Raw genomic sequence first — 115,343 nt, forward strand, 5'->3', positions numbered from 1 at the left:
GACCTGCGGCAGGTCGGGGCCGAACCGGTGCTGCTGGACCTGGAGTCGGCCTCGGTCGAGGAGGTCGCGGAGCGGCTGCGGGGGGCGGACGCCGTGGTCTTCGCGGCGGGCGCCGGCCCGGGCAGCGGAGTGACGCGCAAGGACACCGTGGACCGGGGCGCGGCGGTCTTGTTCGCGGACGCGGCGGTCCGGGCGGGCGTGCGGCGCCATGTGGTCGTGTCGTCCATGGGCGCGGATGCGGCGCGCGAAGGCGATGAGGTCTTCGACGTGTATCTACGGGCCAAGGGCGAGGCCGACACGTATGTGCGCGGTCTGGTCGGACTGGACTGGACGATCCTGCGCCCGGGTTCACTGACCAACGACGCCGGCACCGGTCTCGTACGGCTGGAGGCGCACACGGGCCCTGGCGCGATCCCGCGCGACGACGTGGCCGCCGTACTGGCGGAGTTGCTGGACACGCCCGCGACGGCCGGTCTGGTCCTGGAGCTGGTCGGCGGATCGACCCCGGTGTCGGTGGCGGTCAAGTCGGTGGCCGGGAACTGAGGTCGGCCACCGAGGGGGTACCGGCGGCGCGGGAGGCGCTGCTGCGGCGGATGTACGAGGTCTTCTCGACCGACGAGCGGGACGCGTTCGTCCCGCACCGCCTGGCACCGGGTGCGGACTGGCCGAACGTGCTGGAGGGGGTCCGGCTGCACGGCCGTGCCGCGGCGTCGCGCCTACTGGGCGCGGCGGTTCGCGGTCGGCTGTCCCCTCGCATGACTGGAAGGGCTACAGCTCGACGAGGACGGCGAGGCGGTCGTGGCGGCAGTGGCGGGGTGGTGGTGGCGACGACGGTGAACGTACGACAGGGCATGCGGGTCGGGGACGGGGAGCACGGGGGGCGGGACGGTCGAGCATGCATACCGGTTCGGTGAGGACGGGGGGCTGGTGGACGTGGACGGATGTGCGAGCCCGGCCCCAGAATTCGTGGACCCGCCCGTCGTCCGCCCGTGAATTCAGCCTAGAACAGCGGAAGTTGGCCGGGAAACTCGGGGATCGCGTACCCGTCCAGCGTGGGCTGAGCCGCCCCGAGGTCTGCCGGCCGCCGGGAGCCGTGACAGGAGACGAGTTCGCCGCTGTCGCGTGCGCCGGGCGGGTCGTGCCGGGCGAAACGTCCGGCGACGACGGCGATCTCGCGACGGCATTCGGGGCAGTGTCTGCGACGCGTGGACATGGGGTCAGTGTGCCCCGCCCTGCGCGCGAATCCCTCGCGCACGTTTCGGCGCCGTCGGCACGCGGTCGGTGTGGCCGGCGCACGGTCGGTGCGGCCGGCGCACGGTCGGTGCGGCCGGCGCACGGTCGGTGTGGTCGGCGCACGGTCGGTGTGGTCGGAACGCGTGCGGTCCTCACGCGTTCCCCGTCGCCTCCGTCCCTTCACCGGGTGCTCACAGAACCCGACCATACTTGCTTAAGTCAATCAACCGACTTAGCTTTGGTGGGTCGTGCTGCACCTGACGCCCACACGGAGGCTCGGCCCATGTCCCATCCCCATCCCCGACCCGCCGACGACAGCGGCCCCGCCGCTCCGCGGGCCAATGTCATCGTGGCGGTGCTGGCCTTCGGCGGGATCGTCGTCTCGCTGATGCAGACCCTGGTCATCCCGATCGTCCCGGAGCTCCCCCGGCTCCTGAACGCCCCGGCATCGGACGCGGCCTGGGCGGTCACCGCCACGCTGCTCGCCGCCGCCGTCGCCGTCCCGATGATGGGGCGGCTCGGCGACATGTACGGCAAGCGCCGCATGCTCCTGTTCAGCCTGGTGCTGCTGGTGGCCGGCTCGATCACAGCCGCCCTCAGCGACTCCCTGACCCCGATGATCGTCGGCCGGGTGCTGCAGGGCACGGCGGGCGGCGTGATCCCGCTCGGCATCAGCATCATGCGGGACGAACTTCCCGCCGAACGACTCGGTTCCGCCACCGCCATGATGAGTGCCTCGCTCGGTGTCGGCGGTGCCCTCGGACTGCCCGCCTCCGCGCTGATCGCCGACAACTTCGACTGGCACGTACTGTTCTGGAGTTCGGGCGCGCTCGGCGCCGTAGCCCTCCTGCTGGTCCTCCTCCTCGTGCCCGAGTCGAAGGTGCGCACCGGCGGCCGCTTCGACCTGGTCGGGGGCATCGGCATGGCAGCCGGCCTGGTCTGCCTGCTGCTGGCCATCTCCAAGGGCGGCGACTGGGGCTGGGGCAGCGGCACGATCCTGGGTCTGTTCGCGGCGGCCGTCGTGGTGCTGCTGGTCTGGGGCTGGTGGGAACTGCGCAGCGACCAGCCGCTGGTCGACCTGCGCACCACCGCCCGACGCCAGGTGCTCTTCACCGATCTCGCTTCGATCGCGCTCGGCTTCGGCATGTTCGCGATGTCCCTGGTGCTTCCGCAGCTCCTGCAGTTGCCTGAGGCGACCGGCTACGGTCTCGGCAAGTCGCTGCTCACCGCCGGTCTGGTCATGGCACCGTCCGGCCTGGTGATGATGGCCACCGCCCCCATCTCGGCCGCCCTGTCGAAGGCCAGGGGCCCGAAGGTGAGCCTCATGGTCGGCGCGCTGATCGTGGCCACGGGCTACGGTCTGAACATCCTGCTGATGGACGAGCTCTGGCAGTTCGTCCTGGTCTCCTGCGTCATCGGTACCGGTATCGGCTTCACCTACGGCGCGATGCCCGCCCTCATCATGGACGCCGTGCCGGCATCCCAGACGGGCGCCGCGAACAGCCTCAACACCTTGATGCGGTCCATCGGTACGTCGGTGGCCAGCGCCGTCGCCGGCGTCATCCTGGCGCAGATGACCACCAACCTCGGCTCGGTCGCCCTCCCCTCGGAGAACGGCTTCAAGACCGTCCTGGCCATCGGCGGCGGCGCGGCCCTGCTGGCCTTCGCCCTGGCTGCGTTCATCCCGAAGGCGCGACGGGCGGAGGAGTCGGGCGCCGAGGAGTCGGCCGCCGAGGCTGTGCCGCCGGGGGCGGAGCCTTCGGGGGCTGGGGGCGGAGTGGATGCGGCCGGTCGTACGGCGGCGAGTTCGCAGGTGACCGGTGCTGGGGCCGGGGCTGTGACCGGGGCCGGGGCTGGGGCTGGGGCCGGGGCTGGGGCTGGGGCCGGGGCGACGACGGGTGCACAGATCCTCGGTACGGCCGCGGGCGCGACCGGGGCCTCGGTGGAGCCCGCGCCGCCGCAGGCGGTCGCCCTGGCGCCCTGCGCGACGACCGGCGAGGGCACCGGGGTGAGTGACTCCGCCGTCGGCGGCACCCCCGTGACCGGGCATGTCCTCGGGGCGGAACGGGTTCCCGTCGCGGAGGCCGCGGTCACGCTGATCTCGCTCGGCGGGAAGCAACTGGACCGGTCTTCCTCGCACGGCGACGGGTCGTACGGCGTGGACGCGCCCAGTGCCGGTTCGTACGTCCTGATCGCCGCCGCCGACGGCTACCAGCCGCATGCCTCGACCATCGTGGTGGCCGGTGACGCGCCGGTCGCGTACGACATCCTGCTGAGCGGTACCAGCGGTCTGACCGGTGTGGTGGTGACCGCGGACAGCGGGGCGCCGGTCGCGGAGGCAGTGGTGATCGTGACGGACGTCCGCGGGGAGGTCCTGGCCGGCGGACGCACCGACGCTCTGGGCGAGTTCACGATCAGAGACCTGGTGCCGGGGACAGTGACGCTGGCGGTCAACTCCTCCAAGCACCGCCCGATGGCCCTGCCCGTGGAGATCGGCGGTACCGGCACCACACGGGTGCAGATCGATCTGCATCCCGGAGCCCAGGCGCGGGGAACGGTACGGGGGACGGGCACCCCGCTGGGCGACGCCCTGGTGACCCTGGTGGACGCCGCGGGCAACGTGATCGCCACGACCACGACCGCCCCGGACGGCACGTACGCCTTCACCGACCTGGACACCGGCACGTACACGATCATCGCCACGGGCTACCCTCCCCGCGCGGCCACGGTGACCGTGACGGGCTCCGGCACCGACGACCACGACATCGAACTGACCCACACACCGGGGTAGTTCCCGAAGCCCCACCTCAACCCGGCCCTGACCGGCCCCTTGAGCGGAGGGAGCCGGTCTGCGCCGACAGAGGATCCTCCGATGCCCGCAGATGGCTACAGGCGACTCCTGGCAACTGCAGGTCACCGCATACGAACAAGACCCTCTTTCTCTACGTTTCCGTAGAGAAAGAGGGTCTTGTTCAGCGTGGCGGCGCCAGGGTTCGAACCTGGGTAGGCTGAGCCGGCAGATTTACAGTCTGCTCCCTTTGGCCGCTCGGGCACACCGCCAAGGTTGTCGCCCTTCGAACCGCTTTTCGGCGGTGCTCCGTGGCAACGACGTAAACAATACCCGATGCCGTGGGGTGCTTCGCCACCCTGTTGATCTGCGCTCGGACGCCGGTGGGTGGCTAGGCTTGTCCGGATGCGGCCCGGGACTGCCGGGCTCGGCGCCCGCCCCCACGCACGCCGATGCGCACCCGTACGCACCCAGATACGCACCGATACAAGGAGCCAAAGGACATGGCCGACTCCAGTTTCGACATCGTCTCGAAGGTCGAGCGGCAGGAGGTCGACAACGCCCTCAACCAGGCCGGCAAGGAGATCTCTCAGCGCTACGACTTCAAGGGCGTGGGTGCCTCGATCTCGTGGTCCGGTGACAAGATCCTGATGGAGGCGAACTCCGAGGACCGGGTGAACGCTGTCCTCGACGTCTTCCAGTCCAAGCTGATCAAGCGCGGGATCTCACTGAAGGCGCTGGACGCGGGCGAGCCTCAGCTCTCCGGCAAGGAGTACAAGATCTTCGCGTCGATCGAGGAGGGCATCTCCCAGGATAACGCGAAGAAGGTGGCAAAGATCATCCGGGATGAGGGCCCCAAGGGTGTGAAGGCCCAGGTGCAGGGCGACGAGCTGCGGGTCAGCTCGAAGAGCCGCGACGATCTGCAGGTCATCATCGCTCTCCTCAAGGGCAAGGACTTCGACTTTGCGCTGCAGTTCGTGAACTACCGGTAGTCAGCCCGGACAGTATCGACAGCCCAACAGTCCGGTTTGTCTTATTAGCCTGATTGGTCTGCCTCGTTCGAGGGAGGGTGGGCACCGGCGGTTTCCCGGCGGGTGCCCACCCTTCTCACCCGCTGGCTGCGGTCCCGGGGTTTACGTCACGCTCAGTCACGTGAATTGCCGAAGAGAAGTCGATAGACGATCAGGAGGACGAGCGAGCCGCCGATCGCCGCCGCCCACGTGGCACCGTCGTAGAAGTCCTTGCTGATCGGGTGGTCCAGCCAGCGCGCCGATATCCAGCCACCGAGAAAGGCCCCGACGACACCGATCAGCGTCGTACCGATGAAGCCGCCCGGATCACGGCCCGGCAGCAGGAACTTGGCGATGGCTCCGGCCAACAGGCCCAGAATGATCCAGCTGATGATGCTCATGCCCTGAACCTGCCCTTCCGTGCTGATGTCGTTATGTCCTGGCGCTGTGATGTGGATCGCCGCGGGCTGTGTTACCGCGTGTTCGCGCCTGGGGCGTGTTCGCGCCTCCTGCTCCGTCGCGCGGGTCTTCTTGCCCTGTTCATACCGTGTTGATGAACAGGACGACTCGGCTGCACCCGGCGGTTGCAACGATCAGTAGGGTGCGGCTCATGACAGGTTCCGGTGCCGAGCTGCGGCGCACCCTGGGAGTGGGAGACGCAGTCGTCATCGGGCTGGGCTCGATGATCGGTGCAGGGATTTTCGTCGCCCTGGGGCCTGCGGCACGCGCGGCCGGCTCCGGGCTGCTGCTCGGGCTCGCGGTCGCCGCCGTGATCGCGTACTGCAACGCCGCGTCGTCGGCGCGACTGGCCGCCCTGTACCCGGCTTCCGGCGGCACCTATGTGTACGGACGCGAGCGGCTCGGGGCGTTCTGGGGATATCTCGCGGGTTGGTCGTTCGTGGTCGGGAAGACGGCTTCCTGTGCCGCGATGGCGCTCACCGTGGGCGCGTACGTCTGGCCGGGGCAGGCGCACGCCGTCGCCGTCGCGGCAGTGGTGGGACTGACCGCAGTGAACTACGGCGGTGTGCAGAAGTCCGCCTGGCTGACCCGGGCGATCGTTGCAGTGGTCCTGGCTGTCCTCGCTTCCGTGGTGGTTGTGTGTCTGGGGTCGGGGGCGTCCGATGCCGGCTGGCTCGACATCGGGGCGTCGGGTGGCGTGGGCGGGGTGCTTCAGTCGGCTGGTCTGCTGTTCTTCGCGTTCGCGGGGTATGCGCGCATCGCCACCCTCGGCGAAGAGGTGCGGGACCCTGCCCGCACCATCCCCCGCGCGATCCCACTGGCCCTTGGCATCGCGCTGGTCGTGTACGTGATTGTGGCAGTGGCTGTCCTTTCCGTGCTGGGGGCGGGTGGTCTCGGGCGCGCGGATGCTCCGCTGGCGGACGCGGTGCGGGCGGTTGGGGCGGCGGGGTTGGCGCCGGTGGTACGAGTGGGTGCTGCCGTCGCTGCCTTGGGCTCGCTGCTCGCCCTGATCCTGGGTGTCTCACGGACGACGTTCGCCATGGCGCGGGACCGCCATCTGCCCGGTGCGCTGGCCGCCGTGCATCCGAGGTTCCAGGTTCCGCATCGGGCCGAGTTGACCGTCGGCGCGGTCGTCGCCGTTTTGGCCGCCACGGTGGACGTACGGGGCGCGATCGGCTTCTCCTCCTTCGGTGTGCTGGCGTACTACGCGGTGGCCAACGCGTCGGCCTGGACGGTCGGTTCGGCACCGGCGGCTCGGTTCGTGCCGGCGGTGGGTCTGCTCGGCTGCATGGTGCTGGCGTTCTCGCTGCCGCCGGTCTCGGTGATCGTGGGGGTGGGTGTACTGGCGGTCGGGGTGGTGGCGTATGGGGCGCGGCGGTGGGTGGCGGGGCGGTAGCCGACGTGGCGTCAGGCGTCAGGCGGTCCAGGCGTCAGGCGTCAGGCGTCAGGCGGTCCAGGCGGTCCAGGCGGTCCAGGCGGTCCAGGCATGCGTACTCGCGCATCCCCAGTGGGATATCGGCAGCACGCCCTCGGGCCAGGGCCAGCCTGGGTCTTTGCGTCCACTCGCGCCGTTGGCGAGGTAGTGGGTGACGGCGGCGGGCTCGCTGGAGAGAGGGCTGTCGAGCAGGGGCAACAGGCCGTACCCCGGGCCGAATCCGGCGTCTCCTGTCCGCACGTAAAGCTCGGCGAGGCGTGCGGGCAGGCGGAAGCCCAACGTGGCCTCGGCCCGGGTCAGGGCGGCGGCGTCTACCGGCCCAGGGAGGGAGGTCCGGCCCCAGGGACGGATGGTGCGCGCCTTGGTTTCCACCTGTGTCAGCAACTGCTCGCTCTCAGTCATGGATTCATGATGCAGGGCGGCACTGACAATCGGTCGGGCCTGTGGACAACCGCCGGGTTGTGGATAACCGCGGGTCAGGCGAGCCGGACATCGACACGTCTCTCGGCGAGGAAGGCGAAGAGTTCCTCGAAGGTCGTCGGTGGGCGGTGGTCCACGTGCTGGGCGACGCCGAGGCATGTGCGGGCGACATCCGCTTGGTGCCAGAGGAGGGTGAAGGGCGGGGCGGCGCCCCATCGGCCGCGGAGGCAGTCGGCCAGGGCGTCGAAACCCCAACCGAAGTAGCCGCCGGGCCCGTTCACCGCCTCGCCCAGCGCGCAGAAGAAGCCGGGCTCGTCGGTGATGTGGCGGCCGTCGAGGTGGTAGGTGGTACCGGGTGGCCGGTCGTGACGGTCGTGGGCGTGGTTGTCCAGGGCCGTGAGGAGCCAGAACCGTCGGCCCTCGGCTTCGCACTGCGCCCACAGGTTGGGCTCGTCGGGGGGTCCGCCGCCCACAGCTCCCATACCTCCCGAGCTGCGAGAGGGGGCCGTACCGACCACAGGTCAAGGGTGAGATCGACCAGGCCCGGGGCCGCGGGCTGACGGAACCCATGCCCGCAGCTCCCCCTCCGCGGCGGACTGTACGGGCCGGCCGGAGGAGTCGATCCGCAGGACCTTCGCGTGTCCGAGGTCCTCCTCCCCCGCGTCCAGCGCGGCACGCAGAGCTCCTCGCGGGGCGCAGCCCAGCAGACGCAGCGGGGGTTCCAGCGGCTCGTCCAGGCTCTCCCTCACCAGGCCCAGATCCCGGCAGATGCCCAGCCGCTCGCCCGTCGCGCCCAGCAACCGGTAGCCCGGGGACAGCGGTGGGCACTGCGGGTAGTCACAGGCGTTGTGGTCGGGCTCGCTCGCCTCGATTCTGACGTCCCGCAGCGTCAGATCACGGGCACAGGGGCGGTCGCCGAGGACCCGTACGTCTTCGAGGTCCCACTCGCCGACCGCCGTGCCGGACTTGTCGAGGATCTCCAGGGTGAGGGCGCCGAGCGGCGCCGAGCCCTCGGCCGCGCGCGGGTGAGAGCCGCGGGCAACAGCTCACCTTCGGGTGCGCAGCCCAGCAACTCGTACGTGTCCCGCGCGGGTGGAGGTGGGTCGGCGAAGAGATCGGTGGCGTCCTCGCACAGTGCCCACGTCTCCTCGTAGTCCTGCTCACCCTCGAACTCGGCCTGTCGCTCGTACGACAACAGGAGGTACTTCGGCTCCCCCACCCCCGGGTCCGCCTGTCAGCGGGCCGCGAACGGCTGGTCCGTGGGCACGATCTCGCGTCCCAGCGGGAGCAGGGACACCGGTATCAGCTTGAAGTTGGCGAGGCCGAACGGGATGCCGATGATCGTGATGCACAGGGCGATGCCGGTGACGATGTGGGCGAGGGCCAGCCACCAGCCCGCGAGCACGAGCCACAGCACGTTGCCCACGCAGGAGGGCGCCCCGGCGTCGCGGCGCTCGACCGTGGTGTACCCGAAGGGCCACAGGGCGTAGACGCCGATACGGAACGCCGCAATGCCGAACGGGATACCGATAATGGTGACGCACAGCAGGACGCCCGCGGCGAGGTAGCCGAGGAACAGCCAGAAGCCGCTCAGGACGAGCCAAATGACGTTCAGGATGGTTTTCATCGTGGGGGACCTCCCATCTTCTCGAGCCGGGCGATGCGCTCCGCCATCGGAGGGTGTGTCGAGAACATCTTCGAGAGCCCTTGGCCAGGGCGAAAGGGATTCGCGATCATCATGTGGCTCGCCGTCTCGATACGGGGCTCCGGGGGCAACGGGAGCTGCTTGGTGCCCGTTTCGAGCTTGCGCAGGGCGCCGGCGAGGGCGAGCGGGTCGCCGGTGAGCTGGGCTCCGGAGGCGTCGGCCTCGTACTCCCTGGAGCGGCTGATGGCCAGCTGGATGAGGCTGGCGGCGAGGGGGCCGAGGATCATGATCAGGAGCATGCCGAGGAGGCCGGGGCCGTCGTCGTCGTCCGAGCGGCCGATGGGGATCAGCCAGGCGAAGTTGACCAGGAACATGATCACGGAGGCCAGGGCGCCGGCGACCGAGGAGATCAGGATGTCGCGGTTGTAGACGTGACTGAGTTCGTGGCCGATGACACCGCGCAGTTCGCGCTCGTCAAGGAGGCGCAGAATCCCGTCGGTGCAGCAGACGGCGGCGTTGCGCGGATTGCGGCCCGTCGCGAAGGCGTTGGGGGCCTCGGTGGGGGAGATGTAGAGGCGCGGCATGGGCTGGCGGGCCTGGGTGGAGAGTTCACGGACCATGCGGTAGAGGGCGGGGGCCTCGAACTCGCTGACGGGGCGGGCACGCATCGCGCGTAGAGCCAGCTTGTCGCTGTTCCAGTACGCGTACGCGTTGGTCCCCAGAGCGATCACGACCGCGACGACGAGCCCCATGCGGCCGAAGAAGCTGCCGATGGCGATGATGAGTGCGGACAGTCCCCCGAGGAGTACTGCGGTCCTGAGCCCGTTGTGCCGGCGGTGCACGGTACGCCCTCCAAGTCGTACAGCAGGGGAACCTTGCTCGGTGATCTTGCTTGTTGATCTGCCGTACCACTGGTCTCGTGATGTCACGTCCAGTGGACCCTCCCGTTTTGGTCAACGCCAGGCGAGTGCCACTAGTTCCCTTGTGCGTCCGGCGGCCGGGGTCGGCTGTCCGGGTGACGGCTCAGAAGAGGCCCGTGTCGGCGAAGCGCAGGACCAGTTGAGGCGCCCCGGAGAGGACGATGCCGAGGACGCCGGTCAGGGCGATTGCGGCGGTGAGGGGGGCGGGGACGCGGTGCGGCACGGGCGCGCCCTCAGGGGCGCGGAACAGCAGGGTCGTCCACTGGAGGTAGTAGAACAGCGCGATCACTACGTTGACGGCCATGACCACGGCGAGCCAGCCGAGGCCCGCGTCGACGGCCGCGGAGAACACGGTGACCTTCGCGAAGAGGCCGATGATGCCCGGCGGCAGTCCGGCCAGGCAGAGCAGGAAGAACGCCATGAGGAGGGCGGCGACGGGGTTCGACGCGTACAGGCCCCGGTAGTCGGAGACCCGGTTGAGGGACTTCGTACGGCCGACCAGTGCGGCCACCGCGAAAGCGCCCAGGTTCATGACGGCGTACATGAGGGCGTAGGCGACCGTGGAGCCGATCGAGTGCTCGGCGTCGTCGGAGTACGCGGCGGCCGCGATCGGTACGAGGAGGTAGCCGGCCTGGCCGACGGAGGACCAGGCGAGCAGTCGTACCGCGCTGTACGCGCGCGTGGCCTGCTGGCGCAGGGCGCCGACGTTGCCGACGGTCATGGTGAGGGCGGCCAGTGCCGCGAGGGCCGGGCCCCAGACGTCGGCGTACGACGGGAAGGCGACGATCGTGATGAGGATGAGGCCGGAGAAGCCGACTGCTTTGCCGACGACCGACAGATAGGCGGCGATGGGGAGGGGCGCCCCCACGTAGGTGTCGGGCACCCAGAAGTGGAAGGGCACGGCGGCGGTCTTGAAGGCGAAGCCGACGAGGGTGAGGACGACGCCGGTCTGGGCGAGGGTGTGCAGTTGTCCGTCGACGTTCTGGATACGGACGGCGACCTGGGTGAGGTAGAGGGTGCCGGTGGTGGCGTAGACGAAGCTGACGCCCATGAGGCTGACCGCGGTCGCGGTGACCGAGGACAGGAAGAACTTCAGGGCCGCTTCGGAGGACTTCCTGTCGCCGTGCCTGAGGCCGACGAGGGCGAAGGCGGGCAGCGACGCGACCTCCAGGGCGACGATCAGGGTGGCGAGGTCGCGGGAGGCGGGCAGGAGGGCGGCTCCGGCGGCGGAGGACAGCAGCAGGAACCAGTACTCCCCTTCGGGGAGTCCCTTGTCTGCGTCCTTGAGTGCGGTGACCGACAGGAGGGCGACGAGAAGGGCGCCGCCGAGGACCAGGAGCTGGAGGACGAGGGTGAAGCGGTCGGCGGTGTAGCTGCAGATGTCCGGAGCGCCGGTCAGGCAGAAGGTGGAGCGGGCGCCGTCCAGGAGAGGCAGCAGCATGAGTGCAGAGGCAGCGAGACCCGCGACCGACAGCCAGCCTAGGAGCACCTTCTTGTGCGCGCCGACGAAAAGGTCGGCCACGAGGACGACGAGTCCCACAAGCGCGGTGATGGTGGGCGGTGCGATGGCGAGCCAGTCGACCGACTGGACGAGGTTCACGGCCGGCGGCTGGGCCAGGGAGCTCATCGGGTGCCTCCTGCGAGGAGCTGCTGCACGGCCGGATCGGTCAGGCCGAGAAGGGCCTTCGGCCAGAGACCGGCGACGACGGTGAGGGCGACGAGCGGGGTCCAGGCCGCGAATTCGTACGTGTGAACGTCGGCAAGTTTCGGGGCTTCCTGCGGTACGGCGCCCATGCAGACGCGGCGGACCACGATCAGCATGTACGCGGCCGTCAGCAGTGTGCCGAACGCCCCGATCGCCATGAAGGTGAGGAAGGCGGGGCGGTTGAGGTCGGCGGCGGGGTCGAACGCGCCGAACAGCGCCAGCATCTCTCCCCAGAACCCGGCGAGGCCGGGGAGGCCGAGCGAGGCGACCGCGGCGAAGGCGAGCAGGCCGCCGAGGCGCGGGGCCTTGCCGTAGAGCGCGGCGCCGGTCTCCTCGGCCAGGTGGTCGAGGTCGGTGCTGCCGGTTCGCTCTTTCAGCGCGCCGACCAGGAAGAAGAGGAGGCCGGTGATGAGGCCGTGGGCGATGTTGGCGAACAGTGCGCCGTTCACGCCGGTCGGGGTCATGGTCGAGATGCCGAGGAGGACGAAGCCCATGTGGCCGACGGAGGAGTAGGCGATGAGGCGTTTGAGATCGCCCTTCGCACCCGGCTTGGCGAGGGCGAGGCAGGCCAGGGATCCGTAGATGATGCCGACGACGGCGAAGGCGGCGAGGTAGGGCGCGAAGGTGCGGAAGCCGTCCGGTGCGATGGGAAGCAGGATTCGGACGACACCGTACGTACCCATCTTCAGCATGACACCGGCCAGCAGGACCGAGCCGACGGTCGGGGCGGCGGTGTGTGCATCCGGCAGCCAGCTGTGCAGCGGCCACATCGGTGTCTTGACCGCGAGCCCGATCCCGATCGCCAGAACGGCGATGACCTGCACGGATGTGGTCAGCGACCGGCCGTTGTCAGTGGCGAGTGCCACCATGTCGAATGTGCCCGCCCTGATTCCGATCAGGAGCAGGCCGAGCAGCATGACGACGGAGCCGAGCAGTGTGTAAAGGATGAACTTCCAGGCGGCCTGGGTCCTTTGCTCACCGCCCCAGCGGGCGATGAGGAAGTACATCGGGATGAGGACCATCTCGAAAGCGAGGAAGAACAGCAGCAGGTCCAGGACGGCGAAGGTCGCGAGAGTGCCGGACTCGAGGACGAGCAGCAGCGCGACAAAGGCCTTCGGGGACGGGCCCGCAGGCATCTTGAAGTAGGAGTAGAGCGCGCAGAGGAACATCAGCAGCGCGGTCAGGACCAGAAGGGGGAGGGAGATGCCGTCGATGCCGAGGTGGATGCGCACGTCGAGTGCGGGGATCCAGCTGATGTCCGTGCTGGCCTGCATCTTCGATGGATGGTCGTGGTCGAAGCCGAGCGTGAGGACGATCGCGGCGATGAGAATCACGCCGGTGACCGTCACGCCGTGCCGCAGTACGGCCTGGTCGGGTGATTTCCCCTTCAGTCCGGGCGGGGCGGGCAGGAGAGCGGCGGCGGCACCGAGCAGTGGTCCGACGACGATCAATGCCAGAAGGAACTGCATCACGGGCTCGTTGATATCGATCACGCCTGCTCACGCTCCTGTGGCAACGAGGACGGCGGCGACCACCAGGACGACGGTGCCGGCGAGCAGCGCGCTCACGTAGGTCTGCAGATTGCCGGTCTGGGCACGTCGTACTGCGGCCCCCAGCAGTCGGGGCAGGGCGCCCGCGCCGCGTACGTAGGTCTCGACGACCTCGCGGTCGAGGAACCGGACGAGGGTGGCTCCGGCCTGGACCGGGCGGACGAAGAGGGCCGTGTACACGGCGTCGAGATGGAAACCGACGGCCGCGTGGCGGTGCAGCGGGCCGAGCAGAAGCCGCGCCGGGTCTGACGGGTCGGATGCGTGGGCCACATCGCCGTAGGCGGGCTTGTGGCTGGCGATGGCCTCGGCCTCCACCAGGCCGGCGTCGCCCTCAGGGTGGGCCGCGACCGCACCGAGCGGGACACGGGTTGCGAGCGAGGTGGTGTGCCGCCAGGCCGCGTAGGTGACGAGTCCGCCGACCAGGGCCACACCCGTGCCGAGGACGGAGGTGGTGAGGGTCGGCGTCAGGTCACGGCCGTCGAACCAGTCGGGCAGCGTGCGGTAGGCGAGCGCGCCGACGGCGAGAGACGGGACGGCGAGGACCCACAGCACCACCGTCATGGTGAGCGGCTGCCTGCCGTGGTCGGGGACCTCGGCGCCCCGGCCGCGGAAGGCGAGCAGCCACAGCCGGGTCGCGTACGCGGCGGTGAGCAGGGCGGTGAGGAGTCCGGCGATGAGGACGGTCCAGCCGGCGGCGCCGGGCGCGTGCTCGGTGTGGCCGGTGGCGACGTGCTCTGCCGCGCCGAGCACGGACTCCTTGGAGAAGAAGCCGCTGAAGGGCGGGATCGCGGCGAGCGAGAGGAGCGCCACGGTCATCGTCCAGAAGGCATCGGGGACGCGTTCGCGCAGGTGGCTCATGCGGGACATGGTGGCCAGCGAGTTGGTGCCGGCGGCATGGATGATCACCCCGGCCGCGAGGAACAGCAGCGCCTTGAAGGCGCCGTGGGAGAGGAGGTGGAAGACGGCGGCTCCGCGGTCGCCGACGGCGAGGGCGCCGGTCATGTATCCGAGCTGGCCGATCGTCGAGTAGGCGAGGACGCGCTTGATGTCGTCCTGGGCCAGTGCGGCGAGCGCCGAGCCGGCCATCGTGACGGCGGCCATGACGGCGAGGACGAGCATCGCGGCCCGGGAGGCCTCGAAGACGGGGAGGAGCCGGGCGATGAAGTAGACACCGGCGGCGACCATCGTCGCGGCGTGGATCAGCGCGGAGACGGGCGTCGGGCCCGCCATCGCGTCGGGGAGCCAGGTGTGCAGCGGGAACTGCGCCGACTTGCCCGCCACGCCGGCCAGGAGTAGCAGGGCGATGAGTGTCGGGTGGTCGAGTCCGCCGTGTGCGACGGCGCCGAGGACCCTCGTGATCCGGAAGGACCCGGCGTCGGTGGCCAACGCGAACAGGCCGATGAGGAAGGGGACGTCACCGAGCTTGGTCACCAGAAAGGCCTTGAGGGAGGCGGCGCGCGCCTCCGGGGTTTCCCAGTAGTGGCCGACCAGGAAGTAGGAGCAGATGCCCATGACTTCCCAGCCGACCAGCAGCACGATCAGGTCGCCGGAGTAGACGACGAGCAGCATTGCGGAGGTGAAGAGGGAGACGAGCGCGGCGTACGAGGGGTAACGCGGGTCGTCGCGCAGATAGCCCGTCGAGTAGAGCTGCACGCAGGTGGCGACGAAGCCGACCACTACGGCGACGAGGGCGGCGAAGCCGTCGATGTGCAGGGCGAGCTCGATGGGGATCGAGCCGGTGGGCGTGAGCTCGGTGGCGGTGTCTACGGCGTGGTCGCCGCCCTGGCGCACGGCGACCACCACGGCGAGCGCAAGGGAGGCGAGTACGGGCAGAACGGCCAACGGGCGTACGAAGCCGGGGGCTGTGCGGCCCAGGAGCAGACCGGCCGCGGCTCCCAGGAACGGGAGGAGGGGGACGAGGACGGCGAGGGTTGTCGTGGTCACGCGGTGGCCTCGGCCTTCCCGGCCCGGCCGGCCTGCTCGGCCGTGGGGGCGTCGCTGTCGGAACCGTCGGCCGGGTGGCTCTCGTGGCCCTCGGCGGTGTCGCGGAGCCTGTCGATGTCGGCGGTGCCGCGGTTGCGGTGGACGGCGAGGATGATCGCCAGGCCGATGCCGATCTCGGCGGCGGCGATGGCGATGGTGAACAGGGTCAGTGCCTGGCCGGAGTGCAGGGTCTCCTCGGCGGTCCGACTGAGCCAGACGTCGAAGGCGACGAGGTTGAGGTTGACGGCGTTGAGCATCAACTCGACGGACATCAGGACCAGGATCGCGTTGCGGCGGGCGAGGACGCCGTACAGGCCGGTGCAGAAGAGGAGGGCGGAGAGGACCGCGGGATAGGCGAGGTGCATCAGCGGGCGCCTTCCTGGCCGGCCTTGCCGGTATCGGCTTGGCTCGCGTTGACCCTGCCGCTATCGGCTTGGCTCGCGTCGGCCTTCGCCTTGCGGGACAGGACGATCGCGCCGACGAGGGCGGCGAGGAGGAGGACGGAGAGGGCCTCGAAGGGGAGGACCCAGTTCTGGAAGAGGCTGGCGCCGGTGGCCTCGGTGGAGCCGGCAGCGGGGCCGTCCAGGTCGATCCAGGTCGCACGGAAGGCGTCGACGACCACCCAGACCAGGGCGGTGGCGGCGGCGACGGTGACGGTGAGGGCGGCCCAGCGGTTGCCCGAGTCGGCGTCCGGGGAGCGGCCGATGGGGGCTTTGGTGAGCATCAGGCCGAACAGAAGGAGGACGACCACGGAACCGACGTAGATGAGGACCTGCACCCAGGCGATGAACTCGGCGGTGAGCAGGAGGTACTCCACGGCAAGGCCGCCGAGGGTGACCACCAGCCACAGGGCGGCGTGCACCAGTTGCTTGGTGGTGACCGTGACCAGCGCGGCGCCGAAGGTGACCAGACCGACGAGGAGGAAGGCGATCTCCACGCCCGTCGGGGAGAGGAAGCCGTGGGTCTCGGCGGCAAGGCTCACGATTTCCCCTCCTGTGGCTCGGCCTGCGCGGCCGCCAGCTTCTCGGCGGTCTTACGGGCGGCGGCGATCTCCTTCGGTTCCTCCGCGCCGGAGTCGAGGGCGGGCGGAGCCGGGACGGTCCACATCCACTCGCGGAGTTTGTCTCGTTCGTGGGTGAGATCGCGGATGTCGGTCTCGGCGTACTCGAACTCCGGGGACCAGAACAGGGCGTCGAAAGGACAGACCTCGATGCAGATACCGCAGTACATGCACAGGGAGAAGTCGATGGCGAAGCGGTCGAGGACGTTGCGGCTGCGCTCACGGCCGCCGGGGGCGGCGGGCGGGGCCGTCTCCTTGTGGGAGTCGATGTAGATGCACCAGTCCGGGCACTCGCGGGCGCACAGCATGCAGACCGTGCAGTTCTCCTCGAACAGCCCGATGACGCCGCGAGTGCGGGGCGGGAGGTCGGGCTGGGCGTCCGGGTACTGCTCGGTGACGGTCTTCTTCGTCATCGTGCGGAGGGTGACGGCCAGGCCCTTGGCCAGGCCGGAGCCGGGGATCGACAGGCGAGGCCGCCCGGAGGGCGTCGTTGAGGGGTGGTGGCCGGGTGACGGGCGGGACATGGTTACTGGATCACCACCTTGACGATGCCGGTGAGGGCGATCTGGGCGAGGGAGAGGGGAACGAGGAGGGTCCAGGAGAGTTTCTGCAACTGGTCCTCGCGCAGTCGGGGGTAGGTGACGCGCAGCCAGATCACGACGAAGGCGAGGACGGCGGCCTTCAGAAGGGTCCAGACCCAGCCGAGGCCGTCGCCGCCCCAAGGGCCGTGCCAGCCTCCCAGGAAGAGGACGGTGGTCAGGCCGCACAGGACGACGATTCCGGCGTACTCGGCGAGGAGGAACAGGGCGAAGCGCAGGCCGGTGTATTCGGTGTACGCGCCAAAGATGATCTCCGAGTCGGCGACGGGCATGTCGAAGGGGGGCCGCTGGAGTTCGGCCAGCCCCGCCACGAAGAAGACGATCGCGCCGACAATCTGCCAGGGCAGCCACCACCACTCGAAGGCGTCGAGGATCCCGGGGATCGACACCGTCCCGGCCGCCATCGCCACCGAGGCGGCGGTCAGCAGCATCGGGAGTTCGTATGCCAGAAGCTGGGCGGCTGTACGCAGGCCACCGAGGAGGGAGAACTTGTTGGCGGAGGCCCAGCCGGCCATCAGCGAACCGAGGACGCCCACGCCCATCACCGCGAGGACGAAGAAGACGCCCGCGTCGATGACCTCGCCCACGGCCCCCTCGCCCGGGCCGATGGGGATGGCGAGGAGGACCAGAAGATACGGGAGGAGGGCGACAGCGGGAGCGAGTTGGAAGATACGGCGGTCCGCGCCCGAGGGGACGATGTCTTCCTTCTGCGCGAACTTCACACCGTCCGCGACGAGTTGGGCCCAGCCGTGGAAGCCGCCGGCGTACATGGGACCGAGGCGGCCCTGCATGTGGGCCATGACCTTGTGCTCGGTCTGACCCACGATCAGGGGGAAGGTGAGAAAGACGACGAAGACGATCAGGAGTCGCGGGGCGACGTCGAGAGCGTCGTTCACTGCGGGCCTCCTGCGGGGTCTTCGGGGGTCTTGGTCGGAGGGGCGGGAGCTGGGCGGCCGTCGGTGTCCGCATCGGGGGCGGGAGCGGGGCGGCCGTCGGTGTCCGCATCGGCGCCAGCCTCGGCTGACGGTTGCGGCTCGGGTTCGCCCGAGGGGACGTCAGCGGGCCCAGCGGCGTCGGCGGGCTCCGGTGTGCCGACAGGCCCGGCCGCGTCGGCACGCTCCGGCGCGGGGGCGGGCTCCTCGACGGGGGCCGTTTCGGGAGCCGAGCCCTGCGCTGCCGGGCTCGGTTCTGCGGCCGGGCGGATCGGCTCCGCCGCCGGCTGCCGATCTGTGGTCGGCCGGTCCTCTGCAGGCATCGGGCCCGGTTCCGGCTCGACGAAAGCTGTGCGGGCGTGGTGCCAGGGGGCGTCCGAGCTACGAGGTGCGGTGGTGGGACGGCTGGCCGGGACCTCGGACGACGAGGTCTGCGCGCGCCGCGACGTCGTGCCTTCACTCGCGCTGCGCGCACGCCGGGCCGCTCCGGCGCCAGTACCGGTCCCGTCCTGCTGGCTCGCCGATCCCTCCGACGCCGACCGCGCCCGACGTGCCGGACGCTCCCCAGCCCCAGCAGCCGGACGCTCACCTGCCGCACGTGCCGGTCGCTCGCCCGTCGTACCTGCCGGACGCTCACGTGCCGCACGTGCCGCCCCCCGTGCCGGGCGGGCCGGAGCGGGCGGGAGTTGGCCCTTCAGCGGGCCCCATTCATTCGGGTCGGGGACACCCGGAGGAAGCATCTGGCGGCGTTTGGGGCCGCCGTGTCCGGACTCCCCCGGTTCCTTCGCGCCAGGCCAGGCCTTGGCCACGCGGGCGGCGAGGACGAAGTCCTTGCGAAGGGGGTGACCCTCGAAGCCCTCCGGGAGCAAGAGGTGGTCCAGGGCGGGGTGGCCCTCGAAGGCGACGCCGAACATCTCGTGCGTCTCGCGTTCGTGCCAGGCCGCGCCCGCGAACACGCCCACCGCGCTCGGCAGGACAGGGGACTCGTGCGGAACCGTCGTACGCAGCAGAAGCCGTCGTACCGGGGAGAGCGCCACGACGTGCGCCGCGACACGGAAGCCCGCGCCGGGTTCGTCGACCGCGCTCAGCCAGTCGAAGTAGGTGCAGCCCAGGCGGTCGCGGGCCGTCTCCAGCGCCTCGAGCCAGGACGCCGGCGATACGTCGACCGTCAGCACGTCGTACGACTCCTCCGCCGTGGCCTCCGTACCGAACAGGTCCTCGACGGGAGCCGGCAGCCAGCCGACCACGGTCATCGGCCCTCCCCCGGCCCCGAAGCCGTATCCGGACCCGAAGCCGAATTCTCAGGCGAACCCGACTCCGAACCCGGTCCCAGTCCCGAACCCGCATCCGCATCCGCATCCGCATCCGAACCCGCCCCCGGCGCCCGCACCAGCCCGCTCTGCAGCGCCGCCGCCGACGGCCGCCCCGCGTCGGACCCGGACCCTGACCCGTATCCGTACCGCTCCCCCAGCGACTCCCGCGCGATCTTCTCCTGGAGCTTGAGGATCCCCTGGAGCAGCGCCTCGGGGCGGGGCGGGCAGCCGGGGACGTACACGTCCACCGGGATGATCTGGTCGACGCCCTTGGTCACGGAGTACGAGTCCCAGTACGGGCCGCCGCAGTTGGAACACGCGCCGAAGGAGATCACATACTTCGGCTCGGGCATCTGTTCGTAGAGGCGCTTCACGGCAGGCGCCATCTTGTCCGTGACCGTCCCGGAGACGACCATCAGGTCGGCCTGGCGCGGGCCGGGCGCGAAGGGGATCACGCCGAGGCGGATGAAGTCGTGGCGGGCCATGGACGCGGCGATGAACTCGATCGCGCAGCAGGCGAGACCGAAGTTGAAGACCCAGAGGGAATAGCGGCGGCCCCAGTTCAGGACCACCTTCATCGGCTCGGGCGCCAGCCGCGCGAGGGCACCCAGCCGCTTCGGCTCCGGAAGCAGAACAGGCTCGGAAGGAGTGGGGGTCACGTCCATGCCAGGACGCCCTTCTTGTATGCGTACAGCAGGCCCACGGCCAGGAAGCCGAGGAAGATGAACATCTCCACGAGGGTGGTCGCGCCGTAACCGGGAGCGGCGAAGACCGTGGCCCAGGGGAACAGGAAGATCGAGTCGACGGCGAAGATGACGTACAGGAACGCGTAGACGTAGTAGCGGACCTGGGTGTGCGCCCAGCCCTCGCCGACGGGGTCGACTCCGCACTCGTATGTCAGGAGCTTCTCTGGCGTGGGGACCACGGGCCGCAGCAGACGCCCGGCGCCGAAGGCGACGGCGACGAACAGCACGCCGACCACGGCGAGCAGTCCGACGACCGAGTACGACTGGAAGTAGTCCGCCGCGACGACGGTCGCGTCGACAGCGGTCGATTCGACGACAGTCGGTTCCGGCACGTCCGTCCCTCGCTCCCTGACCTGGACTCTGTTCGACGATCTGTACGCACGGGAGTCTAGGCCCTGCTAAAGGGAGCGTAAGCATCCCGTCACGGCCGAGGGAAGCCACAGGTCGTGGGGGTGGGGTTTTCCCCAGGGCATCGCGGCGGTCCACCTCATGGCGCGGCGGGCCGCCGCCCGGCACGCTGACCCGTATGACCGAACGAAGCCCAGCCTCGAGCCCTTCCGGGAAAGTGGACAGCGACCGCCTGCCACCGGCCCGTTTCGCCTTCGAACGGCACACCTGGAAGGAGATCGCGCACCTTCTGGCAAACCTTCCGATGGCGCTGATCGGATTCGTCTACGTGGTGACAGTGCTGTCCGCCGGAGTCGGGCTGACCGTCACGGTGATCGGGCTGCCGCTGCTCGCGACCGGGCTGATGGGTGCCCGTCAGCTGGGCAGGCTGGAGCGGGCGCGAGCGAGGGCGCTGCTCGGGGTGCGAGTGGACGAGCCGAGCCCGCTGCCGCTGGGCCGCCGCAAGGGCGGAGGGTTTTTCCAGCGGTTGTGGATGGGGCTGGCGGACCCGGTGGGCTGGCGGACGATGCTGTACGACTTCGTCCGGCTGCCCTGGGGCATCCTCACTTTCGTTCTCACGCTGACCTCGCTGTTCGTGCTGTGGCCGGTGCTGCCGTTCATCGCGCGGGGGCTGACCAACGTGGACCGGGCGATGGTGCGCGGGCTGCTGTCACCCTCTGACGAGCTGGAGCTGCGGATCGCCGAGCTGGAGTCCGACCGGGGGGTCGTGGTGGACACGGCCGCGGCCGATCTGCGGCGCATCGAGCGCGATCTGCATGACGGAGCACAGGCCCGGCTGGTCAATCTGGCGATGGGGCTGGGCATGGCCAAGGAGAAGTTGCTGGACGGTACCGACGAAAAGCTCGTGGCGGCGATGGTCGAGGAGGCGCACGGCGAGGTGAAGCTCGCGCTGCAGGAGCTGCGGGACCTCGCCCGGGGCATTCACCCGGCCGTTCTCACGGACCGCGGTCTGGATGCCGCCCTGTCCTCGGTCGCCTCGCGTTGCACGGTGCCGGTGAAGGTGACGGCGGATCTGGATTCCAGACCGGTCGCGGCCATCGAGGGCATCGCCTACTTCACGGTCTCGGAGCTGCTGCAGAACGTCAGCAAGCACAGCGGCGCGAAGTCGGCGTCGGTGGACGTCTGGCGGTCGGACGACCGGCTGCTGATCCAGGTGTGGGACGACGGCCGAGGCGGGGCCCGACTCGACGGCGGTACCGGCATGCGCGGCCTCGCCGACCGCCTGGACGCCGTGGACGGCCTGTTCGTCATCGACTCACCCCCGGGCGGCCCGACCAACGTCACGGCGGAACTGCCGTGGCGGGAACGCACGGCGGGCTCTGAACAGAAGTGGGTCTGAAAAGAAGTGGGTCTGAACAAATGAGGTAGGGAAAACCCCCCTGTCGAGAGGCCGACGGACTCCATGGTCCACGGGGGCCCGGCCTAGCAGGGTGGACGCACGACGGCAAAGCCGCAGGGACGAGGAGGAAGGACGACGCCGATGGCCACGGACTACGGGCAGGGCTACGGGCAGGGCTACGGACAGGGCTATGGGCACGACAGCGGGCTGGGGTTCCCTGAGGGGGTACGGCGGCACCGCCTGCCGACCGGGCTGCGGGCACCGTTCGAGGCGCGCAGCTGGCGCGAGCTGGCGTACGTGCTGCTGGGCCTGCCGATCGGCGTGCTGTTGTTCGTGTACGCCATCGTGATGGTCTCGCTCGGTGTGGGCCTGCTCGTGACGTTCCTCGGGATACCGGTGCTGGCGGCGGGGCTGGCCGGTTGCCGGGGCCTGGGGGCACTGGAGCGGGCGCGGGCGCGGGGGCTGCTGAGCCTTGAGGTGGCCGACCCGGAGCCGCTGCGGATGAAGAAGCAGGGCGCGCTGGCCTGGATGGGGGCGGTCCTGAAAAGCGGGACCTCATGGCGGAGCGCGCTGTACTCGATGCTCTATCTGCCGTGGTCGGTGTTCTCCTTCACGGTCGCCGTGGCTCTCTTCGCGCTCGGCTGGACGCTGATGACCTACCCGCTGTGGTTCTGGCTCTTCCACCTGTTCGCCGGTCAGGACGGGATCCAGTTGTACGGCGACGAGGGTCACCACGTCTATCTCGACAACCCGTTCGAGATCACCGTGACCGCACTGGTGGGCGTGTTGTTCACCATGGCCACGCCGTGGATCGTGCGGGCGCTGACGATGGTGGACCGGCTGCTGGTGCACGGACTGCTCGGGCCGACGCGTCTGTCGGCGCGGGTGGTGGAGCTGGAGTCGGACCGGGGGGTCGTGGTCGACACGGCGGCGGCGGACCTGCGGCGCATCGAGCGGGATCTGCACGACGGGGCGCAGGCGCGGCTGGTGGCGCTGGCGATGGATCTGGGGCTGGCGAAGGAGAAGCTGTCGGAGGACCCGCAGGCTGCGGCTCGGATGGTGGACGACGCGCACGGCGAGGTGAAGACGGCGCTGCAGGAGCTGCGGGACCTGGCACGGGGTATTCATCCGGCCGTCCTGACCGACCGCGGTCTGGATGCCGCCCTGTCCGCGGTCGCCTCACGGTGCACGGTTCCGGTGCAGGTGGAGGTGGACCTGCCGTCGCGACCGGCGCCGGCGATCGAAGGGATCGCGTACTTCACGGTGTCGGAGCTGTTGCAGAACATCAGCAAGCACGCGCAGGCCACCTGGGCGGCGGTCGACGTCTGGCGGGTGGAGAACCGGCTGATGCTGCAGGTCGTCGACAACGGCGTCGGCGGCGCGGACACCTCCGCCGGTTCGGGCCTGGCCGGCCTGGCCGAACGACTGGACGCGGTGGACGGAATCCTGGTGGTGGACTCCCCTGCCGGGGGCCCGACACGGATCACCGCGGAGCTTCCTTGGCGGGCGGTGTAGGTCCCGCTGGGAGTAGTAGTGGCTGGCCCCTGACCTGCTGTTCGAGGCGGATCAGGGGGAGGAGGCGCTGCCGGGGGACCCGACCCCGTGAGGCACCTGAGCCCCGGCACCCGACCCCTGGGGGACCTGAGCCCCAGCAACACTCCCTGGGGGACCTGAGCCCCAGCAACACTCCCTGAGGGACCTGAGCCCGGCACTCGACTCCCTGAGGGACCCGAGCCATCGCCGAAGCCGCGCCTCAAGACCGGCGCCCGCGAGCACAACGTGCCCCAGCGCACGCCCGGCCGCGCGCTCTTCCTCGGCGACGGCTCTTCTGCCGACCGCGCGCCCTTCCCCCGACCGCCGCACCCCTTCTTCCCCTCACGCCCCCACGCCCCCACGCCCCCACCGCGGACCCGCCCGGGAACGGCACGCACGTCGGGCAGTTATGGCGTGCACGTCGGGCAGTTATCCACAGGCCCGGTGAGATGGGGCTGATCGCGGGATACTGAGGGCCAAGGGACGGGGACGGGACCGGGTTCGGTCCGTTACAGGGGCTCGGGGGCCAAGAATCGTGGAGGACAAGGTGCAGGTGGTCATCGCCGAGGATTCAGTGCTGCTCAGGGAGGGCCTGACCCGGTTGCTGACCGACCGGGGGCACGACGTCGTCGCGGGGGTGGGCGACGGCGAGGCGTTGATCAAGACCATCACCGACCTGGACGCGCAGGGCGAGCTGCCGGACGTCGTGGTCGCCGACGTACGGATGCCGCCGACGCACACCGACGAGGGGGTCCGGGCGGCGGTCCAGCTGCGCAAGGCGCATCCGGGACTCGGGGTGCTTGTGCTGTCGCAGTACGTGGAGGAGCGCTATGCCACCGAACTGCTGGCCGGTTCCAGTCGTGGCGTCGGCTATCTGCTCAAGGACCGGGTGGCCGAGGTGCGTGAGTTCGTGGACGCGGTGGTGCGGGTGGCCGAGGGCGGCACGGCTCTCGACCCGGAGGTCGTCGCGCAGCTACTGGGCCGCTCCCGCAAGCAGGATGTGCTCGCACGACTCACCCCGAGAGAGCGGGAGGTCCTGGGCCTGATGGCCGAGGGCCGGACGAACTCGGCGATCGCGCGGCAGCTGGTGGTGAGCGACGGAGCCGTGGAGAAGCATGTCAGCAACATCTTCCTGAAGCTCGGGCTGTCGCAGAGCGACGGGGACCACCGACGCGTTCTGGCAGTCCTCACCTACCTGAATTCCTGAGCATCCGACACCACGTCCGACACCATGTCCGGCCAATGCCCGGCCAATCCCCGGCCAATGCCCGACATCACGTCCTCCGACATTGGCCTGACACAGCGTCAGATCCAGGAAGAACCGAAGCACGAAAGGGAGCGTCTTCAGGGGGAGTGCCGGGGGGCGCGTAAAACGTGACAGGACAGGGCGTCGAACGGGCCCAAAAACGCGTCCATCATGCGAATGACCCAGGGAAGGCGACCCTAACGGTCGTAGGGTTGATCCGGGGAAGGCCTGCGGTAAGGCCACTCCCAGACAGCCGCCTCTAGGGAGGTCCAGTTCAGTGACCAGCCAGGTCAGTAGCCCAGCGGAGCAGGCCGACGGAACCGTCGTAGAAGAGCAGCGCAGAGCGGTAGGAACGAAGCACGTCCGTCGTCTGGACCGGGTGATCATTCGTTTCGCGGGCGACTCGGGTGACGGCATGCAGCTCACCGGTGACCGCTTCACCTCGGAGACGGCATCCTTCGGCAACGACCTGTCGACGCTGCCGAACTTCCCCGCCGAGATCCGCGCCCCTGCCGGCACCCTGCCCGGGGTCTCCTCCTTCCAACTGCACTTCGCCGACCACGACATCCTCACGCCGGGCGACGCGCCCAACGTGCTGGTGGCGATGAACCCGGCCGCCCTCAAGGCCAACGTCGGCGATCTGCCCCGTGGCGCGGAGATCATCGTCAACACGGACGAGTTCAGCAAACGGGCGATGCAGAAAGTGGGGTATGCCAGCTCCCCGTTGGAAGATGGTTCCCTCGACGGTTACCACCTCCACCCGGTCCCACTGACCACCCTGACCGTCGAGGCACTCAAGGAATTCGACCTCACTCGCAAAGAGGCCGAGCGCAGCAAGAACATGTTCGCGCTCGGCCTCTTGTCGTGGATGTACCACCGGCCCACCGAGGGCACGGAGAAGTTCCTGACCTCGAAGTTCGCCAAAAAGCCCGATATCGCGGCCGCGAACATCGCCGCTTTCCGCGCGGGCTGGAACTTCGGCGAGACGACGGAGGACTTCGCGGTCTCCTACGAGATCGCCCCGGCGACGGCGGCCTTCCCGGTCGGCACCTACCGGAACATCTCCGGGAACCTGGCCCTGTCGTACGGGCTGGTCGCCGCGTCCCGGCAGGCGGACCTGCCGCTGTTCCTGGGCTCGTACCCGATCACCCCGGCCTCGGACATCCTGCACGAGCTCAGCAAGCACAAGAACTTCGGTGTGCGCACCTTCCAGGCCGAGGACGAGATCGCGGGCATCGGCGCGGCGCTGGGAGCGGCCTTCGGCGGTTCGCTGGCCGTGACGACGACGAGCGGCCCGGGTGTGGCGCTCAAGAGCGAGACGATCGGCCTCGCCGTCTCCATGGAACTGCCCCTGCTGGTCATCGACATCCAGCGCGGCGGACCGTCGACCGGCCTGCCGACCAAGACCGAGCAGGCGGACCTGCTCCAGGCGATGTACGGCCGCAACGGCGAGGCCCCGGTCCCGGTGATCGCCCCGAAGACTCCTGCGGACTGCTTCGACGCGGCCCTGGAGGCGGCCCGTATCGCCCTCACCTACCGCACCCCGGTGATGCTGCTCTCCGACGGCTATCTGGCCAACGGTTCCGAACCTTGGCGCATCCCGGAGCTGGACGAACTGCCTGACCTGCGGGTGCAGTTCGCGCAGGGACCGAACCACACCCTGGCCGACGGCACCGAGACGTTCTGGCCGTACAAGCGTGACCCGCAGACCCTCGCCCGCCCGTGGGCCATCCCCGGCACGCCGGGCCTGGAGCACCGCATCGGCGGCATCGAGAAGCAGGACGGCACGGGCAACATCTCCTACGACCCCGCCAACCACGACTTCATGGTCCGCACCCGGCAGGCCAAGATCGACGGCATCGACGTACCGGACATCGAGGTCGACGATCCGCACGGCGCACGGACCCTGGTGCTGGGCTGGGGCTCGACCTACGGACCTATCACGGCGGCGGTACGGCGGCTGCGCAGGGCCGACGAGTCGATCGCGCAGGCTCATCTGCGCCACCTCAACCCGTTCCCGAAGAACCTGGGCTCGGTACTGAAGGCGTACGACAAGGTGGTGATCCCCGAGATGAACCTCGGGCAGCTCGCCACGCTGGTGCGGGCGAAGTACCTGGTCGACGCCCACTCGTACAACCAGGTCAACGGTATGCCGTTCAAGGCGGAGCAGCTCGCCACGGCGCTCAAGGAGGCCATCGATGGCTGAGACGATCACGGACGGCACGCACACGATCGAGGCGCTCTCGCTCGTCCCCAAGGCCGAGGGCCGCCAGTCCATGAAGGACTTCAAGTCCGACCAGGAAGTGCGCTGGTGCCCCGGCTGCGGTGACTACGCGATCCTGGCGGCCGTCCAGGGCTTCATGCCGGAGCTGGGGCTGGCCAAGGAGAACATCGTCTTCGTCTCGGGCATCGGCTGCTCGTCCCGCTTCCCGTACTACATGAACACGTACGGCATGCACTCCATCCACGGCCGCGCACCCGCCATCGCGACGGGCCTGGCGGCCAGCAGACGCGACCTGTCGGTGTGGGTGGTGACCGGTGACGGTGATGCGCTGTCCATCGGCGGCAACCACCTGATCCATGCCCTGCGGCGGAATGTGAACCTGAAGATCCTGCTTTTCAACAACCGGATCTACGGGCTCACGAAGGGCCAGTACTCGCCCACCTCCGAGGTCGGCAAGATCACCAAATCGACGCCCATGGGTTCGTTGGACGCGCCTTTCAACCCGGTGTCCCTGGCCCTCGGTGCGGAGGCGTCCTTCGTCGCGCGGACCATCGACTCGGACCGCAAGCACCTGACGGAGGTGCTGCGGCAGGCGGCCGCCCATCCGGGCACCGCGCTGATCGAGATCTACCAGAACTGCAACATCTTCAACGACGGCGCGTTCGACGCGCTCAAGGACAAACAGTCGGCGGAGGAGGCGGTGATCCGGCTGGAGCACGGCCGGCCGATCCGCTTCGGCACGGACAACGCGCGGGGCGTCGTACGCGACCCGGCGACCGGCGATCTGAAGGTCGTCACGGTGACCGCGGACAACGAGGCGGACGTCCTCCGCCACGACGCCCACGCCGTATCCCCCACCACCGCCTTCGCCCTCTCCCGCCTGGCCGACCCGGACACCCTGCACCACACCCCGATCGGCGTGCTGCGATCCGTGGAGCGGCCGGTGTACGACAAACGGATGGCCGATCAGCTGGACAAGGCGATCGAACAGAGCGGCAAGGGGGATCTGGCGGCGCTGCTGTCGGGCGGGGACACCTGGACGGTGGCGGGCTGACGGCGGGACGGCGATCGGCCACCACCCGATGGACGGAGTGGTGCGCTGACGACCGGACGGTGGTCGGCCGCTACCCGGTGGACGGAGTGGGCTGACCGGCCGGTTTCCTACGCACGAGGGCCTGGGTGCCGTACGGCACCCAGGCCCTCGGTGGTGTGTGGGGTCACGCGTCGGGGATGTCCCGCTTGGCGCGCAGGAGGGTGTCGCGGGTGATCACAACGATGCGCTCGTAGTCGGCGCGGGCGGCGTCCGCCGGGAGGAGCGCGTCCAGGTCCTCGGTCCGGTCGGTGCCGATGACCGCGAAGTTTCCGTCACTCAGCTCGAAGACGTCGGGACACGTCTCGCCGGTCATTGATCCTCGTTGCCGGGGCGAGTCGCCGATCCGTCGGACGATGCTGAGGGCAGAAAGTTCGCTGTGCACGCGTGAGGGCTCTCTTCATACGGCCGGATACAAGAAACTCCGGTCACTGACGACGCCCGGAGCTTCTCACACCCCATGAGATGCCTCTCGCAACGCAACTCCCGGAAAGGCCTCAATTTAAACCTTCTGGAGCGACACGAATCAGCTTTTCGGGGAAGTCGAGATCATTTCGTTGACGCCTCAAGCGGACGGCCCCTCAGAGGGAGGCCCGACGACCCACCATTCGTCCGGATCGTCCGCCAGGTCATCGATGATCATGTCGACGGCCTCGCCCACTCGCGCCTCCAACGAGGTGCGCGGCAGACTCCGCCGATGTTCGCGGGTCGTCGCCCAGTACTCGGCGAACACCGGGTTGCGGGCCAACACCCGAAGGTGGCCGATCAGTTCGCCCCAACCGTACGCACCGATGCGATGCCCCAGCAGGATGGCGCTGTACTCGCGGTTGACGAACAGCGCTTGCCGGCGCTTGCGGTCCGAGAGTTCCTGCAGGGTACTCATGGCCTCTGCCAGCGCGGGATCCGACATCGCCCGGTCCACCTGCTCCGCCGTGATGCGGTGCAACTGGATCAGGTTGGCGTTCTGGATCTCCTCGGTGAGGAACGTGAGTTGGCGCAGGACGTCCAGCAGCAGTTCCTCTTGGCGCTGGCGCCGGGAGGAACGTGGGAAGGGCGTGCGAACCTTGCCGACCCTTGCCCGTGCTGCAGAACCGATCCTTCGCGCACCCGGATTCTGTGTGGCCAATGCGACCCCCAATGGCGTCCGGCTGCCGGTCGGTGGTCTCGTGGGCGGCACGAGGACCGGCGGCGCGGGTGGGCACAGCGCCCCGCCTTCAGCATGCCGGGCAGATCAAGGCGGTGCGGGAGGCGGACAGGGGGCGCATGGATGGACGAACTGCTCTTGTCGACCGACGCCCTGACAAGGGTGTGCCCAGCGAGCGCCGTCCGCATTCGTTCAGCACGGCCGGAGCGCGCATCATCCCTGCCCGGCACCGCTTCCCCGCGTGTCGCACATCTCCTGTGTGTCGCACATCTCCTGCACGTCACACACCTCCTGCGCGTCGCACACCTCTCGCGCCTCCCTGCACCTCCTGCCTCTCGTGCGCCTCCTGCCTCCCTGCCCCCCATACCTCCCTGCCCCCCCATGCCCTCCATACCTGCCGTGCACCCTCTGCCTCCCGCCCCCTGCCTCCCGCGCCCCCATGCCCCCATGCCTCCCGCGCTTCCCTCCCCCTCCTGCACCTTCCATCCGCTTCGCCCGGCCGGCGCGAGGTCCCGCCTCAGGTGCAGCAACAGCGCCACCTTCACGACACTTACTCGCAGGTAAGTGCCTTACCTACGAGTGGGTACTTTCGCGAAGTTAGCGCACACCCTATGGTTAGTGACATCGCCACCCCACAAGGAGTTCTGATCATGAGCATCGTCGTCACCGGAGCCACCGGCCACCTGGGTCGCCACGTCGTGGAGCAGCTGCTGGAGAAGGTTCCGGCCGACCAGATCACCGCGATCGTCCGCAACGCGGAGAAGGCTTCGGACCTCGCGGACCGCGGCGTGAAGATCGCGCTCGCCGACTACAACACCCCGGCTTCCTTCGACGGCCTGTTCGCCGCCGGCGACAAGGTGCTGCTGGTCTCGGGCAGCGAGTTCGACAAGGGCCGGGTCCAACAGCACAAGGTCGTCATCGACGCCGCCAAGGCGGCCGGAGTGGCACTGCTCGCGTACACCAGCGCCCCGGGCAGCCTGACCGCCGCCCTCGCCGACGACCACCGCGGCACCGAGGAGGCGCTCCTCGCCTCCGGCGTGCCCTACGTGCTGCTGCGCAACGGCTGGTACCACGAGAACTACACCGAGAACCTCGCCCCGGTGCTGGAGCACAACGCGGTACTCGCCGCCGCCGGTGAGGGCCGGGTCTCCTCCGCCGCGCGCTCCGACTACGCGGCCGCCGCGGTCGCCGTACTGACCGGAGAGGGGCACGAGAACAAGACGTACGAGCTGGGCGGCGACGAGGCGTGGAGCTTCGAGGAGTACGCGGCCGAGCTGAGCCGGCAGACCGGCAAGGAGATCGGCTACAGCCCGGTCTCCGTCGAGGCGCTCACCGGAATCCTGACCGGTGCCGGGCTGCCCGAGCCGCTCGCCGCGACCCTCGCCGGTGTGGACGCCTCCATCGGGAAGGGGGAGCTGGTCGTCTCCACGGGTGACCTGTCGCGCCTGGCCGGCCGTCCGACCACGCCCCTCTCCGAGGCGATCGCGACCGCACTCAAGGGCTGACCCGAGCCGACCGACGAGCCCACCGGGGCCGAACTCCCTGTCAGTCCTCGCTCGCCCCGCCCCTGCCTGTCATGACCGTATTCCGATACGGACATGACAGGCGGGGGCACTCGGCGTTACCTTCGTGAAGGCGAGCAGAGCGCGAGAGGGAGGGCCCGTGGCCGGGACGTCGAGGAGTGAAAGCCGGACAGGGCTGCTGAACGGCTTCGCGGCGTATGGGATGTGGGGGCTCGTGCCCCTCTTCTGGCCCCTGTTGAAGCCCGCCGGGGCGGCCGAGATCCTCGCCCACCGGATGGTGTGGTCCCTGGCGTTCGTCGGCGTCGCGCTGGTCGTCGTACGGCGCTGGGCGTGGGCCGGTGAGCTGCTGCGGCAGCCGCGCAGGCTGGGGCTGATCGCCGTGGCCGCGGCCGTCATCACCGTGAACTGGGGCGTCTACATCTGGGCTGTGAACTCGGGTCACGTGGTCGAGGCCTCGCTCGGGTACTTCATCAACCCCCTCGTCACCATCGCGATGGGTGTCCTGCTCCTGAAGGAACGCCTGCGGCCCGTGCAGTGGGCGGCGGTCGGGGTCGGCTTCGCCGCCGTCCTGGTGCTGGCCATCGGGTACGGGCAGCCGCCGTGGATCTCGCTGACCCTCGCCGTCTCGTTCGCCACGTACGGCCTGGTCAAGAAGAAGGTCAACCTCGGTGGCGTCGAGTCGCTGGCCGCCGAGACCGCGATCCAGTTCCTGCCGGCTCTCGCCTATCTGCTGTGGCTCGGCGGGCGGGGCGATGCCACCTTCGCCTCCGACGGCGCGGGGCACGCGGCCCTGCTCGCCGCGACCGGCGTGGTCACCGCGATCCCCCTCGTCTGCTTCGGTGCCGCCGCGATCCGCGTGCCCCTGTCCACGCTGGGACTGTTGCAGTACCTGGCGCCGGTCTTCCAGTTCCTGCTCGGCGTCCTCTACTTCCACGAGGCCATGCCGCCCGAGCGCTGGGCCGGGTTCGCGCTGGTCTGGCTGGCACTGACCCTGCTGACCTGGGACGCCCTGCGCACCGCCCGCCGCACCGCCCGCGCGCTGAGGGCCAAGACCACGAGCGCCGGCACCACTATGCCGACGGGCACCGTGGGCGTCGTACGGAACGCGGACGGGGTGTCCTCCGGCGCGAAGCCGCGTAGTCCGGCCTCGCTGGATCCGGGCCCGCTGGATCCGGGCCCGCCGGATCCGGGCCCGCCGGATCCGGGCCCGCCGGATCGGGAGCCGCAGAATCCGGCCCCGCTGAATTCGGAGCGGCTGAATCAGGAGCCACTGGATTCGGAGCAGCTGCACTCGCCGGCGCCCAAGCCGTAGACGGCGGCAGCCTTCGGTATCCCGACGGCCGGACCGAACTCTGTACTCGCTGCGCCGGGACGGGCTGGCGAACGGACAGCGCATTCGGTCCGCTGGAGCCGGTTCCAGCTCGATCTGCACCCCGGCGAGGCCGGGCGGGGAGGAGGCCGAGCGGCTGAGTGGGCTCAGGGCGAGTGTGTTGCGGGAGGTGAAGGAGCCGTCGGGCGCATGGGTGCTGAGGGCGGATCCGGCGGGGAACGAGTTCCGCGCGCACTGAGAAACCGGGGGCTCACGGGGCAGGTGGACGGACACCGCCGACCGGATTGCGCCCTTGACGGAGCATCAACCCCACCTTCACCATCCAGGCACCCCATTCACTGTGGAACCCCTGTGGATTCAGGGATTCCCACGGAATTCGGAGCCCCCACATGAAGCTCTCGGTTCCCGGGCGCGCCGCGGCCACCGCCGTTGTCGCCGCCGTCTCGCTCCTCGCCGGTGGATCCATAGCCGGTGCGGCCCCCGCAGCCGGACCCTCACTGGCCGCCGCGCCCGACATATCCGTGACCAACGTCAAGGCGCACCTCTCGCAGTTGCAGTCCATCGCCACCGCCAACGGCGGCAACCGCGCGCACGGGCGCGCCGGTTACAAGGCCTCACTGGACTATGTGAAGGCCAAGCTCGACGCCGCCGGATTCACCACGACGATCCAGCAGTTCACGTCCTCCAGCCAGGTCGGCTACAACCTGATCGCCGACTGGCCCGGCGGGGACACGAACCAGGTCGTCATGGCGGGCTCGCACCTCGACAGCGTGACCTCCGGAGCCGGCATCAACGACAACGGGTCCGGGTCGGCGGCGGTCCTGGAGACCGCGCTGGCCGTGTCGAGAGCGGACTACCGGCCCACAAAGCATCTGCGGTTCGCGTGGTGGGGTGCGGAGGAGCTGGGGCTGGTGGGCTCCCGCTACTACGTCAACAGCCTCTCCACGGCGAACCGTTCACGGATGAGCGGGTATCTGAACTTCGACATGATCGGCTCGCCGAACCCCGGGTACTTCGTCTACGACGACGACCCGGCCATCGAGAAGACGTTCAAAGCGTACTTCACCGGGCTCGGTGTGCCCACGGAGATCGAGACCGAGGGCGACGGCCGTTCCGACCACGCGCCGTTCAAGAACGCGGGCGTGCCGGTGGGCGGGCTGTTCAGCGGTGCCGACTACGTCAAGACGGCGGCACAGGCGGCCAAGTGGGGCGGGACCGCGGGGCTGGCCTTCGACCGCTGCTACCACTCGTCGTGCGACACGACGGCCAACATCAACGACACCGCGCTGGACCGGAACAGTGACGCGATCGCGTACGCGGTGTGGGGGCTGTCGGCGTAGGGGCGCCGGAGCCGACGGGCCCGACGTCGGAGAGCGGGAGCCGACGGGCCCGACGTAGGGGAGCCGGAGCCGACAGGCCGTCAGCCGCTGTCGCGGACGCGTCCGGCGAGTCGGTCCATACGGGCGCGGGCCTTCTCCAGTTGCTCGATGTCGTCGGCGGCGGGGCCCTGATCGGTGGTGAGCTCGCTCCACAGGGCGATCAACTCGTGGCCCAGATCCAGGCCCAGCTGTGGGTCGCGTACGGCACGCCAGGCGGTGAACGCGCTCTGGACGTTGCCGTACGCGGCCTCCGCATCCGGAGTGGCGCGGTGGACGCGGGCCAGATCTAGGGACAGGTGGAGGGCGCGGGCCGGGTCGCCGGCCAAGTAGGCGATGTAGGCGGCCAGTTCACGCAGCCGCAGCATCTCGGGGTGCTCGGTCCCCAACGCCTCCGACGCCTGCGCCATGGTCCGATCCGCCAGTTCCGCAGCGTCGTCCGTCCGCCCCGCCTTCACCGCCTCATTGATCCGCCCCATCGGCTCCGCAAGCAACGCGGGACCGCCGTCATCCCCAGGCGCGGTGAGAGGCCCTTCCCCGAGCACGGCTTCCGCCACGGCGTCGAAGCCTCGGGGTGGCGTGGGTTTGGGGACGGGGTCGAGGTCCTCGGGCATGGGGAGGGGGAGGGGAGCTGGCCTGGGTGCGGCGAGTGTTGGGGGTGCGGGGAGTTTGGGGGGTGTCGGGGTTGGCTGGGGCACGGTCATGGGCCGGTGCTCCGGTGCGGGTGGGGGCGCGGCGTGCGTGTCCATCACCGGCGGCGGACCGAACACTCCCATGGGCGCGGCGACCGTACCGGGGGCCGGGCCCGGCGTCGGAGGCTGGGGTGGTTGCGGCAGCGTCCGCAGGGTGAACGTCGGCACAGCCTCATCGCCGGTTGGCTCCTCCATCGGCACGGCCCGCATCGGGAACGTGGACGCCGCATCGCGCACCCCATCTTGGACCGCATCCTGGACCGGCTCCTCCGCCGGCCACTGCAGATGCGCCGGCTTGTCCCGCTGCGCCCACTGCGGCCGTACGACATCGGAGGCGGCGGGTGTCCCGGACTGCACGGGTGCGTAGGCCGGTACGGCATCCTCGGGACCCTCAGCCAGTACGGAACCCTCTGGCACGTCAGCCGGTACGGAACCCTCGGCCGGCAGCGGATCCTCAGCCGGCGCGGGCCACACAGGGCCCTCGCGCACATCGCGCACATCGAACACGTCGGGCACATCAAGGCCGTCGGCCGATCGGGACGCTTCATGCCGACCGGGCTCGCCGGGCGTGGCCGGCCAGTCGGGCTCCCCCGGTGCGGACGGGGCAGCCGTGGGCGGCTCCGGCCAGGTGGGCGGCTGCTCTGGAACCGGCGTCGGCGTCGACGCCCCCGCCTCCCCTGCCGCCCCCGATCCCCTTGGCGCCCCCGTCTCCCCCGTCTTCCCCTGGGCGCCCCTGTCCCACCGCGTCTTCGTCTCCGCCGGCGGAGCCATCCGTACCGGCTCTCCCCTGAAGTCGCTGGAGCCGTCCGGGGTGACGCGGAGGGGGACGACGTAGCCGATGCGGGTGTCGTGGATGGTGGCGTGGACTTCGTGGGCGGTGGTGAGGGCGATGCGGTGGAGGTGGTTCAGTACGGTCTGCTGGATCTCCTCGCCGGGAGCCGCGACGACCCGCACGCCGCCCACGGAAGCACTGCCCGGGCCGGCGTCGCCATGGACGTGGACCTGGATCGGCGCGGCGGTCGCGGTGGGCGGAGCGGGCGCGGCAGGGCGCTCGGGGCGCTGGTGGTCCCGCTTCTTGTCACGGCTGAGTCGAGACATCGTTCCCTCACTCGGATGCGTCGGAGCGTCGCCGGACAACGCGCTCGGGACCATGGTGCCCCCTCCCGCCGTCGGGTTCCGTCGTCGGCGTCAGGATCCAGTCGTACAAGATCCGGTCGTCCACGTACTGTCGAGTCTCTCCGCCCGCCCGCGGTTCTCACGTCACCGGGACGTCACAGGCTCGTTCCAGGAACTCACGCCTCGGCAGAGAGCCTTCGCGGATGCCGTGCGCATCGGCGGGTAGGAGGCGGTCGAGCAGGGAGGAACGCGCAGATGGGGGCGGGCATGCGGACGGACGTACCACTCGGACCGGAGATCTGGCTGCGCGGCCCCGTGCCGACGCCCGCACCGGTGCCGGTACCAGGCCCCGTGCCCGCACCGGTACCGGTACCGGTACCGCCGGAATTCGTCCACCCCTCCGCCACGCCCCGGCGGTATTCCTTCGTGGGCGTCCACGGCGGCGCCGGCACCACCACTCTCGCCGCCGTCTACGGCGGCCACGACTGCGGACGTGACTGGCCGGGCCCCGCCGCCCCGCAGTCCGTGCTGCTCGTCGCCCGTACCCACGCGGCCGGTCTGCACTCGGCCCTGCACATCCTGGAGGCCTTCCGACGCGGCGAGGCGGCCCCGCCCGGCCTCGATCTGGACGCGGTCGTCCTCGTCGCGGACGCGCCGGGACGGCTGCCGCGTCCGCTCGCCCAGCGGATCAAGGTGATCGAGTCGGCGATCGACGTGTACCGCGTGCCCTGGGTCCCCGCCTGGCGCCTGGGCGACCTCACCGGTCCCCCGCCCCGCGAGACCGGCACGCTGACCCGCCTCACCGCCAGCGCCACCGCCACCGCCACCCCGTGACGTACCTGCGAGGGGGGGCGAAGCCGGAGGAGACGGCCCGCTGCATCGTGGACGACGGCCAGCCCCTGCGCCACCTGCGCCATGCGGGGTTCACCGGATAACGGGCGAGGCGGCTCCGCGGCGGCCGGCCACAGCTTCGAAGTCGCTGTGTCAGTCCCTCCCTCTACTGTTCACCCATGACTCCTGACTTGTGGGACCGGTTAAGTCCCTTCCGCGACGAGGCGCTCGCGCGGGGCATACCCGCCGCCGACGTAGAGCGATGGTTGGCCACCGCCCGCCCTTGCGCGACGCTGACGCGGAACGGGGACGGCCCGGTCGTGGGCCACTTCGGCGGTCCGCTGCTGCTTCCGGCCGATACCCCGGCCCCCGCCTACCCCTTCGTTGCCTCCGTCGACCTCGCGGCTCTGCCCGCCGACGCGACGGACCTGCCCCTGCCTCCCGACGGCCACCTGCTGCTCTTCGCCTTTCCTGAGACCGCCGACTCTTACGAGACAATGGGCAGCGTGGTGTACGTCCCCGTCGATACGGCCGTGACGGAACGGGACAGGAACGCCTGGAACTCCTTCGACGTCAAGGATTACAAGGCGATGTTCGAGGCGTTCCCGCAGGGGCCGCTGCGGGCGACGACCAATGTGTCGCTGCCCTACCACCACGCGGTCGACCTCTCCCAAGAGCCGTGGAGCAAGCCACTCCCCGGGCATCCCCGCTCCGAGGAACTCGTCGCGGTCTGGGAAAGCACCCATGACGACATCGCCCCCGGGGGGTCGTTGCAGATCGGGGGATACGCCGATGAAGAGGCCGTGTACACCGACCCGGTCGCCGATGCCGTGCCCAGGGCCGTGAAAGCCACGGAAGCGGGCCGGTGGGACGGACCGGTTTCGGATGACGTCTCGGACTGGGTGCTCTTGGCCGACTGGTATGCCGGCGCGGACGTGCAGGGCTGGGAGAGCGCCACCGTCCACTGGGTGATCCAGCGCGAGGACCTGACGGCGCAACGCTTCGACCGCGCGTTCACCGACGTCTTCTGGAACCCCTGACCTGAGCCCTGGGGCCGGGCTGGTCATGCGCCAGCACGACGACAAGGCCGGGAGCAGCCTCTGTTCGCCCCGGGTGTCAGCACTGCCCGGTCGGGAGGGTGACTGCCTGTGAGGAGGCGGCCGGTGGTGCGAACAGTGCCTGGACGGTTTCGGTGGCCAGGTCACGCAGCCAGACGTGGGCGCGGTCGTCGTCGTAGCGCTGGTGCCACAGCAGGTACAGCGGGATGGCGGGGAACTGGAGTGGCAGGACCAGCGTGACCAGGCCGAGTTTGTCCCGGGCCGCGCGGGTGACCGCGTCGGGAAGGGTGAGCACCAGGTCGGTTTCGGGGGCGAGTTGCAGCGCGAAGGCGACGGTGGGTCCGACGGCGACGACGCGGCGTTCGAGCCCGCGCGTGGTCAGGGCGTCGTCGACCGGGTCGCGCAGGCGTCCGCGTCGCGAGACGGTGAGGTGCTCGGCGGCCGCGTAGCGCTCGAGGCTCAGCGGGCCTTCGGTGAGTGGGTGGCCTGGTCGGACGGCGACAACGAGCTGATCGCTGCCGACGAGGCGGTGGCGGATGTCGGGGAACGTCGGCCGGCTGGAGCTGGATTCGAGGTCGATCTCGCCCCGCCGTAGCTCGCGGGTGTCCGTACCGGATTCGGCAGGCAGGCGCAGTTGGACGCCGGGGGCTTGTCGGTGGGATGCGGCGATCAGGGCCGTGCCGCAGGCGGTGGTCAGGGCGTCGTGCCAGCGCACGGTGAACACCCGCTCCAGAGTTGTCAGATCGAGTTCCTGCTGCGCGGACAGAAGCTGGTGGGCCTGCTGCACGAGGGTGTGGACCTGGGCGCGGAGGGCCACCGCGCACGCGGCGCGACCGCTGCACCCCGCATGCCCGAGGCGTGAGCCTGAACGAGGTGATCGATGAGATCCACGCCAACGACGACGCGGTGCTGGAAGTGCTGCGGGAACGCTGCTGCAGGCCCGGCGTGGATCGCAGTGGGCCGAGGACGAGCTGGCCGGCGGCGCGCTTCCGCCCGGGGAGTGGTGGGTCGTCGACCCGCCGAGGGCAACATCAACCACGTCCACGCCATGGAGCCCGCGCCACCGAGGCCATGATCCTGGTCGTGCCCCACGTCCTGCGCCGGCCCGGCTTCAAGCCCTTCGCCGTCTCCCTCGCCCGCTGACCCACTCCACGAAACGGGAGCCGGCCCTGCATCGAGAGTCCGCCCTGTGTCGAGAGCCGGCCCTGCATCGAGAGTCGGCCCTGTATCGGGAGCCGACCCCTATGAGGAAACCGCCTCTAGGTCGTGACGTCCTTCGTCGTGAACCGTGCCCAGGCCGCGGAGCCGAAGACCACCGCGTACAGGGACTGGAGGCCGAGGTTCTTCATCAGGTCGTCCCAGTAGACCGGGTCGCGCATGAGGTCGGCGAAGGACAGCCAGTAGTGCGAGAAGAAGTACGGCTGAAGGGCATGGAGTTGGGGGATCTGGTCGAGGATCTGGACGGTGATCAGCAGACCCACCGTGGTCGCCATGGCCGCGATGCCGCTGTTGGTCAGCGTGGAGACGAAGAGGCCCAGGGCCGCCATACCGATCAGAGACGCGGCGACGACCAGGGCGATCAGCAGAGCCCGGCCGAGGCCGTCGGCGAAGCTGATGCGGGTGCCGGAGATCGTGGTCAGGTCGCCCAGCGGGAAGAGCAGTGCCCCGACGGTGAGGGCCGAGACCGCGACGACGAGCGTGGCGACCAGACAGAACGTCATCACCGTCGCGTACTTGGTGAGCAGCAGGCGGCTGCGGCCGGCGGGGGCGACCAGGAGGTAGCGCAGGGTGCCCGCGTTGGCCTCGCCGGCGATCGCGTCGCCCGCGATGACGCCGATCGCCATCGGCAGGAAGAAGGGGAGCGTCGCGGCGAGTGCGGTGAAGACCAGGAACAGGCCGTTGTTGGTGATCTGCGAGATGAACGCCGGCCCCTGGCCGCCCCCACCACCGGCCGACGAACCGTCGCTCGTCTCAATCCTGACCGCGATCCCGACCAGGATCGGCACCGCCGCCAGCACGCCCAGCAGGGCGAGCGTGCGCCAGCGCCGGAAGGTGGTCAGCAGTTCGCTGCGGAGCAGACCGAAGGTCCACAGCATCCGCGGCGACCGCGTCGGTCCAGCCTGCAGTACCTCAGCCCGCAGTACCTCAGCCCGCGACATCGAAGCCCTCCCCGGTCAGTGCCACGAACGCGTCCTCCAGGGAGGCCCGTTCGAGGCCGAAGCCGCGGACACGGACGCCCGCCGTCACCAGCGCCGCGTTCAGGTCGGCCAGGTCGCGGTCCGGTGGTTCGGCGCTCACCCGGTCGTCCGTGACGACCACGTCCGAAGCCCCCTGTTCCTTCAGCACCCGGGCCGCCTCCGCCGCGTCCGGGGTCGTCACGACCAGCCGGCCGCGCGTGCCCGCCGCGAGGTCGGCCACCGGGCCCTGGGTGATCAGGCGGCCCTGGGCCATGACGGCCGCGTGGGTGCACACCTGCTCGATCTCGTCGAGGAGGTGGGAGGAGAGAAACACCGTGGTGCCGTCGGAGGCCAGCTCCCGGATCAGCGAACGGATTTCGCGCATGCCCTGCGGGTCGAGACCGTTGGTCGGCTCGTCGAGGACGAGCAGCTTGCGCTGCTGGAGCAACGCGGACGCGAGGCCCAGGCGCTGTTTCATGCCCAGCGAGTACGCCTTCGCCTTCTTGCCCGCGGCGGCGCCGAGCCCCACCCGGTCCAGCGCGGCCGCGACACGGGTGCGGCGGGTGCGCGGGTCGGCGGTCGGGTCGGCGGCGTCGTACCGCATGAGGTTCTGGCGGCCCGAGAGGAAGCCGTAGAGGGCCGGGCCCTCGATGAGGGCGCCGACCTGAGGGAGAACCGCGCGTGCGGAGCGCGGCATGGGGCGGCCCAGGACACGGGCCGCTCCCGAGGTGGGCTCGATGAGGCCCAACAGCATGCGGATGGTGGTGGTCTTGCCGGAGCCGTTCGGACCGAGGAAGCCGAAGACGCTGCCCGCCGGGACGGTCAGGTCGAGACCGTCGACGGCGAGCTGTCCGCCGCGGAAGCGCTTGGTGAGCGCGCGGGTGTCGATGGCGCTGTCCTGCGCACCCTGCGCCCCGGGCATCCCCTGCGACCCCTGCGGATCCGGTTCGGGCTCCGGTTCCATGGCGGACGGTTCGCCCATCGGCTCCCTCAATTCCTCGTGCCTCGCCGTGCCTCGCCGTGCCCCACCGTGCCTCGCCGTGCCCCGCCGTATCCCGACGGGATACCACGGGATACGACGGGTCCTTACTTCCCCGCGTCGGCCGCCTTCACCAGGGCGTCCTTGGTGACCGCGCCGACGTAGACCTTGCCGTCGTCCGTGATCAGGGCGTTGACCAGGCGGGTCGAGAAGACCGTGCCCGAGCCGAAGCTGCCGGTGGCCTTGTCGCCGAGCGAGTCGAGGAAGCCGCCGAGGTTGCCGCCGGCCTCGGAGCCGGAGGGCATGCCCTGGCCGCCGGTGTCGAAGGTGGCGATGGAGTTCCAGCCCTTGCCGATGACTTTCAGGCCGTCGAGCTCCTTACCGAAGTCCTCCCCGGGCTTCGCGCCCCGCGAATCGTGTGCGCCCTTCTCGACGTTCGCGCCCCGCGAGTCGCGCGCGCCCTTCTCGACGTCCTTGCCCTCCGTGACCTTCGCGCCCTTGGGCGGGGTGAAGTCGAAGGTGGAGGCGCCCGGCTCGGCGAAATCGACCTGGGTGAAGCCCGCGTCCACGACGGCGGCGCCGCCGCTCGCCGGGGTCAGCGTGAACTTCAGCGGCAGCCCGGTCTTCGCGTCCACGGCCACGGTGATCTGGCCGACCGTGGACCCGGAGTCCTTGGGCTTGACGACGAGGCGGTAGGTGTCACGGCCCGCAACCTGCGCGGTGCCCTCGACGGTCACGGAGGTGGTGTCGTCGACCGACTTCAGGGCCTCCTCGGCGAGGTCCTTGGGCGTGGCCGGGACGTCCTGCTCCTTCTCGGCTCCCGCACTGTCGGCGGAGGTCGAGTGGTAGACCTCGTTCGACTTGCTGTCGTAGCCCCAGACGTCCTTGCCGTTGTGGATGACGCTGTACTCGGAGCCGCTCTCCAGCAGCGACAGCTTCTGCTTGTCGGGGCCGTCGGCCGCGACGCGCAGCGTGTGCGTGCCGGTGGCGAGTTCGGTGAGCTTGGACGAGGGGTCGGCGGAGGAACCGCCGTCGCCCGGCCCCATGGCGCCCGAGGTCAGGCTGCTCTCCAGCCCGCCGAGGTCGGGCAGCCCGAGATCCGTGCTGATCTTCACCGTCCCGGACAACTGCTGTACGTCCGACGCGGCGATCTTCTCGATGAGTTTCTGTGCGCTGATCTTCGGCAGGTCGGGGTCGCCGGAGTCGGCGAGCGCGGGGACCAGCCCGATGGTCGCCGCCGCCACTCCCACCACCGCGACCGGGACGACGTACCGCGCGGCCTTGCGCCGGCGTGCCGTGCGCAGTTCGTCGGCCTCCGTGCCGGTCGTGCTGTCGTCTGATGCGAACGGTGCCATTTTTTTTGCCCTACCTCCGTCGTCGGCGGCGGCTGTCCCACTCCCGTACGTCCACCCGTAGCCGCCATTCTCACCCGAATCGGTGAGGAGTGGTGTTTTCCGTGGTGTCCATCTGACCAAATCCGCCGGGATGATTCGTCAGCCCTCGGGATCAACTCCGTGTACACCTGCGGTATGACACACAGAGGCGGCACCTCCCCCGACCCGTAGGGGTCGTGCGGGAAGGCACCACCGTGCGGAGCGGTTCAGCACCGCAGGACGCACAGCACATCCGGCAGGTCGGAGCCCACCGTGCGGAGCGGACCCACCCCGCAAGCCACAGCACATCCGGCAGGGCCGGCCCAACGTGGGGAGCGGACAGGCGCTGCCCAAGCCACACAGCACATCCGGCAGGGTGTCAGCCCGCCCGGTGGACCACCGCGTCGCACATCTCCATCAGGGCCACCTTCGCGTCGCACTCCCGCAGGGGGGCCAGCGCCGAGCGGGCGTCCTCGGCGTAGCGGACCGTGTCGCGGCGGGCCTGTTCCAGGGCCGGATGGGCCCGCAGGCCCGCCAGGGCCTGGGCATGACGGGTGTCGTCGGTCAGGTCGGAGTCCAGGAGTGCGCAGAGCGCGATGTCCTCGGCCAGGCCCAGCCGGGCCGCCCGCTCGCGCAGCCGCAGCACCGGCAGGGTCGGGATGCCCTCGCGCAGGTCCGTGCCCGGGGTCTTGCCGGACTCGCGGGATTCGGACGCGATGTCCAGGACGTCGTCCGCGAGCTGGAAGGCGACGCCCAGTCGCTCGCCGTACTGCGTGAGCACGTCCACCACCGTCTCGTCGGCGCCCGACATCATCGCGCCGAAGCGGCACGACACCGCCACCAACGAGCCGGTCTTGCCGCCGAGGACGTCGAGGTAGTGCTCGACCGGGTCGCGTCCGTCCTGCGGCCCGGCCGTCTCCAGGATCTGGCCGGTGACCAGCCGTTCGAACGCCTCCGCCTGGACCCGGACCGCCTCGGGCCCGAGGTCGGCCAGGATGTGCGAGGCGCGGGCGAAGAGGAAGTCGCCGGTGAGGACGGCGACCGAGTTGCCCCAGCGGGCGTTGGCGCTGTCCACCCCGCGCCGCACCTCGGCCTCGTCCATGACGTCGTCGTGGTACAGCGTCGCCAGGTGGGTCAGCTCGACGACCACCGCCGACGGCACGACTCCGGGTGCGTAGGGATCTCCGAACTGGGCAGCAAGCATCACGAGCAATGGCCGAAAACGCTTTCCGCCCGCCCTTACCAGATGCTGGGCAGCCCCCGTGATGAAGGGAACCTCGCTCTTGGTGGCATCGAGCAGTCCCTCCTCGACAGCCGCCAATCCGGCCTGGACATCGGCTTCCAGAGCCTGGTCCCGCACGCTCAGCCCGAACGGCCCGACGACGGTCACGAGGGATCTCCTGTCTGCTGGTGTCTACTGGCGATTACACGGTTTGTCGATAGGTCGCTGCCATCACTCAAGTCAGCGTATCCGGTCACGTTTCGATCACCGATAGGGCCTGCCCGTCCCGCCTGGGCGGTATCGGATCACTGCCGGTACGTTTCTGATCACTTGATCACAACTGATATTTGCCGACTTGCACGGAAGTAGCTCAGAGTGTCCCGAAACACCGCCGATGTCTCCCCCGGTAGTCAGCCATCCCTCAAGGACGACCACGCCTTTTTCGGCCACCCGCGAGGCCTGCTCACCCTCTCCGGACTCGAGGTCTGGGAACGCTTCTCGTTCCTCGGCATGCAGGCCATCCTCGTCCTCTACTTCGCCGACACGGTCGCCCACGGCGGCCTCGGCATGTCGGCCGGAACCGCCGCCTCCGTGTCCGCCGCCTACGGCACCCTTGTCTACCTGGTCTCCGTCGGAGGCGGCTGGCTCGCCGACCGCATCCTCGGCTCGTACCGGGCGGTGCTGTCGGGCGGTGTCCTGATCGCCTGCGGCCACTACTCGATGGCCGTGCCCACCGCGACCATGACCTGGGTGGGGCTGGGGCTCATCAGCGCCGGCACCGGACTGCTCAAGCCCAACGTGGCCACCATGGTCGGCAAGCTGTACGCCACCGACGACGACCGCCGGGACGCGGGCTTCGCGCTCTACTACATGGCGATCAACATCGGCGCCTTCGCGGGCCCGCTGATCACCGGCTGGCTCGGCGACCACCAGGGCTGGCACTGGGGCTTCTCGGCGGCCGCGGTCGGCATGACCCTCGGCCTGGTCCAGTACGTGACCGGCCGCCGTCGGCTGGCCGGACGGCGGCACGGCGCGGAGTTCGCCCTCGCCCCGGACGCCATGCGCCGCGCGATCCGCCTGATCGTCGCGGGAATCGCCGCCACCGCGCTGATCGCGACAAGCCTCGCCGTGGTCGGCTGGCTCACCATGGGCCGCTTCGTCGATCTGCTCACCCTCCTCTCGGTCATCGCCCCGGTCGTCTACTTCGCGGTGATGTTCACGAGCCCCCGCGTGACCGCCGAGGAACGCGGCCGGCTGCGCCCGTACGTCGTCCTCTTCCTCGCCTCGACGGTCTTCAACCTCATCCTCTTCCAGGCGTACTCGACGATGATGCTGCTGGCCGCGTCGAACGCCGAGACGACGATCCTCGGCTTCGACTTCCCGGCGAGCTGGTACGCCTCCGCGCTGGGCGCCTTCGAGGTCGGGCTCGCTCCCGTGGTCGCCGCGCTGTGGGTCCGGATGGGCCGGAGCCAGCCGCACGCCTCCAACAAGATCGCGCTCGGGGTCGTCCTCGGTGGTCTGTCGTTCCTGTTGATGGCCCTGCCGACCAGCGGGCACGGCAGCGACGACTACCTCATGTCCGCCTGGTGGATCGTCGGCTCCTATCTGCTGCTCGGCCTCGGCGACATCCTCCTGGAGACCTCCGGCATGTCGGCCACCACCAAGCTCGCCCCGGCTGCCTTCTCCAGCCAGACCATGTCCCTCTGGTTCCTGTCCCTCGCCCTGGCCAACGGCATACAGGCCCAGACGGTGAAGCTCTTCGACGACGTCTCCAAGCCCGCCTACTTCGGCGTCAACGGCGCGATCGCGGTGGCCGCGGGCCTGGCCGTGATGGCGGCCGCGCCCTGGCTGCGACGCACCATGCACCCGGTCCACTGAACTCACGGGATCCCCCTCATGCACATCCGTACGTCCTTCCCTTACGAGACGACCCACGAGGACCTCCGCATCCCGTTGCCGGACGGCACCCTCCTCTACGCGCGCGTGTGGCGCCCCCTGACGGACGAACCAGTACCCGCGATCCTGGAATACCTGCCGTACCGCCTCACCGACTGGACCGCGCCCCGTGACTGGCAACGCCATCCCTGGTACGCGGGCCACGGTTACGCCTCCGTACGAGTGGACGTCCGCGGACACGGCAACAGCGAGGGCCTGCCGGGCGACGAGTACTCGGCGACCGAGCTGGCCGACGGGGTCGCGGTGGTCGACTGGCTCGCGGCGCAGCCCTGGTGCGACGGCAAGGTCGGCATGTTCGGCATCTCCTGGGGCGGCTTCAACTCCCTCCAGATCGCGGCCCTCGCACCCGAGCCGCTCAAGGCGGTCGTCACGGTCTGCTCCACCGACGACCGTTATGACAACGACGTGCACTACATGGGAGGTTCCGTTCTCGCGGTGGACATGCACGCCTGGGCGTCCACCATGCTCGCCTTCGTGTCGCGGCCACCGGACCCGCGGTACGTCGGCGAGGCCTGGCGGGGCATGTGGCTCCAACGGCTCGAAGAGGTCGAACCGTTCATCCACACCTGGCTCGACCACCAGACCCGGGACCGCTACTGGCGGCACGGCAGCGTCTGCGAGGACTACGGCGCGATCGACGCCGCCGTCCTCGCGGTGGGCGGCTGGCACGATCCGTACCGCGACACGGTCCTGCGCCTGGTCGAGCACCTCCCGGCCGACCGCGTCCGCGGGCTGATCGGCCCCTGGTCCCACCAGTACCCCGACCGCGGCCTGCCGCCCGGCCCGGCGATCGGCTTCCTCCAGGAGACCCTGCGCTGGTGGGACCACTGGCTGAAGGGCAAGGACACGGGCGTCCTCGACGACCCCCTCCTGCGCTCGTACATCAGCGACTCCCACCCCCCGGCCACCGTCTACGACACCCTGCCCGGGCGCTGGGTCGGTGAGCCGGCCTGGCCCTCCCCCCACGTCTCGACCGTCTCGTACGGCCTTCAGGGAGCCCCGCTCCTGGTCCGGTCACCGCAGCACACGGGCGTGGACGCCGGCCGTTTCTTCCCCTTCGGGAACGACGCCGACCTGCCGCCGGACCAGCGGGAGGAGGACGCGCGGTCGGTGTGCTTCGAGTTCGAAGTGGGCGAGGAGACCTGGGTGTTGGGGCGGCCGAGGGTGCGGCTCAGGCTGACCTGCGAGGTACCGCGCGGTCAGGTCGTCGCCCGGGTCTGCGATGTCGCCCCTGACGGCTCGTCGACCCTGGTCACCCGGGGGGTGCTGAACCTGTCGGCGAGGTCGGGGCGGGACAAGGCGGTGCCGTGGGAGCCGGGGGCCACGGAGGACGTCGAGTTCGAGCTGAACGGGATCGGCCACGCCTTCCCGGCCGGGCACCGCATCCGGCTCGCCGTGTCCTCCGCGTACTGGCCGTGGATCTGGCCGCAGCCCGAGTCGGCGGCGGGCTTCACGCTGGACCCGGCCGGCAGCGTGCTCGAACTCCCGGTGCGGGCGAAGGAGTCGACGCCGGGCATCTCCTTCGAGGAACCCGAGCAGTCCGAGCCGCTCGGCGTGGTCAGCGGCGTGGCCGCTGACGGATGGAGCCCGGACACGCTGGACGAGCCGCGCCCGGAACGGCTGGTCGTACGCGATGTGGCCAAGGGCGAGTGGCGGCTGGAGGTCGATCCGCGCTACGGCGGCACCCGGGCCTACCCCGACGGGCTGGAGTTCACCGAAGACGCGCTGGAGACGTACACGATCAACGAAACGGACCCCCTGTCGGCGCGCGCCCGCTCGGACTGGTCGGTCCGGCTGCACCGGCCGGAGCTCGGCTGGGAGGCCACGGTCCGTACCCGCTCGGAGCTGGCCTGTGACGGGACGGACTTCCTCACCACGAACGAGGTGGTCTGCACGGACGGCGGCGAGGTGGTCTACCACCGCAGCTGGGAGAAGCGAATCCCACGAACCGCCGGTTAACTATAAGTTGGGCCTATTGCCCCATTTGCCTTGGTTGCGCTCGACCGTGAGTTGGGTCACTCACGGCCGGGCGTGGCCGCGCTTCCGCGTGCCCACGTTTCCCCTTGCCTTTCGCGCCAGTTGAGTCTTGGCAGCCGCAAAGGATCAAGTGCCCCATACGCCTCAGACCAAGGTCAACATGGGTGATGTGCGCATTCACCCCTTGTTTCGGACATGTGCTCTCGCATACGTTCCCGGCCTGTCGGGCGGACGCCGAATCCTGCCGCCGCCCATGGACACACTCATCGACGAAACACCGCGCGGCAGGAGCGGGGGACCCAGGTAAGTCGCCGGTCCGGATGTCTCAGGACATTCCGGACCGGCTGGGGGTGAAGTCGCGTCGCTGCAAGACGGCGCGGCCGGGCAGCTCTCGCCCGAACCCGACAGCTCACCTCGCAGGCGCCGGAGAGGAACAGCAGCATGGCCGCACGAGGTAACCCCAGCCGATTCAGACTCAGCCCGCTCGTCCGAGGCGTCGTCGCCGCCGGAACAGGCGCCGCCGTTCTCGCCCTCCCGCTGCTGACCGCGACCACCGCGAGCGCCGCGCCCACCACGACCACCGCGAAGGCCGCGCCCACCGCGAACGCCGCACCGCAGGTCAGGTCCATCACGTACACCGTCGCCAAGGCCGACTCGCTCAGCAGCATCGCGGCCACCTACGACACACCCGGCGGCTGGCGGCAGCTCTACAAGGACAACCGCAAGGCCGTCGGCGCCAACCCGAACCTGATCCACCCGGGTCTCAAACTGACGGTCAAGACGGCGAAGGCGAGCACACCGGGCACGGCCGACAAGGCCGCCGCGCCCGCCGCCAAGCCCGCCCAGTCCGTCGCCCTGGCCACCCAGATCGTCGCCAAGACGTACGCGAACAACCTCGACGGCTGGATCCGCGAGTCACTGGACATCATGGCGCAGAAGGGCATCCCCGGCTCGTACGACGGCATCTACCGCAACATCATGCGCGAGTCGTCCGGCAACCCCCTGGCCATCAACAACTGGGACTCCAACGCCGCCGCGGGCACCCCCTCCAAGGGCCTGCTCCAGGTGATCGACCCGACCTTCGCGGCGTACCACGTGGCCGGCACGTCCTTCGACCCGTACGACCCGGTCGCGAACATCACCGCCGCCTGCAACTACGCGGCCGCGATGTACGGCTCGATCGACAACGTGAACGGCCCGTACTGAGCCTCACCCCCGCGGAAACAGTCTTTCGAGGACGACGGCGATCCCGTCGTCCTCGTTCGACAGCGTCACCTCGTCGGCCACGGCCTTGAGCTCGGGGTGAGCGTTGGCCATCGCGACGCCGTGGGCGGCCCAGTCGAACATGGGGATGTCGTTGGGCATGTCCCCGAAGGCGATGGTCTGATGCGGGCCGAGGCCCAGGTGGGCGGCGGCGAGCGCCAGGCCCGTCGCCTTGGTGACGCCGCACGGCTGGAGTTCGACGGTCCCGGGTCCCGACATGGTGACCGTGGCCAGGGAACCCACCACGGAACGCGCCGTGGACGCCAGCTCGTCGTCGGACAGGTCGGGATGGCGCAGCAGTACCTTGCTGATGGGCTCGCTCCACAGGTCGTCACGCCGGTCCACGCGGACGGCGGGCAGCGTCGGGTGGGGCATCAGATAGCCCGGCTCGATCAGCGTGAGGCCGTCGACACCGTCCTGGTCGACGGCCGCGTACACCTGGCCGACCTCGGCCTCGATCTTGCCGAGCGCGGTCTCCGCCAGCTCCCGGTCCAGGGTGACCGACCAGAGCAGACGGTCCGCGCCGGCGTCGTACACCTGCGCGCCCTGCCCGCACACCGCGAGCCCCTCGCTGCCCAGGTCGTCGAGGAGGGGCCGCACTCTGGGCGCCGGACGGCCGGTGACGACGAGGTGCCGGGCACCGGCCGCCGCCACCCGCGCGAGCGCGGCGAGCGACCGGTCGGAGAGCGTGTCGTCGCCGCGCAGCAGCGTTCCGTCCAGGTCGGTGGCGATGAGTGAATACGCGGTGGGTGCGGCCATGATCAGAGAATACGGATGGAACGCCCCCTCGACTCGCCACGAACCGGACGGCTACCGCCTCCACATGCGGTGACCCATGCTCCGGTCACCGGTGGCGGCGACGGTGACAGGCCGACTGGAGAAGTCGGCGAGCGATACCTAACCGTGGGCACTGTGGGCGGCCGCCAGGTGTTTCGCCAGCCGCGGTGACGCGAACTCCGTCCCGCACACGAACCGCATCACGGGTCCGTACGACGCCGCCGACGGCAGGCCCGTGAAGTACAGGCCCGGGACGGACGAGACGTACCCCACGCCCAGCTTCGGCGTTCCCCGGCTCACTGCGAGCCGGGTGCGCAGTCCGGGGCCGAGGAAGTCCATCGCGGCGAGGTCGACGCGGTAGCCGGTGGCCGCGATGACGTGGTCCGCCGCCAGGTGTTCCGTACGGCCGGTGTGGCCGAGGACCGTGAGCGCCGGGTGGCCGTCGGACGTGTCCGCGCGCAGCACGCGCTCGACCTCGCTGACCCGCACCGTGCTCTCGAAGCGCTCGCGCAGCCACCATGCGCCGAGCGGGCCGAGGACCCGGCGGACCAGGTGGTGGCGGACCTGGGCCGGGAGGCGGCGGTAGGGGTGGGGGTAGTAGCTGAGCGCCCACAGCGACCAGGCGCGGCCGAACGGGGACTCCGGGCGCAGCCTCGGCTGACGCCACGGCGGCTCGCCGAACGCGACGCTGCCGCGCCCGCGTGCCACCACCCGCACCCGTGCGCCCGCCTCCGCCGCCAGTACGGCTGTCTCCAGCGCGGACTGGCCCGCGCCGACGACGATCAGCTCCTTGCCGGCGTAGCGGGTGAGGTCGTGGTGCTGGGAGCTGTGGGAGACCGGGCCCTTGGGGGTGGGTCCGTCCGCCGCGGCTCCGGCCAGCTCCGAGGGCAGATGGGCGAGGCCGGACAGTCCGGTCGCCACGACGACCGCGCGCGCGGTGAACAACTCACCGGAGTCGAGCTTGAGTTCGAAGCCCCCGCCCGCGGAGGTGCGCCGGTCCACGGACACCACGCGCACCCGCTCCAGCTCGGGCACCAGCTCCTGCTGGAACCACTCGCCGTACGCGATGAAGGTCTCGACGGGAATGATGTCCTCGTCCGTCACCAGCCGCGGTATGCCCGCCGCTTCGCAGTAGTCGACCAGGGTGTGGCCGCGCTGCGGGGCGTCGATGGACGAGGCCGCCGGGGTCGACTTGAGGAGCATGCCGGCCGGCATGTGGTCACGCCAGCTGACCATGGGCTCGCCGAAGACACGCACGGGTATGCCACGCCCCCGCAGATGCGCGGCGGTCGACAGGCCGAAAGGGCCGGCACCGATGACTGCTACGGGTTGGATCACGAAGTCCCTCCCCAGGACGTCACTTCGTTGCTTCGTTACTTCGTTACTCGGTCACTCGGTCACTCGGTCACTCGGTCACTCGGTGGGCTCGGTCACTCGGTGGGCTCGGTCACTTGGTGGGCTCGTTCGGATAGTTGTTTCTGCTGCCGGCCAGATGTCCGCCCCCCGGCGGCTAACAGCCTGAACCGGTACGGCCGCCGCGGCGGTTGGTGCGCCACAGCTGGTAAAGATGCTTGGCGCCCGGCCGCACGAACCGCGCGAGCATCGTGAGGAACGGCAGCGGGTCGTCACCCGCGAGCCAGGCCAGCTCCGTCCCGCTCGCACGCGCCGGCGCGTGCGGCGTCGTATAGCCGCTGCGGCGGTAGGCGAGCAGGGCGGGCAGGTCGATGTTCTCCACGACGTACCGGTGGCCGGCCCGCTGTTCCCCCTCCGGAACAGCACACCCGGTCAGATCCAGATGCATGGCACGCACCACGTCCACCCCCGACTCGCTCTCGAAGAGCCGGAACTGGGCGCCCATGCGCGGGTTGAAGTCGAGGAGTTTGTACTGTCCGTCGCGCCGGTCGAAGCGCAGGTCGAGGTCGATGATTCCGGTGAAACCGATCTGTTTGATGAAACGCGCGGCGAGATCCACGAGTTCCGGATTGTCGACGACGTACGCATGCGCTGTCATGCCCGCGTGCGGCGGCCAGGAGCGGACCTTGACCCCCGTGAACAGGGCCAGCGGAACCGAGTCCCGGTCGAAGTACGCGTGCACGATCCAGTCCTCCGCCTGCTCCCTCGGCAGGTACTCCTGGAGGATCACTCCGGGGTGCTCGCCCCAGTCGCGGGCCAGGGTCAGCAGTTTCTCGCGGGTGACGATGCGGGTGGTGCCGTTCACGGCCGGCCGCTTTCGCCGTACGAACGCCTCGCGGTTCTTGGCCACCACGGGGAAGCGGGCCTTCTCGGCGAAGTCGACGACATCGTCGTACGACTGCGGGAAGGCCGCGGGCGGGCTCGGAATCCCGTGTTCCACGCACAGTTCGTGCAGCCCCTGCTTGCTGGCGAGGCGGCGCGGCAGGCCTGGATCGACGGGCGGGAAGAGGAAACGGCCGGCGAGTTCGCCCTGGTGTTCGGCGATCAGAACCGCGGCCTCCTCGTCGGTGGGGATCAGCACGGTGGGCCGGCCTATCCGCCGCCCCACCCGCAGCAGGCCCTCCACCAGTCGCTCCGGTTCCTCCGTCCCCGTCGTCGGCCACACGAACGCGCGTTCCAGGTAGCGGGACGCGGCCGCGGGCGTGAAGCGGTCCTCCGTGATCGCGTACATCGGGACGCCGAGGCGGCCCAGACTGCGGATGGCACCGACGCCGCCATGGTGCAGCGGGTAGTCGCCGAACTTCACGATCAGGCCCGGCACTTCACGAGCGGCTGAAAACGGCACACTGCTGGTACGTCCGGCCACGGGTCCCCCCACGTGTCCCCCCTACGGACCGGACCCACCCCGTCCGTGTCCCCCAAAGGACGCTAAGCCGGAATTGCCACCTCCGACAAGGAAATTTCGGACATTGCAAACTCTTTAGACACTGCCCGAGGGGGTAACTCAGCCGTAACGTGTGGCTGGACCACATGCACCACCCCATGGAGCCGCCATGGGCCACCCGTTGACCACCCGTGGACCACCCCATGGACCACATCGACACACAGCAGCACCCACCATCGACCGCACGGTTTTGCACGAAAGCGAGGCAGCACCCCATGCCCCCCTTCGATGTTCCCGAGGGTGACCCCTTCGGCCCGCACAACCTTCCGTACGGCGTCTTCTCACTCCCCGGTTCGGCGGACCGGACCGTAGGCGTCCGGTTGGGCGACCACGTGCTCGACGCGGGCGCGGCGGCCGCGGCCCTGGGCTCCCCGTACGTCTCCCTCCTCGCCCGGCCGTCCCTGAACCCGCTCCTCGCCGCCGGCCGTACCGCGTGGTCGGACGTGCGGCGCGCGCTGACGGCATGGGTGACGGTGCCGTCCCACCAGGAGGCGATCGCGGGATTCCTCCACCCACTGTCCGGCGTCACTCTGCACCTCCCCTTCGAGGTCGCGGACTACGTCGACTTCTACGCCTCCGAGCACCACGCCCGGAACGTCGGCCGCATCTTCCGCCCGGACGCCGCCGACTCCCTGACCCCCAACTGGAAGCATCTGCCGATCGGTTACCACGGCCGCTCCGGGACGGTGGTGGTCTCGGGCACCGATGTCGTACGGCCGTCGGGGCAGCGGAAGGCACCGGCCGACCCGGCGCCCGTCTTCGGCCCCTCGATCCGCCTGGACATCGAGGCGGAGATCGGTTTCGTGGTCGGCGTGCCGTCGCCGATGGGGCAGACCGTGGCACTGGCCGACTTCCGCGAGCACGTCTTCGGGCTCTGCCTGCTCAACGACTGGTCGGCGCGCGACATCCAGGCATGGGAGTACGTCCCTCTCGGCCCGTTCCTCGGCAAGTCCTTCGCCACCTCGGTGTCGGCGTGGATCACCCCGCTGGACGCCCTGGAGGAGGCACGGGTGACTCCGCCGGGGCGCACGCACACGTTGCTGGAGTACCTGGACGACTCCGGCTCCGATGACGAGCCCGGCGGTTACGACCTGCGCCTCTCGGTCGCGATCAACGGCCATGTGGTGTCGGAGCCGCCGTTCTCCACCATGTACTGGACCGCCGCGCAGCAACTGGCCCACATGACGGTCAACGGCGCCTCCCTCAGGACCGGCGACCTGTACGGCTCCGGAACGGTGAGCGGGCCCTCCGCGCGCGAACGGGGTTCCCTGCTGGAACTGACCTGGAACGGCAACGAGCCACTCGAACTCCCCGACGGCAAGCGGACGTTCCTGGAAGACGGCGACGAGGTGACACTGTCGGCCTGGGCACCGGGACCGGACGGGATGCGGGTGGGGTTGGGGGAGGTCACCGGGCACCTTGTATCAAGGGATTGACACAAGAGGCCTGGGGGTCGATACGGCCGGGCCGGTCCCGCCGTACGAACAGATCCACGCCCAGCTCGCCGGGCTGATCACCACGGGGCGGCTGCCTGAGGGCGAGCGTCTGCCGACGGTACGGCAGCTCGCGGCCGACCTGGGTCTCGCGGCCGGGACGGTGGCGCGGGCGTACCGGGAGCTGGAGGCGGCATCCCTGATCCGCACCCGACGCGGGGCGGGAACCCGGGTGGCGCCGCTGGCCGCGGAACAACGACACGACCCCGACCCCGCCGAACTGGCCGAGCTGGCAAGACGGTTCGTGGCGCAGGCGCGGGCCGCGGGGGCGAACGACACCACGGTGGAGGCGGCGGTACGGGATGCGTTGGGAGACTGGGAGGAGAGGTACGGGAGGGGTCGGATGGGGCTGGTGTGATTTTCGCCTGCCCATTGGCCCTGACTCCGGCGCCCCACACCGTCATACTGGCGACGAGCGGCATGCACATCGCACCGCGGCGGTGCGGGCTCACGAGGTGCCGGTATCCGCCGGCCACAGAGCCGCACAGCCGAACCGTCGCCACCCTGCTGCAGCCGCCCCACAGTCGCACTTCCGTCTTCGTCTTCCCACAGTCGTCCTTCCGTAGCCGCCCCTTTTCCGACCAGGATCCGGAGCCCGTGGCATGACTTTCTGCCTGCTCCTACTGAGTGCCGTCGCTCTGACAGCCGCCGTACCGGTGCCGCGCGCGCTGACCCGGGCCGAGTGGCCCGAACGGGACCCGGTGGTCGCGCTGTGGGTGTGGCAGTGTCTGGTCGCCACGGTCCTGCTGTGCTGTCTGACCGCGTTGGTGTTGGGCGCCGCGGCCGTCTTCCATACGGTCCGCGGCCACGTCTTCGCCCCGGCACCGCCTGCCGTGACCGCGGCCTACGACCTCTCGGCGGCTCCGGCCTGGGCGGTCGTCCTCACGCTGCTGCTGGGCTGCGGGGCGGCCTGGACGACCGCGATGCTGGCCCGGGAACTCGTCGAGGCGCGCCGCCGCCGCGGTCAGGCCCGCGCGCACCTGCGCGAACGTGCCCCGGACCTGCCGCCCGGCCTGGGGGCCGCCGCTCGGGGTCCGCTGCTGGTGCTGGAGGACGAGTACCCGGACGCCTGGTGGTTGCCGGGCAGCCCCTCCCAGCTGGTCGTGACGACCGGGGCCCTGCACCGGCTGACCGACCACCAGCTCGACGCGGTCCTCACCCACGAACGCGGCCACGCCCGGGCCCGCCACGACTGGCTGCTGCACCTTTCCACCGCGCTGGCCACCGGCTTCCCACAGGTCCCGCTCTTCTCCCACTTCTGCGACCAGACCCACCGCCTGGTCGAACTCGCCGCCGACGACACAGCGTCCCGCCGCTGCGGCCATCTGACGACGGCGCTGGCCCTGATCGAGCTCAACCAGCACCGCGGCGTCCTCTCCTGCGCCTCCACGCACCGCCTCCTCGGCGAACGAGTGGACCGCCTCTTGGAACCCCAGCCCCGCCTGGGTCCGAGACACCGCCTCCTCACCACCACCGCGGCAGCACTGATTCCCCTCCTCCCCCTATTGATCGCCTTCGCCCCAGGCCTGACAGCCCTGTCCTGACAGCCTGTGACCGGGGCCTACCCAGGTGCCGCGCCGACCGCCACCGTGGCGTCCGCCCAAGACGGGCCGCGCTTCGGCGTCGGCCCCCAGGGGCCGACGGCCGCTCCCGCCTCGGACTCCGCCACCGTCCACACGGCGCTCGCCGCCCTCAGCACCCTCACCGCCGACCCCGACGCCCTGGTACGCGGCGCGGCCTACGGTGCGCTGGGCACCACCGGCTGCCCACCACCCCTCGCGGCCCGGGCCACAGCCGCCCTGGCCGATCCTGCCTGGCAGGTCCGGTCGGGTGCCGCCACCGCCCTGTCCGCGGCGGACTCCGACGCAGCCGTCCCCGCGCTCGCCAAGGCCCTGGCCGACCCGAACGCCGACGTACGCAAGGCCGCCGTTTTGGCTCTGACCCACCACGCCGGCGCCGAAGCCGCCCGCGCGGCCCCGTCCACGGCCATCACCGACCCGGACGCGGACGTCAGGGCGTACGCGACACGGGCTCTGTGACGAGCCCGGCACTGGTGCGGGGGCCGCAGGCGACACAGGGTCTCCAACGCTCCCACACCAGACCCACGCCTATATCCAGTCCTCCGGCTCAGGCTCCGCATCCATCTCCGGCCAGTCGTCCGGCCCCGCCTCGCCCTCGCCCGCCGGGCTCGGCGCCCCGGTCCCGGAGCCACCTGCGGAGTCCGGTGCCGCGGCTCCCGGAGGCCCGCCCAGACCGGCCAGCACCCCGACCACACCCTCCCCGTACGTCACCAGCTTCTTCTCGCCGACTCCGCTGATCCCGCCGAGCTGCTCCACGGAGGTGGGCCACACCGTCGCGATCTCCCGAAGAGTCGCGTCGTGGAAGATGACGTACGCCGGAACGCCCTGCTCCCGCGCCTGCTCGGCCCGCCACTCTCGCAGTGCCTCAAAGGCGGGCAGCAGTTCCTCGGGCAGCTCGGCCGCCGCGGCCTTGGCCTTGCGTTCGCCCCGCCCGGAGCCCGACGAACCGGACGCCGACCGCGAGGTCACCGCCTTCTTCGGCTCCTTGCGCAGCGGCACCTCCCGCTCCTGCCGGAGCACCGATCCGCTGACCTCGGTCAGCACCAGCGTGCCGTAGTCCCCCTCGACCGCGAGCAGTCCCTGCGCCAGCAACTGCCGTACGACGCTCCGCCATTCGCCCTCGGAGAGGTCCTCGCCGATGCCGAACACGGACAGCTGGTCGTGGTCGAACTGGATCACCTTGGCGGTGCGCTTGCCCTGCAGGATGTCGACGATCTGCACCGCTCCGAACTTCTGGCCCCGCTCCCGCTGCAGCCGCACCACCGTCGACAGCACCTTCTGGGCCGCGACCGTGCCGTCCCAGGTCTCCGGCGGGACGAGGCAGGAGTCGCAGTTGCCGCAGCCCGTGGGGTCCGGGTCCTGGCCGAAGTAGGCGAGGAGCTGACCGCGCCGGCACTGGACTGTCTCGCACAGCGCCAGCATCGAGTCGAGGTGGGCGGCGGCCCGGCGCTGGAACGCCTCGTCGCCCTCGCTCGACTGGATCATCTTGCGCTGCTGTATGACGTCATTGAGGCCGTAGGCCATCCAGGCGGTGGACGGCAGTCCGTCGCGGCCAGCGCGCCCTGTCTCCTGGTAGTAGCCCTCGACCGACTTGGGCAGGTCGAGGTGGGCGACGAAGCGGACGTCCGGCTTGTCGATGCCCATGCCGAAGGCGATGGTCGCGACCACGATCAGGCCGTCCTCCCGCAGGAAGCGGGACTGGTGGGCCGCGCGGGTGCCCGCGTCCAGGCCCGCGTGGTACGGCACCGCCTCGATGCCGTTGCGGGAGAGGAACTCGGCCGTCGAGTCCACCGACTTGCGCGACAGGCAGTACACGATGCCGGCGTCGCCCGCGTGCTCCTCGCGCAGGAAACTCAGCAGCTGCTTCTTGGGGTCGGCCTTCGGCACGATCCGGTACTGGATGTTGGGCCGGTCGAAGCTCGCCACGAAATGGCGGGCCGTCGGCATGTTCAGCCGCTGGGTGATCTCCTGGTGCGTCGCGTGCGTGGCCGTAGCCGTCAGCGCGATCCGCGGGACGTCCGGCCAGCGCCGGCCCAGCAGCGACAGGGAGAGGTAGTCGGGACGGAAGTCGTGGCCCCACTGGGACACGCAATGTGCCTCGTCGATCGCGAAGACGGCGATCTTGCCGCGCGACAGCAGATCCAGCGTGGACTCCAGCCGAAGCCGCTCCGGCGCGAGGTAGAGCAGATCCAGCTCGCCGGCCAGGTACTCGGCTTCCATCACGCGCCGCTCGTCGAAGTCCTGCGTGGAGTTCATGAACCCGGCACGCACCCCGAGCGCCCGCAGCGCGTCCACCTGGTCCTGCATCAGCGCGATGAGCGGGGAGATCACGATGCCCGTACCGGGCCTGACCAGGGACGGAATCTGATAGCACAGCGACTTTCCGCCGCCGGTCGGCATGAGGACGACGGCGTCCCCGCCGGCCACCACATGCTCGATGACCTCTTTCTGCTCGCCGCGGAAGGCCTCGTACCCGAAGACCCGGTGCAGCGTGGCCAGCGCCTCGCTCTCCGCCGCCGGCGTCTCGGTGATCCCTGGCATCTCGATGATCCCGCCTGTCCCGCCCATTGCCGTGCCCCCCGTACGTCGTCCCTCGACCACTGCCCCCACGATAGGGGCAGGAACTGACAGCGCCGGAGTTATCCACAGGCCGATGACATACCGCTGGTCCCGCCCGACCCCAGGGGAAGGGCCCCGCCTCCCACAACGGGAACCGAGGCCCTCCTCACCGCACCGCAAAGTCAGCGCACGGGGTCAGCGCACAAAGACCCCCGCCTGGTTCGCCAGGTCGAGGAAGTACTGCGGGGCCACGCCGAGCACCAGCGTCACCGCCACGCCCACCCCGATCGCCGTGGTCGTCAGTGCCGACGGCACCGCCACCGTCGGGCCGTCGGGCCTCGGCTCGCTGAAGAACATCAGCACGATGACGCGGATGTAGAAGAAGGCCGCGATCGCGGACGAGATCACACCGACCACGACCAGCGGGGCCGCGCCGCCCTCCGCCGCCGCCTTGAACACGGCGAACTTCCCGGCGAACCCGGAGGTCAGCGGGATGCCGGCGAAGGCCAGCAGGAACACCGCGAACACGGCCGCCACCAGCGGTGAACGCCGTCCCAGCCCAGCCCACTTGGACAGGTGGGTGGCCTCGCCGCCCGCGTCGCGGACCAGCGTGACCACCGCGAACGCGCCGATCGTCACGAACGAGTACGCGGCCAGGTAGAAGAGGACCGAGGACACACCGTCGGGCGTGGTCGCGATGACACCCGCGAGGATGAAGCCCGCGTGCGCGATCGACGAGTACGCCAGCAGCCGCTTGATGTCGGTCTGCGTGATCGCGACGATCGCACCGCCGAGCATGGTGACGATCGCGACGCCCCACATGACCGGACGCCAGTCCCAGCGCAACCCCGGCAGCACCACGTACAGGATCCTCAGCAGCGCGCCGAAGGCCGCCACCTTGGTGGCCGCCGCCATGAATCCGGTCACCGGCGTCGGCGCGCCCTGGTAGACGTCGGGCGTCCACATGTGGAACGGCACCGCGCCGACCTTGAAGAGCAGGCCCATCACCAGCATCGCGGCGCCGATCAGCAGCAGCGCGTCGTTGCCCATGGTGTCCGCGAGCGCCGGGTCGACCGTGGTGACCGTGCCGTCGACGACCTGCGCGATCTTGGCGTACGACACCGAGCCCGCGTAGCCGTACAGCAGGGCGATGCCGAACAGGGTGAACGCGGAGGCGAAGGCGCCGAGCAGGAAGTACTTGACCGCGGCCTCCTGCGACAGCAGTCGCTTGCGCCGGGCCAGCGCGCACAGCAGATACAGCGGAAGCGAGAGGACCTCCAGCGCCACGAAGAGCGTCAGCAGGTCGTTGGCCGCCGGGAAGATCAGCATTCCGGCGACGGCGAACAGCAGCAGCGGGAACACCTCGGTGGTGGTGAACCCGGCCTTCACCGCGGCCTTCTCGCTGTCGCTACCCGGCACGGACGCGGCCTGCGCGGCGAAGGAGTCGACACGGTTGCCGTGCGCCTCCGGGTCCAGCCGGCGTTCGGCGAAGGTGAACAGGCCGACCAGGGACGCCAGCAGGATCGTGCCCTGCAGGAAGAGGGCCGGTCCGTCGACGGCGATCGCGCCCATGGCCACGATGCCGGCCTTGGTCGTGGCGTATCCGTCGGTGGCGAGTGCCACGACCGCGGCGAACGCGGCGACCAGCGCGACCACGGACACGAACAGCTGGACGTGGTAACGGGACTTGCGCGGGACGAACGCCTCGACCAGCACCCCGAGGATCGCCGCGCCCACGACGATCAAGGTGGGCGACAATTGTGCGTACTCGAACTTCGGCGCGTCGATCTTCGAGATCGGATCGGCCGCGGTTGTCCACAGGCTGTGGACGGCTGTTGCGCTCACTTGGCCGCCTCCACCTCGGGCTGGGGGTCCTTCTTCTGTACATCGGACATGGTCTGCTTGACCGCCGGGTTGACGATGTCGGTGACGGGCTTCGGATAGACGCCCAGGAAAATCAACAGCGCGATCAGCGGAGCCACGACCACCAACTCGCGCACCCGGAGGTCGGGCATCGCGGAGACCTCCGGTTTCACCGGGCCTGTCATCGTCCTCTGGTAGAGGACGAGGGTGTAGAGCGCGGCGAGCACGATGCCGAAGGTGGCGATGATCCCGACCACCGGATAGCGCGCGAACGTGCCGACCAGGACGAGGAACTCACTCACGAAGGGCGCGAGCCCGGGGAGCGACAGGGTCGCAAGGCCGCCGATCAGGAAGGTTCCAGCCAGCAACGGGGCGACCTTCTGCACCCCGCCGTAGTCGGCGATGAGCCGCGAGCCGCGCCGCGAGATCAGGAAGCCGGCGACCAGCATCAGGGCGGCCGTCGAGATCCCGTGGTTGACCATGTAGAGCGTCGCCCCGGACTGCCCCTGGGTGGTCATCGCGAAGATGCCCAGGATGATGAACCCGAAGTGCGAGATCGACGCGTACGCCACCAGCCGCTTGATGTCCCGCTGGCCGACGGCGAGCAGTGCCCCGTAGATGATGCTGATCAGGGCCAGGACGAGGATGACGGGCGTCGCCCACTTCGAGGCCTCCGGGAACAACTGGAGGCAGAAGCGGAGCATCGCGAAGGTGCCCACCTTGTCGACGACCGCCGTGATGAGGACGGCGACCGGGGTGGTTGCCTCCTGCATGGCGTTGGGCAGCCAGGTGTGCAGCGGCCACAGGGGCGCCTTCACCGCGAAGGCGAAGAAGAAGCCGAGGAACAGCCAGCGTTCGGTGTTGGTCGCCATGTCCAGCGAGCCGTTGGCGCGAGCCGCGGCGATCTCCTGGAGGCTGAAGCTTCCGGCGACCACGTACAGGCCGATCACCGCGGCCAGCATGATCAGACCGCCGACCAGGTTGTAGAGGAGGAACTTCACCGCCGCGTACGACCGTTGCGTGGACGCCGTTTCCTCGCCGTGCTGGTGGGCCCGGTCCCCGAAGCCGCCGATGAGGAAGTACATCGGGATCAACATGGCTTCGAAGAAGATGTAGAAGAGGAAGACGTCGGTGGCCTCGAAGGAGATGATCACCATCGCCTCGACGGCCAGGATCAGGGCGAAGAAGCCCTGGGTGGGCCGCCAGCGTTTGTTCCCCGTCTCCAGCGGGTCGGCGTCGTGCCAGCCCGCGAGGATGATGAACGGGATCAGCAGCGCCGTCAGCGCGAGGAGCGCGACCGCGATGCCGTCCACGCCCAGTTCGTAGCGGACCCCGAAGTCCTTGATCCAGGCATGGGATTCGGTGAGCTGGTAGCGGTCGCCGTCCGGGTCGAAGCGCACCAGGACGATCGCGGCGAGGACCAGGGTGGCGAGCGAGACGAGCAGCGCCAGCCACTTGGCGGCGGTGCGCCGGGCGGCCGGTACGGCTGCCGTGGCGACCGCGCCGAGGGCCGGGAGCGCCGCCGTCGCTGTCAGCAGGGGAAAGGACATCGGTATCAGACCGCCCTCATCAGCAGGGTCGCGGCGACGAGGACCGCCGCACCGCCGAACATCGAGACCGCGTACGACCGCGCGAAGCCGTTCTGCAGCCTGCGCATCCGTCCGGAGAGGCCGCCCATCGAGGCCGCCGTGCCGTTGACGACACCGTCGACCAGGGTGTGGTCGACGTACACCAGCGAGCGGGTGAGGTGCTCTCCACCGCGGACCAGGACCACGTGGTTGAAGTCGTCCTGGAGCAGGTCGCGCCGGGCGGCCCGGGTGAGCAGCGACCCACGCGGGGCGAGGACCGGGACGGGACGGCGGCCGTACTGGGCGTAGGCGATGGCGACGCCGACGACGAGGAGGGCCATGGTGGCCAGGGTGACCGTGAGGGCACTGACCGGCGAGTCGCCCTCCGAGTGGCCGGTGACGGGCTCCAGCCAGTGCAGGAAACGGTCGCCGATGCTGAAGAACCCGCCCGCGAACACCGAGCCGAAGGCCAGCACGATCATCGGGATCGTCATGGTCCTGGGCGACTCGTGCGGGTGCGGTTCGGCGTGCTCGCCCTGGTGCTCGGCGGCGGGCTCCGCGCTCGGGGCCTCCGGGGAGCGGGTCGGCTGACGGCGCCACCGTTCTTCTCCGAAGAACGTCATCAGCATCACGCGTGTCATGTAGTACGCCGTGATGGCCGCGCCCAGCAGGGCCGCGCCGCCGAGGATCCAGCCCTCGGTGCCGCCCTTGGCGAAGGCCGCCTCGATGATCTTGTCCTTGGAGAAGAAGCCGGACAGGCCCGGGAAGCCGATGATGGCGAGGTAGCCGAGGCCGAAGGTGACGAAGGTGATCGGCATGTACTTCCTGAGGCCGCCGTATTTCCGCATGTCGACCTCGTCGTTCATGCCGTGCATGACCGAACCGGCACCGAGGAACAGCCCGGCCTTGAAGAAGCCGTGCGTCACCAGGTGCATGATCGCGAAGACGTAGCCGATGGGGCCGAGGCCCGCGGCGAGCACCATGTAGCCGATCTGCGACATGGTCGAGCCGGCCAGCGCCTTCTTGATGTCGTCCTTCGCGCAACCGACGATCGCACCGAACAGGAGCGTGACCGCCCCGACGATCGTGACCACGAGTTGCGCGTCGGGCGCCGCGTTGAAGATGGCGCCGGAGCGGACGATGAGGTAGACGCCCGCGGTCACCATCGTCGCGGCGTGGATGAGGGCCGAGACCGGGGTCGGGCCCTCCATCGCGTCCCCGAGCCAGGACTGCAGTGGCACCTGGGCCGACTTGCCGCAGGCGGCGAGCAGGAGCATCAGGGCGATGCCGGTGAGTGTGGCCTCGGAGGCGTCGCCGACGAGCCCGGGCTTTTCCTGGGTGCCGAGCACCGGACCGAAGGCGAAGGTGCCGAACGTCGTGAACATCAGCATGATCGCGATCGACAGGCCCATGTCGCCGACCCGGTTGACCAGGAAGGCTTTCTTCGCCGCCGTGGCCGCGCTGGGCTTGTGCTGCCAGAAGCCGATCAGCAGGTAGGAGGCGAGGCCGACGCCCTCCCAGCCGACGTACAGCAGGAGGTAGTTGTCGGCGAGGACGAGCAGCAGCATCGCCGCGAGGAACAGGTTCAGGTAGCCGAAGAAGCGGCGGCGCCGTTCGTCGTGCTCCATGTACCCGATCGAGTACAGGTGGATCAGCGAGCCGACGCCGGTGATCAGCAGCACGAACGTCATCGACAGCTGGTCGAGTTGGAAGCCGACGTCCGCCTGGAAGCCCTCGACCGGCACCCAGCTGAACAGGTGTTGGGTGAGCGTGCGGTGTTCGGCTCCCTTACCGAGCAGGTCGGCGAAGAGGATCACGCCGACCACGAAGGACGCGGCGGCCAGGGCCGTGCCGATCCAGTGGCCGACGGCATCCAGTCTCCGGCCGCCGCACAGCAGGACCGCCGCTCCGAGCAGGGGCGCCGCGATGAGCAGCGCGATCAGGTTCTCAGCGTTAGTCACGGTTCAGCGACCCCTTACAGCTTCATCAGGCTGGCGTCGTCGACCGAGGCCGAGTGGCGGGAACGGAACAGCGACACGATGATCGCCAGCCCGACCACGACCTCCGCGGCGGCGACGACCATCGTGAAGAAGGCGATGATCTGGCCGTCGAGGTTGCCGTGCATCCGGGAGAAGGCGACGAACGCGAGGTTGCAGGCGTTGAGCATGAGCTCGACACACATGAACACGACGATCGCGTTGCGCCGGATCAGCACACCCGTGGCGCCGATCGTGAACAACAGGGCGGCGAGGTAGAGGTAGTTGACGGGGTTCACTTCGACGCCTCCTCGGGCCGCTTGTGGTCCGCCGGTACGATCGGGGTGCGTTCCAGGCGCTCCTCGGCGCGCTGCTCCAAGGCCCGCAGGTCGTTGATCGCCTCCTGCGACACGTCCCGGATCTGGCCGCGCTCCCGCAGCGTCTTGCTGACGGTGAGGTCGGACGGGGTGCCGTCGGGCAGCAGGCCCGCGATGTCCACGGCGTTGTGCCGGGCGTACACGCCGGGTGCCGGCAGCGGCGGTAGGTGCTTGCCCTCGCGCACCCGCTCCTCGGACATCTCGCGCTGCGTCTTGGGACGCTCGGTGCGCTCGCGGTGGGTGAGCACCATGGCGCCGACGGCGGCCGTGATCAGCAGGGCGCCGGTGATCTCGAAGGCGAAGACGTACTTGGTGAACATGAGGGCGGCGAGGCCCTGCACGTTCCCGTTCGCGTTGGCCTGGCCGACACCGTTGAACTCCGTGAGGGAGGCGTTGCCGATGCCCGCGAACAGCAGGACGCCGAAGCCGAGCCCGCACGCCAGGGCCAGCCAGCGCTGGCCCCTGATGGTCTCCTTCAGGGAGTCCGCCGCGGTGACGCCGACGAGCATCACCACGAACAGGAACAACATCATGATCGCGCCGGTGTAGACGATGATCTGGACGACGCCGAGGAAGTAGGCGCCGTTGGCGAGGTAGAACACCGCCAAAATGATCATGGTGCCGGCAAGACAGAGCGCGCTGTGCACGGCCCTCTTCATGAAGACGGTGCACAGAGCCCCGATCACGGCGACAGTGCCGAGGACCCAGAACTGGAAGGCCTCACCCGTGGAGGTCGAGTAATCCGCGAGGGACGTGGAGTGGACGGCGAGGTGCGCGGTCATCGGTCGATCACCTTCCCGGACGCCGGTTCGCCCTCACCGAAGGTGGACGCGGCCTCCTGCACCACTTCGCCCTTGGAGAGAGCCACTTGGCGCTCGGTGCCGGCTGCCGCCTCCGTCACCAGGCCCTGGTAATAGTCCTGTTCGTCGGTCCCCGGGTAAATGGCGTGCGGCGAGTCGACCATGCCGTCATCGAGGCCGGCGAGCAGCTGTTCCTTGGTGTAGATGAGGTTGGCGCGGCTGCTGTCGGCGAGCTCGAACTCGTTGGTCATCGTCAACGCGCGCGTGGGGCACGCCTCGATGCACAGGCCGCACAGGATGCAGCGGGCGTAGTTGATCTGGTAGACGCGGCCGTACCGCTCGCCGGGCGAGTAACGCTCCTCGTCGGTGTTGTCGGCGCCCTCCACATAGATGGCGTCGGCGGGGCAGGCCCAGGCGCACAGCTCGCAGCCGATGCACTTCTCCAGGCCGTCCGGATGCCGGTTGAGCTGGTGCCGTCCGTGGAAACGGGGAGCGGTGGTCTTCTGCTGCTCCGGGTACTGCTCGGTCAGCCGCTTCTTGAACATGGCCTTGAAGGTCACGCCGAAGCCGGCCACGGGGTTCTGGAAGCCAGGCTTCGTCTGCCCGGCCTCCTTGGGCTCCTCAGCCATCGGACGCCTCCTTTCCATCCAGAGATCCGTCACTCTGAGTATCGGGCCCACCACTGACAATCAGCTCCCGCTCGCGGCGCGAGCGGCGCCGCGGCACCGGCGGGAGCTCCTGTCCCGGCAGCGGCGGTACGGGGAATCCGCCGGCCATCGGGTCGAACCCTGCCGGTTCCTCGACGGGCTGCTCGGCTGCCTTGGCCTTGTCGCGGAACGTGTCGGCGACGAAGGAGAGCAACAGCAGGACGAGGACACCGCCGGCGACGTAGAGGGCGATGTCGGCGAAGTCGTAGTTCTCGTTCTTGAGGGTCCGCACGGTGGCGACGAGCATCAGCCAGACCAGGGAGATCGGGATGAGGACCTTCCAGCCGAGCTTCATCAGCTGGTCGTAGCGGACGCGCGGGAGCGTGCCGCGCAGCCAGATGAAGAAGAACAGCAGCAACTGCACCTTGATCACGAACCAGAGCAGCGGCCACCAGCCGTGGTTGGCGCCCTCCCAGAAGGTGCTGACCGGCCAGGGGGCCCGCCAGCCGCCCAGGAAGAGCGTGGTCGCCACGGCCGAGACCGTCACCATGTTCACGTACTCGGCGAGCATGAACATCGCGAACTTGATCGACGAGTACTCGGTGTTGAAGCCGCCGACCAGGTCGCCCTCGGATTCCGGCATGTCGAAGGGGGCACGGTTGGTCTCGCCGACCATCGTCACGATGTAGATCAGGAAGGACACCGGCAGCAGCACGATGTACCAGCGGTCATGCTGCTGTTCGACGATCGCGGAGGTCGACATGGACCCGGAGTAGAGGAACACCGAGGCGAACGCGGCGCCCATGGCGATCTCGTAGGAGATCATCTGTGCGCAGGAGCGCAGACCGCCGAGCAGCGGGTAAGTGGATCCGGAACTCCAACCCGCCAGCACGATGCCGTAGATACCGACCGAGGCGACCGCGAGGATGAAGAGCATCGCGATCGGCAGGTCGGTGAGCTGCATCGCGGTGCGCTGGCCGAAGATCGAGATCTCGTTGCCGGCCGGCCCGAAGGGGATCACCGCGATCGCCATGAAGGCCGGGATGGCCGCGACGATCGGCGCGAGGACGTAGACCACCTTGTCCGCGCGTTTGACGATGACGTCTTCCTTGAGCATCAGCTTCATGCCGTCGGCGAGCGACTGGAGCATGCCCCAGGGGCCGTGCCGGTTCGGGCCGATGCGCAGCTGCATCCAGGCGACGACCTTGCGCTCCCACACGATGGAGAACAACACGGTCACCATCAGGAAGGCGAAGCAGAAAACCGCCTTGACGACGACGAGCCACCAGGGGTCGGTGCCGAACATCGAGAGGTCTTCTGCGGCGAGGTACGGGCTCATGCCTCCACCTCCTTGGGAGCTTCGGCGGCGAGCGTCGCCGGTCCGATGCGGACGAGGGAACCGGGCCGCGCCCCGGTGTCGGAGGCGACACCCCCGCCCGCGGAGTTCAGCGGGAGCCAGACCACCCGGTCCGGCATCTCGGTGATGCGCAGCGGGAACTCACAGGCTCCGGCGGGGCCGGTCACGGCGAGCAGGTCGCCGTCCTTCACGCCGGCTTCGGCGGCGGTCGCGGGCGACACGCGCGCGTGGGCCGCGTGCCGCGTCCCGGCGAGCGCCTCGTCTCCCTGCTGGAGGACACCCTGGTCCAGCAGCAGCCGGTGCCCGGCCAGCACGGCCTCTCCGGCGGCCGGTCGCGGCAACGTGGCGGCGTGCTCCAGGGGTTCGGTGGCCCGTGGCCCGTCCCAGGCACCCAGCCGGTCCAGCTCCGCGCGCGTGGTGCGCAGATCCGGCAGCCCCAGGTGTACGTCCATGGCGTCGGCCAGCATCTGGAGCACGCGCGCGTCGGTGGGCGCGAGGCGGCGGGTCATGTGGTCGGGCTTGAGCGCTGCCTCGAAGAAACGCACTCGGCCTTCCCAGTTGAGGAAGGTGCCCGCCTTCTCGGCGACCGCGGCCACCGGCAGCACGACGTCCGCGAGTGCGGTGACCTCGCTGGGCCGCAGTTCCAGCGACACCAGGAAGCCGACCTCCTGGAGTGCCTCACGCGCGCGTGCCGGGTCCGGCAGGTCGTCGACCTCGACGCCCGCGACCACCAGCGCCTGGAGTGCGCCACCGGCGGCGGCCTCCACGATCTGATCCGTGTCGCGCCCGTAGCGGTGCGGCAGTTGCGCCAGACCCCATACCGCGGCGACCTCGTCCCGCGCGCGCGGGTCGGTCGCCGGACGGCCGCCCGGCAGCAGGGTGGGCAGCGCGCCCGCCTCGACGGCACCGCGCTCCCCGGCCCGGCGCGGGATCCACACCAACTGTGCGCCGGTCGCGGACGCTGCCCGTACGGTGGCGGTCAGCCCGCCGGCCACGGCGGCCAGCCGTTCACCTACGACGATCACCGCACCCTCGGTGCGCAGCGCCTCCGCGGCCGCCCTCGCCCCGTCATCCTCCAGACCGACCCCGCTCGCGAGCGCGTCCAGCCACTCGGTCTCGGTGCCGGGAGCGGCCGGCAGCAGCGTGCCGCCCGCCTTCTCCAGACCGCGCGTGGTGTGCGTGGCGAGAGAGAACACCTTCTGCCTGTGCCCCCGCCAGGCCTTGCGCAGCCTCAGGAAGACGCCGGGCGCCTCCTCCTCGGCCTCGAACCCGACCAGCAGAACGGCGGGCGCCTTCTCCAGAGCGGTGTACGTGACGCCCGTACCGTCGAGGTCACGACCCCGTCCGGCGATCCGGGCGGCCAGGAAGTCGGCCTCCTCGGGGCTGTGCACCCGCGCGCGGAAGTCGATGTCGTTGGTGTCGAGCGCCACGCGCGCGAACTTGCTGTACGCGTAGGCGTCCTCGATGGTGAGCCGGCCGCCGGTCAGGACTCCCGTCCGGCCCCGCGAGGCGAGCAGACCCTGGGCCGCGATCTGCAGCGCCTCCGGCCAGGACGCCGGTACGAGCTCACCCTCGGGATTGCGCACCAGGGGCGTCTCGAGCCGGTCCCGCTGCTGCGCGTACCGGAACGCGAAGCGCCCCTTGTCGCAGATCCACTCCTCGTTGACCTCGGGGTCGTCGGCCGCGAGCCGCCGCATGACCTTGCCGCGCCGGTGGTCGGTGCGGGTGGCGCAGCCGCCGGAGCAGTGCTCGCACACCGAGGGCGAGGAGATCAGGTCGAAGGGGCGGGAGCGGAACCGGTACGCCGCCGAGGTCAGCGCGCCGACCGGACAGATCTGGATGGTGTTGCCGGAGAAGTACGACTCGAAGGGGTCGCCCTCGCCGGTGCCGACCTGCTGGAGCGCGCCCCGCTCGATCAGCTCGATCATCGGGTCGCCCGCGATCTGGTGGGAGAACCGGGTACAGCGGGCGCACAGCACGCACCGCTCACGGTCGAGCAGCACCTGCGTGGAGATGGGGACGGGCTTCTCGTATGTCCGCTTCTTGCCTTCGAAGCGGGACTCGGCGTTGCCGTGCGACATCGCCTGGTTCTGCAGGGGACACTCGCCGCCCTTGTCGCAGACCGGGCAGTCCAGCGGGTGATTGATGAGGAGCAGTTCCATCACACCGTGCTGGGCCTTCTCGGCGACCGGCGAGGTGAGGTGGGTCTTCACCACCATTCCGTCCGTGCAGGTGATCGTGCAGGAAGCCATCGGCTTGCGCTGGCCCTCGACCTCGACGATGCACTGGCGGCAGGCGCCGGCCGGGTCGAGGAGGGGATGGTCGCAGAACCGGGGGATCTCGATGCCGAGTTGCTCGGCGGCCCGGATGACCAGGGTGCCTTTCGGCACGCTGATCTCGACGCCGTCGATCGTCAGCGACACGAGATCTTCCGGCGGGAGCGCCGCTTCTCCTCCGCCGGCGGGAGCGTTGGCGGTCACGGTCATGCGTTCACCTCCGTGCGGTCGGCCCAGGCCGTCGACTTGGCCGGGTCGAAGGGACAGCCGCGGCCCGTGATGTGCTGCTCGTACTCCTCGCGGAAGTACTTGAGCGAGGAGAAGATCGGCGAGGCGGCACCGTCGCCGAGGGCGCAGAAGGACTTGCCGTTGATGTTGTCGGCGATGTCGTTGAGCTTGTCGAGGTCGGACATGGCGCCCTTGCCGGCCTCGATGTCGCGCAGCAACTGCACCAGCCAGTACGTGCCTTCGCGGCACGGGGTGCACTTGCCGCAGGACTCGTGGGCGTAGAACTCGGTCCAGCGGGTGACGGCGCGGACCACGCAGGTCGTCTCGTCGAAGCACTGGAGCGCTTTCGTGCCGAGCATGGAACCCGCGGCGCCCACTCCTTCGTAGTCAAGAGGGACGTCGAGGTGCTCGTCGGTGAACATCGGCGTCGAGGAGCCGCCCGGCGTCCAGAACTTCAGCCGGTGACCGGGGCGCATCCCACCGCTCATCTCCAGGAGCTGGCGGAGGGTGATGCCGAGCGGGGCCTCGTACTGGCCGGGGCCGGCGACGTGGCCGCTGAGCGAGTAGAGCGTGAAGCCCGGGGACTTCTCGCTGCCCATCGACCTGAACCAGTCTTTTCCTTTGTGCAGGATCGCGGGAACCGACGCGATCGATTCGACGTTATTCACCACAGTCGGGCACGCATAGAGGCCCGCGACGGCAGGAAAGGGGGGACGGAGCCGCGGTTGACCCCGGCGGCCTTCGAGCGAATCCAGGAGCGCGGTCTCCTCACCGCAGATGTACGCGCCGGCACCCGCGTGCACGGTGAGTTCAAGATTGAGCCCGCTGCCCAGGATGTTCTCGCCGAGATAGCCCGCCGTACAGGCCTCAGCGACGGCCGAGTGCAGCCGCCGCAGGACGGGGACGACCTCACCACGCAGATAGATGAAGGCATGCGACGACCTGATGGCATAACACGCGATGACAATGCCCTCGATGAGGCTGTGCGGGTTCGCGAAGAGGAGCGGGATGTCCTTGCAGGTTCCAGGCTCCGACTCGTCGGCGTTGACAACTAGATAGTGTGGCTTTCCATCCCCCTGGGGAATGAACTGCCATTTCATTCCCGTGGGGAATCCCGCACCGCCGCGGCCGCGCAGACCGGAGTCCTTGACGTACGCGATCAGGTCGTCAGGCGACATGGCGAGCGCCTTGCGCAGGCCCTCGTATCCTTCGTGCCTTCGGTAGACGTCCAGAGACCAGGACCTGTCCTCGTCCCAGAAGGCCGACAGCACGGGTGCGAGCAGCTTCTCGGGGCTGGTGTCTTTCAGTTCGGCTGCCAAGGTCATCACTCCCCCTCCTCGGCGGCGGGCCCTGCCGTATCAGCAGGGCGGGGCGAAGCCCCTCCATCACGGGCGGTGGTGGGCGACGGGTGGGCTGGGTCGGAGGCCGACGTGTCCTGTGGCGCGTCGTGTGAGCTCAGGTGCTCGGTGGGCGACGGCTCGTGCACTGCCCCGTCCTGGGGTTCGTCGTGCGGACCGCCGTCGCGCGGATGGACCACGCGCGCGGGTGCGGCCTCTCCTCTGGCCAGGCGGAGGCCCACCAGCGAAGCGGGTCCCGCACTGACGCTTGCCTCGACGGCCCCGGGCCGCTCGTCGGGGAAGCCGGCCAGGATCCGTGCGGTCTCCTTGAAGGTGCACAGCGGTGCCCCGCGCGTGGGCTGGACGGGCCTTCCCGCGCGCAGGTCGTCGACGAGGCGCTTGGCAGTGGCCGGGGTCTGGTTGTCGAAGAACTCCCAGTTGACCATCACCACCGGCGCGAAGTCGCAGGCCGCGTTGCACTCGATGTGCTCCAGGGTGACCTTGTTGTCGTCGGTGGTCTCGCCGTTGCCGACGCCCAGGTGCTCCTGGAGCTCCTCGAAGATCTCGTCGCCGCCCATCACCGCGCACAGGGTGTTGGTGCAGACGCCGACCTGGTAGTCACCCGACGGCCTGCGCCGGTACATGGTGTAGAAGGTGGCGACCGCGGTGACTTCGGCCGTGGTCAGGTCCAGCGTGTCCGCGCAGAACTTCATCCCGGTGCGCGTGACATGGCCCTCCTCCGACTGCACGAGATGCAGCAACGGCAGGAGCGCGGACCGGGAGTCGGGGTAGCGGGCGATGATCTCGCGCGCGTCGGTCTCCAGCCGGGCTCGGACGTCGTCCGGGTAGGCGGGTGCGGGCAGTCCGGGCATGCCCAGGCTGACGCCCCGCTCCGAAGAAGAGGTGGTCACCGGTCGACGCCTCCCATCACGGGGTCGATGGATGCGACGGCGACGATGACGTCGGCGACCTGGCCGCCCTCGCACATCGCCGCCATGGCCTGCAGGTTGGTGAAGGACGGGTCCCGGTAGTGGACCCGGTAGGGGCGGGTGCCTCCGTCGGAGACGGCGTGCACCCCGAGTTCACCCTTGGGCGACTCGACGGCCGCGTACGTCTGTCCCGGCGGCACGCGGAAGCCCTCGGTGACCAGCTTGAAGTGGTGGATCAGGGCCTCCATGGAGGTGCCCATGATCTTCTTGATGTGGTCGAGGGAGTTGCCGAGGCCGTCCGGGCCCAGGGCGAGCTGGGCGGGCCAGGCGATCTTCTTGTCGGCGACCATGACCGGGCCGGGCTGCAGCCGGTCCAGGCACTGCTCGACGATCCGCAGGGACTGGCGCATCTCTTCCAGACGGATCAGGAAGCGGCCGTAGGCGTCGCAGGTGTCGGCGGTCGGGACATCGAAGTCGTACGTCTCGTAGCCGCAGTACGGCTGGGTCTTGCGCAGGTCGTGCGGCAGGCCGGTGGAGCGCAGGATCGGGCCGGTGGCGCCGAGGGCCATGCAGCCGGCCAGGTCGAGGTAGCCGACGTCCTGCATACGGGCCTTGAAGATGGGGTTCCCGGTGGCGAGCTTGTCGTACTCCGGAAGGTTCTTCTTCATCTTCTTCACGAACTCGCGGATGTGGTCCACCGCGCCGGGCGGCAGATCCTGCGCAAGGCCGCCGGGGCGGATGTACGCGTGGTTCATCCGAAGGCCCGTGATGAGCTCGTAGATGTCGAGAATCAATTCACGATCACGGAATCCGTAGATCATGATCGTGGTGGCGCCGAGCTCCATGCCGCCGGTGGCGATGCACACCAGGTGCGACGAAAGCCGGTTCAGCTCCATGAGGAGCACGCGGATGATCGTGGCCCGGTCGGTGATCTGGTCCTCGATGCCGAGGAGTTTCTCGACGGCGAGACAGTAGGCGGTCTCGTTGAAGAAGGACGTCAGGTAGTCCATGCGCGTCACGAACGTGGTGCCCTGTGTCCACGTGCGGTACTCGAGGTTCTTCTCGATGCCGGTGTGCAGGTAGCCGATGCCGCAGCGGGCCTCGGTGACCGTCTCACCGTCGATCTCGAGGATCAGGCGGAGCACCCCGTGGGTGGAGGGGTGCTGGGGGCCCATGTTGACGACGATGCGCTCGTCGTCGGCACGGGCCGCGGACTGGACGACCTCGTCCCAGTCGCCACCGGTGACCGTGTAGACGGTGCCCTCGGTGGTCTCCCGAGGGGAGGCGTGCGAAGTGCTCATGAGTACGACCTCCGCTGGTCCGGAGCCGGGATCTGGGCGCCCTTGTACTCGACGGGGATCCCGCCGAGGGGGTAGTCCTTGCGCTGCGGGTGGCCCTGCCAGTCGTCCGGCATCATGATCCGCGTCAGGGCCGGGTGACCGTCGAAGACGATGCCGAAGAAGTCGTAGGTCTCCCGCTCGTGCCAGTCGTTGGTCGGATAGACGGGGACCAGGGACGGGATGTGCCGGTCGGTGTCCGGGGCGCTGACTTCCAGGCGGATCAGCCGGTTGTGGGTGATCGAGCGCAGGTGGTAGACGGCGTGCAGCTCGCGTCCCTTGTCGTGCGGGTAGTGGACCCCGCTGACGCCCGTGCACAGCTCGAAGCGCAGGGCGGGGTCGTCGCGCAGGGTGCGGGCGACCCGGACCAGGTGCTCACGTTCGATGTGGAAGGTGAGTTCGTCGCGGTCGACGACCGTCTTCTCGATCGCGTTGTCGGGCAGGAGCCCCTGCTCCTCCAGTGCGCCTTCCAGTTCGTCGGCGACCTCGTCGAACCAGCCGCCGTAGGGCCGGCTCGCCGGTCCCGGAAGGCGGACCGAGCGGACCAGGCCGCCGTAGCCGGAGGTGTCGCCGCCGTTGTTCGCGCCGAACATGCCGCGCTGGACGCGGATCTCCTCACCGCCCTCGCCGCGCCGGCCGGGGAGGTTGTCGGCGCCGAGGTCCTTTTCGGGGTTCACCCCGTTCGCCCCGCCCGCGCCTGTGGTGCCGTTCGCGTCACTCACCGCAGCAGCCCCTTCATCTCGATCGTCGGCAGGGCCTTGAGCGCCGCTTCCTCCGCCTCCCGGGCCGCCTCCTCGGCGTTCACGCCGAGCTTGGAGGTCTGGATCTTCTGGTGGAGCTTGAGGATGGCGTCCATCAGCATCTCCGGCCGTGGCGGGCAGCCGGGGAGATAGATGTCGACCGGGACGACGTGGTCGACGCCCTGAACGATGGCGTAGTTGTTGAACATGCCGCCCGAGGAGGCGCAGACCCCCATGGAGATCACCCACTTGGGGTTCGGCATCTGGTCGTAGACCTGCCGCAGCACCGGCGCCATCTTCTGGCTGACCCGGCCGGCGACGATCATGAGGTCCGCCTGGCGCGGGGATCCGCGAAAGACCTCCATGCCGAAGCGGGCCAGGTCGTATCGGCCGGCGCCGGTGGTCATCATCTCGATGGCACAGCAGGCGAGGCCGAAGGTGGCCGGGAAGACGGACGACTTGCGCACCCAGCCCGCGGCCTGCTCGACGGTGGTCAGCAGGAAGCCGCTCGGCAGCTTTTCTTCGAGTCCCATGGCTAAAGGCCCCTCAGTCCCATTCCAGGCCGCCGCGCCGCCATACGTACGCGTACGCGACGAAGACGGTGAGCACGAAGAGCAGCATCTCGACGAGCCCGAAGACACCCAGGGCGTCGAAGGTGACGGCCCAGGGGTAGAGGAAGACGATCTCGATGTCGAAGACGATGAAGAGCATCGCCGTCAGGTAGTACTTGATGGGGAAGCGCCCGCCGCCGGCCGGCGTGGGGGTCGGCTCGATCCCGCATTCGTAGGCCTCGAGCTTGGCCCGGTTGTACCGCTTCGGACCGATCAGCGTGGCCATGACCACGGAGAAGATCGCAAAGCCTGCCCCGAGGGCTCCCAGTACGAGGATGGGCGCATATGCGTTCACCGCTCCCCGCTCCTCTCAGTCGGCACTGACTGCTGGCGATGGCATCGGACTCACATCCGTCTCACGCGCCCGACGAACCCCGCTCGTCCTGGCGAAGATCGAGAACATGTGAAGCAGGTCACAAGCCCAACTGATGCGCATCTTATGCCCGCCGGTCTGTGATCTGCGACACGGGGTATTGGACAAGCTTTGTGATCTCCACCACCCGATGAAGGATCATGAAGTCGGATGAGCGGTGACCTTCACACAAGAAGCGTCCGAGTGGTCACGAGAGGTGACATTTCCGCTCGTCAGCGCAGCTCGAGAAGGGCCTCTCCATATCAAGAGGCTTCCCTTGCATGCAAATTGGCGCTGGACGGGAGCGCTTGATAATGCGCGCATTCACACAGCAGATGCAGGGGTTGTGTGGATGTGGATGTGTGCACACGTTCACAAGCGGGTCCTGCCCGTGACCCCCTCGACACCGGTCCGTGATCCACACACGGAAGACGGCCGACCTCGCCACCGCCACATGACCTCCGTCACATCAATGAGGGGCGTCCGGGGAGCAAGCTTGGCCACCGACCGCAACAGATGGTATGCGGAGGGCAATTAGGGCGTAACGATGAAAGTCCATGATCACAGGCCTGATGATCTGTGCCCGCAATGTCCGTTACGGCGTCAATAAAGGACGCCACACGCGGCGTTCGGGGGCCCCATTGAACAACTGTGGCGCACCACACGTTTCTTGAAGGTATGGAGGAGCCCCTGATACCGGTTGTTCTCATGTCCCACACCGCTCACATACGCAGCCACCGGAAACCCCGCCGCAGCGCGTCGACCATCGCGATGCGGGCCGGAGTTGCCGGTGGCGTCCTCAGCACCCTGGCAGTCGCCGGGGCGTCCGGCGCGGCGAACGCCGCCGAGCCGGTGACGCAGACCCTGGAACTGCCCACCCTGACGGCCGACCTGGGCAGCCAGATCGCGGAGTCCGCCGACGCCACCCAGCAGGCGGCGGCGAACTATCAGCTGCAGGCCGAGCGTGACGCGGCCGCCGCGAAGGCCGCGAAGCAGGCCAAGGCGGACCTCGCTGAGGCGAAGAAGAAGGCGGAGGCCAAGAAGAAGGCCGCGCAGGAAGCGGCCCGCCAGGAAGCTGCCGATCGCGCGACCCGCAGCAGCGAGCGGACCACGCTCTCCGCCGCCAGCAGCCCCAGCAGCAGCACCAGCACCAGCACCAGCACCACGACGACGACCGCCTCCGCGCCCGCCAGCGGCAGCGTCGCGACGGTCATCGGCTTCCTCAAGGCACAGGTGGGCGACGCCTACGTCATGGGCGCCACCGGCCCCAACGCCTGGGACTGCTCCAGCCTCGTCCAGGCCGCGTTCCGGCAGGTCGGGGTGGACCTGCCCCGCGTCTCCCAGGACCAGTCGATGTCCGGCACCGATGTCTCGCTGTCCAACATCCAGGTCGGCGACATCCTCTACTGGGGCGGCAAGGGCTCGGCGTACCACGTGGGCGTCTACATCGGTGACGGCCAGTATCTGGACGCGGCCAACCCGTCCAAGGGCGTCGTCATCCAGGAGCTGTCCGGGTACCCGGCGTCGGGCGCGGTGCGCGTGCTCTGAACCGAGCCGCGCACACCGTACGAAGTGAGGGCCGCTGCCGCTCGGGGCAGCGGCCCTACCCGTGCGTGCTACCCGAGGGCCGTGCGTGCTACCCGAGGACCGAAGGTGGGGGGCAGGCCGAGCCGGTACCCGCTGAGGCCAGAGACGCCGACGGCAGCGCCAAGGTCGGCGACGCGCCTGCGCGCTGCGGCAGGTGGCGGACCGGCGGGAAGAGGTCGTCGCCCGCCGGGCCGCCAAGACGGCCGCGCTCAGCGGCTGATCACGCCTTCGGCGCCACCTTGCTGAGCCCGTTGATGATGCGGTCCATCGCGTCGCCGCCCGTCGGGTCGGTGAGGTTGGCGAGCATTTTCAGGGTGAACTTCATCAGGACGGGGTGGGTCAGCCCGCGCTGGGCCGCGATCTTCATGACCTTCGGGTTGCCGATGAGCTTCACGAAGGCGCGGCCCAGGGTGTAGTAGCCGCCGTAGGTGTCCTTGAGGACCCGCGGGTAGCGCTGGAGGGCCAGTTCGCGGCCCGCGGGCGTGGACCGGGCATGGGCCTGGACGATGACGTCGGCGGCGATCTGGCCGGACTCCATGGCGTAGGCGATGCCCTCGCCGTTGAAGGGGTTCACCAGGCCGCCGGCGTCGCCGACCAGCAGCAGACCGCGCGTGTAGTGCGGTTGGCGGTTGAAGGCCATGGGGAGAGCCGCGCCGCGGATCGGGCCCGTCATGTTGTCGGGGGTGTAGCCCCAGTCCTCCGGCATCGAGGCGCACCAGGCCTTCAGGACCTCGCGCCAGTCCAGCTCCTTGAAGGAGTCGGAGGTGTTCAGGACGCCCAGGCCGACGTTGGAGGTGCCGTCGCCCATGCCGAAGATCCAGCCGTAACCGGGGAGGAGACGGTCCTCGGCCCCGCGGCGGTCCCAGAGTTCCAGCCAGGACTCCAGGTAGTCGTCCTCGTGGCGCGGGCTGGTGAAGTACGTACGGACCGCGACGCCCATCGGGCGGTCCTCGCGGCGGTGCAGGCCCATCGCCAACGAGAGCCGGGTCGAGTTGCCGTCGGCCGCGACGACCAGCGGCGCGCGGAAGGTGACCTCGCGCTTCTCACCGCTATCGCCGAGCTTGGCGTGGACTCCGGTGATGTGGCCGGTGCGGTCGTCGACGATGGGCGCGCCCACGTTGCAGCGCTCGTACAGACGGGCGCCCGCCTTCTGCGCCTGGCGGGCGAGCTGCTCGTCGAAGTCGTCGCGCTTGCGGACGAGGCCGTAGTCCGGGAAGGAGGCAAGTTCCGGCCAGTCGAGCTGCAACCGCACACCCCCGCCGATGATCCTGAGGCCCTTGTTGCGCAGCCAGCCGGCCTCCTCGGAGATGTCGATCCCCATGGCCACGATCTGCTTGGTGGCACGCGGGGTGAGGCCGTCGCCGCACACCTTCTCGCGAGGGAACTCGGTCTTCTCCAGCAGGAGCACATCGAGTCCGGCCTTGGCGAGGTGGTACGCGGTGGTGGAGCCGGCTGGCCCCGCGCCGACGACGATCACGTCGGCGGTGTTTTCGGAGAGGGGCTCGGTCACGGCGGGATCTCCCCAGGTTCGGAATATGCGTGCCGACCGGCACTGGACATGGGCAGTCTATTCAGCAGAATTGATCACCCGGCTGAAGGGTTGCCCCGTGAACCGAGCTCTCCCCGTAGTACGGCTGCGTGTCCCGACCGACGAGGACGCCGTGGCATGGCATCGGGTCTTCGCCCACCCGGACGTCATGGAGTTCCACGGCGGCAGGATCGCGGAGCTCTCGGTCTACGAAGAGCTCACCGCGCGCCAGCGCCGGCACGACGCCGAGCGGGGTTTCTGCCTGTGGACCATGCTCGACGAGTCCGGGCAGGTCATCGGCTTCACCGGGGCCCAGCCGTGGGAGCGGGCGTGGGGCCCCAAGGGCGAGATCGAGATCGGCTGGCGGCTCGGGCGGGAGTACTGGGGCCGGGGTTACGCGACCGCCGCGGCGGAGCTGACGCTGGAACGGGTCAGAGCGGCGGACGTGCCGAGCGTGGTCGCCATGGTCGACGCGCGCAACACCCGGTCCGTCGCGGTCGCCAAGCGGCTGGGCATGCGTCTCGCCGAGGTGTTCCGGACCTCGGCGCCCCAGCGTGAGGGGCACTGTTACCGGCTCGACCTGAAGGACCGGACAGTCGCCGACAGTAACTGACTGTCACAGAAGGGTATGTGGCTCTTCCGGGGGCGCCGGGGCCGGGTTTACCCTGCCAGTACCGCTGGGGGTGACATCTGTGCGCATAACACCCAAGTCTCCCGAAGTGCGAGTGCCGAAGCTCATCGGGCTGATGGCCATGGACGCACGCGAGACAGCCGCGTCGGGCGGCGTACTGCTCGCCGCGCCCGACCGCCCCGACTTCCCTCACACTGTCGTCGACTATGTCGTACGGCAGTACCCACCACCCGGAGTCGAGGTGCCGCGCGGGGCCGTGGTCACCGTCTGGTTCGACTTCGGCGACGGGGAGGGCGGCGGAGGCTCAGGCGTGCACGAGCCACGGCTCCCGCGTCCGGGCGGAGGTGGCATGCAGCGCGAGCTCGACGAGCCGGGAGGTCCCTACGCCGCCGCCGGGTTCGGGTCGCTCTACTGACCGGCGACCGCCGGCCGCCTGGTCACCGACTCCTTCGCCGAGCCGTTCGTCGACCCGTTCGTCGACCAGTTCGTCGACCAGTTCGTCAGTGACCGCCGGGCTTGAAGCCCCGGTGGAGCGCCACGATCCCGCCGGTCAGGTCGCGCCAGGCCACCTTCGACCAGCCGGCCTGCTGCAGTCGCTGGGCGAGTGCGGGCTGGTCGGGCCAGGCGCGGATGGTCTCGGCGAGATAGACGTACGCGTCGGGGTTGGAGGACACCGCGCGCGCGACCGGCGGCAGGGCACGCATCAGGTACTCGGTGTAGACGGTCCTGAAGGGCGCCCAGGTCGGGTGCGAGAACTCGCAGATCACCACCCGGCCGCCGGGCTTGGTCACCCGGTACATCTCCCGCAGGGCGGCGTCGGTGTCCTGCACGTTGCGCAGCCCGAAGGAGATGGTGACGGCGTCGAAGGTGTCGTCCTTGAAGGGCAGCTTCGTCGCGTCGCCGGCGGTGAACGGCAGCCACGTGTGCTTGCGCTTGCCGACCTGGAGCATGCCGAGCGAGAAGTCACAGGGGACGACGTACGCGCCGGTGCGGGCGAAGGGCAGCGAGGACGTGGCCGTCCCGGCGGCCAGGTCCAGGACCTTCTGCGCGGGGCGGGCGTCGACGGCTTTGGCGACCTCTCTGCGCCACACCCGGTCCTGGCCGAGCGAGAGCACGTCGTTCGTCAGGTCGTACCGTTCCGCCACGTCGTCGAACATCGAAGCGACTTCGTGCGGCTGCTTGTTCAGGGAAGCGCGGGTCACGGGCCCATTCTTACAGCCCGGGTTCACGGGAGGAGCCGCGGCTTCTTCCTCACGGCCACGTCCTCCGCCCACCCGCGCAACGCGTCCTCCGCCCACCCGCACAACGGAACGAACACCACGACCAGGATCCAGCCGCGAAGTCGATCCGGAGGCGGGCCCTGACCCACTTCAGGACCGGATCACCCGTCCGAAACACCACTTTCGGCAACTTCGGACCGCTTCTGACTGCTTATTGCTGCTTATGACTGCTTCTGACCGCGAAGCGCCCGTGTGACGGCTGTCGACACCTGACACGGCTCCGTGTGAGACATTCCCACTCCGGACGCAGCAACTTTGCGGCCCGGGACGGAAATCACGAGAGCGGGAGCCAACTCGATGCGGAGTTTCCTGAGGTCTGCGGCCGCGCTCACCTGTCTGTTCACCCTGGCCACCGCGGGGTGCTCCGCGTCCAGCGCACCGAAGCAACCGATGCGCCCCAAGCAACCGACGCAGTCGAGCGCCTCCCCCACCGGGGAGACCGGGGATAACGCGACGTCCGTCTCGTACGCCCCCTACGTCAGCGCCACCGAGGCGTCCGCTCTCGACTCCGTCGGTTCCCCCACGACGTACAACGCGGCCTTCGTCATCTCCGACGGCAACCGCTGCACGCCGAAGTGGAACGGCACCCACGCGATCGGCGACTCCACGGTGACGTCCCGTATGGCGCGGTTGAAGAAGGACGGGGCCACCGTACGGGTCTCCTTCGGCGGGGCCTCCGGGAAGGAGCTCGCGGCGACCTGCGACAGCGCGTCCGCGCTGGCCGAGGCGTACGGCGCGGCCCTGGACGCGGCCGGGGCCACGCAGGCCGACTTCGACATCGAGGGCGCCGGACTGGCGGACTCCGACTCGGTGGGCCTGCGCTCCGAGGCGATAGCGCTCCTGCAGAGGGACCGCGGCGATCTCCGCGTCTCCTTCACCCTCCCGGTGATGCCCTCCGGTCTCGAAGCGGACAGCCTGGCGCTGCTGGAGTCCGCCAACGAGCACGACGTGCAGGTCTCCACCGTCAACCTCATGGCGATGGACTACGGGGAGTCGTACGACGGTGACATGGGCGACTACGCGATCGCCTCGGCCAAGGCCGCGCACACCCAGCTGGAGAAGGTGTTCGGTCTGTCGGCCGCGGCCGCCTGGCGGGGCATGGCGCTGACCTCGATGATCGGCGTGAACGACGTCGAAGGCGAGACGTTCACGCTCTCCGACGCGGCCCAGGTACGGGCGTTCGCCCAGGAGAACGAGGTCGCCTGGGTGTCGATGTGGTCCACGTTCCGCGACCAGCAGTGCGAGAAGGGCCGTGCCGGGGACGACGACGCCGCCACCGACTGCAGTGGGGTGAAGCAGCGTTCGGGGGCGTTCGCGAAGGTGTTCGCCGGCTAGCTAGACCGCGATCGCGCCGACTTGGTCGCGGAGGGCGACGTCGAGGTCGGTGGTGGTCAGGCCGAAGGTGCGAGCCGTCTCGGTCGCGTCCAGTCGGAACGGCGCGTACCACTGGTAGTCCATCTCAGCGATCTCCCGGGCAATCGGAACGAATACGCCGGCCGCACGCATGACGAATCGCGGCAGCTGGATCAGTTTGATCGGCGGCTTGCCCGCGGCCGCTGCGTAACGCTGTGCGAGCTCACGGATGGTGATGGCCGGTGGGGACGGTACGTGCCAGGCGCGGCCCCAAGCCCGTTCGTCCTGGGCGAGCGTGACCAGGGCCGTGGCCATGTCACGGTTGCAGGTGAAGGTGTGCGGCATGTCCAGGTGCCCCGGGATCCAGGCTGCGCGGCCTTTCTCCAGGGCCGGACCGATGATCATGGAGTAGAGGCTGGCCGCGTCTTTGCCGATGTAGTCCGATCCGCGGACCTCGACTGTACGGATACCGGCGTTCAGCGACTGCTCCCACAACCGCTTGCGCAGACGGCCCTTGCGCCCGGTGGCAGCCATCGGGGTGTGCTCGTCCATCTGTCCGCCGGGCTGCTCGCCGTAGGCGTAGAGGCCGGCGGTGAGCGCCAGGACCGCGTCGTTCGCCTTCGCGGCGGCGATCACCGCCGTTTGCAGGGGCGGCAGCAAGCGCTCCCACGTCGTGTACGAGGGCGGGTTCGCGCAGTGGTAGATCACCTTCGCGTCGCGGGACAGTTCGGTGAGGCGGGCCGCGGCGGAGGCGTCCGCGGCAACCCGCTCGATCAGTGGGTGGTCGGGGCCCGAGCCGCTGCGCGTGACCATCCGGACGCTCTCGCCGCGCTCGATGAGAAGGCGCGCGACGTTCGTGCCGATGGAGCCGGCACCGATGATGACATGGTCAGCCATGACGGACATCCTTCTTTGAGATCACTGCTCTCTGGCGAGAGTGACAAGAGTGTTTGAATCGTGCTCACGGGTTGGAGCAGCGCTTTCGAAGCGCCCGCTTGCTGAGCACCAACTCGCTCTGGGCGCGCATCCGCGCCGAAATGACCGAGGAGATCAAGAGAGATCAAGACCGTGGCCAAGCGCCATCCGAAGGGGCGCCGGCCTGTCGCCGAACACAGTCACCCGTGATCTCGGCGTGGCAGGGTCCGCGGTGTACCGCCAGGCCGTGGGCCGCACTGTCTGGACAGCGGCCCGTCTCCTGAGCCGCCCCGGGTCGGCCTGCAGTCGGCTCCCCTCACAGAGGCGGCACCGCAGGCCGGCCCAGACGTCATCGGTCGTCCACGCCGGCGCCGCGGTAGGTGGGCACGTCGGCCAGCATCCCCGCCACGTCGGGGTTGAGTTCATTGCGGCGGCGGTGCAACTCCTGGATCTTCGCGTTCAGCTCGGGGTCGTCATCGTCGCTGACGTCGAAGATGGCGAGGTCCTCGACCAGGTCAAGCCCTAGGTGATCGGTCTCATGGGTCGTCGGGTGCGTCAGGTACTCGAAGAGGCCGTCGAGGTCCTCGACGGCGAACACAGCGCTGTACTCGAAGTCGCCGCCGAAGTCGCCGCCGAGATCGCGGCCGACGAGGAAGGACTTGACGGAGGGCACCGACCGGCCCTGGTTGCGCCAGCTTTCCAGCGCTGCCTCGATTCGCTCCGGTGCCGCGTTCGCCTTCATCTTGACGCGATTGATGTGGTAGATCATTCTCTGCGCCCCATTTTCTAACACTGTTAGATTTCCTAACGTCGTTAACCTAGGATGTGGCGGCAGCACTGTCAAGGAGAGCGGCTACTGTCCGGGAAGCCACCGAAGCGAAGTGACGGGACATGCCGAACAGCACACGACGCGCCCGTGAACGGGCAAGCACCCACGACCGGATCATCGAGGCCGCGCTGCGCGTCCTGGAGAACGAGGGCGCCGCCGCGCTGACCATCCGGCGCATCGCGGCCGACGTGGAGTACACGGCGCCGGTCGTCTACCAGCACTTCGCCAACAAGGACGCACTAGTGCTGCAGCTGGTCGCGCACGGCTACGGCCTGATGCTGGCCGAGCTCAGACGGGTTCTCGAAGAGCCCGACATCGACCGGCGCATGCTGGGGGTCGCGTCCGAGTACGTGCGATTCGCAGGCGAGCACCCTCACCTCTATGAGGCCATGAACTCCGCCATGGTCGATGCGGACGAGCGCCGACGCGCCGCGGAACCGGCCCTCGACGTCCTGAAGGAGCTGCTCACGACCTGGTCGGACGCGCACGGCGTGGACCTGGCCGACCGCGCCGAGGCCTGCGAGATCGTGTGGGGCACGCTGTACGGCATGGCCTCGCTCGGCTATCTCGGCACCATCGGGACCGAACACGCACAACGACTCGCCGAGCAGGCCCTCAGCGCGATCCTCCGCGGCTGGCAAGCCACCGGCGAACCCGTGCCCGTGCGGTCACAGCACTAGCGACGCCTGTGCACGAGGCGCCCCGCGCATACCGTCGCGATACAGGCGCCCGTCCCGTCGAAGACCGCGAGGTCCGCGCGGCCGGTGCCGATGAGGGCCGTCCGCCGGCGGACGGTCGTGTCGCGGGGCACCACGACGACGTCGTTCCGCGCTGCCGCGGACCGGAGTTCGGGGGTGTCGGCGTGCTCCTCCATGACGGCCGTCGCCCCCAGTTTCAGCACCTCGTGGATACGCTCGCGCGGAGTCGGCGCGTTGGGGAGCGGGCCCTGGTGAAGGAGGGCGGGCCCGAGGACGCCGGGCCAGCGCCGCACCCGGGCGCCCGGAAACCGCTCCTGCACCTCGGCCAGCGTCCCCGTCCCCACGACCCGGCCGGCCTCCACGGCGACGGCACCGTTCTTCACCGGCTCCGAGTCGATGCCCGGGCCGTCGTCCGAGTCGACGTCCGCGTTGTCGTCCGAGCCGTCGTCGAAGTCCTCGTCCGAGCCGACGCCAAAGTCCTCGTCGAAGTCCTCGTCGGAGCCGACGCCAAAGTCGTCGTCGAAGTCCTCGTCGGAGCCGACGCCAAAGTCGTCGGCCCAGCCGTACCGCAGCTCGTCGGCGGTGTGAATCGTCAGCACGGGTACGTCAGTCAGTTGGAGGCGAGCAGTTTCAGCTCCGGGTGAGCCGTGCCACCCTCGATCGCCGTGGACGAGATGTGGGACATCACCCGCTCGTCGACGGGGTCGTTCGCCGGGTCGTCGTGGACGACGATGTGCTCGTACGTCGTGGTCCGCTGGGCCGGGACCCGGCCCGCCTTGCGGATGAGGTCGATAATCTCCATCCGGTTGGAGCGGTGCTTGGCGCCGGCGGAGGAGACCACGTTCTCCTCCAGCATGATCGAGCCGAGGTCGTCCGCGCCGTAGTGCAGCGACAGTTGGCCGGTCTCCTTGCCCGTGGTCAGCCACGAGCCCTGGATGTGGGCGATGTTGTCCATGAACAGCCGCGCGATGGCGATCATCCGCAGGTACTCGAAGAGCGTCGCCTGGGTGCGGCCCTTCAGGCGGTTGTTCTCGGGCTGGTACGTGTACGGGATGAAGGCCCGGAAGCCGCCCGTGCGGTCCTGTACGTCCCGGATCATCCGCAGGTGCTCGATGCGCTCGGCGTTGGTCTCGCCGGTCCCCATGAGCATGGTCGACGTCGACTCCACACCGAGCCGGTGCGCGGTCTCCATGATCTCCAGCCAGCGCTCGCCGGACTCCTTCAGCGGGGCGATGGCCTTGCGGGGCCGCTCGGGGAGCAGCTCGGCACCGGCACCGGCGAAGGAGTCGAGGCCGGCGGCGTGGATGCGCGAGATGGCGTCTTCCACCGTCACACCGGAGATCCGGGCCATGTGCTCGACCTCGCTCGCCCCGAGGCTGTGGATGACCAGCTGCGGGAAGGCCTGCTTGATGGCGGAGAAGTGCTGCTCGTAGTACTCGACGCCGTAGTCCGGGTGGTGGCCGCCCTGGAACATGATCTGCGTCCCGCCGAGCTCGACGGTCTCCGCGCACCGGCGCAGGATGTCGTCCAGGTCGCGGGTCCAGCCCTTGGCGGTGTCCTTGGGGGCCGCGTAGAAGGCGCAGAACTTGCACGCCGTGACGCACACGTTCGTGTAGTTGATGTTGCGCTCGATGATGTACGTGGCGATGTGCTCGGTACCCGCGTACCGGCGGCGGCGTACGGCGTCGGCGGCGGCGCCGAGCGCGTGCAGGGGGGCGTCACGGTAGAGGTCGAGTGCCTCCTCCGGCGTGATGCGTCCGCCTGCCGCGGCGCGGTCGAGCACAGACTGGAGGTCGGCCTTCTCGGTCACCGGGAACGTCCCTTTCGTCAAGGGGTTGGACGGACTGGGCCAGCCTACGCCAGCCGTTTTCCGCGACGGCTCTCAGGCCGTGTACGCACCGATCAGCAGCCCCAGGTACGCCCCCACGATCAGGAACGGCCCGAACGGGATGGCCGTCTTGCGTCCCGCGCGTCCCACGACGACCAGGACACCGCCGTACAACGCGCCGAGCAGGAATCCGGCGAAGGTGCCGAGGAGCACGGTCCCCCAGCCGTACCAGCCCAGGACGGCGCCCGCTCCGAGCGCCAGCTTCACATCGCCGAAGCCCATGCCGCCGGGGTTGACGAACCACAGCACGTAGTAGCCGGCGCCGAGTGCGAGGGCGCCCAGTGCGGCGGACGGCCAGTGGCCGGTGTGCTCGGGCGCGAGCGTGACCAGCCCGAGCAGGAGGAGCGCGGCGGCGGCGAGCGGCAGGGTCAGCACGTCGGGCAGCCGCCGCACCCGGAAGTCGACGACGGCCAGCAGCACCCCGACGGGCGCGAGCAGCAGCCAGACGGCGACCTCGGGCCGGGTGCCGGTGGCCGCGGCGAGCCCGGCGCAGAGGAGGGCGGTGACGAGCGAGACGAGGGGGGTGCTGGGACCGTACGTGCTCCGCGACGTGCCGGGACCGTACGTGTCTCCTGTCGGGCACTGTCCGCACCGCGCCCGACCGAGCCACCCGTGGGCCGGGCCCCGGAGGGGATGCCCGCCCGGGCACCGCTCCCGCCAGTCCTCCTCCTCGGGGACGGAGAAGCGGTACGCGGCGCGTGGCACCAGCACGCCCGCGGCCGCACCCCACAGCGCGGCCGCGGCGATCAGCAAGCCGGTCATCACGGGATCACGGCTCCAGCAGGTCGACCTTCACGTCGGCCGGGAAGCCGGTGGTGGGGCCGACGCGGCGGGCGAACTCCGTGACGGCCTCCAGCTGCGGTCCGCCGAAGCGGAAGTCGAGGGTGGTGAAGTACCGCTCCAGGACCTCCTCGTCGAAGGCCTCCCAGCGGGCCGCCTGTTCGGCGACCTTGCCGACCTCGTCGAGGGAGAGGTTGCGGGAGGCGAGGAAGGCCTCGTGGACCTTGCGGGTGATGACGGGCTCGCGCTCCAGGTAGTCACGGCGGGCGGCCCAGACCGCGAAGACGAAGGGCAGGCCGGTCCACTCCTTCCAGAGCGAGCCGAGGTCGTGGACCTCCAGACCGAACCGGGGTCCGTCGATCAGGTTGGCCCGCAGCGCCGCGTCACCGATGAGTACGGCGGCCTCGGCCTCCTGCATCATCAGGCTCAGGTCGGGCGGGCAGGTGTAGTAGTCGGGGCGGACGCCGAACCGGTCGGACAGGAGCAGCTGCGCCAGGCGCACGGAGGTGCGCGAGGTGGAGCCGAGGGCGACCCGGGCGCCGTCCAGCTGATCCAGCGGGACCTGCGAGACGATCACGCAGGACATCACCGGGCCGTCGCATCCCACGGCGATGTCCGGGAAGGCGACCAGGTCGTCCGCGTTCTTGAGGAACTCGACGAGGGTGATGGGCCCGATGTCGAGGTCTCCCCGCACCAGCCGCTCGCTGAGCTTCTCCGGAGTGTCCTTGGTCAGCTCGAAGTCGAGTAGCGTGCCGGTTCTCGCGAGCCCCCAGTACAGAGGCAGGCAGTTCAGGAACTGGATGTGGCCGACGCGCGGCCGGTTGCGAGCAATGTCCACATCGCGAGACTAGTCCCCCTGGGATAGGCTCCACACTTCACCCCCGGGGTCAACCACCAGACGATCTTCAAACATTCGGGTGACGTGATCTTGGCCTCTATTGCTTTCGGCTGCTCGGATGCTAGGCTTGCCGCAAGTTGCAGTTTGGTTTCCCTTGCAGTACAGAGCCTGCGGAGCATGTGACCGCGGGCTCTAGTCTTATTCAGACGTATGCATTTGTGCGGCATTTTTGCTTTCACAGGTTGCAGGGTTCTGGAGCAGGGCAACCCTTTGGGCCCAAGGAGGGCTTATGGCTACCGGAACCGTGAAGTGGTTCAACGCCGAAAAGGGCTTTGGATTCATCGCCCAGGAAGGCGGCGGCCCCGACGTCTTCGTCCACTACTCCGCGATCAACGCGAGCGGTTTCCGCTCGCTGGAGGAGAACCAGCAGGTTTCCTTCGACGTCACTCAGGGCCCGAAGGGCCCGCAGGCGGAGAATGTCACCCCTGCCTGAGTTCATGAGCCCAAAGCTCTGATCCGGAACCGATAGCAGTACCCAAGGAGCCCCGCGCCGCAAGGCGACGGGGCTCCTGCCTTTCCACGCCGCCTCGGGCCGGCCCATAGGCGGACCTTCCCGGGATCGTGAACGGCTTGCGGCTTGCGGCTTGCGACAGGACGCCAGTTGCGTGGATATCGCCTGGTCAAGGCCGGTCTTACGGACCGGTCAGGCTCGGTGCGCCAGGTGGCCTCGTAGTCTTCAGGGCTTCGAAGCCGAACTCTCGGACAGGTGCTGGTGGTCGGTGCGGTGTTGCTGCCGGTACCGGCCGGCGGAGATCCCGTACTCGCGTTTGAAGGCGTTGGCGAAGGCGTACGCGGAGCCGTAGCCGCTGCGCTGCGCGACGGCGGACAGTGGGACGTCGGTCGTCTGGAGCAGGCGTGCCGCCGTGGTGAGCCGCCACCACGTCAGATAGGTGAGCGGTGGCTGCCCGACCATGGCGGTGAATCTGCGGGCGAAGGCGGCACGGGACAGGCCCGCGTGCGCGCCCAGCGACTCCACGGTCCATGGATCAGCGGGGCGTTCGTGCACGGCGCGTAGTGATCGTGAGATCACCTTGTCGTCGAGGGCGACGCACCAGCCGGTGGCCTGCAGCCCCGCGCGTTCGATGAGGCAGGCGCGGATCAGGTGCACGAGGAGCACGTCGAGCAGGGCCGGCAGCACCAAGTCCCTGCCGTACATCTGTTCGCCGAGCTCGCTGCGCAACAAGTCGATCGATGCCTGGAGACTCGGGTAGCGGTCCGCTCGCGCGGGAAGGCTCACCAGATCGGGGAGGTTGTGGAACAGCGGGTGAGGGCGGGCTTGGTCAAGCCGGTAATCACCGGACAGGAACTGGGCCGTGCCATCGGTGGCGTTCACGAGCGTGTGTGCGGTCCCGCGCGGGAACAGAACGGCGTCGCCCGGCTCCAAGGTGATGGCCTGTTCGTCCGGCCGTGTCACCCGGATGTCTCCCGTGGTGACCACGTAGAAACGGGCGCCCTCGAAGGTCTGGACGTTCATCTCCCACGATGGGTCCGCCGCCGCCATCGACATGGAGGGGCGACCCACCTGCATGGCGCTGATCGCGTCGCTGAGCACGTCCATAGCAGAATCCTCCCCTACGGGATCAGGCATCCAAGAGCGGCGCCCATCTCTTGATCGAGAAAGTCCCGTTCGACCGCACGACTTCGGCGGCGCCCGCTCCGCCCAGGTGTGCCGGAACCACCAGGCTGTTCGTCGCGACTGCCTGCTCCAGGACACGACGCCGGGACCGGGCGGCCTCGGCCTGGTCCTCGCTCAGGCAGATGTCGTGATCGGGTTCGATCACCTGAAGCGGAGTGTGGATGACGTCGCCGACGAACAGTGCCCGGTCCGTGCCGGACTCGAGCCGCAGCACAGCCGAGCCGGGCGTGTGACCGGGCGCCAGTTCCAGCACCAGGTCCTCGTCGATGCGGTGGCTGTCGCCCTCCCACAGCACCGCCTGACCGGCCTGATGGACGGGCAGGACGCTGTCGTTGAACTTGTCCCCGGTGTCGGCGAACCTCGGGGCGTGGCCGTTGGCGGGGTGCCAGAAGTCGAAGTCGGCGCGGCTGATCAGATATCGCGCGTTGGGGAACGTCGGAACCCACTCGCCGTCGACCAGCCGGGTGTTCCACCCCACGTGGTCGTTGTGAAGGTGAGTGTTGACGACAAGGTCCACGTCCTCCGGCCGCACCCCCGCCGCCGCCAGCCGGTCGAGGAACTCGCCGTCGCGCTTGTCGGACACCTCGCCTTCCGGTGGCTTGTCATGGCCCAGACCGGTATCGACCAGAACGGTGCGGCCCGCGCTACGCAGCATCCAGGTCTGAACGGTTGCCTGCCACTCACCCGTCTCGGCGTTCAGGAAGTCGGGCGCCAGCCAGGATTCGTGCCGGCGCCACAGTTCGCCGGGCACGGACGGGAAGAGGACATCGGTGGCGCCGAAAGCACCGTGCCACTCGACCACCCGCGAGACCTCGACATTACCGAGGATAATTTTCTTCACCCCTTCACCGTAGGCAGAGGTGGTGAGACGTGAAATGCTCCGCCGTCTCTCCTGGTTAAGGCAGCGTCTCGCAGTAGTCCGCAGTAGTCCGCAGTAATCCCGTACGGCCCCGCCGGCCGCAGCCGGGACGGGCCCTTCAACCACGACGGAGCGGCGGGTCAGCCGTCGAACGAGACGGGTATCGAAGATTCGGCGCCGCGCGCACGCGACTCCGGTTACCTGAGGGTGAGTTCAGCCCACACCGTTTTCCCGACGTCCCGCTCCGCGACGCCCCACCTGAGGGCCAGCAGCGTCACCAACAGCAGCCCCCGCCCGCCCTCGGCGTCCGGCTCCGTCACGAACCGCCGTCGCCGGTCGGCTCTCGCGTCGCTCACCTCGATACGGAGCGTGTCCTCCGGCAGCAGCAGGAGCCGCAGCTCGAAGTCCCGGCCGGGGACGCGGCCGTGGGTCAGTACCGGCCTGGGCCGGCTTCCTCACGAGTACAGCCCTTCCACCTCCTGGCCGAACTCCCGCATGACGACCTCCCGGCGGAGCTTCATCGACGGCGTCAGGTGACCCGCCTCCTCGGAGAAGTCGACCGGGAGGATCGTGAACCGGCGGATGGACTCGGGGCGGGAGACCAGCTTGTTGGCCTCGTCGACCGCCCGTTGGAAGATGCTTCTCAACTCTTCGTCGTTGAAAAGGAGTTCGGCGGGGACGGGGTGCTTGCCGTTCATCCGGCGCCAGTGGCTGACGCCCGCCATGTCCAGGGTGATCAGCGCGGAGATGTAGGGGCGGCGGTCTCCCAGGACCATGCACTGGGAGATGAGGGGGTGGGAGCGGAGGTAGTTCTCCAGCGGGGCGGGGGCCACGTTCTTGCCGCCCGCGGTGATGAGGATCTCCTTCTTGCGGCCGGTGATCGTCAGGTATCCGTCGTCGTCGAGGCGGCCGATGTCGCCCGTCGGGAACCAGCCGTCGGCGGAGGCGGGGATGACTCCACCGCCGTAGGGATCCCAGTAGCCGCGGAACACCTGGTGGCCGCCGAGCAGGATCTCACCGTCCGCCGCGATGCGGACCTTCGTGCCCGGCAGCGGCCAACCGACGGTACCCAGCCGGGGCTTGAGCGGGGGTGTGACCGTGGCCGCGCCGGTCGTCTCGGTCAGGCCGTAGCCCTCGTAGATCTCCATGCCCGCGCCCGCGTAGAACGCGGCGAGGCGGCGGCCGAGCGGTGAGCCGCCGCAGATGATGTGGCGGACCCTGCCGCCCATGGCGTTGCGGATGCGGCGGTAGATGAGGGAGTCGTAGAAGGCGCGGGACGCCTTGAGGGCGGCGCCGGGGCCGGGGCCGGTGTCGGACTGGCGGGCCTCCATCGCCTCGCCGTAGCGGATGGCGACGTTCGCCGCGCGGTCGAAGGCGGTCGCCCGGCCGGCGTTCTCCGCCTTGGCGCGGGCGCTGTTGAAGACCTTCTCCAGCATGTACGGGATGCAGAGCAGGAACGTCGGTCTGAAAGCGCTGAGTTCGGCCACCAGGTCCTCCGTTTTCAGGCTCGGCGCATGGCCCACCCGAACCCGGGCGCGGACGCACGCGACCGCCACCATGCGGCCGAAGACGTGGGACATGGGGAGGAAGAGGAGGGTGGCGAGTTCCTCGGACGACTTCGACTTGAAGACGGGGTGGAGGAGTTCGATCGCGTTGTCGACCTCGGAGAGAAAGTTGCCGTGGGTGAGCACACAGCCCTTGGGGCGGCCGGTGGTGCCGGAGGTGTAGACGACGGTGGCGAGCGTGTCCGGGACCAGCATCCCGCGCCGTACGGCGACTTCCTGGTCGGGGACCTGGTCGCCGAGCTCCGCCAGGCGCTCCAGGTGATCCTTCTCGATGATCCACATGTGGTGCAGGTCGGGCAGCCGGTTGAGTTCCGGGCCGAGGGCGGCGGCCTGGCCCGCGTACTCCGTCACCAGGGCGACCGCACCGGAGTCCTGGAGGATCCACCGGGTCTGGAAGACCGAGGAGGTGGGGTAGATCGGCACGGTGACCAGGCCGGCGGCCCACGCGGCGAAGTCGAGGAGCGTCCACTCGTAGATCGTCCGCGCCATGACGGCGATACGGTCGCCGGGCACCAGGCCCTCCGCGATCAGGCCCTTCGCCAACGCCAGGACCTGTGCGGCGAACTGGGCCGCCGTCACATGCTCCCAGCCCCCGTCCTGGGTGTGACGGCTGAGCACCTGGGCCTCGGGGGCCGCGTACGCGTTGTCGAACGGCAGGTCGGCCAGCGAGCCACGGGTCACCGGCGGGGCGATCGGCGGCACCGACACCTCCCGGACCTCTCCGTCCAGTCGCCGGATCTGCGGTTCCACCAGCACGGGCGCGCCGTCGTAGTCGTGGCCGGACGAATAGGAGAGGGACATGGGCAGCTCCTGATGCGTGCAGCTCGGTTGCGCTCTGCTGCAGGTGGTACGAGCGGTACGTACCGGGACGTTCACCAACGGTCGCGACTTACCGGGTTACCGTGGGTTCGCAAATGATCGTAAGGGGCCCTCGTGGAAGGTTCGTGCGATTTCGGGGGTGGTAAGGAGCCGGGCGTGTGCAACCTCGGGGATTACGTGAGGAACGTTCACGTCGGTGCTGGTCAGGACGGGGTCGACGGCGCTCCGGGATGAGGGCTCGTGTCGACCCGCTCCGCACCTTCGACATGGACGACATGGACTTACCCACGGTAACCGGGGGCGTCTACCCGCTCATCTCCTGAGCCACGGCATCGGGCGGTGCCCAGGACCGCCCTTCCATCAGGTTCCCCAGGCCCGCCCACGCGAAGTTCATCAGGGTCGCCGTCGCCTCTCTCGCGGTGACGCCGGGCGTCGCGTTGGTCCAGGCGGCCAGCGACTCGGCGGCGCCGACCAGGGCCTCGGCGAGGCCGGCGACCTCACGCTCGGGCAGGTCGGGGTTTCGGTGCGCGTCCCGGGCCGCGACCACGATCAGCTGGGTCACGAACGTGACGATCTCCTCGCGCATCACGGCGGCTTCGGCGGCGAAGGCCTCGCCGTGGGTACGGGCCTGGAGGTGCAGGACCGACCAGCCGTCCGGGTTGTCCGCGGTGTGCTCGAAGAACGCCCGCAGGCCGTCCCAGAGTTGACGATCGGCCGACACGTCGGAGCGCACCCCGGCCCGGACCGCGTCGGTGAGCGCCCTCGCCTCGCGGCGGATACAGGCGGTGAAGAGGTCGTCCTTCGAGTTCAGATACAGGTACACCAACGGCTTGGACACGCCCGCCAGTTCGGCGATCTCGTCCATCGACGCGGCCATGTACCCCCGCTGTCCGAAGGTCCGCACGGCGGCGTCCAGCATCTGCTGTTCCCGGACCGCTCGCGGCATCCGCTTGTACTTCACGGCACCCATGCCGAGAGCCTAGTGCTGTCGTGGCAGAAGAACCCTTGACCGGGCAGGTGCCGGAGCGCCGCCTACGAGGTCTGCGGGGCCTGGCTCTGAGCACGGGCGGAGTCGTCGTCGACGTCGACGTCCTCCTGGCTGCGGCTCTCCTCCAGGTTGGCCTTCATGCGGTCCACCCTCTGCACGACCTGCAGGGAGGCGCGGTCACGCTCCTTGCGCAGGACGACGAAGCTGATCGGGGCGGAGATCACCAGGGCCAGCAGGACGACCCACATGCCGTTGGAGTCGCCGAGGCCGCGCGGGACGACACCGGAGTAGACGAGGCCCCAGACGACCAAGAGGCAGCCCACGAAGACCCCGAGGCGCATCAGCGTGTAGCGGAGCATCTCAATCCACTCTTCCGGTTGGAACGGTCCTAACGTCCCCAAAGGGACACCGTCCAGTGAAGCACGGCGGAGACCCGATCTTGCAGGGGGGTCTTACAGGGGGGTCTTGCAGAGGGTTGCGCCGCCCCGGCTCAGGCCAGCGGCAACGGCAACAACATGACGATGTCGTCGCGGTCGTCGCCTTCGGCGACCCGTATCGCGCCCGGTATCCGGCCAACCTCCTTGTAGCCGCAGGAGCCGTAGAAGTGCTCCAGGCCGAGGCCGCCGCGGCAGGTGAGCCGGATCGCCTCGATGCCGTCGAGGGTGCGGGCCGCGTCCGCGGCGGCGGCCAGCAGGTCCCGGCCGTATCCCTTGCCCTGGTGATCCGGGTGGACCATCACCGTGTACAGCCACAGCCAGTGCGTCATCAGCCGGTGCGTGTTGAAGGTGAGGAAGGCCGCCGCGGCTGTCTGCCCCTCCTCGTCGAAGCCGACGAGAAGCCGGGCGCGGCCCTCGCTCATCGCGACGAAGTGCTTCACCAGCTCCGGCCGGATCGCCTCCCGCGTCACCGGCGCCACGAAACCGACGGCGCCGCCCGCGTTGGTGACGTCCGTCCACAGGTCGACGAGGCCGTCGCGCAGCTCGGGAGTCACGGCCGGGTCGAGAGCGAAGGTAAGGGGCATCTGGCGATGCTAGCCATTACGTTTCGCTCGACTCAAGGACTTTCCGGCGTCACGTTCGTCACCCCGGCAACCGGCCTCACGTCACACGCGCATCGGCTGCGGGGTCTCCCGGCGGGCCGGGTCCGGGCCGTCGTACTCGCGGATGATCTCGTACCGCGTGTTCCGCTCGACCGGGCGGAAGCCCGCGTCCCGGATGAGATCCAGCAGGTCCTCGCGGGTCAGCTTGTTCGGGGTGCCGTAGTTGTCGGCGTCATGCGTGATCTTGTACTCGACGACCGAGCCGTCCATGTCGTCGGCGCCGTGCTGGAGGGCCAGCTGGGCCGTCTGGACGCCGTGCATGACCCAGAAGACCTTCACGTGCGGCACGTTGTCGAAGAGCAGCCGGGAGACCGCGAAGGTCTTCAGGGCCTCGGCACCGGTGGCCATCTGGGTCCGCGCCTGCAGCCGGTTGCGTACCTTGCCGTCCTTCATGTCCACGAAGTCGTGCTGGTAACGCAGCGGGATGAAGACCTGGAAGCCGTTCGTCTCGTCCTGGAGTTCGCGGAGCCGCAGGACGTGGTCCACGCGGTGACGGGGCTCCTCGATGTGGCCGTACAGCATGGTGCACGGGGTCTTCAGCCCCTTCTCGTGCGCCAGGCGGTGGATGCGGGACCAGTCCTCCCAGTGGGTCCGGTGGTCCACGATGTGCTGGCGGACCTCCCAGTCGAAGATCTCCGCACCGCCGCCGGTGAGGGACTCCAGCCCGGCGTCGATCAGCTCGTCGAGGATCTCGGACGCCGAAAGGCCGCTGATCGTCTCGAAGTGGTGGATCTCCGTCGCCGTGAACGCCTTCAGCGACACATCCGGCAGCGCGGCCTTCAACTCGCGCAGCGAACGCGGGTAGTAGCGCCACGGCAGGTTCGGGTGCAGCCCGTTGACGATGTGCAGCTCGGTGAGGTTCTCGCCCTCCATCGCCTGGGCGAGCTTCACCGCCTCCTCGATGCGCATCGTGTACGCGTCCTTCTCGCCCGGCTTGCGCTGGAAGGAGCAGTAGGCGCAGGAGGCGGTGCACACGTTGGTCATGTTGAGGTGACGGTTGACGTTGAAGTGGACGACGTCACCGTTCTTCCGCGTCCGCACCTCGTGCGCGAGACCACCGAGCCAGGCCAGGTCGTCCGACTCGTACAGCGCGATGCCGTCCTCTCGGGTCAGACGGACGCCCGCCCGCACCTTCTCCTCCAGCTCGCGCTTGAGCCCGACGTCCATGCCCACACCTTTCTCCGAAGACCCGACGACTTCGACGACTTCGACGGCTTCGGCAATCCGACTGCTACGGCGGCCCGACGACTTCGACGACTTCGACGACCCGACTATTTCGACAACCGTACGTCTACGCCTCCTCGGGCAGCTCTCCGACCCGGTTCTCCCACTTCGTGGAGAGCACGATGGTGGTACGGGTCCGGGAGACGCCCTTGGTGCCGCTGAGCCGCCGGATGATCCTCTCCAGCCCGTCGACGTCCGTCGCCCGCACCTTGAGCATGAACGAGTCGTCGCCGGCGATGAACCAGCAGTCCTCGATCTCGGTGAGGTCCTTCAGCCGGATGGCCACGTCCTCGTGGTCGGCGGCGTCGGAGAGCGAGATGCCGATCAGCGCGATGACGCCGAGGCCGAGCGAGGCCGCGTCGACGGTGGCGCGGTACCCGGTGATGACACCGGCCGCCTCCAGCCGGTTGATGCGGTCGGTGACGCTGGGTCCCGACAGACCGACGAGGCGCCCCAGCTCCGCGTAGGAGGCCCGGCCGTTCTTCCTCAGGGCCTGGATGAGCTGCCTGTCCACCGCGTCCATGCGAATCGAAGCCTTCCGATGAAAGTGGTCTGAAGAGATCTGAAGAGATCTTGGTGCTGCGGGAGTTGATGCTGCGGGACTTGGTGCTACGGGACTTGGTGCTGCGGAAGTTGATGCTGCTTGCTCAGGCGGGAGAACGGGAGCCCCCGCCGATCTCGCCCTTCCACCGGCGGTACAGGCCGTGCCCGACGCCCGCCGCGTCGAGGACCCGTCCGGCCACGAAGTCCACGAGGTCCTGGATGTGCGTGGCCCCGGCGTAGAAGCCGGGCGAGGCGGGTACGACGCTCGCGCCCGCGTCGTCCAGGGCGACCAGGTGCCGCAGCGTCTGGCCGTTCAGAGGGGTCTCCCGTACGGCGACGACCAGGGGGCGGCGCTCCTTCAGCGTGACACTCGCGGCCCGCTGCAGCAGATCCTTCGACAGCCCCAGCGCGACACCGGCGACGCAGGCGGTCGAGGCGGGGACGATCAGCATCCCCTTCGTCGCGTACGACCCCGACGACGGCCCCGCGGCCAGGTCGCCGGCACCCCAGTACCGCACGCCGCCGAGGTCCACGTCGCCCCATGCGCCCGGCTTCCCGTCGGCCCCTCGCCCGAGCCATTCCCGCAGGTCGTCCTGCCAGCGCGCGTCCCGGAAGGAGATGCCGGTCTCGTCGAGCAGGGTGAGTCGCGAGGCCCGGCTGACCACCAGGTCGACACTCTCGCCCCCGGCGAGCAGCGCCCGCAGCACGGCAGCGGCATACGGCGTCCCGGACGCCCCCGACACCCCCACGATCCAAGGTACGCGCTGCGTTTCTCCTGCGTTCACACCTTGAGCGTACCGGTGGGCGACGAGGTCCTCAGGACCGGTGGGGCGCGTCCGGATCGACGGGGAGGTGAGCGGTGGGGATCGACTGGGCCGCAAGGTCGTTCCACACCAGGCGGATCGTCTTGGCGTGATGGGGCTTGACCGGACTCGTCATGATGGTGCCCGCGACGATCTCCATGCGACAGCCGGGGAACATGTCCTCGAACCGGCTGAGCCGCGAGTGCAGGCGGTCGAGGTCCGAGACGGTCACGGTGGCCACCCTGGGCTCCTGCACTCGACGGTGGGCCGCAGACTGTTCAGAGGACTGTTCAGACGGTCAGACCCCGAACCAGCAGGTCCAGCAGGGCGCACCCGAACAGGGCAATGCCGATGAACCCGTTGACGCTGAAGAACGCCCTGTTCAGTCGGGAGAGGTCGTGAGGGCGGACGATCGAGTGCTCGTAGACGAAGGCGCCCGCGACGATCACCAGGCCGAACCAGAAGAAGGCGCCCGCTCCCGTCGCCACCGCGTACCAGACGAACAGCCCGGTGGTCAGGGCGTGGCAGACCCGTGCGCCCCAGATGGCCGCCGGGATGCCGAAGCGGGCCGGGACCGACATGACGCCGATCTCGCGGTCGGTCTCGATGTCCTGGCAGGCGTAGATCAGGTCGAAGCCGCCGATCCAGACGCCGACGGCGAGGCCCAGGATCACCGCGTCCCAGGACCACTCGCCGGAGATCGCGAGCCAGCCGCCGACCGGGCCCATGGCCTGGGCGAGACCGAGGATGGCCTGCGGGAAGTTCGTGAACCGTTTGCCGTAGGGATAGACCACCATCGGGATCACCGCTATGGGGGCCAACGCCAGGCAGAGCGGGTTGAGGAGGGCCGCCGAGCCGAGGAAGACCACCAGCGCGATCAGCGCGCCCGTCCAGGCGTGCTTCACCGACATCGCGCCGGTCACCAGCTCGCGGTGCGCGGTGCGTGGGTTGCGGGCGTCGATCTCGCGGTCGATGATCCGGTTGACCGCCATCGCGAAGGTGCGCAGGCCGACCATGCAGACGGTGACCAGCAGCAGCCTGCCCCAGTGGATGTTCCTGTCCCACTGGAACATCGCCGTCAGCGCCGCGATGTAGGCGAAGGGCAGGGCGAACACCGAGTGCTCGATCATCACGAGGCGCAGGAACGCGCGGGCCCTTCCGGGCTGGGGCATCGCCGCGGCAGAGGCGCTCACAGTCCGTATTCCTTCCAGCGTCGCGTCACCCGTTCGGCGGTTTCCGGATCCGACTCCACCATGTCGGGCCACCCCCCGTCACGGGTGTAGCCCTCCTCGGGCCACTTCCGCGTCGCGTCGATGCCCGCCTTGCCGCCCCAGAACTGCTGGTAGGAGGCGTGGTCGAGGTGGTCGACGGGGCCCTCGACGAGCGACAGGTCCCGGGCGTAGTCGGTGTTGCCGAGGGCCCGCCACGCGACCTCGTGCAGATCGTGGACGTCACAGTCCGCGTCGACGACCACGATCAGCTTGGTCAGCGACATCATGTGGGCCCCCCAGACCGCGTGCATCACCTTCTGCGCGTGCTTGGGGTACTTCTTGTCGATCGAGACGATCGCGCAGTTGTGGAAGCCGCCGGCCTCGGGCAGGTGGTAGTCCACGATGTCCGGGATGATGATCTTGAGGAGCGGAAGGAAGAACCGTTCCGTGGCGCGGCCCAGCGGTCCGTCCTCCGTCGGAGGCCGGCCCACGACGATCGACTGGAGCAGCGGCCGCTTCCGCATCGTCACGCAGTCGATCTTCAGCGCGGGGAAGGGCTCCTGCGGCGTGTAGAAGCCGGTGTGGTCGCCGAAGGGCCCCTCCGGCAGCATCTCGCCCGGCTCCAGCCAGCCCTCGATCACGACCTCCGCCTGCGCGGGCACCTGCAGCGGGACGGTCTTGCAGTCGACCATCTCGATCCGCTTGCCGGCGATGAACCCGGCGAAGAGGTACTCGTCGATGTCCCCGGGGAGGGGCGCCGTGGAGGCGTAGGTGACGGCGGGGGGGCAGCCGAAGGCGATCGCGACCGGCAGTCGCTCGCCCCGTCGCGCCGCCACCTGGTAGTGGTTGCGGCTGTCCTTGTGGATCTGCCAGTGCATACCGATCGTGCGCTGGTCGTGCCGCTGGAGGCGGTAGAGCCCGAGGTTGCGGATCCCGCTCTCCGGGTCCTTGGTGTGGGTGAGCCCCAGGTTGAAGAAGGAGCCGCCGTCCTTGGGCCAGGTGAAGAGGGCGGGGAGCCGGTCGAGGTCGACGTCGTCGCCGTGCAGGACGACCTCCTGCACGGGTGCGTCCCCGGGCTTCACCTTCTTCGGCGGTACGTGCGTCATCGCGCCGAGCTTCCCGAAGGCCTCCCGCACGCCGACGAACCCCTGCGGCAGTTCGGGGCGCAGCAGCCCGCCGATCTTCTCCGAGATGTCGCCGTACGACTTCAGGCCCAGCGCCTTCAGCAGCCGCCGGTCGGTTCCGAAGACGTTCATCGCGAGGGGCATGTCGGAGCCCTTCACGTTCTCGAAGAGGAGCGCGGGGCCGCCGGATTTCTGCACGCGGTCGACGATCTCCCCGACCTCCAGATACGGGTCGACCTCGGCTTTGATCCGCTTGAGGTCGCCCTCGCGCTCCAGTGCCCGGAGCAGGGAACGAAGATCGTCGTAAGCCATGGGGTCAAGTATCCCCGAGCGGCTACGCTGGCCAGGTACCTGGGGTCCGTGCTCGTGGCCCCGACAACCGTTCCACTGAGAGGCCCCATGGTCCGGGTACTGATGTTCCTCGTGCCACTGGCGTTGAGCGTGTACGCGTTCATCGACTGCATCAGCACGAAGGACGAGGACGTCCGCCACATGCCCAAGCCGCTGTGGGCCATCCTCGTCCTGGTGTTCCCGCTCGCCGGGTCCATCTCCTGGTTCATCGCCGGCAAGAAGCGGTACCCGGCCGGCGCGGGCGGCTTCACGGGTTCCTCGGGTTCTTCGGGCTCGTCGGGTTCTACGGGTTCTACGGGTTCTACCGGTTCCTCCGGTTCCTCCGGTTCCTTCGGTTCGCCGTGGAAGCGGGGCGGCGGGCAGCGGTGGGTGGCGCCCGACGACAACCCGGAGTTTCTCAAGTCCCTGAAGGACGAGACCCGCGACGACGGGGGCGGCGGGGACGGCGGGGACGAGGACAAGAAGAAGCGCGGCGACGGCCCCCAGGGCGACTGACGGGGCCGCAGCCGGCCCTACGGTCGCCGCCGGACCTACGGCGCGACGGTCGCCGCCGGACCTACGGCCCTACGGTCGCCGCCGGACCCTACAGGTTGTACGCCGTCGAGCCTCTTGAAGCGGACAATGCGCCTCTGGGCCAAAGCTTGCCCGGACCGGACACTTGGCTCGCATGACGACTGCTCCCGCCGACTCCACGGACTCCACGGACTCCGCCGGCACCCTCGCCCCCGCATACGGTGACAAGGTCATCGCCGTCGAGACGGCGGGCGCGGACCCGATCCCCGACGCCGAACGCCACGGCTCCCCGCTGCAGTTGCTGTGGACCTGGGCGTCCCCGAACATCGAGTTCGCGACGGTCTACATCGGCGTGATCTCGGTCCTCTTCTTCGGGCTGAGCTTCTGGCAGGCGACGGCCGCCATTCTCCTCGGCACCGCGGTCGGGGCGATCGCCCAGGGCGTCCTGTCCCTGGACGGGCCCCGGTTCGGGGTGCCGCAGATGGTGATCGGCCGCTTCTCCTTCGGCTTCAAGGGCAACGTGCTGCCGTCCGGCGTCAACGCGGTGGTCGCGGGCGTCGGCTGGTTCGCGGTCAACAGCGTCAGCGCGGCCTTCGCGCTGAACACGCTGACGGGTCTGCGTCCGCTGCCCTCGCTGCTGCTCGTGGTGGCGGCGGAGATCCTGATCGGCTTCATCGGCCACAACTTCGTGCACATCTTCGAGAAGTACGCGTTCCCGGCGCTCGCGGTGATCTTCCTGCTGGCCGGGGTGTGGACCTTCAAGGACGCCCACCTGGGCGGGGGCGGCGCGGGCGGCGGCATCGGAGGGTTCCTGCTGGCGTTCAGCGCGGCCTGGGGGTACGCGGCGGGCTGGAACCCGTACGCCACGGACTACTCGCGCTATCTGCCGCGCACGGCGAGCAAGTTCAAGACGGTCCTCTACCCGGCGGTCGGCCTTTTCGTGTCGGTCGCCGTGGTGGCCGTCATCGGAGCGGCCTCCGCGACGATCGTGGCCCCGAAGGACGCCACCCCGACCGCTGCCTTCACCGGTCACCTCCCCGGCTGGCTGGGCGACCTGGTGCTGCTCGCCATCATCCTCGGCGCGGTCTCCGCGAACGCCCTGAACGTGTACTCCTCCGCCATCTCGATCACGTCCCTCGGCCTGAAGCTCCCGCCCTGGCTGGGCCGCGGCACGCTGGTTGTGCTGTCCGGGGTCGCCGGTACGGCGGCCGCGTGGGCGTCCCTGTCGGACGCGGGGTCGGCGTACGAGGCGTTCCTGCTGGTCATCGCCTACTGGGTGGGCCCGTGGCTCGGGGTCGTCCTGGTCGAGCGGTGGCTCCAGGGCCGTACGACGACGGACGAGGTGCTGGCCGCCCGCCTCGGCGACCGCACCTTCGCCAACTGGCCCGGTGTCGCCGCCCTGTTGATCGGCGTGGCGGTGTCCGTCCCGCTCTTCTCCAACCAGGAGAAGTACGTCGGCTATGTACCCGAGCACTGGCCGTCCTTCGGAGACAGCACCCCGCTGGTCGGGTTCGCGGTGAGCGCGGGACTGTACGCGGCGGTGCGGGGGCGGCTGGGGTCCCGGGCCTGAACGGGCCGGGGCGGCCGGCAAGGAGGTTGCGGTGAACCGTGGCTTCCGGGATCTGGGTGCCCTGCCCCTGGGCCTTGCCTCGAATTTTGGGCACCGGAGACACTTGGACCTTGACGGTCGTCCGGGTGGTCAGGCGTCATGCACAAATGGCGCCGCCAGCACCGAGGCCGGTGTCCGACAGTTCACAAGCGCTGTCGACAACTCGGCGGACAACGCCGCCGCCGAGAGTTTCGATCGCCTACGAATACACCTTCCACACGACACCAAGTACGCAGAAGGAAGTGGCGAAAGACGTTCTCAGGATTCGGGGCCAAGGCCAGTCAGTAGCGCAACAGGCTTTGGACCGTAGCGGCATCCTTCTCGTTGAGTAAAATCCGTACGGCCCCCCTCCCAGGTACGGGATAGCGCAGATTGACTAGGCCGGGACGCCAGCTGTCTTCACGGTCGACCCAATCACTCTTGGGAAGTGTCACTGGCGCATGCCGTCGCCGGGAGAATGTCAATTCTCCGCCCAACCCTGCGATGATCTTTCCGTTGACAGGCCCCTTCACCCCAGTGCCCGATCCCCAGTAAATTCGACACGGAAAAGACGCAGAACCAGATTCCACTAGTCCGACATTTCGCCTCTCGGCGCGCCTATCACTGATCGCGCGAACCGTCGCTGTAGCAGCAGAAGCGAAAAGAGCAAAGAGTATTAACTCAATGAGTGTCGACACAGTCGCCATCCAAATTTTGAAAGGTGAATCTCCGTCGCGCGCGAGAGCGCGCACGGATTGGGCGTTGGGTGCTGTAGGAGGTGGCGGCCTACAGAAGGTGGTCGACTTTGCCGGCCTTGATGTCGTGGATGAGGGCGCGGAGGGCTTCGCGGGAGTCGGTGAGCGGGTGGTCTTCGTGTCCGGCGATGGCGATGTGGGCGTTGCCCTGGGAGTCGGTGCCTATGCGGAAGCAGTTGTTGCCTTCGGCGCAGAAGGGGTCTTCCCAGCGGATGTCGGCCATGGCGTTCCCTCTCGGGGTCAGAGCTGCCGGGCGATGGAGTGGATCAGGTCTCGCGTGTCCTTGGGGCTCAACGTATGGGCGTGCCACCAGTTCATGTGCGCCTGGTACTTGGCCAGTGCGGACCTGGCTGTATCCATCGAGCATGTCGGAAGTACAGCCGTGCCCGGCTGCACCGCCAAGCCGATCATCGACCTCGACATTGTGATCGCCGAGGAGGCAGCCATGCCCGAGCTGATCTTGCGGCTAACCGCGCAGGGCTACCGCCACGAGGGCGACGCGGGTGGCGGTGAGGGCCTGGTCGAAGACGCGTACGTCCCTGATGGTGCCCGGGAAGAAGTCGCCGGCCTGTCCGTTGTAGGTGGCGCGGCCGATCATGAGGGGGCCGGGAGCGGGGGTCGGGTTGGTGTCCTCGACGGCCGCCTCCTGGACGCCGTTGACGTACAGCCGCAGCTTGCGGCCCGGGCCGTCGCAGACGCCGATCAGATGGGTCCAGGCGTCCGCGGCGGGCACGGTGTAGCTGACGGCGCGCAGGCCAGGGCGGGCGAAGGCCCAGCGCTTCTCATCGCTGGAGTACTGAAGGTACAAGCCGCTGGCGGAGCCGGCCTCCTGACTCACGGCGGTGGCGAAGGACCCCGGCACGGCGGAGAGCCGCACCCAGGCGGCCACCGTGAAGCTCCGCCCCGCACCGGTCTTGAGCACCGGCCCCCCGGTGACGATCTGACTCCGGCTCCCGTCGAACTCGGCGCCCCCGCCGTCACCGGTCGCCCATCGCACGTCGGTCGCGGTGCCGTCGTTCCCGGCGACGGTGTCCCGCGCGAGCGCACCGGAAATCTCGTCGAGGGGCCAGATTCCGACGGCGCGCGGGAGGGCGGTGACGGCGGAAGCGGAGGAAGAGGGCGAGGCGCCGGTCCGGGCCGCGTCACGGCCCTTCTTCTTGTCATCCCCGGGCCGGTTGAACCAGAACCCGGTCCCGACCCCGACCGCGGCGACCGCCCCGGCCCCGGAGAACAGGAAGACTCGGCGGCTACGACCGCCAGGGTCATCGTGCCCGTGCCCGTGCCCGTGCCCGTGCACGCTGGGCGGCTCCCCGGACTTGGTCGGCCCGCTCGGATCGCCGGGCAGCGACGGCCAGGTGGGGTCGACGCGGGTGGCCGGGTGCGGGTGGTACGAGTGGGGCGCCGTGGGCTGGTGTGGAGCCGATACGGTCCCGGGATCCGCCGCCTGCTGGGAGGCCAGGGGGATGCGGGAGGCCACCGCCTGGTGGGGAGGCGAGGCTGTCTGAGGGCCTGCCGTCGGATCAAGGAAGCCGTCGTGCGGGAAGGCCCGGAGGACGTCGGTGTGGGCCGACGGGTCCGTGCCGAACGCGCCGGTGACATCGTCGCCGTCGGCGGCGGCGCCGAGGGGACCGGACACGTGGGCCGGGTCCACGGCCGAGGGCCACTGGCCGGTGTGCCGCAAGAGCGTCGTCGTCTCGGCGCCCGTCGAGCCGACCCACCCGAGGATCTCGCGCGGGGTGGGGCGGCGTGCCGGGTCCTTGGCCAGGCAGGCGGCGATCAGGGCGCGCACGGTCGGGTCGGCGACGGACGCGACATCGGGTTCGTTGTGGACGACGCGGTAGAGGAGCGCGGGCGTCGGTCCGCTGCCGAACGGATTGCCACCGGTAGCCGCGAAGGTGAGGACCGCGCCGAGGCAGAAGATGTCAGTGGCCGGGGTGACCCTGCCGCCGTTGATCTGCTCCGGGGACATGAACCCGGGCGAGCCCGCGATGTGTCCGGTCCCCGTGGTCGAATCGCTCTCGACACTGCGCACGATCCCGAAGTCGATGACCCGGGGTCCGTCCTCCGCGAGCAGCACGTTGGACGGCTTGAGGTCGCGGTGGACGAGGTTCACGCTGTGGATCGACACCAGCGCCTCGGCCAGCCCGGCCGCCAGCCCCAGCACGGCCCCCGCATCGAGCGGCCCGCGCTCCGCGACCGCCTGCTCCAGCGACGGCCCGGCGATGTAGCTGGTGACCAGCCACGGCAGCGGCGCGTCCGGGTCGGCGTCGATGACCGGCGCCGTGAACGCTCCGCTGACCATCCGGGCCGCCTGCACCTCACGCCGGAACCGGGTGCGGAACTCCGGCCTGCGCAGCAGGTCCGCGTGCACCACCTTGACCGCGACGAGCCGTCCGCCCGGTGAACGCCCGAGGAAAACCCGGCCCATGCCGCCCGCGCCGAGCCGGTTGAGGATCCGGTAGTCGCCGACGGAGCGCGGGTCGTCCGACTCCAGCGCTGACACAAGTTCCTCCTGGCGTGCTCTGCCTGTGTGGGCAGGCCCAGCATAGGGGGAGCCGAACTCCGTTACCGGATAACGGAGATCAGCGCAGAACGGACGTAAGCGGCCCAGGCGGAACAGCGGAACAGCGGAACAGAAGACCATCCAGGAGGACGGCGCCGTCAGGGTTCGTGCTGTCGCGGACAACGCGGCCCACCCAGGAGACCCGGCACCTGCGCTACCGCCACACCTTCGCGGACCATGCGGTGCCGGAGAGGCCGGGTTGAAGAAAGCCGCCCGTCCGTGAAGCGTCCGCCGTCGCCACCTCTTCCGGTGTCCCCTCCGCGACCACCGAACCCCCGGCCGCCCCGCCCGCCGGTCCCAGGTCGATCAGCCAGTCGGAGGCGCGGATGACGTCCAGGTTGTGCTCGATCGTCACCACGGAGTGGCCCGCGTCGACGAGGCGTTGGAGTACGGCGAGGAGGCGGGCGGTGTCGACGCCGCGCACGCCGCGCTGCACCAGGAACGGGAGTCGCTGCGCGCGGCGAGCAAGGCACTCGAAGCGCTGGCCAGGGACCACCCCGCGGCACTGCCCTCGTCGGGCCTGCGTATCGGGGAGGTGGCCGCGCTGATCGGCGTACGGACGTCCGCGCTACGGGTGTGGGAGGCAGCGGGGCTGATCACGCCGGATCGGGAGCGGGGGACCAAATACCGCGTGTACAGCCCGGCCGATGTGCGCGATGCCCGTCTCATCCACACCCTGCGGCGCAATCACTATCTCCTGGACCAGATCCGGCCGGTCCTGGAGGGGCTGCGGCGGGAGGGAAGCACTGAGGCGTTGCGGGCGGCCGTCGGCGCACGCGGAGAGGCCCTGACGGCTCGTACGCACGCGATGCTCGAAGGCGCGGGCGCGCTCTACAGCTATCTCTCCACCGTTGCCTGACGCCTTGCAACTGCCTGACGCCTTACAACTGCCTGACGCCTTACAACTGCCTACGTGGATCACGCATCCGGCCCGAGCCGCTCGTACACCGTCACCCTCCGACCGCGGACCTGCTTGTCCGCCCCCGCCCTGAAGTACTCCCGCAGCACGGAGATCTTCACCCTGTCGCGTTCCGCCGACGCCGGTTTCGCCACCCTCGTCGAGTCCGTGACCAGCAGGATCCGCCGCTGGGCCAGCATCGCAGCCCGTATTCGGGCTGGTCCGGCCTCCACACCCTTGAGAGTCCCGGAGTCCTCCGGGCTCTGGGTCAGAGCGAGGTCCCGCAGACCGGTGAAGGCGCCGGGGGAGACCGACTTGGTGTCGCGTCGCGCCGCCGGAACGAAGAGGACCGCGTCCCCGGTCGCCTTCAGACGCCGCACGTCTGCTGCCACCGCCAGTACGTCGTCCACCCGGCTCGACGGAGACCGCTTGGCAAGCGACTGCGGCAGCAGCGCCAGTACCGATCCGGCGATCACCACGGGGAGGATCCACGTCGACGCTCTGGGGAAGCGCGGTGTGGCTGCCCGTATCGCCGCACCCAGCGCCGCACCGATCAGCAGTGCCAGACCCAGCAGGCTGAACAGGACGTACCGGTCCAGGAACAGCGGCTGGACCAGCGAGAGACCTGTCAGACCGATCTGCGGCACGGCCAGCAGTGGCAGCCCGACGGCCGCCGCCGACAGTCGGCCTGCCTTCGGCCGGTCCAGCAGGGCTCCGAGGCCGCCGATCGTCAGCAGGACCGCCGGGCCGATCATCATGTGCCAGGTCAGCGGTGGTATCCACGAAATCTGCTCGGACTGGCCTCGGCTGAAAAGGATCAACGGCACCACACACGCCGTAGCGCCCACCGAGGCAGCGGCCCAGCCTGTCCAGATCTCACGCCGGGGCCGCGTCCACAGCAGCGTCGCCGCGTGCGCGGGAAGTATCAGCAGCGACAGCCAGTTCAGCAGCCCGCACAGCAGGACCGTGCCGCCGTACGCCGCCCAGCGCATCGCTCCACCACGCGCCTCGGACACCCTCACCAACAGCAGTGTCGAGAGCGCGGCCGCGGCCGCGACCAGCGCGTACGAGCGGCCTTCCTGGAGATAGAACTGCACGGCCGGAAGCAGCCCGAACGCCAGCCCTCCGCCCAGGCCGGCCCAGGCCCCTGCCAGCCGGTGGCCGATGGCCGTCACACAGGCCGCCGCCACCGCCATCGCCAGCACGGAGGGCAGCCGCAGGGTCGTGGTAGTGGGCCCGAAGCATGCGAAGAGTCCGTGCATCAGTAGGTAATAGAGCCCGTGCACGGCGTCGACATGCCCGAGCATGTACCAGATGTCGGCTGCCGACCGTCGGGCCACCTGCCAGGTCGCCGCCTCGTCCCGCCACACGCTGTGCTGCCGGGACAGTCCCCACAGGCCGAAGGCGAGAGTCCACAGCATCGAAATCGCCCAGACAGGCAGACAGCGCCGGAGAACGGCTAAGTGGGAAGTCATGAAGGTGTTCAGGCCCCCGGGGTAGCGGTGCGGACCGACATCAGCGGTCCATAGCCATGAAAAGGAGCTTTCGGACCGGCCGTTGGGCAGCACGGAGCGCCAGAGATGCGCGAAGTGCACACTGACCGCGGATGGCGGAAGGTATAGCCTCAACGGCTTCAACGGCATCGGAACTCGTCGACAACGGCTGCTCCTGGAGCCGCCGGAGCCTCAGCCTGAGCACTTACTACATACCAATGCCCCCGCGCGAATTCCTATCGGAGACAATAGACCATCACATTCCACACGGCGATGGATTCTTGCCGCCCGGCCTGAACACCTGCCTACCGTCTCTGCATTCTTTTCGGTCACGGCCGAATAGTGACCTCACCTGGATCGCGCACGGTAACTACTGGGCTTATAGCGCCGGCACCCGTCGGCGGAGACGCCCAGAAAGAGATTCCCGGCGGTTTCAGGCCGCCGTGCGCAGAGCTACCCGGGTCGTCCCGGTCCCCCGTACGACGCGGTGCGCACAGGACGCCGACAGCAGTTCCCCCAGCAGGTCCGGGTCGTCGATCTCCAGGCCGAGGAGGGACTCGATGCGTTCCAGCCGCTGGTAGAGGGACTGGCGCCCGATGTGGAGCAGGGCGGCTGTGCGGGTGGGGGAGCAGCCGTGGCGGAGGTGGATTTCCAGGGTGCGGACGAGGTCGCTGGGGTGGGCCGCCTCCCAGGCGAGCAGGGGGCCCAGGGCGTGCTGGACCAGCCGCGCCAGGCGCTCCCGGTTGGCTTCCACACCGCCCCGGGTCAGCTCCCGTTCCAGGGCGAGGGCGCGGGAGGACGTCACCAAGGGGCCGTCCGGAATGCCGGGTTCGGCGGCGGGGACGGTCAGCGCCAGCTCCAGTGTCGTACGGGCCGCCCGCAGCGTGTCGCTCCAGCGCAGCCAGCCGCCGTCGGCGGTGACGGCGTGGCCCACGGCGACGGTGAGCCGGGGACCGGCTGCGGTGCGGCCGGGGCGGGCGGTGGTGTGTCCGGGGTCGGCTCCGGTGCGGCCGGGGCGGGCGGTGGTGTGTCCGGGGTCGGCTGCGGTGCGGAAGGCGTCCTGGATGGTGCGGATGGGGTCGCCGGGCCGGTTGTTGCCGTTGAGCGCGAGCAGTGCCAGGACATCGCCGGGGAAGGCCGCCCGCATCACGCTTGCCCCGCCGGCCCCGCCGAGCAGCCGTACCGCCCGGTCGACCGTGCTCACGTCCCGTGTGCCGTGCAGGGACACCCCGACCACCCGGGCTCCGGGGCCGGGGTGGAACCCGGCCAGCGCGGACCTCGCCTCCGCCTCCGGCTGGCTGAGCGCGGCCCGGTCCGCCAGGTCCGCCAGCAGGGCCGCCGTATGATCGTCGCCCCACGGACGGACCACGGAGCGGCCCGACAGGCCCCGCGCCACGATCGCCCGGTTCGCGGCCTCGGTGATGCGCACGAAGGGCACGACCCGGTGCAGGGCGAGCAGCGGCAGGCCGAGCCGACGGGCCTCGTCGGTCACCTCCGCCGGCATGCTGGGCAGGGAGCGGCCCACCTCCACCGCGAGTCCGGTCGCGCCCCGGGCCGCCAGCTCACGCACATAGCGGCGGCGGACCTCGTCGTCGGCGTCCGTCAGCCCGAAGCCGTTGGTGAGGAGCAGTTCGCCGCCGTCCAGGAAGTTGGCGCCCTCGTAGACCTCACTGGAGTGGACCCAGCGCACGGGGCGGTCCAGGGCACTCTCCCCGGCCAGCAGTTCGGGCTCGGCGGCCCGTACCAGGTCGAGGGCCAGGACATCACGGAGGGTGAGTGCGGGCACGGGCACCTCCAGGGCGCTGACAGTTCGTCCGGCTGCGGGATGCCGGGAGAGTACTTTCCGCACGTTGCCCTCGTGTTTCGGCCGCAGGAGATTGAAGGCATGGATCTTATGGACCCCAGGGACCCCATGAACCCTCTGGATCAGGTGACGGCACGCACCTGGCTCGCCGGCGCCGTCGAGGAGGCCCGCGCCGGCCTCGCCGAGGGCGGCATCCCCATCGGCGCCGCCCTCCACGGCCCCGACGGCACCCTCCTCGGCCGCGGCCACAACCGCCGCGTCCAGGACGACGACCCCTCCATGCACGCGGAGACGTCCGCCTTCCGGGCGGCGGGACGGCAGCGGTCGTATCGCGGTACGACGATGGTGACGACCCTTTCGCCGTGCTGGTACTGCTCGGGCCTGGTCCGCCAGTTCGGGATCTCCCGGGTGGTGATCGGCGAGGCGGTCACCTTCCACGGCGGCCACGACTGGCTGGCGGAGGCCGGCGTGGAGATCGTGCTGCTCGACGATCCCGAGTGCGTCGCGATGATGCGCGACTTCATCAAGAACCATCCGGCACTGTGGAACGAGGACATCGGTGAGTAAGCCCCGCATCCCCACGATCGACCTGAAGCCCTGGCTGAGCGGTGGCCCGGACGCCCGTGCCGAGATCGCCCGGACCGTCGACGAGGCCCTGCAGACCGCCGGGTTCCTGCTGGTCACCGGGCACAGGGTGGACCCGGCCCTGCGCTCCGGGATCCGGGAGGCCGCGCGGGCGTTCTTCCGGATGCCCGTCGAGGTGAAGCAGCCGTACACCGCGCAGGTCGGCGGGCGCGGCTGGCTCGGGCCGGGGGCGGAGGCGAACGGGTACGCGGAGGGGACGCCGACGCCGCCCGACCTGAAGGAGTCGCTGACCTTCGCGACACACGAGGCGTTCGACGACCCGGTCGTCAACGCGGAGTGGTACGCGCCGAACGTGTGGCCCGCCCAGGTGCCGGAGCTCCAGGTGCTGTGCGAGGAGTACCTGGCCCGGATGGCGGACCTGGAGAAGGAGCTGCTGTCGCTGCTGGGCGAGGCGCTCGGACTCGGACCCGGCTTCTTCTCCCGGCACATGGACCATCCGACGTACGGCTTCAACATCAACTGGTATCCGGGGACCGACGTCGTCGGCGAGCCGGAGCCCGGTCAGTTCCGCATCGGCCCGCACACCGACTTCGGGACGGTGACGATCCTCGACCGGCAGGCCGGAAAGGGCGGCCTGCAGGTGTACACGGACGAGGGCGGCTGGGAGGACGCGCCCCACGATCCGGACGCGTTCACCATCAACATCGGTGACCTGATGGCCCGGTGGACCGGTGACCGGTGGCGGTCCGGCCGGCACCGGGTGCTGCCGCCGCCGGCCGACGCGCCCGCCGAGGAGCTGATGTCCCTCGTCTACTTCGGCGAGTGCACCCCGGGAACCCGCGTGGAGTCCGTCCCGGCGCCGGTGGGGCGGGTGGCGTACGAACCCGTCGACTCGCACGCCTATCTGCGGGCGAAGCTGGACTCCATCACGGTGGGCTGACGGGGCGGTACGTCTCACCTGGCGAAGGCCGGTTCCCGTGACCCAGGTGGGTCACGGGAACCGGCCTTCGCCGCGAGGGTGCCCGGGTGTCAGACCCCGGCGTAGGAGTGCATGCCGCCGACGAAGATGTTGACGCCGTAGTAGTTGAACAGCCAGCAGGCGAACGCGATCAGGGCCAGGTAGGCGGCCTTGCGGCCCTTCCAGCCGGCCGTGGCGCGGGCGTGCAGGTAGCAGGCGTAGGCGACCCAGGTGATGAACGCCCAGGTCTCCTTGGGGTCCCAGCCCCAGTAACGGCCCCAGGCGTCGCCCGCCCAGATCGCGCCCGCGATGATCGTGAACGTCCACAGCGGGAAGACGGCCGCGTTGACGCGGTAGGAGAACTTGTCCAGGGACGCCGAGGACGGCAGCCGCTCCAGGAACGACGTGGCGAAGGTGCCGGGGGTGCCGCCGTTCGCGAGCTTGTTCTCGTACGAGTCCTTGAACAGGTACAGGATCGTGGTGACGGCGCCCACGTAGAAGACCGCGCCGCACAGGATCGCGGTCGAGACGTGGATGTACAGCCAGTACGAGTGGAGGGCGGGAACCAACTGGTCGCTGGCGGTGTACAAGACAGTGACGGCGATGCCGAGATCGAGGAGGACCGTCGTGATCAGGAACAGCCCGAGCCAGCGCACGTTCTTCCGCAGCGCGAGCAGCGTCAGGTACACGCCCACGGCCACGGTGGAGAAGGTGATGTTGAACTCGTACATGTTGCCCCACGGCGCCCGCTGCACCGAGAGAGCCCGGGCGAACACCCCGCCGAACTCGATGAGGAACGCGAGCACGGTGAGCGAGATGGCGATACGCCCGTAGAGGTCGCCCTGCTCGTCCCCGCCGTGCGCCCCTGGCCCGTCCGGCACGTCCCGCGCCCCGGCCGCGGCCCGTACGACGACCTTGGGCCGTTCCAGTACGGCGGTGGTGCCGGCCTTCTTCACCGTCACGGCCGGCGCCTGCGCCTTCGAGGCCGTATCGCCGGTGAGCGCGGCCGCGGTGCGGCCGATCTTGCTGCGGCTGCCGAAGATCCATTCGGTGATGTAGGCGAAGAAGGCGAGCGTGTAGACGGCCATCGCGGAGTAGATCAGCGTGTTGCTGAGGTGCGCGAGGTTTTCGTTCGTTGCGGCGGCGAGAGTCATTTCGTCTCAGCCCCTTCAGCAGGTACGACGTCGGAGTCGGAGGTGGAGTCGGGGGTGGAGGGCTCTTCGGAGGGGCCTTCGGAGGGGCCTTCGGAGGGGCCTTCGGGGGCGTCTTCGGAGGGGTCTTCTGGCTCGGGGGCGCCCGGTGCCTGGTCGTACAGGATCCCGGCGAGGTCGCCGAGTTCCTCGGGCACCTTGGCGGACTCGCTGCGGCCGAGGCCGGCCATTTCAATGACCGTCACCCCGTCAGCGGTGCGCGCAGCGCGCACCCACACGCGGCGGCGCTGGATGAACAGGGAGCCGGCGAGGCCGAAGATGGCGACGAAGGCGCCGCCGAGCGCCCAGCCGCTGCCGGGCTGGCGGGTGACCTGGAAGTTCGCCCACTCCTTGATCCCCTTTTCGAAGGTGACCGAGCCGGCGCCGTTCGGGAGCTGCATGGTCTGCCCGGGCCGCAGGTTCTTCCGCAGCTGCTTGCCCTTGGAGTCCTTGAACCCCTTCAGATTGGTCTTGTCGAGCTGGTACACGCTCTGCGGGATGCCCGCGTCGACCCCGAGGTCGCCGTGGTAGGCCTCCAGGTTGAGTACCGGGTTCGTCAGTGCCGGGAACTGCGAGACCACCGAGGTGCCGCCGCCGTAGGTCGGCAGGAACGCGGCCTGGAAGCCGAGCTGTTCCTTCTGTCCCTTGGCGTTGCGGTAGCCGTCCATGACCTTGATCGCACCGGTGGAGGTGACATTGGAGTCGAGCGGCAGCAGCGCTACGGCGTCCTGGAAGACGACCTCGCCCTTGCCGTCGCGCACGGTGATGACCGGCGCGTAGCCGTGGGCGGTGAGGTAGACCTTCGAGTCGCCGACCTGGAGCGGCTCGTTGACCTTGATGGTGGTCTTCTTGTCCTTGCCGTAGGCGCCGATGCTGTAGTCGACGGCGGCCTGGAAGGTGCGCGGGGTGCCCCGGTTCGGGCCGGACGGCTCGTAGGTGCCGGTGAACTTGTCCAGGTTGAAGCTGAACGGGTCCAGGTCGTCCTGGGTGAAGAGGTTCCCGGACTTGAAGTCGTCGTACTGCGTGAGGGTGTTGGAGAAGCCGTCGCCCTCGACGACCAGCTTGTTGCCCTCGGACTTGAACAGCTGGCCCCAGGCGAAGGCGACCAGCATCACGACCAGCGCGATGTGGAAGGCGAGGTTGCCGGTCTCCCGCAGGTAGCCCTTCTCGGCGGCGACGGCGTCACCGGCGAGGTGGGCGCGGAAGCGGCGCTTCTTCAGCAGGGTGAGCGCGGCCTCGCGGACCTGCTCCGGCTCGGCCTCGGTGCGCCAGGTGGTGTAGGCGGGCAACCGGGTCAGGCGCCGGGGAGCGCCCGGCGGGCGGCCGCGCAGCTGGCCCACGAACTGCCAGCTGCGGGGCACGATGCAGCCGATGAGGGAGATGAACAGCAGGATGTAGATCGCCGAGAACCACACCGAGCTGTAGACGTGGAAGAGACCGAGCTTGTCGTAGACCGGCCCGAGGAACGTGTGGTTCTTCTGGAAGTCGGCGACCTTCGTCGCGTCGGTCCCGGACTGCGGGATCAGCGAGCCGGGGATCGCGCCGAGCGACAGCAGCAGGAGCAGCAGCAGCGCGACCCGCATCGAGGTGAGCTGACGCCAGAACCAGCGGGCCCAGCCGATGACGCCCAGGGTGGGCAGACCGGGAGCGTCCTCCTGGGGGGCGGTGGAGAGCTGGGAGCGGGCCGCGCCGACGTCCTGGTCCTCGGCCCGCTCGGCGGCGGCGGGCGGTGTGGTCTTGCTCATCGATCAGATCCCCACAGTGAAGCCGTTGGACCAGGTCTGCATCTCCTGCACGATGCTGTCCCACGCCCCGGTCAGCAGCAGCAGGCCGGTCGCGATCATCATGGCGCCGCCGATCCGCATGACCCAGGCGTAGTGGCGCTTGATCCAGCCGAAGGCCCCGAGGGCCTTGCGGAAGGCGACCGCGGCCAGTACGAACGGTATGCCCAGACCGAGGCAGTACGCGACGGTCAGTATGGCCCCACGGCCCGCGCTCCCCTGCTGGGAGGACAAGGTCAGCACGGAGGCGAGCGTGGGACCGATGCACGGGGTCCAGCCGATGCCGAACATCGCGCCGAGGAACGGGGCACCGATCAGCCCGGTCGCGGGCCGCTTGTGCAGCCGGAACTCCCGCTGGGTCATCCAGGGCATCAGCCCCATGAAGAAGACACCCATGAGGATCATGAGCACGCCCAGCACCTTGGACGTGACGCTTCTCTGGTCCTGGAGTGTCTCGCCGAAGTACCCGAACAGGGCCCCGCTGGAGACGAACACGGCGGTGAAGCCGAGCACGAAGAGCGAGGCGCCGGCGACCATCCGCCCGCGCCGGGCCTCCGCCAGGTCGGTGCCGGCGACGCCGGTGACGTAGGAGAGATAGCCGGGGACGAGCGGCAGGACGCACGGGGAGAAGAAGGAGACGAGACCGCCCAGCAGCGCGATGGGCAGGGCCACCAGCAGGGCGCCGTTGAGCACCGTGCCGTTGAGGCCCCCCGCGGCGAGTGTGGACACCGCGGTCACGTCACTTCTCCGCGAGGACCGGCTTGAGCATGGCCCGCAGCTTCTCCTCGCTGAGTGCCTGCAACGTGCGCGCGGCGACCTTGCCGTCCCGGTCGATGATCAGCGTCGACGGGATGGCCTGCGGGTTGAGCGTGCCCTTCTTGAAGCGGAGCATCAGCTTGCCGGTCGGGTCGTAGAGACTCGGGTAGCTGACGCCGAACTCCTTCTCGAAGGACCTGGCCAGACTGACCCTGGCGTCGCGGGTGTTGATGCCGACGAACTGGACGCCCTGGTCCTTCACGTCCTGGTAGACCGTCTCGAAGTTCTTCGCCTCGGCACGGCAGGGTGGGCACCAGGAGCCCCACACGTTGAGAACGACGACCTTGCCCTTGTAGTCGGCGACGTCCGCCTGACCGCCGTCGACGGTCTTGCCGGACAGCTCGGGGACGTCGGCCCGCTCGCCCTTGTCGACGGTGGCGATGCCGTTGGCCCCGGTGATGAAGTTGGTGTTGCCGCCACCGCCCGAGGTGCCGCCGGAACTGCACGAGGACAGGGTCAGTGCGACGGCGGCCACGGCACCGGCGGTGAGCAGGGTGAAGCGGACACGGGTGCGACTACGGGCGGCACTCATGTGAAAAGTTTCGCATGTCCGTTCCGGGGATCTTGCGCACCCCCCTTGCCGGTGGAAACCCGCATATCAGGCGGGCTACCGGGAGGCGAGCTGCCCGGAGGCGGCCAAGCCGGAGGCGGGCTACCCGGAGGTGGCCTGCCCTGAGGCGGGCTGCCCGGAGGCGGTCGAGCCGCTCGACGGCGTGACCCTCAGGAATTCCTTCCAGCCCCCGGTGGGCTCCTGGCCGACATCGAGCGTGCGGAGCTTGGCGAGCACCTCGGGCTTCTGTACGTCCATCCAGTCCACGAACTGCCGGAAGGAGACCAGGCGGACGTCCTCGCCCTTCTCCTTCTCCCGCGCGATGTACTTGAAGGCCGCCTCCACGGCGTCCATGTAGATGCCGCCGTTCCACTGCTCGAAGTGGTTGCCGACAAAGAAGGGGGCGCGGTTTGTCTCGTATGCCCGCTTGAATCCCTGGATGTACGCCTGCGAGGCCTGCTTCCGCCAGCCCGGATAGTTGTAGGCGGGCGCCTTGGTGGAGTTGACCGACTGGTTGGCGAGGATGTTGTAGTCCATCGAGAGGACCTCGAAGCTGTGGCCGGGGAAAGGTATCTGCTGCAACGGCAGGTCCCAGATCCCCTGCTGCTTGTCCGGCCACGTCTGACGGCCGCCCGGCGAGGAGGCGTCGTAGCGCCAGCCGAGCTCGCGGGCGGTGGGCAGCAGGTTGTTCTGGCCGAGCAGACAGGGCGTGCGGGCGCCGACGAGTTCCTTGTCGTAGTCGAACGGCAGGGCCAGCAGATCGCTCCAGCCGGTGTTGGTCCGCCACTCCTTGACGAAGCCCTTCGCCTGGTCGATCTCGCTGCGCCACTGCTGGGGCGTCCAGTCGCCGACCGTGCCGTGGCCGGAGCAGAAGTGCCCGTTGAAGTGGGTGCCTATCTCGTGCCCTTCGAGCCATGCCCGCCGGACGTTGGCCAGGGTGGCTTTGACGTGGTCGTCGCTGAGATAGCCGATGTCGGAGGCGCCGCGCTGGTTGTTCGGCGGGTCGTAGAGCCGCTTCTTCGACTCCGGCAGCAGATACAGCCCGGAGAGGAAGAAGGTCATGCTCCCGCCGTGCTCCTTGGCGAGGTCCAGGAAGCGCGGGAAGAGGCCGTTGCCGACCTCGCCGGCACCGTCCCAGGAGAAGACGACGAACTGCGGCGGGGTCTGCCCGGGCTCCAACGGCTCCGGCTTCGCCGGCTGGTGGGGCTGCTTGCCGGTGAAGGAGGTGGAGCCGTCACCGAGGGGGCGGGCGGCGGGCTTGGGACTACTGCTGGGACGGTCGCTCCCGGAATCTCCCGCACGGCCCGGCTTGTCCGACGAGGTGAAGGTTCCGCAGCCGCCGAGTCCTACGGTGGCCGCGGCGCCCGCGCCGAGCCCGAGCATTCCCCTGCGGGAGAGAGTGCGCATCGCATCCCCGTTCGTCATGTCCCTCTGGTGGGTGGTCACCCAATCAGAGGAGGCGGCGAACGGGGAGGTTCCTGCGAGACTTATGGATTTGGTAACAAGAGGCGTCCGGGGAAGGGGTTACGCCTTGGGGCCTCGCTTCGACGAGAGACCTCCGCTCGACGAGAGACCTCGCGTCGAGCCCCGAAGGGGGTTTCTCTACGCGCCGAAGAGGGTTTTCCTTCGCCCCGAAGGAGGTCTCCTTACGCCCCGAAAGCCTTGCCCTGCCCCTGCCCCTTCACCGGCCTGGCTCCGGCGAGGAGATGCGCGGGGACGAGATCGCGGGCCGGCTCGCTGTAGCCGACGGAGACGATCTTGTCGCCCTGATACGTGAAGGAGGTCAGGGAGGCGAGCGTGCACTGCCGCTTGCGCGGGTCGTGCCACAGCCGCCGCTTCTCGACGTAGGACCGCACGATCCAGATCGGCAGCTGGTGACTGACGAGCACGGCCTCGTGCCCGCGCGCCTGGTCCTTCGCCA

101 protein-coding genes, 1 tRNA gene, 8 pseudogenes and 1 riboswitch (2 of these 111 cut by a window edge) are annotated in these 115,343 nt (G+C 69.5%); of the genes and pseudogenes, 35 read left to right on the forward strand and 75 right to left on the reverse strand.

All coding sequences use genetic code 11. From position 1 onward, the window contains the following. A protein-coding gene (locus M2271_RS07845) for an SDR family oxidoreductase (RefSeq protein ID WP_280886373.1) crosses the window boundary here: on the forward strand, nt 1-543 show its 3' portion. Its footprint begins 114 nt before the window's first position; the window shows 543 of its 657 coding nt (coding positions 115-657); its start codon lies off the left edge, out of view; its stop codon occupies nt 541-543. Nucleotides 544-1,000: 457 nt separating this feature from the next. Here M2271_RS07845 and M2271_RS07850 read toward each other — a convergent pair whose 3' ends face one another. After that, nucleotides 1,001-1,213, reverse strand: coding sequence for a hypothetical protein (locus M2271_RS07850; RefSeq protein ID WP_280886374.1), 213 nt, complete (start codon nt 1,211-1,213; stop codon nt 1,001-1,003). 303 nt (nt 1,214-1,516) lie between these two features. On the opposite strand from M2271_RS07850, the gene M2271_RS07855 reads away from it, so the two are divergent. Continuing rightward, a complete protein-coding gene (locus M2271_RS07855) occupies nt 1,517-4,024 on the forward strand; it encodes an MFS transporter (RefSeq protein ID WP_280886375.1) in 2,508 nt (835 codons plus the stop codon). Nucleotides 4,025-4,211: 187 nt separating this feature from the next. Here the strand turns inward: M2271_RS07855 and M2271_RS07860 are convergent. Continuing rightward, a tRNA-Tyr gene (locus tag M2271_RS07860) sits at nt 4,212-4,293 on the reverse strand. Between the two features lie 231 nt (nt 4,294-4,524). Here M2271_RS07860 and M2271_RS07865 point away from each other — a divergent pair. Next, nucleotides 4,525-5,013: a YajQ family cyclic di-GMP-binding protein gene (locus M2271_RS07865; protein ID WP_280886376.1), complete on the forward strand. Its 489-nt coding sequence runs from the start codon at nt 4,525-4,527 to the stop codon at nt 5,011-5,013. Between the two features lie 152 nt (nt 5,014-5,165). Here the strand turns inward: M2271_RS07865 and M2271_RS07870 are convergent, their stop codons facing one another. After that, on the reverse strand, nt 5,166-5,432 hold the full coding sequence (locus M2271_RS07870) for a GlsB/YeaQ/YmgE family stress response membrane protein (RefSeq protein WP_280886377.1): 267 nt from the start codon (nt 5,430-5,432) through the stop codon (nt 5,166-5,168). A 209-nt stretch (nt 5,433-5,641) separates the two neighbouring features. On the opposite strand from M2271_RS07870, the gene M2271_RS07875 reads away from it, so the two are divergent. Further along, entirely contained in the window at nt 5,642-6,886 is a 1,245-nt protein-coding gene (locus M2271_RS07875) for an amino acid permease (RefSeq protein WP_280886378.1), read from the forward strand. Between the two features lie 82 nt (nt 6,887-6,968). Here M2271_RS07875 and M2271_RS07880 read toward each other — a convergent pair. After that, a pseudogene (locus tag M2271_RS07880) lies at nt 6,969-7,327 on the reverse strand (SMI1/KNR4 family protein); the annotation flags it as partial. A gap of 74 nt (nt 7,328-7,401) precedes the next feature. Next, nucleotides 7,402-7,818: a barstar family protein gene (locus M2271_RS07885; protein WP_280886379.1), complete on the reverse strand. Its 417-nt coding sequence runs from the start codon at nt 7,816-7,818 to the stop codon at nt 7,402-7,404. Nucleotides 7,819-7,983: 165 nt separating this feature from the next. Here M2271_RS07885 and M2271_RS07890 point away from each other — a divergent pair, with 165 nt between their 5' ends. Next, entirely contained in the window at nt 7,984-8,499 is a 516-nt protein-coding gene (locus M2271_RS07890) for a hypothetical protein (protein WP_280886380.1), read from the forward strand. Nucleotides 8,500-8,579: 80 nt separating this feature from the next. Here M2271_RS07890 and M2271_RS07895 read toward each other — a convergent pair whose 3' ends face one another. From M2271_RS07895 to M2271_RS07950, 12 genes are all read right to left on the reverse strand, one after another. Then, on the reverse strand, nt 8,580-8,972 hold the full coding sequence (locus M2271_RS07895; RefSeq protein ID WP_280886381.1) for a YccF domain-containing protein: 393 nt from the start codon (nt 8,970-8,972) through the stop codon (nt 8,580-8,582). Beyond that, nucleotides 8,969-9,832, reverse strand: coding sequence for a zinc metalloprotease HtpX (gene htpX / locus M2271_RS07900; RefSeq protein WP_280886382.1), 864 nt, complete (start codon nt 9,830-9,832; stop codon nt 8,969-8,971). Before htpX ends, M2271_RS07895 begins: the two co-directional genes overlap by 4 nt. 181 nt (nt 9,833-10,013) lie before the next feature. Next, on the reverse strand, nt 10,014-11,537 hold the full coding sequence (locus tag M2271_RS07905) for an NADH-quinone oxidoreductase subunit N (protein WP_280886383.1): 1,524 nt from the start codon (nt 11,535-11,537) through the stop codon (nt 10,014-10,016). Further along, a complete protein-coding gene (locus tag M2271_RS07910; RefSeq protein ID WP_280886384.1) occupies nt 11,534-13,108 on the reverse strand; it encodes an NADH-quinone oxidoreductase subunit M in 1,575 nt (524 codons plus the stop codon). Before M2271_RS07910 ends, M2271_RS07905 begins: the two co-directional genes overlap by 4 nt. 6 nt (nt 13,109-13,114) lie before the next feature. Next, a complete protein-coding gene (locus M2271_RS07915) occupies nt 13,115-15,109 on the reverse strand; it encodes an NADH-quinone oxidoreductase subunit L (RefSeq protein WP_280886385.1) in 1,995 nt (664 codons plus the stop codon). Beyond that, nucleotides 15,106-15,513, reverse strand: a complete 408-nt coding sequence (gene nuoK / locus M2271_RS07920; protein WP_280886386.1) for an NADH-quinone oxidoreductase subunit NuoK — start codon at nt 15,511-15,513, stop codon at nt 15,106-15,108. The genes M2271_RS07915 and nuoK (M2271_RS07920) overlap by 4 nt, the downstream gene beginning before the upstream one ends. Continuing rightward, nucleotides 15,513-16,130, reverse strand: coding sequence for an NADH-quinone oxidoreductase subunit J (locus M2271_RS07925; RefSeq protein WP_280886387.1), 618 nt, complete (start codon nt 16,128-16,130; stop codon nt 15,513-15,515). Before M2271_RS07925 ends, nuoK (M2271_RS07920) begins: the two co-directional genes overlap by 1 nt. Then, nucleotides 16,127-16,621 (reverse strand): 4Fe-4S binding protein, encoded by a 495-nt coding sequence (locus M2271_RS07930; protein ID WP_280886510.1) that lies wholly within the window; start codon nt 16,619-16,621, stop codon nt 16,127-16,129. The genes M2271_RS07925 and M2271_RS07930 overlap by 4 nt, the downstream gene beginning before the upstream one ends. A gap of 113 nt (nt 16,622-16,734) precedes the next feature. Then, nucleotides 16,735-17,703, reverse strand: coding sequence for an NADH-quinone oxidoreductase subunit H (locus tag M2271_RS07935; protein ID WP_280886388.1), 969 nt, complete (start codon nt 17,701-17,703; stop codon nt 16,735-16,737). Continuing rightward, a complete protein-coding gene (locus M2271_RS07940; RefSeq protein WP_280886389.1) occupies nt 17,700-18,992 on the reverse strand; it encodes an NADH-quinone oxidoreductase subunit C in 1,293 nt (430 codons plus the stop codon). The genes M2271_RS07935 and M2271_RS07940 overlap by 4 nt, the downstream gene beginning before the upstream one ends. Further along, nucleotides 18,989-19,717 carry an NADH-quinone oxidoreductase subunit B family protein gene (locus tag M2271_RS07945; RefSeq protein WP_280886390.1) on the reverse strand — a complete coding sequence of 243 codons (729 nt, stop codon included), beginning with the start codon at nt 19,715-19,717 and terminating at the stop codon, nt 18,989-18,991. Before M2271_RS07945 ends, M2271_RS07940 begins: the two co-directional genes overlap by 4 nt. Further along, nucleotides 19,708-20,130 carry an NADH-quinone oxidoreductase subunit A gene (locus tag M2271_RS07950; protein WP_280886391.1) on the reverse strand — a complete coding sequence of 141 codons (423 nt, stop codon included), beginning with the start codon at nt 20,128-20,130 and terminating at the stop codon, nt 19,708-19,710. The genes M2271_RS07945 and M2271_RS07950 overlap by 10 nt, the downstream gene beginning before the upstream one ends. Before the next feature lie 194 nt (nt 20,131-20,324). On the opposite strand from M2271_RS07950, the gene M2271_RS07955 reads away from it, so the two are divergent. From M2271_RS07955 to M2271_RS07975, 5 genes are all read left to right on the forward strand, one after another. After that, nucleotides 20,325-21,545 carry a sensor domain-containing protein gene (locus M2271_RS07955; RefSeq protein ID WP_280886392.1) on the forward strand — a complete coding sequence of 407 codons (1,221 nt, stop codon included), beginning with the start codon at nt 20,325-20,327 and terminating at the stop codon, nt 21,543-21,545. Between the two features lie 141 nt (nt 21,546-21,686). Further along, entirely contained in the window at nt 21,687-23,060 is a 1,374-nt protein-coding gene (locus M2271_RS07960; RefSeq protein ID WP_280886393.1) for a sensor histidine kinase, read from the forward strand. 565 nt (nt 23,061-23,625) lie between these two features. Then, the gene (locus M2271_RS07965; RefSeq protein WP_280886511.1) at nt 23,626-24,285 is read left to right on the forward strand and encodes a response regulator transcription factor; all 660 of its coding nucleotides are present in this window, start codon (nt 23,626-23,628) and stop codon (nt 24,283-24,285) included. A 316-nt stretch (nt 24,286-24,601) separates the two neighbouring features. After that, on the forward strand, nt 24,602-26,530 hold the full coding sequence (locus tag M2271_RS07970; RefSeq protein WP_280886394.1) for a 2-oxoacid:acceptor oxidoreductase subunit alpha: 1,929 nt from the start codon (nt 24,602-24,604) through the stop codon (nt 26,528-26,530). Beyond that, complete coding sequence (locus M2271_RS07975; RefSeq protein WP_280886395.1) at nt 26,523-27,602, forward strand: 2-oxoacid:ferredoxin oxidoreductase subunit beta; 1,080 nt, start codon at nt 26,523-26,525, stop codon at nt 27,600-27,602. The genes M2271_RS07970 and M2271_RS07975 overlap by 8 nt, the downstream gene beginning before the upstream one ends. Nucleotides 27,603-27,765: 163 nt before the next feature. On the opposite strand, the gene M2271_RS07980 is transcribed toward M2271_RS07975, so the two are convergent. Together M2271_RS07980 and M2271_RS07985 are read right to left on the reverse strand one after the other, a co-directional pair. After that, nucleotides 27,766-27,954, reverse strand: a complete 189-nt coding sequence (locus M2271_RS07980) for a hypothetical protein (protein ID WP_051827155.1) — start codon at nt 27,952-27,954, stop codon at nt 27,766-27,768. 249 nt (nt 27,955-28,203) lie between these two features. Further along, nucleotides 28,204-28,764 carry a DUF6082 family protein gene (locus M2271_RS07985; protein ID WP_280886396.1) on the reverse strand — a complete coding sequence of 187 codons (561 nt, stop codon included), beginning with the start codon at nt 28,762-28,764 and terminating at the stop codon, nt 28,204-28,206. Nucleotides 28,765-29,432: 668 nt separating this feature from the next. Between M2271_RS07985 and M2271_RS07990 the strand changes: the two genes are divergently transcribed. The 3 genes from M2271_RS07990 (at nt 29,433) to M2271_RS08000 (ending at nt 32,975) form a co-directional block, all read left to right on the forward strand. Beyond that, the gene (locus tag M2271_RS07990) at nt 29,433-30,287 is read left to right on the forward strand and encodes an SDR family oxidoreductase (RefSeq protein WP_280886397.1); all 855 of its coding nucleotides are present in this window, start codon (nt 29,433-29,435) and stop codon (nt 30,285-30,287) included. A gap of 157 nt (nt 30,288-30,444) precedes the next feature. Then, nucleotides 30,445-31,617, forward strand: a complete 1,173-nt coding sequence (gene rarD / locus M2271_RS07995; protein WP_280886398.1) for an EamA family transporter RarD — start codon at nt 30,445-30,447, stop codon at nt 31,615-31,617. A 407-nt stretch (nt 31,618-32,024) separates the two neighbouring features. Further along, entirely contained in the window at nt 32,025-32,975 is a 951-nt protein-coding gene (locus M2271_RS08000) for a M28 family metallopeptidase (RefSeq protein ID WP_280886399.1), read from the forward strand. 80 nt (nt 32,976-33,055) lie between these two features. On the opposite strand, the gene M2271_RS08005 is transcribed toward M2271_RS08000, so the two are convergent. Further along, a complete protein-coding gene (locus M2271_RS08005; protein WP_280886400.1) occupies nt 33,056-34,801 on the reverse strand; it encodes a tetratricopeptide repeat protein in 1,746 nt (581 codons plus the stop codon). Between the two features lie 285 nt (nt 34,802-35,086). Here M2271_RS08005 and M2271_RS08010 point away from each other — a divergent pair, with 285 nt between their 5' ends. After that, nucleotides 35,087-35,653, forward strand: a complete 567-nt coding sequence (locus tag M2271_RS08010; RefSeq protein WP_280886401.1) for a DUF6668 family protein — start codon at nt 35,087-35,089, stop codon at nt 35,651-35,653. Nucleotides 35,654-35,829: 176 nt separating this feature from the next. After that, a complete protein-coding gene (locus tag M2271_RS08015; protein WP_280886402.1) occupies nt 35,830-36,690 on the forward strand; it encodes a DUF1963 domain-containing protein in 861 nt (286 codons plus the stop codon). Nucleotides 36,691-36,766: 76 nt separating this feature from the next. Here the strand turns inward: M2271_RS08015 and M2271_RS08020 are convergent. Beyond that, nucleotides 36,767-37,528, reverse strand: a pseudogene (locus tag M2271_RS08020) (LysR substrate-binding domain-containing protein); the annotation flags it as partial. Between the two features lie 8 nt (nt 37,529-37,536). Between M2271_RS08020 and M2271_RS08025 the strand changes: the two are divergent. Both M2271_RS08025 and M2271_RS08030 read left to right on the forward strand, forming a co-directional pair. Continuing rightward, nucleotides 37,537-37,762: pseudogene (locus M2271_RS08025) on the forward strand (3'(2'),5'-bisphosphate nucleotidase CysQ); the annotation flags it as partial. Then, nucleotides 37,762-37,851, forward strand: a pseudogene (locus tag M2271_RS08030) (NADP oxidoreductase); the annotation flags it as partial. The pseudogenes M2271_RS08025 and M2271_RS08030, both read left to right, overlap by 1 nt. 116 nt (nt 37,852-37,967) lie before the next feature. Here M2271_RS08030 and M2271_RS08035 read toward each other — a convergent pair. The 4 genes from M2271_RS08035 to M2271_RS08050 form a co-directional block, all read right to left on the reverse strand. Then, nucleotides 37,968-38,867, reverse strand: coding sequence for an ABC transporter permease (locus M2271_RS08035; protein WP_280886403.1), 900 nt, complete (start codon nt 38,865-38,867; stop codon nt 37,968-37,970). Then, entirely contained in the window at nt 38,854-39,867 is a 1,014-nt protein-coding gene (locus M2271_RS08040) for an ABC transporter ATP-binding protein (RefSeq protein ID WP_280886404.1), read from the reverse strand. Before M2271_RS08040 ends, M2271_RS08035 begins: the two co-directional genes overlap by 14 nt. A 104-nt stretch (nt 39,868-39,971) precedes the next feature. Next, on the reverse strand, nt 39,972-41,219 hold the full coding sequence (locus tag M2271_RS08045) for a sigma-E factor regulatory protein RseB domain-containing protein (protein WP_280886405.1): 1,248 nt from the start codon (nt 41,217-41,219) through the stop codon (nt 39,972-39,974). A gap of 397 nt (nt 41,220-41,616) precedes the next feature. Then, entirely contained in the window at nt 41,617-42,627 is a 1,011-nt protein-coding gene (locus tag M2271_RS08050; RefSeq protein WP_280886406.1) for a polyprenyl synthetase family protein, read from the reverse strand. A gap of 207 nt (nt 42,628-42,834) precedes the next feature. Here M2271_RS08050 and M2271_RS08055 point away from each other — a divergent pair, with 207 nt between their 5' ends. The 3 genes from M2271_RS08055 (at nt 42,835) to M2271_RS08065 (ending at nt 47,598) form a co-directional block, all read left to right on the forward strand. After that, nucleotides 42,835-44,337 (forward strand): peptide MFS transporter, encoded by a 1,503-nt coding sequence (locus tag M2271_RS08055; RefSeq protein ID WP_280886407.1) that lies wholly within the window; start codon nt 42,835-42,837, stop codon nt 44,335-44,337. 18 nt (nt 44,338-44,355) lie between these two features. Next, nucleotides 44,356-46,374 carry a CocE/NonD family hydrolase gene (locus M2271_RS08060; RefSeq protein WP_280886408.1) on the forward strand — a complete coding sequence of 673 codons (2,019 nt, stop codon included), beginning with the start codon at nt 44,356-44,358 and terminating at the stop codon, nt 46,372-46,374. Between the two features lie 275 nt (nt 46,375-46,649). Further along, a riboswitch (cyclic di-AMP (ydaO/yuaA leader) is annotated at nt 46,650-46,828 on the forward strand. 5 nt (nt 46,829-46,833) lie between these two features. Continuing rightward, the gene (locus M2271_RS08065; RefSeq protein WP_280886409.1) at nt 46,834-47,598 is read left to right on the forward strand and encodes a LysM peptidoglycan-binding domain-containing protein; all 765 of its coding nucleotides are present in this window, start codon (nt 46,834-46,836) and stop codon (nt 47,596-47,598) included. A 3-nt stretch (nt 47,599-47,601) separates the two neighbouring features. Here M2271_RS08065 and M2271_RS08070 read toward each other — a convergent pair whose 3' ends face one another. From M2271_RS08070 to M2271_RS08080, 3 genes are all read right to left on the reverse strand, one after another. Further along, nucleotides 47,602-48,414: a Cof-type HAD-IIB family hydrolase gene (locus M2271_RS08070; RefSeq protein WP_280886410.1), complete on the reverse strand. Its 813-nt coding sequence runs from the start codon at nt 48,412-48,414 to the stop codon at nt 47,602-47,604. A gap of 138 nt (nt 48,415-48,552) precedes the next feature. Beyond that, nucleotides 48,553-49,770, reverse strand: a complete 1,218-nt coding sequence (locus M2271_RS08075; RefSeq protein ID WP_280886411.1) for an FAD-dependent oxidoreductase — start codon at nt 49,768-49,770, stop codon at nt 48,553-48,555. A 172-nt stretch (nt 49,771-49,942) separates the two neighbouring features. After that, nucleotides 49,943-51,211, reverse strand: coding sequence for an ATP-grasp domain-containing protein (locus tag M2271_RS08080; protein WP_280886412.1), 1,269 nt, complete (start codon nt 51,209-51,211; stop codon nt 49,943-49,945). 293 nt (nt 51,212-51,504) lie between these two features. Here M2271_RS08080 and fahA point away from each other — a divergent pair, with 293 nt between their 5' ends. From fahA to M2271_RS08100, 4 genes and pseudogenes are all read left to right on the forward strand, one after another. Beyond that, nucleotides 51,505-52,725 carry a fumarylacetoacetase gene (fahA, locus tag M2271_RS08085; protein WP_280886413.1) on the forward strand — a complete coding sequence of 407 codons (1,221 nt, stop codon included), beginning with the start codon at nt 51,505-51,507 and terminating at the stop codon, nt 52,723-52,725. Beyond that, complete coding sequence (locus M2271_RS08090; RefSeq protein ID WP_280886414.1) at nt 52,709-53,140, forward strand: GntR family transcriptional regulator; 432 nt, start codon at nt 52,709-52,711, stop codon at nt 53,138-53,140. Before fahA ends, M2271_RS08090 begins: the two co-directional genes overlap by 17 nt. Before the next feature lie 244 nt (nt 53,141-53,384). Next, nucleotides 53,385-54,326: a M56 family metallopeptidase gene (locus tag M2271_RS08095; protein WP_280886415.1), complete on the forward strand. Its 942-nt coding sequence runs from the start codon at nt 53,385-53,387 to the stop codon at nt 54,324-54,326. 138 nt (nt 54,327-54,464) lie between these two features. Then, nucleotides 54,465-54,821 (forward strand): annotated as a pseudogene (locus M2271_RS08100) (HEAT repeat domain-containing protein); the annotation flags it as partial. Between the two features lie 69 nt (nt 54,822-54,890). Here the strand turns inward: M2271_RS08100 and recQ are convergent. From recQ to M2271_RS08175, 15 genes are all read right to left on the reverse strand, one after another. Beyond that, a complete protein-coding gene (recQ, locus tag M2271_RS08105) occupies nt 54,891-56,930 on the reverse strand; it encodes a DNA helicase RecQ (RefSeq protein ID WP_280886512.1) in 2,040 nt (679 codons plus the stop codon). 186 nt (nt 56,931-57,116) lie between these two features. After that, nucleotides 57,117-58,766, reverse strand: a complete 1,650-nt coding sequence (gene nuoN, locus M2271_RS08110) for an NADH-quinone oxidoreductase subunit NuoN (RefSeq protein ID WP_280886416.1) — start codon at nt 58,764-58,766, stop codon at nt 57,117-57,119. After that, nucleotides 58,763-60,334: an NADH-quinone oxidoreductase subunit M gene (locus tag M2271_RS08115; protein WP_280886417.1), complete on the reverse strand. Its 1,572-nt coding sequence runs from the start codon at nt 60,332-60,334 to the stop codon at nt 58,763-58,765. The genes nuoN and M2271_RS08115 overlap by 4 nt, the downstream gene beginning before the upstream one ends. Nucleotides 60,335-60,339: 5 nt before the next feature. After that, a complete protein-coding gene (gene nuoL, locus M2271_RS08120) occupies nt 60,340-62,313 on the reverse strand; it encodes an NADH-quinone oxidoreductase subunit L (RefSeq protein ID WP_280886418.1) in 1,974 nt (657 codons plus the stop codon). Between the two features lie 14 nt (nt 62,314-62,327). Continuing rightward, complete coding sequence (nuoK, locus tag M2271_RS08125; protein WP_004927567.1) at nt 62,328-62,627, reverse strand: NADH-quinone oxidoreductase subunit NuoK; 300 nt, start codon at nt 62,625-62,627, stop codon at nt 62,328-62,330. Continuing rightward, nucleotides 62,624-63,487 (reverse strand): NADH-quinone oxidoreductase subunit J, encoded by an 864-nt coding sequence (locus tag M2271_RS08130; protein WP_280886419.1) that lies wholly within the window; start codon nt 63,485-63,487, stop codon nt 62,624-62,626. The genes nuoK (M2271_RS08125) and M2271_RS08130 overlap by 4 nt, the downstream gene beginning before the upstream one ends. After that, nucleotides 63,484-64,134 carry an NADH-quinone oxidoreductase subunit NuoI gene (nuoI, locus tag M2271_RS08135; protein ID WP_280886420.1) on the reverse strand — a complete coding sequence of 217 codons (651 nt, stop codon included), beginning with the start codon at nt 64,132-64,134 and terminating at the stop codon, nt 63,484-63,486. Before nuoI ends, M2271_RS08130 begins: the two co-directional genes overlap by 4 nt. Then, nucleotides 64,127-65,491: an NADH-quinone oxidoreductase subunit NuoH gene (gene nuoH / locus M2271_RS08140; protein WP_280886421.1), complete on the reverse strand. Its 1,365-nt coding sequence runs from the start codon at nt 65,489-65,491 to the stop codon at nt 64,127-64,129. The genes nuoI and nuoH overlap by 8 nt, the downstream gene beginning before the upstream one ends. Continuing rightward, nucleotides 65,488-67,995 (reverse strand): NADH-quinone oxidoreductase subunit G, encoded by a 2,508-nt coding sequence (locus tag M2271_RS08145; protein WP_280886422.1) that lies wholly within the window; start codon nt 67,993-67,995, stop codon nt 65,488-65,490. The genes nuoH and M2271_RS08145 overlap by 4 nt, the downstream gene beginning before the upstream one ends. Beyond that, nucleotides 67,992-69,341, reverse strand: coding sequence for an NADH-quinone oxidoreductase subunit NuoF (gene nuoF / locus M2271_RS08150; RefSeq protein ID WP_280886423.1), 1,350 nt, complete (start codon nt 69,339-69,341; stop codon nt 67,992-67,994). Before nuoF ends, M2271_RS08145 begins: the two co-directional genes overlap by 4 nt. Then, entirely contained in the window at nt 69,338-70,261 is a 924-nt protein-coding gene (gene nuoE, locus M2271_RS08155; protein ID WP_280886424.1) for an NADH-quinone oxidoreductase subunit NuoE, read from the reverse strand. The genes nuoF and nuoE overlap by 4 nt, the downstream gene beginning before the upstream one ends. Beyond that, on the reverse strand, nt 70,258-71,580 hold the full coding sequence (locus M2271_RS08160; protein ID WP_280886425.1) for an NADH-quinone oxidoreductase subunit D: 1,323 nt from the start codon (nt 71,578-71,580) through the stop codon (nt 70,258-70,260). Before M2271_RS08160 ends, nuoE begins: the two co-directional genes overlap by 4 nt. Then, entirely contained in the window at nt 71,577-72,338 is a 762-nt protein-coding gene (locus M2271_RS08165; RefSeq protein ID WP_280886426.1) for an NADH-quinone oxidoreductase subunit C, read from the reverse strand. The genes M2271_RS08160 and M2271_RS08165 overlap by 4 nt, the downstream gene beginning before the upstream one ends. Next, entirely contained in the window at nt 72,335-72,889 is a 555-nt protein-coding gene (locus M2271_RS08170) for an NADH-quinone oxidoreductase subunit B (RefSeq protein ID WP_016640165.1), read from the reverse strand. Before M2271_RS08170 ends, M2271_RS08165 begins: the two co-directional genes overlap by 4 nt. A gap of 13 nt (nt 72,890-72,902) precedes the next feature. Beyond that, entirely contained in the window at nt 72,903-73,262 is a 360-nt protein-coding gene (locus tag M2271_RS08175) for an NADH-quinone oxidoreductase subunit A (protein ID WP_007383963.1), read from the reverse strand. A gap of 735 nt (nt 73,263-73,997) precedes the next feature. On the opposite strand from M2271_RS08175, the gene M2271_RS08180 reads away from it, so the two are divergent. Next, complete coding sequence (locus M2271_RS08180) at nt 73,998-74,867, forward strand: C40 family peptidase (protein WP_280886427.1); 870 nt, start codon at nt 73,998-74,000, stop codon at nt 74,865-74,867. A 259-nt stretch (nt 74,868-75,126) separates the two neighbouring features. Here the strand turns inward: M2271_RS08180 and M2271_RS08185 are convergent, their stop codons facing one another. After that, nucleotides 75,127-76,416: a geranylgeranyl reductase family protein gene (locus M2271_RS08185; protein WP_280886428.1), complete on the reverse strand. Its 1,290-nt coding sequence runs from the start codon at nt 76,414-76,416 to the stop codon at nt 75,127-75,129. A gap of 97 nt (nt 76,417-76,513) precedes the next feature. On the opposite strand from M2271_RS08185, the gene M2271_RS08190 reads away from it, so the two are divergent. Both M2271_RS08190 and M2271_RS08195 read left to right on the forward strand, forming a co-directional pair. Then, entirely contained in the window at nt 76,514-77,047 is a 534-nt protein-coding gene (locus tag M2271_RS08190) for a GNAT family N-acetyltransferase (protein WP_280886429.1), read from the forward strand. A gap of 79 nt (nt 77,048-77,126) precedes the next feature. After that, nucleotides 77,127-77,480: a PASTA domain-containing protein gene (locus M2271_RS08195; protein ID WP_280886430.1), complete on the forward strand. Its 354-nt coding sequence runs from the start codon at nt 77,127-77,129 to the stop codon at nt 77,478-77,480. 85 nt (nt 77,481-77,565) lie between these two features. Here the strand turns inward: M2271_RS08195 and M2271_RS08200 are convergent, their stop codons facing one another. Beyond that, a complete protein-coding gene (locus tag M2271_RS08200) occupies nt 77,566-78,267 on the reverse strand; it encodes a demethylmenaquinone methyltransferase (RefSeq protein ID WP_280886431.1) in 702 nt (233 codons plus the stop codon). Between the two features lie 375 nt (nt 78,268-78,642). On the opposite strand from M2271_RS08200, the gene M2271_RS08205 reads away from it, so the two are divergent. Next, nucleotides 78,643-79,680 carry a chitinase gene (locus M2271_RS08205; protein ID WP_280886432.1) on the forward strand — a complete coding sequence of 346 codons (1,038 nt, stop codon included), beginning with the start codon at nt 78,643-78,645 and terminating at the stop codon, nt 79,678-79,680. Here the strand turns inward: M2271_RS08205 and M2271_RS08210 are convergent, their stop codons facing one another. Continuing rightward, the gene (locus M2271_RS08210; RefSeq protein WP_280886433.1) at nt 79,681-80,595 is read right to left on the reverse strand and encodes an NAD-dependent epimerase/dehydratase family protein; all 915 of its coding nucleotides are present in this window, start codon (nt 80,593-80,595) and stop codon (nt 79,681-79,683) included. 367 nt (nt 80,596-80,962) lie between these two features. Continuing rightward, nucleotides 80,963-81,382: a Dabb family protein gene (locus M2271_RS08215; RefSeq protein WP_280886434.1), complete on the reverse strand. Its 420-nt coding sequence runs from the start codon at nt 81,380-81,382 to the stop codon at nt 80,963-80,965. A gap of 122 nt (nt 81,383-81,504) precedes the next feature. Here M2271_RS08215 and M2271_RS08220 point away from each other — a divergent pair, with 122 nt between their 5' ends. Then, nucleotides 81,505-82,122 carry a TetR/AcrR family transcriptional regulator gene (locus M2271_RS08220; RefSeq protein WP_280886435.1) on the forward strand — a complete coding sequence of 206 codons (618 nt, stop codon included), beginning with the start codon at nt 81,505-81,507 and terminating at the stop codon, nt 82,120-82,122. Here M2271_RS08220 and M2271_RS08225 read toward each other — a convergent pair. From M2271_RS08225 to M2271_RS08240, 4 genes are all read right to left on the reverse strand, one after another. Then, nucleotides 82,119-82,538, reverse strand: a complete 420-nt coding sequence (locus tag M2271_RS08225; RefSeq protein WP_280886513.1) for a hypothetical protein — start codon at nt 82,536-82,538, stop codon at nt 82,119-82,121. The genes M2271_RS08220 and M2271_RS08225 overlap by 4 nt on opposite strands. 212 nt (nt 82,539-82,750) lie before the next feature. Further along, a complete protein-coding gene (gene mqnC / locus M2271_RS08230) occupies nt 82,751-83,950 on the reverse strand; it encodes a cyclic dehypoxanthinyl futalosine synthase (RefSeq protein ID WP_280886436.1) in 1,200 nt (399 codons plus the stop codon). Between the two features lie 72 nt (nt 83,951-84,022). Then, the gene (locus M2271_RS08235; protein WP_280886437.1) at nt 84,023-84,790 is read right to left on the reverse strand and encodes a prepilin peptidase; all 768 of its coding nucleotides are present in this window, start codon (nt 84,788-84,790) and stop codon (nt 84,023-84,025) included. A gap of 7 nt (nt 84,791-84,797) precedes the next feature. Beyond that, entirely contained in the window at nt 84,798-85,646 is an 849-nt protein-coding gene (locus M2271_RS08240) for a menaquinone biosynthesis protein (RefSeq protein ID WP_280886438.1), read from the reverse strand. Between the two features lie 289 nt (nt 85,647-85,935). Between M2271_RS08240 and M2271_RS08245 the strand changes: the two genes are divergently transcribed. Continuing rightward, entirely contained in the window at nt 85,936-86,139 is a 204-nt protein-coding gene (locus tag M2271_RS08245; RefSeq protein WP_280886439.1) for a cold-shock protein, read from the forward strand. A 243-nt stretch (nt 86,140-86,382) separates the two neighbouring features. Here M2271_RS08245 and M2271_RS08250 read toward each other — a convergent pair whose 3' ends face one another. From M2271_RS08250 to M2271_RS08310, 13 genes and pseudogenes are all read right to left on the reverse strand, one after another. Beyond that, nucleotides 86,383-87,264 (reverse strand): AraC family transcriptional regulator, encoded by an 882-nt coding sequence (locus M2271_RS08250; RefSeq protein ID WP_280886440.1) that lies wholly within the window; start codon nt 87,262-87,264, stop codon nt 86,383-86,385. A gap of 22 nt (nt 87,265-87,286) precedes the next feature. Next, complete coding sequence (locus M2271_RS08255) at nt 87,287-88,183, reverse strand: MBL fold metallo-hydrolase (protein ID WP_280886441.1); 897 nt, start codon at nt 88,181-88,183, stop codon at nt 87,287-87,289. A 215-nt stretch (nt 88,184-88,398) separates the two neighbouring features. Next, nucleotides 88,399-88,635, reverse strand: a pseudogene (locus M2271_RS08260) (ATP-binding protein); the annotation flags it as partial. Between the two features lie 21 nt (nt 88,636-88,656). Further along, complete coding sequence (locus M2271_RS08265) at nt 88,657-90,567, reverse strand: AMP-binding protein (RefSeq protein ID WP_280886442.1); 1,911 nt, start codon at nt 90,565-90,567, stop codon at nt 88,657-88,659. A gap of 322 nt (nt 90,568-90,889) precedes the next feature. Beyond that, nucleotides 90,890-91,555, reverse strand: a complete 666-nt coding sequence (locus tag M2271_RS08270; RefSeq protein WP_280886443.1) for a TetR/AcrR family transcriptional regulator — start codon at nt 91,553-91,555, stop codon at nt 90,890-90,892. Nucleotides 91,556-91,617: 62 nt separating this feature from the next. After that, nucleotides 91,618-91,932 carry a DUF4229 domain-containing protein gene (locus M2271_RS08275; RefSeq protein ID WP_280886444.1) on the reverse strand — a complete coding sequence of 105 codons (315 nt, stop codon included), beginning with the start codon at nt 91,930-91,932 and terminating at the stop codon, nt 91,618-91,620. 131 nt (nt 91,933-92,063) lie between these two features. Further along, a complete protein-coding gene (locus M2271_RS08280) occupies nt 92,064-92,594 on the reverse strand; it encodes a GNAT family N-acetyltransferase (protein ID WP_280886445.1) in 531 nt (176 codons plus the stop codon). Nucleotides 92,595-92,675: 81 nt separating this feature from the next. Continuing rightward, the gene (gene mqnE, locus M2271_RS08285) at nt 92,676-93,839 is read right to left on the reverse strand and encodes an aminofutalosine synthase MqnE (RefSeq protein ID WP_280886446.1); all 1,164 of its coding nucleotides are present in this window, start codon (nt 93,837-93,839) and stop codon (nt 92,676-92,678) included. Nucleotides 93,840-93,963: 124 nt separating this feature from the next. After that, a complete protein-coding gene (locus M2271_RS08290; RefSeq protein ID WP_280886447.1) occupies nt 93,964-94,419 on the reverse strand; it encodes an Lrp/AsnC family transcriptional regulator in 456 nt (151 codons plus the stop codon). A gap of 124 nt (nt 94,420-94,543) precedes the next feature. Beyond that, on the reverse strand, nt 94,544-95,224 hold the full coding sequence (locus tag M2271_RS08295; RefSeq protein WP_280886448.1) for a UbiX family flavin prenyltransferase: 681 nt from the start codon (nt 95,222-95,224) through the stop codon (nt 94,544-94,546). Between the two features lie 31 nt (nt 95,225-95,255). Then, nucleotides 95,256-95,483, reverse strand: a complete 228-nt coding sequence (locus M2271_RS08300) for a hypothetical protein (protein WP_348539154.1) — start codon at nt 95,481-95,483, stop codon at nt 95,256-95,258. 49 nt (nt 95,484-95,532) lie between these two features. Further along, entirely contained in the window at nt 95,533-96,435 is a 903-nt protein-coding gene (gene mqnP, locus M2271_RS08305; RefSeq protein ID WP_280886449.1) for a menaquinone biosynthesis prenyltransferase MqnP, read from the reverse strand. Further along, nucleotides 96,432-97,889: a menaquinone biosynthesis decarboxylase gene (locus M2271_RS08310; protein ID WP_280886450.1), complete on the reverse strand. Its 1,458-nt coding sequence runs from the start codon at nt 97,887-97,889 to the stop codon at nt 96,432-96,434. Before M2271_RS08310 ends, mqnP begins: the two co-directional genes overlap by 4 nt. Nucleotides 97,890-97,976: 87 nt before the next feature. On the opposite strand from M2271_RS08310, the gene M2271_RS08315 reads away from it, so the two are divergent. After that, entirely contained in the window at nt 97,977-98,423 is a 447-nt protein-coding gene (locus tag M2271_RS08315; protein WP_280886451.1) for a PLD nuclease N-terminal domain-containing protein, read from the forward strand. Nucleotides 98,424-98,595: 172 nt separating this feature from the next. Next, nucleotides 98,596-100,011, forward strand: coding sequence for a cytosine permease (locus M2271_RS08320; RefSeq protein ID WP_280886452.1), 1,416 nt, complete (start codon nt 98,596-98,598; stop codon nt 100,009-100,011). An 804-nt stretch (nt 100,012-100,815) separates the two neighbouring features. Here M2271_RS08320 and M2271_RS08325 read toward each other — a convergent pair. The 3 genes and pseudogenes from M2271_RS08325 to M2271_RS08335 all read right to left on the reverse strand — a co-directional run. Next, nucleotides 100,816-101,007 carry a hypothetical protein gene (locus M2271_RS08325; RefSeq protein WP_280886453.1) on the reverse strand — a complete coding sequence of 64 codons (192 nt, stop codon included), beginning with the start codon at nt 101,005-101,007 and terminating at the stop codon, nt 100,816-100,818. A 243-nt stretch (nt 101,008-101,250) separates the two neighbouring features. Continuing rightward, entirely contained in the window at nt 101,251-103,287 is a 2,037-nt protein-coding gene (locus M2271_RS08330; RefSeq protein ID WP_280886454.1) for a LamG-like jellyroll fold domain-containing protein, read from the reverse strand. Nucleotides 103,288-103,501: 214 nt separating this feature from the next. After that, a pseudogene (locus tag M2271_RS08335) lies at nt 103,502-103,759 on the reverse strand (hypothetical protein); the annotation flags it as partial. Between M2271_RS08335 and M2271_RS08340 the strand changes: the two are divergent. Further along, nucleotides 103,757-104,206: pseudogene (locus M2271_RS08340) on the forward strand (MerR family transcriptional regulator); the annotation flags it as partial. The pseudogenes M2271_RS08335 and M2271_RS08340 overlap by 3 nt on opposite strands. A 59-nt stretch (nt 104,207-104,265) precedes the next feature. On the opposite strand, the gene M2271_RS08345 reads toward M2271_RS08340, so the two are convergent. Beyond that, a complete protein-coding gene (locus tag M2271_RS08345) occupies nt 104,266-105,720 on the reverse strand; it encodes a hypothetical protein (protein WP_280886455.1) in 1,455 nt (484 codons plus the stop codon). 451 nt (nt 105,721-106,171) lie between these two features. Continuing rightward, on the reverse strand, nt 106,172-107,524 hold the full coding sequence (locus M2271_RS08350; protein WP_280886456.1) for a PucR family transcriptional regulator: 1,353 nt from the start codon (nt 107,522-107,524) through the stop codon (nt 106,172-106,174). A gap of 126 nt (nt 107,525-107,650) precedes the next feature. On the opposite strand from M2271_RS08350, the gene M2271_RS08355 reads away from it, so the two are divergent. After that, nucleotides 107,651-108,109 (forward strand): nucleoside deaminase, encoded by a 459-nt coding sequence (locus M2271_RS08355; protein ID WP_280886457.1) that lies wholly within the window; start codon nt 107,651-107,653, stop codon nt 108,107-108,109. Further along, on the forward strand, nt 108,102-109,067 hold the full coding sequence (locus M2271_RS08360) for a 2-oxoglutarate and iron-dependent oxygenase domain-containing protein (RefSeq protein WP_280886458.1): 966 nt from the start codon (nt 108,102-108,104) through the stop codon (nt 109,065-109,067). The genes M2271_RS08355 and M2271_RS08360 overlap by 8 nt, the downstream gene beginning before the upstream one ends. Before the next feature lie 89 nt (nt 109,068-109,156). On the opposite strand, the gene ccsB is transcribed toward M2271_RS08360, so the two are convergent. The 6 genes from ccsB to M2271_RS08390 all read right to left on the reverse strand — a co-directional run. Then, nucleotides 109,157-110,239 (reverse strand): c-type cytochrome biogenesis protein CcsB, encoded by a 1,083-nt coding sequence (gene ccsB, locus M2271_RS08365; protein ID WP_280886459.1) that lies wholly within the window; start codon nt 110,237-110,239, stop codon nt 109,157-109,159. Further along, on the reverse strand, nt 110,236-112,020 hold the full coding sequence (locus M2271_RS08370) for a cytochrome c biogenesis protein ResB (protein ID WP_280886460.1): 1,785 nt from the start codon (nt 112,018-112,020) through the stop codon (nt 110,236-110,238). Before M2271_RS08370 ends, ccsB begins: the two co-directional genes overlap by 4 nt. A 3-nt stretch (nt 112,021-112,023) precedes the next feature. Next, on the reverse strand, nt 112,024-112,794 hold the full coding sequence (locus M2271_RS08375; protein ID WP_280886461.1) for a cytochrome c biogenesis protein CcdA: 771 nt from the start codon (nt 112,792-112,794) through the stop codon (nt 112,024-112,026). A 1-nt stretch (nt 112,795) separates the two neighbouring features. Beyond that, entirely contained in the window at nt 112,796-113,404 is a 609-nt protein-coding gene (locus tag M2271_RS08380; RefSeq protein WP_280886462.1) for a TlpA disulfide reductase family protein, read from the reverse strand. Nucleotides 113,405-113,524: 120 nt separating this feature from the next. Further along, entirely contained in the window at nt 113,525-114,829 is a 1,305-nt protein-coding gene (locus M2271_RS08385) for a hypothetical protein (protein WP_280886514.1), read from the reverse strand. 239 nt (nt 114,830-115,068) lie between these two features. Then, nucleotides 115,069-115,343, reverse strand: partial view of a histidine phosphatase family protein gene (locus M2271_RS08390; protein ID WP_280886463.1) — the final stretch only. It continues 418 nt past the right edge of the window; the window shows 275 of its 693 coding nt (coding positions 419-693); the start codon falls outside the window, past its right edge — the gene reads right to left on this strand; its stop codon occupies nt 115,069-115,071.

It is taken from the genome of Streptomyces sp. LBL (genome assembly GCF_029893585.1).
Taxonomy (GTDB): Bacteria; Actinomycetota; Actinomycetes; order Streptomycetales; family Streptomycetaceae; genus Streptomyces.

Coding starts and splice junctions, on each gene's coding strand:
- M2271_RS07960 (WP_280886393.1), top strand. CDS start 21,687: ATGGCCACGGACTACGGGCAGGGCTACGGGCAGGGCTACGGACAGGGC.
- M2271_RS08320 (WP_280886452.1), top strand. CDS start 98,596: ATGACGACTGCTCCCGCCGACTCCACGGACTCCACGGACTCCGCCGGC.
- M2271_RS07865 (WP_280886376.1), top strand. CDS start 4,525: ATGGCCGACTCCAGTTTCGACATCGTCTCGAAGGTCGAGCGGCAGGAG.
- M2271_RS07955 (WP_280886392.1), top strand. CDS start 20,325: ATGACCGAACGAAGCCCAGCCTCGAGCCCTTCCGGGAAAGTGGACAGC.
- M2271_RS08310 (WP_280886450.1), bottom strand. CDS start 97,889: ATGGCTTACGACGATCTTCGTTCCCTGCTCCGGGCACTGGAGCGCGAG.
- M2271_RS07990 (WP_280886397.1), top strand. CDS start 29,433: ATGAGCATCGTCGTCACCGGAGCCACCGGCCACCTGGGTCGCCACGTC.
- M2271_RS08280 (WP_280886445.1), bottom strand. CDS start 92,594: ATGCCCCTTACCTTCGCTCTCGACCCGGCCGTGACTCCCGAGCTGCGC.
- M2271_RS08245 (WP_280886439.1), top strand. CDS start 85,936: ATGGCTACCGGAACCGTGAAGTGGTTCAACGCCGAAAAGGGCTTTGGA.
- M2271_RS07875 (WP_280886378.1), top strand. CDS start 5,642: ATGACAGGTTCCGGTGCCGAGCTGCGGCGCACCCTGGGAGTGGGAGAC.
- nuoI (WP_280886420.1), bottom strand. CDS start 64,134: ATGGCTGAGGAGCCCAAGGAGGCCGGGCAGACGAAGCCTGGCTTCCAG.
- M2271_RS07945 (WP_280886390.1), bottom strand. CDS start 19,717: ATGGACGTGACCCCCACTCCTTCCGAGCCTGTTCTGCTTCCGGAGCCG.
- M2271_RS08385 (WP_280886514.1), bottom strand. CDS start 114,829: ATGCGCACTCTCTCCCGCAGGGGAATGCTCGGGCTCGGCGCGGGCGCC.
- M2271_RS08325 (WP_280886453.1), bottom strand. CDS start 101,007: ATGGCCGACATCCGCTGGGAAGACCCCTTCTGCGCCGAAGGCAACAAC.
- M2271_RS08205 (WP_280886432.1), top strand. CDS start 78,643: ATGCGGAGTTTCCTGAGGTCTGCGGCCGCGCTCACCTGTCTGTTCACC.
- ccsB (WP_280886459.1), bottom strand. CDS start 110,239: ATGACTCTCGCCGCCGCAACGAACGAAAACCTCGCGCACCTCAGCAAC.
- M2271_RS08000 (WP_280886399.1), top strand. CDS start 32,025: ATGAAGCTCTCGGTTCCCGGGCGCGCCGCGGCCACCGCCGTTGTCGCC.
- M2271_RS08220 (WP_280886435.1), top strand. CDS start 81,505: ATGCCGAACAGCACACGACGCGCCCGTGAACGGGCAAGCACCCACGAC.
- M2271_RS08290 (WP_280886447.1), bottom strand. CDS start 94,419: ATGGACGCGGTGGACAGGCAGCTCATCCAGGCCCTGAGGAAGAACGGC.
- M2271_RS07940 (WP_280886389.1), bottom strand. CDS start 18,992: ATGACCGTGGTCGGCTGGCTGCCGGCTCCCGTCGAGGACCTGTTCGGT.
- M2271_RS07905 (WP_280886383.1), bottom strand. CDS start 11,537: ATGAGCTCCCTGGCCCAGCCGCCGGCCGTGAACCTCGTCCAGTCGGTC.
- M2271_RS08035 (WP_280886403.1), bottom strand. CDS start 38,867: ATGTCGCGGGCTGAGGTACTGCGGGCTGAGGTACTGCAGGCTGGACCG.
- M2271_RS08210 (WP_280886433.1), bottom strand. CDS start 80,595: ATGGCTGACCATGTCATCATCGGTGCCGGCTCCATCGGCACGAACGTC.
- M2271_RS08270 (WP_280886443.1), bottom strand. CDS start 91,555: ATGGGTGCCGTGAAGTACAAGCGGATGCCGCGAGCGGTCCGGGAACAG.
- M2271_RS07980 (WP_051827155.1), bottom strand. CDS start 27,954: ATGACCGGCGAGACGTGTCCCGACGTCTTCGAGCTGAGTGACGGAAAC.
- M2271_RS08130 (WP_280886419.1), bottom strand. CDS start 63,487: ATGACCGCGCACCTCGCCGTCCACTCCACGTCCCTCGCGGATTACTCG.
- M2271_RS07895 (WP_280886381.1), bottom strand. CDS start 8,972: ATGAAAACCATCCTGAACGTCATTTGGCTCGTCCTGAGCGGCTTCTGG.
- M2271_RS08145 (WP_280886422.1), bottom strand. CDS start 67,995: ATGACCGTGACCGCCAACGCTCCCGCCGGCGGAGGAGAAGCGGCGCTC.
- recQ (WP_280886512.1), bottom strand. CDS start 56,930: ATGGGCGGGACAGGCGGGATCATCGAGATGCCAGGGATCACCGAGACG.
- M2271_RS08015 (WP_280886402.1), top strand. CDS start 35,830: ATGACTCCTGACTTGTGGGACCGGTTAAGTCCCTTCCGCGACGAGGCG.
- M2271_RS08170 (WP_016640165.1), bottom strand. CDS start 72,889: ATGGGACTCGAAGAAAAGCTGCCGAGCGGCTTCCTGCTGACCACCGTC.
- M2271_RS08380 (WP_280886462.1), bottom strand. CDS start 113,404: ATGAGTGCCGCCCGTAGTCGCACCCGTGTCCGCTTCACCCTGCTCACC.
- M2271_RS08070 (WP_280886410.1), bottom strand. CDS start 48,414: ATGGCCGCACCCACCGCGTATTCACTCATCGCCACCGACCTGGACGGA.
- M2271_RS08345 (WP_280886455.1), bottom strand. CDS start 105,720: ATGACTTCCCACTTAGCCGTTCTCCGGCGCTGTCTGCCTGTCTGGGCG.
- M2271_RS08370 (WP_280886460.1), bottom strand. CDS start 112,020: ATGAGCAAGACCACACCGCCCGCCGCCGCCGAGCGGGCCGAGGACCAG.
- M2271_RS08265 (WP_280886442.1), bottom strand. CDS start 90,567: ATGTCCCTCTCCTATTCGTCCGGCCACGACTACGACGGCGCGCCCGTG.
- M2271_RS08160 (WP_280886425.1), bottom strand. CDS start 71,580: ATGAGCACTTCGCACGCCTCCCCTCGGGAGACCACCGAGGGCACCGTC.
- fahA (WP_280886413.1), top strand. CDS start 51,505: ATGCCCCCCTTCGATGTTCCCGAGGGTGACCCCTTCGGCCCGCACAAC.
- M2271_RS08180 (WP_280886427.1), top strand. CDS start 73,998: ATGGAGGAGCCCCTGATACCGGTTGTTCTCATGTCCCACACCGCTCAC.
- M2271_RS08045 (WP_280886405.1), bottom strand. CDS start 41,219: ATGGCACCGTTCGCATCAGACGACAGCACGACCGGCACGGAGGCCGAC.
- M2271_RS07855 (WP_280886375.1), top strand. CDS start 1,517: ATGTCCCATCCCCATCCCCGACCCGCCGACGACAGCGGCCCCGCCGCT.
- M2271_RS07975 (WP_280886395.1), top strand. CDS start 26,523: ATGGCTGAGACGATCACGGACGGCACGCACACGATCGAGGCGCTCTCG.
- M2271_RS08065 (WP_280886409.1), top strand. CDS start 46,834: ATGGCCGCACGAGGTAACCCCAGCCGATTCAGACTCAGCCCGCTCGTC.
- M2271_RS08215 (WP_280886434.1), bottom strand. CDS start 81,382: ATGATCTACCACATCAATCGCGTCAAGATGAAGGCGAACGCGGCACCG.
- nuoK (WP_280886386.1), bottom strand. CDS start 15,513: ATGCACCTCGCCTATCCCGCGGTCCTCTCCGCCCTCCTCTTCTGCACC.
- M2271_RS08010 (WP_280886401.1), top strand. CDS start 35,087: ATGCGGACGGACGTACCACTCGGACCGGAGATCTGGCTGCGCGGCCCC.
- M2271_RS08095 (WP_280886415.1), top strand. CDS start 53,385: ATGACTTTCTGCCTGCTCCTACTGAGTGCCGTCGCTCTGACAGCCGCC.
- M2271_RS08005 (WP_280886400.1), bottom strand. CDS start 34,801: ATGTCTCGACTCAGCCGTGACAAGAAGCGGGACCACCAGCGCCCCGAG.
- M2271_RS08235 (WP_280886437.1), bottom strand. CDS start 84,790: ATGACCGGCTTGCTGATCGCCGCGGCCGCGCTGTGGGGTGCGGCCGCG.
- M2271_RS07850 (WP_280886374.1), bottom strand. CDS start 1,213: ATGTCCACGCGTCGCAGACACTGCCCCGAATGCCGTCGCGAGATCGCC.
- M2271_RS08060 (WP_280886408.1), top strand. CDS start 44,356: ATGCACATCCGTACGTCCTTCCCTTACGAGACGACCCACGAGGACCTC.
- M2271_RS08315 (WP_280886451.1), top strand. CDS start 97,977: ATGGTCCGGGTACTGATGTTCCTCGTGCCACTGGCGTTGAGCGTGTAC.
- M2271_RS08250 (WP_280886440.1), bottom strand. CDS start 87,264: ATGGACGTGCTCAGCGACGCGATCAGCGCCATGCAGGTGGGTCGCCCC.
- M2271_RS08040 (WP_280886404.1), bottom strand. CDS start 39,867: ATGGGCGAACCGTCCGCCATGGAACCGGAGCCCGAACCGGATCCGCAG.
- M2271_RS08355 (WP_280886457.1), top strand. CDS start 107,651: ATGAACCCTCTGGATCAGGTGACGGCACGCACCTGGCTCGCCGGCGCC.
- nuoH (WP_280886421.1), bottom strand. CDS start 65,491: ATGAGCCCGTACCTCGCCGCAGAAGACCTCTCGATGTTCGGCACCGAC.
- mqnE (WP_280886446.1), bottom strand. CDS start 93,839: ATGGACGTCGGGCTCAAGCGCGAGCTGGAGGAGAAGGTGCGGGCGGGC.
- M2271_RS07930 (WP_280886510.1), bottom strand. CDS start 16,621: ATGACGAAGAAGACCGTCACCGAGCAGTACCCGGACGCCCAGCCCGAC.
- M2271_RS08275 (WP_280886444.1), bottom strand. CDS start 91,932: ATGCTCCGCTACACGCTGATGCGCCTCGGGGTCTTCGTGGGCTGCCTC.
- M2271_RS08115 (WP_280886417.1), bottom strand. CDS start 60,334: ATGTCCTTTCCCCTGCTGACAGCGACGGCGGCGCTCCCGGCCCTCGGC.
- M2271_RS07870 (WP_280886377.1), bottom strand. CDS start 5,432: ATGAGCATCATCAGCTGGATCATTCTGGGCCTGTTGGCCGGAGCCATC.